This window comes from Paenibacillus sp. J5, assembly GCF_054955055.1.
Genome location: NZ_JBUEDD010000005.1, coordinates 288,357 through 403,699, shown reverse-complemented (window position 1 = coordinate 403,699; position 115,343 = coordinate 288,357). Strand labels below are relative to the sequence as shown.

The following is a 115,343-nucleotide window of genomic DNA, read 5'->3' as shown; positions in this document are numbered from 1 at the left end:
GATTAAGGCTTATATGGGATATAGCAAAGCAGAGCGGATTTCTATCTGTACCCCGGAATATGACATGGCTCTAAATGCGACGCTTGGCAGCCTGGCGGAGGATTATGTTATCGAGACCTCAGATATGTATCATATTCTGGATTTCGCCAATGTATTGAAGGCTTATCTGACACTCAAATTGAAGACCATAGGGCTTATTCATGGGGAATTCTCCGCAATCATGGACGGTCAGCCAGTTACTGCACGAGTAGATGCGAGTGGCGTGACGGTCGAGCGGTCTGCCAAGCAAGGAGCGGCCGTCCTGAATAAGCAGCAGTCTCAGGCGCTATTGCTTACGCAACACAGTCGCTATATGGCAGTTGACGCGCCGGCAGGATGGTTCCCGCTGCCCTTATTCTGGTATATGATTGATAAATTCTAACTGATCGTTGAATACAGCGAGATAAATGCAGGGCCATCCTATGAAGGATGGCTCTAAAACTCGTCATGACAGACTATGCGGAGAGGGGACAGCAAGCAAGCTGCCCAAATTGCGCATAGTCTCCCTTGACCTGGGGGATGCTACAAGCAAAAACAGGAGGGAGCATCTGTTATGTTGGCGTTCAACTTGTGGAAGAAGCTAAAAAGGCGGCTGCGCAAGGGAAGAAGGCCGCTTTGGGCATTGGGAGGACTGGGGCTGCTTCTGTTCTTAGCACCTATTGTTCTGATGTCGCAGCCAACCGTGCTGCATGCCGCGCAACAGGAAGACGAATATCATCAGCAGGGCAGAGCCGCTCTTGCACGAATGAGTGATGACGGCGTGTTAAAGGTTGTGCTAAGGAAGCAATATGTGTGCGGGGAGGAGGCCAGCGCTTTGGGAAAGCTGAGCGCCGTTGCAATCACGAAGCTGCTGGATGAGCACCCCCACTGGACGATTCAACTGAAAGGGCAAGAAGAGGCTATATTGACGGAGAAGATTGAGGATTTGGCAGAGGACTGCAAGGGCAAGGTATTCTTTAGTCTGGACAAGCTGGGGAATTTCACGCTGTTTGAGGGTCCTCCGGCTGATGAGAAAGTGATGCGTACCTTCTTCCAGCTAGATATGAGCTATATGGAGAGCAGTCTGCCCAAAGAACAACTGCAGGCATTGGCTAAAGGAATTCGGATCTGTGATGTGGACGAATACCATAGCATGCTGTCCTCCTATAGCGAATTTGCAATGAGGGGGCCGCGCAGCAAGCGGGTAATGAATTCAACCCATCATGACTAGAAATGATTCATGATAACCGGTTGACACAAAGTATGTCAACCGGTTATCATAATGGTAATGAAGGCGCATTCATTTCATTCTTTAAGGGGGAGACACAATTGAAATTAAACAAGAGTATGGTGCTGGCCTTGAGTGTAATGCTGCTGCTGGGGGGCGTGTTGTCTGCATGCTCGAAGAGCAATGTTGCGAATCCGAACGGGGGAGAGCCGCAAGGCGGAACCAGTACCGGAGAGCAGACAGCCAAAAATGTTAAGTTGACCTTTTTCAATACGGCAGCCGAAGTGAATGGGGTGTTCGAGAAGCTGTTCGAAACGTATCACTCCCTTCATCCTGAAGTCACCATCGAGCTGATCCCGACGCCGATTGGCGGCGCACAGCTTGAGAAGTTCCAGTCGTTGCTGGCATCGGGGAACCCGGCGACGATAGCCAATCTCGATCCCGGAACGATTGTACAATACCAAGATAAATTCCTTGACCTGGAGTCCGAGAAGTCCAAGTATGAGCAATTAACCAAGCCGGGAGCCGTCGACGGCGCGCTGCTGGAAGGCAAATTTCTGGGCATACCGTGGACGGCTCAAGGCTATGGTCTGCTCTATAACAAGCGTGTCGTAGAAGAGGCAATCGGCGGCCCGTTCGATCCGCAGACGATTCAGACCCGCAATGATTTGGAAGCACTGTTCAAAAAGATTGCCGCAGCAGGCAAAACACCAGTCATGCTGCACGGTGCCGACTGGTCCTTAGGCGCTCACTATCTCGGTCTGACCTACTCGCTGCAGTCTAGCAATGTCGAAGAAAATCGGGCATTTGTGGAGAAGCTGAAGGGTGGAGAGGCACAACTAACGGACAATCCGCAATTTAACGGCTTGATGGACACATTTGACTTGCTGAAGCAGTATAATGCCCGTCAGAAGGACCCGCTGGTCGCCGATTACACGAAGGACAGCACGGATTTTGCCAAGGGAGAGACCGCCTTCTACTTCATGGGCGACTGGACCTGGGCTGTCATCGGCTCACTGGAGGGACGTGATCAGGAATTCGGCATCATCCCTGTGCCGATCAGCAATGAGCCCTCGGATTTTGGCAATACGCAGGTTGCCTATAGTGAGCCGAAGCTGCTCGCGATTGATAATTCCGGCTCCTCTGCCGATCAGCAGGAAGCGGCTAAAGCCTTCATCGAATGGCTCGTTACGAGCGAGGAAGGACAAAAGGCGATTGTCACTGATATGGGGCTTGCTCTCCCATACAAGGATGTCAAGGCCACGGGCAATAACATGATCTCCGACGCTCTGGCGAAGTATGTCGATCAAGGCAAAGTGATCAATATCGGCGTGATCAACTATTTCCCACAAGATTACTGGGCCAAGACAGGAGCCTCGATGCAGAAATATCTGGTTGGCAAGCTCGATCGCCAAGGACTGGCCGCTGAGGTACAGGCTTACTGGCAATCCTACGCCGGCAAGTAAGCCAGGCAGAGGACAGCGACTAAGAAGGAAGGGCGAGTGGTTGCCATTCGCCCTTCAGTTATGGATAAGGGTGCAAATAAGGCTGCAAAGGGTGCTTGCATATGAATAAAAAAATGGTTTGGAGAAATTCGGGAACGTTCCTGCTGTTTGCAGGACCCTCCACCTTTGCCTTTGCCGCAGTTGTTCTGGTTCCGTTCCTGGTTGGGGTCTACCTGACCTTCACGAACTGGGATGTGCGTACTGGCGATGGCACATTAATCGGGCTGGCCAATTACACGGAGGTCATGAAGGATCAAGCCTTCTGGACGCAGCTCTGGTTCACCATCAAGTATGTGTTCTGTACGGTGCTGCTGTCCAATGTCGTCGCCTTCTTCATCGCGCTTGCGCTGACCAGCGGATTAAAGGGAGAGAAGTGGCTGCGAACCGGATTTTTTACCCCGAATCTGATCGGCGGCATCGTGCTGGGGTACTTATGGCAGATGCTGTTCTCGCAGGTGCTGCCCTACCTGGGGCAAACCTATGGCTGGAGCTGGTTCGAAACATCCTGGCTGACGGACACCGACACGGCGTTTTGGGCGCTCGTCATTGCTACGGCTTGGCAGCTCGCTGGCTATTTGATGATTATTTATATCGCGGGATTTTCGGGCGTGCCTAATGATGTGCTGGAGGCAGCGAGTATCGATGGTGCGAGTCGATCGGCGATGATACGGAAGATTATACTGCCATTGTCCGTCTCCGCCGTCGTCATCTGTATTTTTATCTCGCTGTCGCGCTCGTTTCTCACCTATGATATTAACCTGTCCTTGACTAAGGGGGGGCCCTTCAATTCGACAGAGCTGGCATCGTATCATATTGTGCAGAAGGCCTTCTTATCCAATCAATACGGCATCGGCCAGGCTGAGGCCATCGTGCTGTTTGCGGTTGTCGCCCTGATCGCTCTGACACAATCGTACCTGCTCAAGAGAATGGAGGTCGAATCGTAATGCGCTCGAAACGCTATGCGGGCTCATTGAAGTCGGCTGCACTCTACATCATGCTATTTGCTTTCCTATTTCCGTTCCTGCTCGTTATGATGAATTCCTTCAAGAAGACGCAATACTTTGTGGAGAATCCGCTGGCGCTGCCGACCAGCTTCAATCTGGACAATTATCTGAATGCGTATGAGAATATGAACTTCCTGAAGTCCTTCATGAATTCCTTGCTCATTACGGTCGTTGCGGTGCTGCTCATTCTGTTGTTCGCCTCCATGACGGGCTATCTGTTCGTCCGCTTCAAGTGGAAGGTGAACTGCGTGTTATTTTTCCTGATGCTCGCATCGATGACGCTCCCATTCCAAGTGCTGATGATCCCGCTGGTCATGCTGTACGGCAATATGGGCCTGCTCAATATGAAGTCAACGCTGCTGTTTATGTACATGGGCTTTGGCATCCCGTTCGGTGTCTTCACCTTTCACGGCTTCATCAAAGGCATCCCGTATGAGCTGGAGGAATCGGCCTTCATAGAAGGCAGCTCCCGCCTGAGAACCTTCTTCCAAATTATCGTGCCGCTGCTCAGGCCGGTCATGATGACGCTAATCGTTCTGGATGTACTCTGGATATGGAATGACTATCTGCTACCGAGCCTTGTGCTGCTGTCTCCTGAGCATAAGACGTTGCCGCTGTCTACGTACTCCTTCTTCTCCAGCTATTCGGTCGACTATGGGCCGTTAATGGCGGGGCTGGTGATGACGGTCATCCCGGTATTGGTGCTCTATCTGCTGCTGCAAAACCATATTATTAAAGGTGTGACGCAGGGCGCCTTGAAGTAAAGGGCTGAAAAAGTGAATGGGCTGGTTTATACTTGGCTTAAAAACAAGGTGGTAGGATATGCCGAAAATTGAAGACGTGGCCGCCCGTGCGGGGGTTTCGGTCACAACCGTATCAAGAGTACTGAATAACCGAGGATATATTAGTGAGAAGACAAGAAACAATGTCCAGCAAGCGATAAAGGAATTGAATTACCAGCCTAATGAAATGGCGCGCGCCCTGTTTCGCAGAAAGTCGAACATGATTGGATTAATTATTCCAGCGGTATCGCACCCATTCTTCAGCGAGCTGACGTACCATCTTGAATATTATGCCGACCTACGAGGCTATAAGCTGTTGCTCTGCAATTCGCACCGCGATGTGTCCAAGGAGCGGCAATATATTGATATGCTCAAGAAGAATCAGGTGGATGCCATTATTATGGGCAGCTCGGTTCTGAATATTAAGCACTACCTCCATCTGAATCTCCCGATTGTGTCCTTCGACCGGACGGTGGCAGAGAATATTCCCATCGTCACCTCAGATAATCATATGGGAGGAAGGCTTGCCGCCAGACTGCTCATGGAGAAGGGCTGCCGTGAGGTGGCCTTCGTCTATCGTGGCATCGGTGGGCCCCATCATCAGGCGCTGCTCGCCAATGCACGCGCACAGGGATTCGAGGAGCAGTGGGCTGAAGTGGGGCTGAGGCCGCTGCAACTGCAACTGGACTCGTCTGTTCCAGGCAGGGGCGGAGAGGAGATTGCCCGGTTTTTGCAGGAGCATCCGCAGGTGGATGGCATCTTCACGAGCAGTGATGTGATTGCTGCGGAGGTTATCCAGGCCTGCGATCGGCTGAATCGACGCATACCGGAGGACATCAAGCTCATCGGGTATGATGATGTAGAGCTGGCCTCGCTCCTCTCACCGCGATTGACCACGATCCAGCAGCCGATTCAACAGATGGGCGAATATACGATTGAGCTCGTTGCTCGGCAGCTTGATGGGATGGAGGTGCCCATGATGCGCACCTTCCCGGTGAAGCTGGTCGAGAGGGAGACGACAGGATGATTACGGGTATGGCGCAGCATTGCAGGAAAGAAGGGAAGAGCTATGAGCAAGACCGCTATATTACCGCGCAGCACCCCTGAGCTCCAGGGGGTGGCCCCGGCAGGCGTGCTGCAATTCATCGAAGATATGGAGCAGAAGAAGCTGGAGCTGCATGGCTTCATCCTGCTGCGCCACGGCCATCGGATCGCCGAAGGCTGGTGGAAGCCCTATGGGCCGCAGGATGCCCACGCGGTGTATTCATTGACGAAGAGCATCACCTCCATGGCGATCGGAGTGGCGGTGCAGGAGGGCTTGATTGCAGAGGAGGGGAGAGTGCTGGATTACCTCTCTGACCTTCGTCCTCCAGGCATGAACGAGAGGTTCAATCGGCTGACCATCAAGCATCTGCTGACGATGACTACCGGACACCGGGAGGATACGACCCGGTTCATCGTCACTCCGGCGTTTATGGACTGCAGGACAACGGCGCGTATCGGGGATTGCACGGATGGCGATGATATACGCGGCTTTATGGAGCTGCCGATCGAAGCAGAGCCGGGCACTCACTTTCTGTACAATAGTGGAGCGTCCCACTTGCTCGGAGCGATTCTTGAGCGGGTAAGCGGCAGCAAGCTCGCAGATTATGTACAGACCCGCCTCTTCGATCCGCTCGGCATACAGCGTCCGCGCTGGGAGCATGCGCCGGGAGGAGTGGCTGCGGGTGGTTGGGGGCTGTGGCTTCGTACCGAGGATGTCGCCCGGTTCGGCGAGCTGCTGCTGCGCAAGGGGAGATGGCAGGGGCAGCAGCTTGTGCCGCGGGCGTGGATTGAGCGTGCGACTGCCTGCCAGGTTGATAATGGGAAGGGCGCCAAGCAGACAGGCGCTAATGTTCAACTGGACTGGGAGCAAGGCTACGGCTACCAGTTTTGGAGGTGCCGGCATCAAGCCTTTCGGGCGGATGGCGCATTTGGCCAATACTGCATTATTCTGCCTGAATACGATGCCGTCCTGGCGATCCATGGCGGGTTGAACGATATGCAGGCGGTTCTGGATGGTGTATGGGAGCATCTATTGCCTGCCATGAGCATGAAGAAGAGTTTCTTGGCTGTGACGGATCCGGCAGATGGACAGCGGTTGGCCGCCAAGCTGGCCTCGTTGGAGCTAGGGCCGCCCAGTGGAACGGGCAGTGAGGGGTGGACAGGCCGCCGCTGCTATGAGCTGGAGGATAATGAGCTCGGGCTGAAGCAGATTGCACTGACCTTCTCAGACAATCGCTGCATACTGGAATGGGCAGGCGATCAACGCTCGCAGCAGCTTATATGCGGGCTAGGCAACTGGCAGATGAATCATGCTGCTGCAGGAGGCGTATCCCATGCCAAGGGAGGCTGGCAGGATGCTGCGACATTTGTGCTGCACCATTATCCGCAGGGCTCCCCGCATTATGACCGCTGTCTCTTCGTGTTCGATAAGCAGAATGTAGAGATTCACTATGAGCATCTGAGCTTTCATCCGGTATACTATCGAATGAGAGGCATAACAAGCGACATATGAACGATGAATGATAACAGCTTACTTATCTGGAAATTGCCCCATACTTTGGATCGTAGCAGGATAATGGGGCAATCGAAGAGAAACTTGATTAGGTCATGTCTGAAAACCGTTCAAGAACATCTCGACCCGTCTGTTCTCAGACACGCCCTAGAGTCATGCAGGAAGAAATCTAATAATGCAGGAGGTCATTGCGAAGATGGCACTTATTCAGGTTAGTTACTTTTCCCTATGTCTGTCCAGGGAGACGACATTCAATGTGCTGCTGCCGATCGATTCCCCGATACCGGGCCATGCGGCGGCAAGCGGCGAGAAGCTGCGAACGCTGTATCTGCTGCACGGTTACTCCGGTACCTACACGGATTGGCTCCATTATTCGCGTATTCGAGAGCTGGCGGATCGCTATCGCATCGCCGTGGTTATGCCGTCAGGAGAGAACCATTTCTATGTCGATGACGAGGACAAGCGAGCCCGCTATGGAGAATTCGTCGGTCGGGAGCTGGTTCAGCTTACACGGCGCATGTTCCCGCTGTCCGAGCAGCGTGAGGATACGTGGATCGGCGGCCTGTCGATGGGCGGATTCGGGGCGATCCGCAACGGCTTGAAGTATGCCGGGCATTTCGGGAAAATTATTGCGTTGTCCTCGGCGATCCTCACCTATCGTATCGCCAATGCCGAACCGGGCTATACCGACGGTGTCGCCGATTACAATTATTTTACAAGGGTATTCGGCGATCTGACGCAGGTGACCGGGAGCGATAAGGACCCGGAGGCTCTCATCCGGCGTCTACAGCAAGAGCAGGCGGAAATTCCGCAGCTATATCTCGCCTGTGGAAGTGAGGATTTCCTGCTGGATGTCAATCACGAGTTCCGGGATTTCCTGACCAAGGAACAGATTCCGCATGTGTATCACGAGACGCCTGGCGGCCACACATGGGATTTCTGGAATGAATATATCAGTCTGTCGCTCGATTGGGCAACCCAAGCAAGCAGCGACAGCAGATAAATTCACATGTAGCTGTATCCTCCCTATCAAGCCGGTGAGCTATGCTTGATAGCATAGCGCTGAGGGGATATGTATCCGCCTGTACAAGCCGCCCCTGAGGGCGTGAAGTATGCAGTCCTGGCACGTGACAAATGCCGCATTGAAACATCTTCTCCGGTATGGTATCTTGTAAGCTGATCTAGTACAGCTTGCCCGGATAAGAAGAGCAATGCGGCTTTTTCTATGAGGCACCGGCTTCTACCCCCGCATATCGATAGCGGAAAAGGAAGGTGCGAACATACTACGAACATATGCTATAATGAACGATAGATAGTTAGCGATACATAGGCAGTATGAAGATGGGAGAGAACACGGTGCGGGTATTAGGAATAGATCCGGGCATTGCGATAGCCGGCTTCGGGTTTGTCGACAAGGTAGGCAGCAAGCTGGTGCCTGTGCAGTACGGAGCGATTCAGACGGAAGCGCACACCCCGCAGGAAACGCGGCTCATCCAAATCTATGACTCGGCTTGCGCGCTGCTGGAGCGCTATAAGCCCGATGCGATGGCGGTGGAGAAGCTGTTCTTCAACCGCAATGTCACGACGGCGTTCGCGGTCGGGCAAGCGCGGGGGGTCATCATTCTGGCGGCCGCCCAGCGCGGCATACCGGTGGCGGAGTATACGCCGCTTCAGGTGAAGCAGGCCGTTGTCGGCTATGGGAAGGCGGAGAAACGGCAGGTGCAGGAGATGGTGAAGATGTTTCTGAAGCTATCGGCGGTACCGAAGCCGGATGATGTGGCGGATGCGCTCGCTATTGCGATCTGCCACGCCCACTCTGCTGTGCTGCTCAATAAAATGAATGAGGTGCAAGGCACATGATCGACTTTGTTAAGGGCTCCGTCGTCCATCTGGAGACGGACTATGTGGTGGTCGATGTCCGCGATATCGGATACCGGGTGTTCACTCCGAACCCCTATTATTTTCAGCGGACGGAAGGGCCTGTTACCCTATATATTCACCATCATGTGCGGGAGGATGCCATCCAGCTATTCGGCTTCGCTACCCGTGAGGAGCAGAAGCTGTTTCGCAAGCTGCTGGAGGTGTCCGGCATCGGTCCCAAGGTGGCGCTCGGCATCCTCGCAGGCGGCAAGCCGGAGACGATCATTGCTGCGATTCAGCAGGAGAACCTCGCCTTCCTGACCAAGCTGCCGGGTATCGGCAAGAAGACCGCCCAGCGCATGGTGCTCGATCTCAAGGACAAGCTGGAGCTGTCGGGGCTGCCTGTGGATGGAGGGATCTTCTCCGCGGAGAGCAGCGAGCTGCAGAGTGGTCACCTCGCCTGGGATGAGGCGAAGGAGGCGCTGGCAGCGCTTGGCTATACCTCTGCGGAGCTGGATCGGGCGTGGCACGGCATTAAGGACACTGCAGCCGGTGAGGAGTCGGTGGATGTCCTGATGAAGAAGGCGCTGCAGTGGCTGTTCAAAGGCTGACAGGAGGCGAGGCGGTATGGAAGAGAGAATTATATCAGCCAATCTGATGATGGAAGACCAGGCAGTAGAGCTGAGCCTGCGCCCCCGTTATCTGGCGGAATATATCGGGCAATCGCATGCGAAGGAAAATTTGAAGGTCTATATCGAGGCGGCCAAGCTGCGCAAGGAAGCGCTGGATCATGTGCTGCTCTATGGGCCGCCTGGACTTGGCAAGACGACGCTGTCCAATATTATCGCCAACGAGCTGGGCGTCAATCTGCGCACAACCTCCGGGCCAGCTATCGAGCGTCCAGGAGATCTGGCGGCGATTCTGACGAATCTGCAGGAGGGCGACGTGCTGTTCATCGACGAGATTCACCGGCTGCACCGTACAGTGGAGGAAGTGCTGTACCCTGCTATGGAGGATTTCGCGCTCGATATAATGATTGGCAAAGGGCCGAGCGCTCGCTCGGTTCGGCTGGATCTGCCCAAGTTCACGCTGATCGGCGCGACGACAAGGGCCGGACTGCTGTCCGCGCCGCTGCGGGATCGCTTCGGGGTGATGAGCCGCCTGGAATTTTATACGGTGCCGGAGCTGGCGTTCATCGTCTCGCGTGCAGCCGATATATTGGGTGTGGAGATGATCGGAGAGGCCGCGGAGGAGATCGCGCTCCGCTCCAGGGGCACGCCGCGGATTGCGAATCGTCTGCTCAAGCGGGTGCGGGACTTCGCTCAGGTGAGAGGCGACGGAATTATTACGAACGAGCTGGCAAGCTCAGCGCTGGAGATGATCCAGGTGGACCCGCGGGGGCTGGATCAGATTGATCACAAGATGCTGCGCGCGATGATCACGAGCTTTCGCGGCGGGCCTGTCGGGCTGGATACGATAGCGGCTACGATCGGAGAGGAAGGGCAGACCATTGAGGATGTCTATGAACCGTACCTGATGCAGATTGGCTTCCTGCAGCGGACGCCGCGCGGTCGGGTTGTGACTCCGCAAGCCTATCATCATCTTGGCCTGCCGGTTCCGGGCGAGCCAAGCGAGCCAGGTGGCAGCGATTCGGAGTAGAAGCGTTGGAGGAAAGGGAGAGATGACCATGCGCAGATGGATAGCGAGTGTGGCACTGGCAACGGCCTGTGCGCTGTTGCTTGGAATTGGGCCAGCGGAGCGCCAGATGGCTGCTGCAGGCGATGATGTGCGCGTAGCGATCTACCTTAATTTGCCGGGGAAGGTAACGTCTACGCTTGCCGCTGCGACGCTTAGCGGCAGCCAGCCGCTGACCATTGGCGTGCGGCAGCCAGCCGGGCCGGAGAGCTGGACGTCTGTGGGGGCTGGCCAGGAGGCTCGCTTTGCCCTGGATGACTACAAGGTTCGGCTCGGAGAGACGACTGATTTTCAGACGGCGCTGAGCTGGCTGAATGCGGCGCAGAAGAGCTCCAGCGCGGTGCTGCTGACCTCACTTAGCAAGCTGGGCAACACCGTCTATCAGGTAACGGAAGGCTCCTATGAGTCTGAGGAGGCAGCGAAGGCGGCGCTTAGCAAGTGGCAGAGCAACAGTACATTAAGCAAGCTGCTTGGGCAGAGCAAGTCTGTGATAGCGGGGCCGCTTCATCTGGAGGCGGGGCCCTACGCGACGCTGGCGGAAGCGAAGAAGCAGCAGGCCGCGGCAGGCAGTGCGGGGGTCGATGCTTATATCGCGCTCAAGCAGCCGACGGGCAGCGGCAAGCTGAGCTACTATATTCATGTGGGCGCTGCTGCTAATCAGGCTGCGCTGGCTCAGGTCAAGACCGAGGCGGACAAGGCGGGGCTTAGCAACCTGACTGCTGCGGATGCGGCGACTCCTTATCTACAGCTTCAGGATGACCATACGCTGTCCAAGAAGGCTGGCGAGCCGGCTCCGCTCTACTTGGCGGGTAATAGCGCCAAGGTCTGGGTGAGCACAGCAAGCAGCGGCACCATCAAGCTCAAGGAGCGATCCGAGCGGACGTACCGCGGCAGCTTCGAGCTAAGTGCGTTCAATGGCAAGCTGGCGGTCATCAATGAGCTGCCGCTGGATCATTATCTATACTCGGTCGTTGGAGCGGAGATGTCGCCTTCCTGGCCGGATGAGGCGCTCAAGGCACAAGCAGTGGCGGCGCGCAGCTATGCGCGCTACCAAGGCATGGGCTTTCAGATTGCCCATGTGGTCGACAGCGTGCTAAGCCAGGCTTACGATGGAACCGTTAGGGAGGCGCCATCGACCATCCGTGCGGTTGATGCGACCTCAGGCGAGGTTGTAAAATACAAGGGCGCTGTAATCGAGGCGGTGTACTCCTCCAGCTCCGGCGGCATGACAGCGGAGGGCAAGGAGGTCTGGGGCAATGCTGTAGCGTATCTGCAGCCAATCAAGAGCCCGGACGAGACGTCTGAGAAGGGATTATACTCCTGGTACCGTGTTGTGCTGCCCGGCGGGCAGGTGGGATACATTCGGGAGGATCTGCTCGAGGATACCGGTGCGAAGACCGCTGCGGGCAGCGCGATGATGCGGGTGAAGCAGAACGGCACCAACGTCCGTCAGATTCCACTCGTGCAGACGTCGGTGGAGCCGGTCGCGAAGGTCGATAGCGGTACGAAAGTGGTGGTCTTGGAGAAGGTCGTGCAATCCAATGAGAACCGCTGGATTAGAGGACCGTATACACCCGCTCAACTGATCGAATCATTGAAGTCGCGGGTGCAGACGCCTGTTAGCGGGCCTGTGCAGTCGCTGAAGGTGGACAAGCGAGGAGAGTCGGGTCGTGTGCTGTCCATCCTAGTGAATGGCAAGAAGGTGGAGCTGCGTTACCCTGACCTGCTTCGTTCGGCGCTTGGCGGCTTGCCAAGCACGAAGTTCGAGGTGGAGGAGACGGCACGGATTGCGGTGAAGAGCGGCAGCACAAGCCGTGAACGCACCGGCTCCGAGACGCTGTATGCGCTCGGAGCAGACGGGCAGGCGAAGGCGCTGTCCAGTGCTACGATCTATGTGATGAACGGCGCGGGAACGATTCGCCCGGCGACGAAGGATACGCAATTCCGATTCATCGGGCAGGGCAACGGGCACGGATTGGGCATGTCCCAGTACGGAGCCAAGGGACTGGCCGAGCAGGGGTATGACTACAAATCTATATTGCAATACTATTACAAAGAAACCACTATAGTTAAGGAATGACACCTGCAATGAATGTAGATTGGTTTGATTTTGAGCTGCCCGAGCAATTGATTGCACAGACGCCGCTCGCGCAGCGAACCGCATCCAGACTGATGGCTGTAGAACGTGGAACAGGCAACATCTCCAGCGGTCGCTTTACCGACCTGGCACAATATTTGCAGCCTGGGGATCTGCTCGTGTTGAATGATACGAAGGTGCTGCCCGCTCGGCTGCTTGGCATCAAGCCGGATACCGGCGCGCGTGTCGAGCTGCTGCTGCTGAAGCAATTGGAGCATGATCGGTGGGAGACGCTGGCTAAGCCGGCCAAGCGGCTCAAGCTGGGCGCACGTATTGCATTCGGCGAGAGAGAGGACGGGCAGCCGCTGCTGACAGCGGTTGTGGAGCAAGAGGGGGAGATGGGGGCGCGGATCGTCCGCTTCGAATATGAGGGCATCTTCACGGAGCTGCTCGATCGGCTGGGCGAGATGCCGCTGCCACCCTATATCCATGAGCGTCTGGAGGACAAGGATCGTTATCAGACGGTGTATGCAAGAGCGCAAGGCTCGGCGGCTGCCCCGACGGCGGGGCTGCACTTCACAGAGCCCTTCCTGCAAGAGCTTCAGCGTAAAGGGGTTCAGCTCGCCTATCTGACGCTTCATGTAGGGCTGGGCACGTTCCGCCCGATGTCCACGGAGCGCATCGAGGATCATGTGATGCACTCGGAGTATTATGAGCTCGATGAGGCGAATGCCAGGCTGATTCAGGAGACGAAGCGGGGAGGCGGGCGCATCGTGGCAGTCGGGACGACCTCATGCCGCACATTGGAGACTGTTGCAGGTCGCTTCATGGATGGACAGGTCAAGGCATGCAGCGGCTGGACCGATATATTTATCTATCCCGGCTATGAATTCAAGCTGGTGGATGCGCTGGTGACGAACTTTCATCTCCCCAAATCGACGCTGGTGATGCTGGTGAGCGCACTCGCAGGTCGAGAGCTCGTCATGCAGGCATACAGCAAGGCTGTGGAGGAGCAGTACAGATTTTTCAGCTTTGGCGATGCGATGTTTATCTACTAATAGGATTGGAAGAGTGAACTGTGGCCATAAAATATGAATTGATCAAAACGTGCAAGCAATCCGGCGCCCGTCTGGGCAGAGTGCATACGCCGCATGGCGTTGTGGAGACGCCGGCGTTCATGCCTGTCGGCACACAGGCGACTGTCAAGACGATGAGTCCTGAGGAGTTAAAGCAGATGGATGCGCATATTATTCTGGGCAACACCTACCATCTGTTTTTGCGTCCGGGGCATGAGCTAATTGAGCGCGCCGGCGGTTTGCATCGGTTTATGAACTGGGATCGGCCTATTCTGACCGATAGCGGCGGCTTTCAGGTGTTCAGCCTGAGCAATATGCGCAAAATTACAGAGGAGGGCGTGCAATTCCGCTCTCATCTGAATGGAGATAAGCTGTTCATCTCTCCGGAGAAGGCGATGGAGATTCAAAATTCGCTCGGCTCAGACATTATGATGGCCTTCGACGAATGCCCGCCCCATCCGGCGGAGCACAGCTATGTGAAGCAATCGCTGGAGAGAACGACGAGATGGGCGGAGCGCTGTCTGGAATCGCACCGCAAGCCGGACACACAGGCGCTGTTCGCGATCGTTCAAGGCGGCATGTATGAGGATTTGCGCAAGCAGAGCGCACAAGATTTGACTTCCATGGATTTCCCGGGGTATGCTATTGGAGGGCTTAGCGTAGGCGAGCCTAAGCCGCTCATGTATGAGGTGCTGGATTATACGGTTCCGCTGCTGCCGGCAGCCAAGCCACGCTATCTGATGGGCGTCGGTTCGCCAGATGCGTTGCTGGAAGGCTCGATTCGCGGCATTGATATGTTTGACTGTGTCTTGCCTACCCGAATCGCCCGTAACGGGACGACGATGACGAGCGCAGGCAGGCTCGTCGTGCGCAATGCCAAATATGCAGAGGATTTCGGCCCGCTTGATCCGAAGTGCGGCTGTTATACGTGCCAGAATTATTCCAGAGCCTATATTCGCCATCTTCTGCATGCCAACGAAACGTTCGGCATTCGCTTGACGACGTATCATAATCTACACTTTTTGCTACAGCTCATGAGAGACGTGCGCCAGGCGATTGCGGAGGATCGCTTGCTTGATTTCCGCGATGATTTCTTCACGGCGTATGGCCTTTTCAATAATGAGAAAGGATTCTAGAGAGGGGGAGAGACAATGTGGCTAGCGACTGACGCACCTGCTGCCGGAGGCAGCATCTGGGGGATGCTGCTGCCGTTCATCCTGATGTTTGCAGTATTCTATTTCCTGCTGATTCGTCCGCAGCAAAAGAAGCAGAAGACGCGCAATCTGATGCTGAACCAACTGAAGAAGGGTGACAAGGTTGTAACGATCGGCGGTCTGCATGGCACGATTCACGAGATTACGGATGACATCGTCGTCCTGCGCGTGAATGATGCAACCAAGCTGACCTTCGACCGCAGCTCGGTTAACAATGTGCTAACGCAATCTGCTGAATAATACACCTTGCAAAGCAGTCTGTACACAAACCATCCGTTTGTGTGGAGGCTGTTTTTTTGTGTTTTAGAATTTTTCTCCGCGAAACGAAGCGTTGCTCAGAGCGGCGGTAGCGTGTGCACTTATTTTGCGAACAAAGAACTATATATAAATATTCGTATATATGGTATCTTCTTGTAAAAAATCAGGAGGAGGAGGATATGAGAAAGTTATCGATCATCGTCGTGAGTTGTGTGGGGATTATCGCTGCTGGAGTGCTCTGGATTGCATACACGACTACAGCCAAGCAAACCATCGATCAAGCAGCCATCGAGCGAGGATTTGACGACATCGGGGCTCAAGTGAATCAGCGGATGTATATGGAGGCGGGGCGGTCGGGTATTGACTCCTTATCCATTACTCCTGAACAGTTCCTATTCTACAAGATGAATATTGAATTATTTCATCATGTAACAGACAGCTCGTCTGCAATCCCTAATGACCAGCAATTGCTGGACAATCTGCTGAAGGAAAAGCTGGTGGTGCAGAAAGCGTTGGAGTTGGGCATTACGGTAGAGGATCAGGAGGTCGAGGACTACATTGCAGAGCAAAAGAACATCTATGAACAATTTCAAGCGGAGGAGCAGGGGGATGAGATCGCCTATGAATTTATGAAAAACAGGATACGGATTACAGGACTTTCGGAGGAGCAATTCTGGAACAGCAATGTGATCCGAGAAACCTATTATGAGGCCATATTAAGCAGTAAACTAAGGGCGAAGCTGCTTGCGGATGGAACACTGAGCGAGCCGGAGCAATTTTACCAGTTTCAAGAAGAGCTATTGATAGGGGCGCGTGATATGCTGCCTCGTCTTGAGGATGTGCAGCAGAAGAAATAGTGCTGTCGGGCGGCAGCTTATGAAGGAGTAACGAGTGCATACGGGCCCAAGCGGCAGGGCAACACTAACAGGAGCGATGGAGCAAGCCTAACCAACAACATATACCTGCTGCAAGGAGATGAGCGCAATGCCGCTTGACAATATAAACGGAACCGTGCTGCATTATGCCGTGAAGGGGGAGGGGACGCCGATCCTGTTCGTTCATCCTCCATTGCTGACCAGCGCAAATTTTCGCTACCAGCAGGCTCAGCTTTCTGATGAGTTCAAGGTCATTACCTTCGATGTGCGCGGACATGGGCAGAGCGGTCGCTCGCATGCGCCGTTGACTTATCCGCTTATTGCTGAGGACATAAGGCAACTGATGGATCGTCTCGGACTGGAGAAGGCCTATCTATGCGGTTACTCTACGGGCGGTACAGTGGTGCTGGAGACGCTGTTGACCTACCCGGAGCGGTTCATGGGTGCAATCCTGGTTAGTGCGATGCCGGAAACCAGTGACTGGGTGCTCCGAATGCGTATTCGCGCGGCAGTAGGTTTATCCAGGTGGAAGGCGGCTCTAGGTCTTCTGATGCTGGGTATCACCTGGGGCAATGCCGACCAGCACAAAACGTTTCAGAACCTGTGGAGAGATGCCAGAAGAGGCAACAAGCGCAACATACACCAATATTACAAGTATAGTCTATCCTATAGCTGTACAGATCGGCTGGGACGCATCAGCCAGCCTGTACTGCTGCTCTATGGGAGCAAGGATCGAGGGTTCAAGCGTTACCGCAAGCTGCTCGAAGACGGTCTTCAGCGCCGCGACGTCGTCGTGCTTGGCAAGGAGAAGCATCAATTGCCGACCAAGGCGCCGGAAGCGATGAACGGTTATATTCGCCGCTGGATTCGCTCGCTGGAATACCAGAGCAGTCATGTCAGAAGCGGGCAGCAAGCGGAAAAGGCTGTATCTTCGGCAGCGGAGAACAGCTCCGTCATGTGGCGTGAGGTCGAACAACAACCCTATATACAGGAATAGCAAAAAGGGATCATTCACGCCAACAGGAAAGTGGCGGTTGAATGATCCCTTGCTTGATCAGCAATCAGGTTTCAGTGGAGCGTTGCGCCTGCTGAAGCGAGGCGTTGTTGCTGAGCGGCTGCTGGTGCAAGCGTGACGGCATCTTCGCAGTCGTCGGCTGCAAGCCGCGGGTCGTGTAGGCACTCAGTCTGATGCCAGCCGCCGAGGCGAATAATCCAAGAGCCGTGCCAGCCAGCATGTCGGTTAGCCAATGAATCCCCAAGTAGAAAATAGCAAAAATAATGGCTCCCGCGCTGATGGACACAAACCACGCCCAGCGCTTGTTCCCCGAGCGCAATGCCAGCATCGCAAGCGTAACGGAAATCGAGGTGTGCAGGCTCGGGAAGCAATTATCCAGCCCGGACAGCTCCCGGTACGATGATTCGAACGACGGGAAGATATCTAGCATAATAAAACGTACACTGGGATCAAACGACCAGACCTCTGATACAGGAACGAACAGGTAGAACGGGATTGCGACCAAGTAGTTGATCATAATCGCGTAGCAGGTAGCATAGAACATTCTATCATTGCCCTGAAACGAATAGATGCCCAGCGACGTCAGCAGCAGCGCCTGAAAGACAACAATATACATAAACCCCAGTACAACGGTCAAGACAGGGTGCTCAAATAACGACTGAACGCCGGCCACAAAGCCTTGCTCGATGGATTGAACGAGAGGTGTAAAGTCGTAGTTATATGTCATGCGGCTTTCAATCATCATCTCGATTTTGTTAAAAAACAGAATCATCAGTACCAAGGCAATATGCAACAGATGCATGCGGGAGGTGAACAGCTTGCGGCCGAACCCGTATGCCACTCGCAGCGGACTGCTATTGGTGCCGTACCACAGCAGCAGCATAATTACCAGAGCCGTGTACAGTGTCACAGATCCCATCGAATGAAATAAAACCATACTCCACGCCTCCTTTGATGCAAGCCAACAACGTTGGCAATTGACAGTATAGCATATGAGAGGCGTGATACCTATTGAATAAATCTAAAGAAAACATAAAGATTATTCAATATTTGGTTTCTTTTGTTCCTCCCGCAGATGAAAGTCTAGACCTGTCAACCTTTCTTCGTATTGACGCCGGCCATTCCCCCGACGGCTCCAGCAGCCAGCACAAGGCTGAGCAGAGCAAGGCTGTGCGAGCTTAATGACAGGTCAAGCGACAAAAATCCAATCATCATAATGACGAGACCGTAGACCATTCCACAGAGGCCTCCATGATACCAGCCTCGCCGCGATGCCCTTCGCCCGGCAGTGATTCCGCCTACCAGGCTGCATACGCCATGCGCCGCATAGGACAGATTGGGAAGGGATGTTTCCTGCATGGAGCTGAACTGGAGCAGTAGAGACAGCAGGAAGATACTGGCTCCCAGACCGATGAAGGCGTACAAGATGCCGGACAAGAGCGGCGAGGCAATGTGAATACGGGTGGTTTTTTTAATCAGGTTCATCCATCAACTCTCCTTTATCACTTTGCTATCAGAATATGGTCAAGCGTGCAGAAATAGTACAGGCGGCTTGTTTCCAGTATTTCATAGCGCGGCTGGCTGCATGGAGGCTAACCGGCGCGGCAAAACTAATCCACACTTATGTTAAGAGGCGGAGGGAGAGCGTGCTGTGTGGGAACAACATCTGGCTATTTTTCTGCGGACCATACTGACCTATTTTGTCGTCTTTCTTGTGATGAGGCTTATGGGCAAGCGAGAGATCGGGAAGCTGACGATCTTCGATCTGGTCATCTCCGTTATGATCGCGGAGATCGCCGTCCTGATGATCGAAGATACACAACGTCCGGTTACAGAAGGGATGCTGCCCATCGTAGTGCTGATGCTGCTGCAGATCGGATTTGCGGTGTTGACACTGCGCAGCAGGAAGCTGAGATTGCTGTTCGATGGCAAGCCCAGCATCATGATTGAGAACGGCAAGCTGAATCGGGATGAGATGAAGAAGCAGCGATATAACCTCGACGATCTGCTGGTGCAACTGAGAGATAAAGAAGCGATCAGGCTGGCTGATGTCGAGTTTGCCGTACTGGAGACGAACGGCAAGCTGTCTGTTATCCGCAAGGAGCAGGAGCAGCCGCATTCAGCCAAGAGTAGTAAGGCTGAGGGAACTCCAGTATCATTTCCTCCGGGCTATCGGTTTGAGGATTTGCCCGTGCCGCTTGTTATGGATGGGGAAGTGCAGGAGGAAAATCTTCAGTTGCTTGGACGCAATCGCTTCTGGCTGAAAAAAGAATTGCGCAAGCATGGCGTCACCGATACGAAGCAAGTATTCTTATGCACCATCGATCACCGGGGACGGCTCTTCATAGACACGAAGGGGAAGCCGTCCAAATAACTTGAAGCTATTCAATGAGGCAGCAGGCTTCTAGCATCCGTCTATCGGTTGAGCCATCGTCCGATGAGCGGCAGACGCACGAGGTCATGTCGATCGACAATGCCCGTAACAGCCATCAGCATGACATAGACCATTGCACCGAGTGCTCCGGCTGCGATCAGATTCACCCATTCTGCAGCCTGAAAGCCGTGATTCATCGTCCACCGTAGTGCGCCTCCCATGATGACCATGGCGGCGGCTACCTTGATGATGTCGAGCCAGCTCAGATGAAAGCCGGTTAACCGCCGCACGCTCCAGTAATGGAGCAAGGTGACGAGCACCGTATTGACATTAATGGCAATCAGGGCGCCATAGATGCCGAGCTCGGGCTTGGAGGCGAGCTGCACGATCAGCACAATCTTCACGATGGCTCCAATGAACGTATTCATCAGAGCCGTGCCCGGCTTCTCCAGCGCTTGCAATGCCGCCTGCAGCGGTGCCTGCAAGTAGATGAAGATGGCGATCGGCGCCATAAGCTGCAGCATCGGCGCAATCTCGCCATGACGGTACAGGATGCGGCAGATAGGCTCGGCCATCAAGCCCATTACAACGGCAAAGGGCGCGCCGCATACGAGCGACAGCCGCATCGATTGATGGAGGCGCTTGTGGATCGTCAGCTTGTCGTTACGTGCAGCGGCCTCGGATAGCGATGGGATGAGCGACACACCCAGCGAATAGGTGAGCGCCGTAGGCAGTAGCACGATCGGAATAATCATCCCCTGCAGCGAGCCGTATTGTGCGGTAGCTACACCTGTCGCGATGCCCGCTACAGCGAGGCTGCGCGCCGTTAGAATCGACTCCAGCAGGTAGGAGAGGGAGCCGACCATCTTGCTGAGTGTGACCGGCACAGACAGTCCGAGCAGGCGGCGTAGCACAGAGGTTCGCCCCGACTTGTGCAAGCTGCTCTGTGATTCGGGGGCAGATGGCTGTGCTGACAACTGCTGATCGGCGTCTGTAGCCGATGCGGAGCTGTCCCCGGCCGCTGGCTCAGGCGCCGCCGACAGCAGCTCCTTGCGTCTGTCTCTGTTGAATTGCAGGAGGAGCACCAGCAACCCGAACAATTCTCCGACGACCACCCCCAGCATGGCTCCGGCAGCAGCCCACTCGAGCCCCCACGGCAGGAACAGACTGGACAGCAGCAGCACGAAAATGATACGGAAGATGGTTTCTACCGTTTGCGACAGTGCGGTCGGGATCATATTTTGCTTGCCCTGGTAATAGCCTCTGTACACCGATGAGACCGCAGTAATGAGCAGCATGGGGGTCATCATCATGAAGGTGTGATAGACTCTGGGGTCGGTTAAGATGCGGCTGGTAATCCAGTCTGCCAGAGCAAGCGACAGCGTTGTCAGCAGAACGGCCAGCAGCAGTGTTAACGACAGCGCGGTTCGGAAGATCTGGCGCACGCGCTTCAGATCGCCCTGGGACTGCGCTTCAGCGACCCATTTAGCAACTGCAAGCGGTATGCCGCCGCTGATGAGCGTCAGCATGACGATAAGGAACGGATAGCCGAGCTGGTATAGTCCGACGCCCTCAGCGCCGATAATGCGCGGCAGTGCGATACGCGGAATAAAGCCGAGCAGCCGGTTGACGATGCCTGCAGCGAGCAGAATTAAAGCCCCTTTAATAAATGTTTGCTTGGTCACATGGCTTCCCTCTTCTTTCTGCGGAAGGTTGTTCACTCTTGTACAACATATGTATGCAGCGCATGTCCACTATCATTCTAAAAAATGGTGGCAGTAGGGCACGGTGTTGAACTGGAATCATTTGCATCCAGGCAGGAGATTGCACAAGAGATGGCGAAAGTATTATTATTCAGCTTAAAGAAGCAGGTGAGGAGGAGCGTGCGTTGACAGACGAGGATTGGGACGACTGGATCAAGCCGCTGTGCGAGAGCAAGGCGGAGGAGTTTCATCTGGTCGGCTACGAGCACGTGACGGCAATAGAGATTTGGGAGTGTGTCAGGAGCAAGTATCATAAGCAAGGAACGCCCGCGCTGCATCAGATCGTTAACGATATTTTGTCGCTCAAGGTCACCAAGTTTATGAATTTCATGACACTTAGCGCTTTGCGTGGAACCCACTTCTGAAGAAAAGGGTTCTTTTTTTTGACTCGTTTTTCTTGCATCGCTATAATAGGAATATTGAGATTTTTTAAGGGGGATTAGGGCGTTATGAAAAGAATGCTTGCGTTACTGCTGATTGTCGTCGCCACCTTTGGTGTCATCGCGGCGACCAGCCCGGCTCTGGTCCAGAAGGTGAAGCTTGGACTTGACCTGAAGGGCGGTTTTGAGATTTTGTATGAAGCGGAGCCTCTCATTCCTGGGGGCGAGGTGACGCAGGATGCGCTAAGGGAAACCGCGCGCAGTCTGGAGCAGCGGGCCAACGCGACGGGCGTTGCCGAGCCGGAGATTACGCCTGAGGGAGCGAATCGGATTCGCGTCAAGATTGCAGGCGTTACAGACGAAGCTGTTGTGCGCGATGTGCTGAAGAAGCCAGCCGAGCTGACCTTCCGCAGTATGCGCGGCTGCGAGCCCAGCCAGGGCTACTGTAAGGTAGAGCTGATCGGCAGCGACTTCAAGGAAGGCGGAGCAACCATCTACCAGAACCAACTGGGCGGCTGGGAAATCTCCATCACGCTGAACAGTGCGAGCAAGTTCGCTGAAGTGACACGCGAGCTGGCCAAGCTGCCTGAGGGCAGCAACAGACTGGCGATCTTCCTGGATGAGAATGTGCTGTCCGAGCCGCGTGTTTCGTTCGAGATTAACGATACCAAGGCGTCGATTACGGGCAACTACACTCGCGAGGAAGCGAAGAAGGTGGCCGACACGATCAACCTGGGCGCATTGCCGCTCAAGCTGACGGAGAAGTACACGCAGAGCGTTGGCGCTACCTTGGGTCAACTGTCGCTGCAGCAGACGGTGTTTGCCGGGGCTCTGGGCACAGCGCTTGTCCTGATCTTCATGCTGCTCTTCTACCGGCTGCCGGGACTGATCTCCAGCATCTCCCTGATTACGTACATCTGGCTGCTGCTGCTCGGGTTCAACCTGATGGGCGCAACACTGACGCTGCCGGGTATTGCCGCCTTCATCCTGGGGATTGGCATGGCGGTGGATGCAAACATTATTACCTTTGAACGGATTAAAGAGGAGATGCGCAGCGGCAAGAGCCTGCTCTCATCCTTGAAGGCCGGCTCCAAAAACTCGCTTCGCACCATCGTCGATGCGAACTTGACGACGATCATTGCGGGTGCTGTGCTGTTCTTTATCGGGACAGGCTCTGTCAAAGGATTTGCCGTTATTCTCATTATGAGCATCATCGTCAGTGTCATTACGAACGTGCTCTACTCCAGGTTGCTGCTCTACTTGCTCATTCGCAGCGGACTGCTGAACAAACCGAGCTACTTTGGCGTGAAGGAGAGTGACATCCGTGCACTATAAATGGGATTTTACAAAGGCTAGCAAATATTTTATCATCTTCTCCATCGTCATTACGGTGCTCGGAATTGGTTCGCTTGCTTTCTTGGGCTTTAATTATGGTGTCGATTTCCGTGCCGGGTCCAACGTCGACATCGTGCTGACGAAGTCGGTGCCTAAGGAAGACATCGAGAAGCTGCTCTCGGAGAAAAATGCAGGTCACTATACATTAACGACCGGTGCTGATCGGGTTACGATCCGCTTCGATGATATTCTGAGCGATGTACAGCAGAAGGAGCTGCGCGCGGACTTCACCGAGCAGCTCGATCCTGGAGCATCGATGGAGATCAATACCGTTGACGTTGCGATGGCTCGTGAGCTGCAGCTTAATGCGCTGCTGGCGCTGTCGCTCGCAAGTCTCGGTATTCTGATCTACATCAGCTTCCGCTTTGAATGGCGCTTTGCGGTGGCGGCGATCGTGTCGCTTGTGCATGATGCCTTCATCGTTGTCAGTGTGTTCTCGATCTTCCGCTTGGAGGTTAATCTGACCTTCATCGTGGCGGTGTTGACAATTATCGGCTACTCGATTAACGATACCATCGTTATTTTCGACCGGATTCGGGAAAATCTGCGCTTTGCCAAGATCAAGTCTCCCGCAGACCTGGCGGCACTTGTTAACCGCAGCATCTGGGAGACGCTGACCCGGTCGATCAATACCGTAATAACGGTAGTGTTCGGCGCGCTCTGCCTGTATATCTTCGGCAGCGAGTCGATCCGCCTGTTCTCGCTGGCGATTCTGATTGGTCTGATCGCGGGTGCCTACTCCTCGATCTTCATTGCAAGCCCGATCTGGCTGGCGCTTAGAAGCAAGGCGAAGCCGAAGGCAGCTAAGGCGCCGGCGACAACTTCGTAAGGAGGCGTCTCATGGATACGAAACTGCATGCTGCGCAAGCGGAGCGGACGGCAAGCGCCAGCCTGATGGGCAATGCAGGACTGGCCTTGGGCAAGGCGCTCGCAGGCGGCGCCTCGGGTAGCCCGGCTCTGCTGGCAGATGCGGTGCGCAGCGCCGTCGAGGCGGCCGCCGGCTCCATCGCCCTGCTCGGACTGCGCCGCCGCGGACGCATCGCGCCATCCGAAGCATTGGAGCGCATGCGCAAGGCGGAGCTGGCGGCGATGATACTTGTGACTGTGGTGTTGATGGTAATCGGACTGGAGCTTGCTGTGTCCTCATTCCGCCTGCTTGCGGACGGGCTGCCAGAAGCGCCACACTGGTCGGCACTGGCTGTGGCGGCGGGGGCGCTGCTCGTGAAGCGCTGGCTGCTAAGGCTTCCTGAGAGTCTGCCTTCAATGCTCGCCTCGCTCATTACGCTGCTGGGAATCGGGGCAGCGTATGCAGGCGAGCTAAGCGGGCAGGCTGCACTGTATTATTGTGATCCTGCAGCCGGGGTATTGGTTGCTGTGCTTGTCATGTACAGTGCTTACAGGCTGCTGGCCTCCTCAGTTATCCTGTCCCCTGCCGAGCAGGAGCATCAAGAGGACACAGAGGAGTTCATGCAGTTTGTGCAGCGGATTGAGGGCGTCATTACCATCGAGGAGCTGCACGCCCGAGAACACGGTCATTATGTGCGGCTGAACCTGCGCATCAGTGTCAATCCCCGCATTTCGGTCTATGAGGGACAAGAGATCGCCAAGCGGGTGAAGGAGCTGGTCTTGAAGCGGTTCATCCACGTAAGCGATGTGGAGGTCGTGGTTGACCCTTATGATCCGGGTTATCCTTACAAGTCGAACCATGATCCGAATCAGGAGGATGCGCCGACATTGCTTCAATAAGGCTGCGAAGCGGCTGTACACTAGGGGTACAGCCGCTTCTGTCTGAATAGAGGAGGGAGCTTAGCATGATACGTCCCAAGACAAGATGGGTGCTGGAGGCGGAGGAGGAACGCGAGCAGGCACTGTCCAGCCAACTGGAGCAGGAGCTTGCGCTCCCGCCGCTCGTATCGCGCTTGCTGCTGCGTCGAGGCATTGCTAATGCAGAGGCCGCTCGTGCTTTCCTGCATGGAGGGGAGGAGCTGCTGCATGACCCGTATCTGCTCAAGGGGATGGCTGCTGCCGTCAAGCGGATCGAGCAGGCGCGCGAGCGTGGCGAGCGTATCCGCATATTCGGCGACTATGACGCGGATGGCATATCCAGCACTTCCTTGATGATTCATCTGTTCCATCAGCTTGGACTGGAATTTGATTATTATATCCCCCATCGTCAGCTCGAGGGCTACGGACTGAATCTGCAGGCGATTGACCGGGCTGCGGAGGCGGGGGTGAAGCTGATCGTGACCGTAGATACCGGCATTAGCGCTGTGGAGCAGATCGCTTATGCCAGCTCGTTACATATCGACGTGGTCGTGACCGATCATCATGAGCCGCCGGAGCTGCTGCCAGAGGCGGCCGCCATCGTCAACCCGAAGCAGGAGGACTGTCCATATCCGTTCAAGGGACTAGCGGGAGCTGGAGTAGCCTTCAAGCTGGGTCAGGCACTGCTTGGCCGTCCGCCGCTCGAATGGGCGGAGATTGCGGCACTCGGCACCATCGCTGATCTGATGCCGCTCGTGGGTGAGAATCGCTATATCGTGCGCGCGGGCATGAAGCAGTTGGCTCAGACTGGCAACCTGGGTCTGCGGGCGCTCGCTGAGGTAGCAGGGATCGAGCTGGCGCAGATGACGTCCACACAGGTGGCCTTCGGCCTGGCGCCGCGCATTAATGCCAGCGGAAGGCTGGCCCATGCGGATCTGGCTGTGCAACTGCTGACGACGGGCAACGAAGAAGAGGCGCTTGCCGCCGCCCTCCAGCTTGATGAGCTGAATAAGCAGCGTCAGCAGCTCGTGGAGGAGATGGTGGAGGAGGCGCAGGCTCAACTGGAGAGCCGGTACGCTCGCCAGTCGGCCGAGCAGTCAACGTCCGGGGAGCCTCTATCCGAGGGAGCAGCGCCCTCCTCATGGAAGGAGCCAGCGGTGACCGTTGTTGCCGGGGAGGGCTGGAACGTCGGCGTTGTCGGCATCGTGGCGTCCAAGCTGATCGAGAAGCGGTACAAGCCTACGCTTGTGCTGGCGATCGATGCCCAGACCGGCATTTGCAAAGGGTCTGCCCGTTCGATCGATGGCTTTGACATCTATCGCGCGCTGCGCGAGTGCGAGCATCTGCTGCATCACTACGGCGGCCACCAGGCAGCGGCAGGCATGACGCTGCATCGCGATCAGCTCCCGGAGCTGGAGCAGCGGCTGAGTGAGCTGGCTGAGCAGTGGGTGGCTTCAGAGCAGTGGCAACGCCAGACGCGCATCGATGCCGAATGCAAGATAGCCGAGGCGGATCTGGAGGCGATCAGTCAACTGGCGATGCTGGAGCCGTTCGGCGCTGGTAATCCGAAGCCGCGGCTGCTGCTGCGCAGCGTGGCGGTGGAGGAGGCGCGAACGATGGGCAAGGAGGGGCGTCATCTGCGCCTCTCGCTGCGCCAGGGCGGACAGCGGCTGGAGGCGGTCGGCTTCGGAGAAGGCCCGGTCGCAGGCCGTCTGTCGACCGGAGCACTCGCAGATGTCGTCGGCGAGCTGTCGATCAATGAATGGAATGGCAATCGCAAGCCACAGTTAATGCTGGCTGATCTGCGTGTAGAGCAGCTCCAACTGTTCGATTATCGGAACGATCGCTACCCGGAGGAGACGCTGGAGAAGCTGCTCAAGGAACGGAGCCGTATCCGAGGAGCAGATGCGGTGGTGGCCGTGCTGCTGCAGGGCGGTCATGCGTATGCCGAGACGGCTGCGGCGCTCGAGACAGTGGCTTCCGGGCCGCGGGTTGTACCGCTGAGCTATGGAGCAGTGCATGAGCCGTTGGCATGCAATGAACTGGTGCTGCTCCATTGTCCGCCATCAGCGGCAGAGCTGGCGGCTTCCCTTGGCAGACTGCAGGGGCTGGAGGCGGTGACGGTGCTCTACAGTATGGATCGCAGGCATCGCGCGGGCTTTCCGGGGCGCGAGCACTTTGGCAACGTGTATCAGTTGCTTCGCAGTCTGCCGCAGCAGCAGCTCAACTCTACGGAGCTGCCCGAGCTGCTGAGCTCGCGCATCGGCTGGAGCACTGAGACGGTGGCTATGATGCTTGCCGTATTTGAGGAATTGGAGTTCATTCGCATTGAGTCTGGAGCTGTAGCTGTCCATCCGTCCCCGCGCAAGCGCGAGCTGAGCGAGTCGGCAGCTTACCGGAGCGGCTGCGCTGCCCATGAGGATAATCAGGTGCTGTTCGCGCCCGCCCAGGAGCTATCTGCTTGGATCAGCGCCAGAGTCGGTCGTTGCTAGCGCTGTATTCTGTCATCAAGCTGCTCCGGGCAACCTCACCATTTAATCCAGCGAATACAAGGAGAGAACAACGATGAATTTTAAAGACTATATTCGTGTCATTCCCGATTTTCCCAAGCCGGGCATCCGCTTCAAGGATATAACGACCCTGCTAAAAAATGGCCCCGCCTATCAAGCGGCAATCGAGGCGATGAAGCAGCAGGTGGCGGAGCTGGAGATCGATGTGATCGCGGGCCCGGAAGCGCGCGGCTTTGTGATCGGCGCGCCGCTCGCGCTCGCGCTCGGCGTTGGTTTTGTGCCCATCCGCAAGAGCGGCAAGCTGCCGGGCGAGACGGTGGAGGCGGATTATGATCTGGAGTACGGCAAGGATAAGCTGGCCGTGCACAAGGATGCGATCGCTCCTGGGCAAAAGGTGCTGATCGCTGATGATCTGCTGGCAACAGGCGGAACGATCGAGACGACGGTCAAGCTGATCCAGAAGCTAGGCGGCGAGGTGGTCGGCGCTGCCTTCCTGATTGAGCTGTCCTATCTGGAGGGTCGCTCCAAGCTTGGTTCTGTGCCTGTCCGTTCTCTGGTGACCTTCTAAGCCACTCTTCGATGCTTGGAGGGGAGCAGATGGGGACGGAATGATCGATCAGGAGCAGACAAGGCAGCAGTGAGCGCTGCAGAGCAAGCTTTGGGGTGAACCTGCCCGAAGCTTGCTCTTTTTTACTTCAAGAGACGCCAGCCGTTTGCACTTGTACAGACACGCGATCAGGAGAACAGGTCTGATACGGCGCCAGATCGTAACTTTCTGCTTGACCCAGTTGACGGGCGCTATAGTTACGGGCATAATATTAGAAAACTCGACAATAAACAGAAATTTTTCTTTGGGATATAAGAAGGGTCAGATTGGCCTGCGATTCTTATATGGCCGCGGAAGACGGTTTGCTGTGTGCTGTGCCGACTCGTCCCGGGCTGCAAACTGCTGGCGAAGGGCGCAAGACTCCATATGCCGTTGTCAGCGAGCAAGGATTCTATTTCGGAAAGGGAAGTTTCATGGGCATAGAGCAGTTACTCGAAAAGGCAGCGGCCTATCTAAAAGAGCAGGATTTACAGCATATCCGGGAAGCCTATGACTTCGCTGAGCAAGCCCACCATGGGCAGATCAGGAAATCGGGGGAGCCTTATATTTTGCATCCCGTGGCTGTTGCCGACATTCTGGTTAATATGCAGATGGATGTCATCTCGATCATCGCTGCTCTGCTGCATGATGTAGTAGAGGATACGACGGTTGCACTGGATGAGGTGCGTTCCCGCTTCGGGGAAACATGCGCCATGCTGGTGGATGGTCTGACGAAGCTGGAGAAGATCAAGTTCCGCTCCAAGGAAGAGCAGCAAAATGAGAATTACCGTAAAATGTTCGTCGCCATGGCGCAGGATATACGGGTCATTCTGATCAAGCTTGCCGATCGTCTGCACAATATGCGGACACTCAAGTTTCAGTCAGAGGAGTCGCAGCGCCGCATTGCGTATGAGACATTGGAGATATTCTGCCCGATTGCGCATCGGCTTGGCATCTCGGCGATCAAATGGGAGATGGAGGATATTGCGCTGCGCTATCTCAATCCCCAGCAATATTACCGGATCGCCAACCTGATGAAGAAGAAGCGGGCCGAGAGAGAGCGTCACATTGATGACGTTATTGGTCGTATTCGGGAGAAGCTGGAGGAGATGTCGATTGAAGGCGATATTTCCGGTCGGCCGAAGCATATCTACAGCATCTACAAGAAGATGACGGGCAAGAACAAGCAGTTCAATGAGATCTATGATTTGCTGGCGATTCGCATTATTGTGGACAACATTAAGGACTGCTATGCAACGCTGGGCATCATTCATACCCTCTGGCGCCCGATGCCGGGCCGCTTCAAGGACTATATCGCGATGCCCAAGACGAATATGTATCAGTCGCTGCATACGACGGTCATTGGGCCCAACGGGGAGCCGACAGAGGTGCAGATTCGTACCTGGGAGATGCACCGCACGAGCGAGTACGGGGTGGCGGCTCACTGGGCATACAAGGAAGGGCCGCAGGCGGGCGAAGGCAATATGGGCGACAAGGTGTCCTGGTTCCGCGAGATTCTTGAGCTTCAGAATGATACGCGGGATGCGGCTGAATTTGTCGAATCGCTCAAGATGGACTTCTTCTCTGATCTTGTCTTTGTGTTTTCTCCCAAAGGCGAGGTCTTCGAGCTGCCTGCCGGGTCGGTGCCGCTGGACTTCGCTTATCGGGTGCATACGGAGGTCGGGAACCGGACGATCGGAGCCAAGGTCAATGGACGCATCGTCCCGCTGGACCACAAGCTCAAGACAGGCGATATTGTGGAGATCTTGACCTCCAAGCATTCCTATGGCCCGAGCCAGGATTGGATCAAGATTGCGCAGTCTTCTCATGCGCGCACGAAGATTCGGCAATGGTTCAAGAAGGAGCGGCGCGAGGAGAATGTCGTCAAGGGACGCGAGCTGCTGGAGCGCGAGCTGAAGCGGCTTGGCCTGGAGCCATCGGCCTGGCTGACCGATGATAAGCTGATGGAGGTCGCGAGCAAATTTACTTTTAACGATATAGAGGATATGCTGTCGGCGATCGGCTTTAGCGGCATCACGGCGGCTCAGATCGTCACCCGTCTGACGGAGAAGCTGCGCAAGGAGACCGAGGCGGCTAACCAGATCGAGCTGACGAACGAGATGAAGGAAGTGAAGCCGCCGTCGCAAGCGCAGTCCAGGAAGCCTCGCCCGAGTCATGGCGTGCGCGTCAAGGGCGTGGATAATCTGCTGGTGCGGTTTGCGCGCTGCTGCAATCCGGTGCCCGGGGATGAGATTATCGGCTACATTACTCGTGGTCGGGGCGTGTCGGTACACCGTCACGACTGTGCGAACATCCCGCTTGGCGCAGAGGGTGAGGAAGCGGCGCGGGTGATCGAGGTGGAGTGGGAGGATGCTGTGGAGGCGAATTACAGCGTCGACATCGAGATTACCGGTCATGACCGGCGCGGACTGCTTAATGAGGTGCTTCAGGCGGTCTCGGAGAGCAAGACGAACATTGCTGCCGTGTCCGGTCGCTCCGACAAGAACAAAATATCGATGATTCATATGACAATTTTGATTCGCAATATTGAGCATTTGCAATCTGTTGTGGAGAAGATCAAGCGGGTTAAGGATGTATACTCCGTACAACGTATTATGCAATAGCTGGAGGGTATCGTGTGAAGGTAGTGGTACAGCGCAGCAAGGCGGCATCCGTCACGGTAGACGGAGAGGTCATCGGCCGAATCGAGCAGGGTCTGGTGCTGCTGGTAGGTGTGACGCATGAGGATACAGAGCGTGATGCGCGCTGGATGGCGGACAAGATTGCAGGTCTGAGGATATTTGAAGATCATGAAGGCAAAATGAATCTCAGCGTCGCGGACACTGGCGGGCAGATATTGTCGGTGTCGCAGTTTACGCTGTATGGCGACTGTCGCAAGGGGCGGCGTCCGAGCTTTATGGATGCTGCGCGACCAGAGCAGGCCGAGCCGCTCTATGAACAATTCAACAGCATGCTGCGCGAGAGCGGGCTAACGGTGGCGACCGGAAGGTTCGGCGCGATGATGGACGTGTCGCTGGTCAATTGGGGTCCCGTTACGTTGATCATCGATTCCAAGGCCTAGAGCTGCTGTTGCTAGGCACGATGTATGAGATAGCAGGAGACCGGTGCATCCTAGTACCATAAAGCCATATGCCTGCGGTTCATAGGAACCGTGGCAGCAGGGCGCTTACGGGAAGGAGGCATCGGTCTTCATGCGTCAAGGCGATAAGGAAGCGGGGATTCAGAGGGCGGCCGCCCGCATGCTTCATCTGGAGCGCCGCGAGGCGCTGCTCGGCTCCAGACTGGAGGGGGAGATGATTCGAGCGCTGGAGCATCAGCGGGCGTGTCCGTGTGGCGGCGCGAGCTACCGGGTGAATGGATGGTCAGGAGAGTGATGGCAGCCCTGGTGGCTGCCATCACCCAATGGACGGTCATCCGGTGAGCTGGTCTGCTGGTGGCACAGCGAACTTTTCGCTGACGTTCTAAGCAAATACAGCTCACTGGAGGAGGCTTGGCTGCCCGGGACTCAAGAAAACGTTTTAAATTTTGTAATGCAACTGTAATGCGGTTAACATCAATGCTTAACAGAGTCGGCCTATAATGATAGTCGACCCCCTTTTTTAAAATATAGTTTTCTTTTGGACCTGCGGCTGTCATGCGTGCAGGTTTTTTTCTATTTTCGGGTCGGTAGAAGTTGACTTTGCCGCAAGTTGCGGGTAGAATCAATAATCAGTATGACGGTTGAAACATGATGATTCCATGATGGGAACAAGTACTCCGCAGCACATATGCAGAGAGGGATGCCTTAGGCTGCAAGCATCCTTATGATGTACGGACGAACAGACCTCCCGGAGAACACACGGCGAACCCTACTTGGCACCAAGGCGATCGGATGATCCGTCGTTGTGGCAAGAAGCAGTAGCCCTGTGCGTAGGACGGGCGTTAACCGTATGAGCGGTCGCGAAGCAGCGCTTCGTTGCCGGAATGTGGGTGGTACCACGGGAGATATGCTCTCGTCCCTGGCTTGTTGCAAGCCGGAGGCGGGAGCTTTTTTTGATTTTGGGAATGGAGGAATGGCGATGGCATTTCAGAAGCCTCCCGGCACGCAGGATATATTGCCTGCGGCGGCAGGGAAATGGCAGTATGTGGAGGAGAAGGCTCGCGACCTGTGCAGACGCTTTAACTATCGTGAGCTGCGCACCCCGATTTTTGAGGCGACCGAGCTGTTTCAGCGCGGCGTAGGGGAGACGACAGATATTGTCGAGAAGGAGATGTACACCTTCACGGATCGCGGCAACCGCAGTATTACGCTGCGCCCGGAAGGGACCGCAGGCACGATGCGCGCTTATGTGGAGAACAAGCTGTACGGCGAACCGGACATTGCCAAGCTGTATTATATCGGTCCGATGTTCCGCTATGAGCGCCAGCAGGCAGGCCGGTACCGCCAATTCCATCAATTCGGCATTGAGGCGCTTGGTTCGGATTCGCCAGCGCTGGATGCTGAGGTGATAGCGCTGGCGTATACCTTCTATCAGGAGGTCGGCATTAAGGGCGTGCGCGTCGAGATCAACTCTGTCGGTACGCCAGCGATTCGCGCAGCCTTCCGTGACGAGCTGCTCGGCTTCCTGAGACCCAAGCGGGAGCTGCTATGCAAGGACTGTCAGTCGCGAATGGATCGCAACCCGCTGCGCGTGCTGGATTGCAAGGTGGATCAGCATCATTTCGAGGGGGCGCCGTCCATTCTGGACAGCCTCGACGATGCATGCCGCGAGCACTTCGAGCAGGTGCAACGCAGCCTGGATGGGATGAGCATTCCATTCTCCATTAATCCGCGGCTCGTGCGCGGGCTGGATTATTACACGCATACCGCCTTTGAATTCAAGGCAGAAGGAATCGGCGCGATCGATACGATCGGCGGCGGCGGCCGGTACAATGGACTGGTCGAGGATATTGGCGGACCGAATCAGCCGGGCGTAGGGCTTGCGATCGGCCTGGAGCGGACGGTCATGCTGATGCAAGAGCAGGAGGAGGAGCTCGCGAAGCGCCAGCGGCTTGATGTCTATATGGTGGCGCTTGGCGAGCAGGCAGAGCAGCATGCGTCAGGCGTACTGTATGCATTACGCCAGGCAGGGCTGTCGGCGGAACGGGATTATCAGAGCCGGAAGATGAAGGCGCAGCTCAAGTCGGCGGATCGTCTGCAGGCCAGATTCACCGCTATACTGGGTGAGGATGAGCTGGCTAAGGGAGAGATCGTGCTCAAGACGATGGCGACCGGGGAGCAGCAGACGGTGCCGCTTGCAGAGCTGGCTGCAGTTGTACAGCAATTAAGAGAACAAACACTCGAAGGAGAGGTATAAATCATGTTAAAAACGCATCATTGTGGAACACTGACCAAGGCCGAAGTCGGCCAGAGCGTTGTATTGAACGGCTGGGTACAGCGCCGGCGCGACCTGGGCGGCGTATTATTCATCGACCTGCGCGATCGCAGCGGCATCGTGCAGATCGTCTTCAACCCGGATTTCTCCGGCGACGCGCTGGAGATTGCTGACCGTGCGCGCAACGAATATGTGCTGGCTGTCAAGGGACAGGTTGTTGAGCGTGATCCTGAAACCTTCAACCCGAATCTGGCAACAGGCGAGATCGAGGTGCGCGTGACTGAGATTGAGGTGCTGAACACGGCCAAGACGCCTCCTTTCCCAATCGAGGACGGCGTAGAGGTGGACGAGTCGCTCCGCCTGAAGTACCGCTATCTGGACTTGCGCCGCCAGGAGATGCAGAGCACGCTGCTGCTGCGCTCCAAATCGGCCAAGATTTTCCGCGATTTTCTGGACAGCGAGCAGTTCATTGAAGTTGAGACGCCGATTCTGATCAAGAGCACGCCGGAGGGCGCGCGCGACTTCCTCGTGCCTAGCCGCGTGCATCCAGAGGAGTTCTTCGCTCTGCCGCAGTCGCCACAAATCTACAAGCAATTGCTGATGGTAGCCGGCCTGGAGAAATATTATCAGATTGCCCGTTGCTTCCGTGACGAGGATCTGCGCGCCGACCGTCAGCCGGAGTTCACTCAGGTGGACATCGAGACCTCCTTCCTGTCCCAGGACCAGTTGCTGTCGCTGATGGAGCAACTGATGGTGAAGCTGTTCAAGGAAACGGTCAATGTTGAGCTGGCGCTGCCATTCCAACGTATCAGCTACGAGGATGCGATGAACAAGTATGGATCGGACAAGCCGGATCTGCGCTTTGGGCTGGAGATTGAGGACATTACAGACATCGTGTCCAGTAGCGATGTGAAGGTGTTCGCCAGCGTAGCAGCAAGCGGCGGCGTGGTGCGGGCGCTTAATGCCAAGGGCTGCGCGACATGGAGCCGCAAGGAGCTGGATGACCTGCAGCCGTTCGCGGCCCGTTATGGCGGCAAGGGACTGGCATGGGTAACCGTCAAGGAAGGCGAATGGCGTGGCCCGATCGTGAAATTCTTCAAGCCGGAGGAGATTGCGGCGTTGACCGAGCGTCTGGCTGTCGAGGAGGGCGACCTGCTGCTGTTCTCCGCAGACAAGAAGAAGGTCGTTGCGGATGTACTGGGCAATCTGCGGCTGAAAGTCGGACGCGAGCTGAACCTGATCAATGACGCCGAATTCAAGTTCGCCTGGGTGGTTGACTTCCCGCTGCTCGGCTGGGATGAGGATGCCAAACGCTATGTGGCGGAGCACCATCCGTTCACCCGTCCGAAGGATGAGGACTTGCATCTGTTCGAATCTGATCCAGGTGCGATTCGCGCGCAAGCATATGATCTGGTGCTCAATGGCTATGAGGTCGGCGGCGGCTCGATGCGTATCTTCAAGCGCGATGTGCAAGAGAAGATGTTCCATGCGCTCGGCTTCACGATGGAAGAAGCACATGCACAATTCGGCTACTTGCTCGATGCGTTCGAATACGGCACCCCGCCGCATGGCGGCATCGCGTTCGGCTTTGACCGGATCGTCATGCTGCTGGCAGGCAGAACGAACCTGCGCGAGACGATCGCATTCCCTAAGACGGCCAGCGCAACCGAGCTGCTCTCTGGCGCTCCGTCTCCGGTCGATCTGTCTCAGCTCGAGCAGTTGCATATCCGTACAGTGCCTAAGCCAGGCAGCAAGCCTGCGGCTGCACCTGCGGAGCAGGAAGCTCAAGCGTAACCGAGCTTGGCACAGACATGCGGCGGCGGCATTCTAAGGGGCTACCCTTGTCTGCCGCGGCATGACTCTACCTACAGAGGAAGGAGACATTACGGATGCTTCACCAATTTTCCCGCACGGAGCTGGCGATTGGCCCGGAGGGGCTGGAAGCGATGAAGAACAGCACAGTGGCCGTGCTCGGCATCGGCGGCGTCGGTGCGATCGCAGCGGAGGCGTTGGCACGCACTGGCGTTGGCCGCATCATACTGATTGATAAGGATGTCGTGGACATTACCAATGTGAATCGGCAGATTCATGCGCTGACAACTACGGTCGGCCAGCCCAAGGCGGAGCTGATGCAAGAGCGCATCAAGCTGATTAACCCGGATTGCGATGCCATCGCGCTGCGAATGTTCTATACCGAAGAGACGTATGAGCAGGTATTCAGCTATGATCTGGACTATGTGGTTGATGCTTCAGATACGATCGAGTACAAAATCCACCTCATCAAGCAGTGTCTTGCCCGCAAGCTTCCAATCATCTCCAGCATGGGCGCGGCGAACAAGATGGACCCTTCGCGCTTCCAGGTGGCGGACATATCCAAGACCTCGGTTGATCCGATTGCTCGCGTCGTTCGGCAGCGTCTGCGCAAGGAAGGCATTAAGAAGGGCGTCAAGGTCGTCTTCTCGACGGAGGAGCCGCTCAAGCCGCGTGAGGATGTGACGCAGAAGATTGTGCCGGAGAATGCGCCGGAGATTCGCAAGGCGAAGCAGCCTCCTGCCAGCAACGCCTTCGTTCCCCCGGTAGCGGGTCTCATCATGGTCAGCGTGGTCGTCAAGGATCTGCTAGCCAGAGCAGGCGTTCCTATGCCTTAAAGTTGTACATGGTGTGCTGCATGCCCCTGTCCGCTGGTTTTGCCAGCAGGCGGGGGCATGCTTGCTTTATGTGCGGACAGGCGCACAGTTGCGTCATGTGTGGTATACTAGAATATAAAAAAATAAGGGCATTGCCACAATGAAAGAGGCTGCTGTTATGGATTTATTTACCTATCAACAAGCGGAGCAGCCCAGAGCGCGGCTGCTGGCGGACCGGATGCGTCCACAAACCTTGGATGAATATATCGGGCAAGAGCATATTGTCGGTCCTGGCAAGCTGCTGCGCCGTGCAATCGAGGGGGATCAGGTATCGTCGATCCTGCTCTATGGCCCTCCCGGCTGCGGCAAGACGACATTGGCGAATATTATCTCCCAGCAGACCGAAGGCGAATTCGTCCGGCTCAATGCGGTCGACGCCACGGTGAAGGATGTGCGAGAGACGATCGAGCTGGCGAAGAACAACAAGGCGTTATACGGCCGCAAGACGATTCTGTTTCTGGATGAGGTGCATCGCTTCAATACGGCCAGGCAGGATGCGCTGCTTCCGGCGGTGGAGCAGGGAATTATCGTCTTCATCGGCGCGACAACCGAGAATCCGTTCCATCATGTGAACGGGGCGCTGCTCTCCCGCTCGACGCTGTTCCAACTGGAGCCGCTGACCAAGGAGCATTCCAAGCTGGCGATGAGCCGGGCGCTGACCGATGTGGAGAGGGGACTTGGCTTCATGAGGCTGCGGGCGGATGAGGAGGCGCTGGAGCATCTGGCGGCGATGGCGGGCGGCGATATTCGGCGGGCGCTCAACGCCTTGGAGCTGGCAGCCGTCACCACGCCTTCAGAGCCTGACGGTTCGGTTCATATTACGCTGGCGGTGGCCGAGGAATCGATACGCAAGCCGACGGTGCGTGCCGATGAATCGACCCAATATGATGTGCTGTCCGCCTTTCATAAGAGCGTTCGCGGCTCCAGTGATGCGGCATTATTCTGGTTTCTATACGCGGTGGAGAAGCTTGGGATGGACCCGATGACCTTCCTGCGGCGCTTGATCGTCGCCTGCAGCGAGGACATTGGCCTGGCCAATCCACAAGCGATGGTGCAGGCCGTGACGGCGATGGACGCCTACCATAAGATTGGCTGGCCGGAGGCCAAGTATAATATTGCCCAAGCGATACTCTTTGCTGTAGAAAGCCCGAAATCCAATGCCACAGCAGTAGCGATCGGCAAGGTGATGGATACGATCAGCACGTCAGGGACGATGCAGGTGCCGCTGCACTTGCGCGATACGCATTATCGCGGTGCGGATAAGCTGGGGCATCAGGGCTATAAGTACCCGCATGATTATCCCGGTCATTACGTGGAGCAGCAGTATGTGCCTGATCCGCTCCACAAGCGCCGCTTCTACGAGGCGACCGGACAAGGCATGGAGGAGAAGATACGCCTTAATCAGGAGCGGCGAAGAGGCAGATAATGGCGCAAAGCGCTAATATTCCGAATTATCAGGCGATATTTGGCCGCCGAGGTGGAATAATGAGCATATTGGCCAGACTTTCGCGAATATGCATCAATAATAAGCCGATTCAAGGATTTGACTTCACCGTTGTTTATCGACTAAGCTGTTATTATAAACTTTATTTATAATTTCATTTCCAAAAGGAGGTGCACCTGTTTGTGTCTGACCTGCATGGCAGGAGACGGAAACAGGGAATCGTTGAGCGACCCTTTACCCATAATACCGTTTTTATTGAATGCGCTGCTGATTTTGTTTTTGGTGTTTCTGAATGGCTTCTTCGTAGCCGCCGAGTTTGCGATGGTGAAGGTGCGCGGCAGCCGGATTGACTCGCTGGTCTCTGAGGGACATAAGCGGGCGAAATTCGCGGCACATCTGACCAATAACCTCGACGCCTATCTATCCGCCTGCCAGCTTGGTATTACGCTGGCTTCACTGGGACTTGGCTATGTCGGCGAGCCGGCTATTGCGAAGATGATAGAGCCATATCTGAAGAGCTGGTTTGGTATGAGTGATGTTCTGATCTCGACCATTGCCTTCTTCATTGCGTTTTCGATCATTACGTTTTTGCACATCGTGCTTGGCGAGCTTGCTCCCAAGACATTGGCGATCCGCACTTCGGAGAAGATTACGCTATTGACGGCACCGCCTCTGATTCTATTTCACAAAATCATGTATCCATTCATTTGGTTCCTTAACGGGACAGCCAACTGGCTGCTGCAACGATTTGGCGTTGAACCGGCTTCCGAGCATGAATCGGCGCATACGGAAGAGGAAATTCGAATTTTGATGAAGGAAAGCCATAAGAGCGGCTTGATTAACAACACCGAGCTGACGCTGGTGGATAATATATTTGATTTTACCGAGACAAATGCCAGAGAAATTATGATACCGCGGACCGAGATGATCTGTCTGTATGCCGACGAGTCCTTCATAGAGAACAAGAAGATTGCGTTGCGCGAGATGCATACACGCTTTCCGGTATGTGAGACAGATAAGGATAATATTATCGGCTTCGTCCATATCAAGGATATGCTGAAGGTGGATGAAAACACCGTATCGAGCATTCAGCAGATTATGCGGCCGATTACGACAGTGCCGGAGTCGATGCAGATCAGTACGCTGCTCAAGTTGATGCAAAAGAAGAAGACGCAGATTGCCATCCTGATCGACGAGTACGGCGGTACCTCTGGTCTGGTGACGCTGGAGGATATTATGGAGGAGATCGTCGGCGAGATTCAGGATGAGTTCGATGAGGAACGGCCTGATATTGAGAAGAAGGATGAACTGACGCATTCGATTAATGGTCTGATGCTAATTGAAGAGGTGAACAGCTACTTCGGTCTTGAGATTAGCAGCGATGATTATGATACGATTGGCGGCTGGGTATACTCACAGATCGAGATTCCGCCTAAGAAGCTGCAATCGGTCAGCTACGAGGACAGCTATGACTTTATCATCGAGGAGACAGATCATCTGCGCATATCCCGCATTCTGGTTCGCAAGCGGCAGGATGAGCGCGATACGCGGGTTGAGCTGCAAGCCGAGACGGGCTAGAATGACGAGGCTGCAGTAGATGGTTACGGATGGCAACATGGCTCCCTGTTCGGTGTTCCGAATGGGGAGTTTTGCTGCGCAGACAGGCGGCTGCGACCGCGAGCTCTATCCATACGATGCAGAAGGCTGCGTGGCTGTGTTATCCCGCCTGATTGCTACGCATGAAACAGGACAAGAGCGCCGCTCAGCTTGCGCATAGGCAAGAGATGAGCGGCGCTCTTGTGAATTCACGATCACATACGGCTTATTGCACAATAGCCTCTGTAGCAGCGACCTTGTGTACCTGGTCAATCGTTGCTCCGCCCAGACAGACCTCGCCATCATAGAAGACGACGGCCTGTCCCGGCGTAATGGCCTTCTGCGGCTGGGCAAATGCGACGTCGACGGTCGTGCCGTCTGCGCGCAGCGTCAGCGTAACCTCCTGGTCAGGCTGGCGGTAGCGGAACTTCGCCGTGCAGCGCAGCGGCTCATTCGGTACAGCAGGCGAGATCCAGTTCAGGCCGGTTGCAGTGAGGCCGCTCGAATAGAGGCTGGGATGCGTCTCGCCCTGAACGACATAGAGCTGGTTGGCGGCGAGGTTCTTGTCTGCGACAAACCACGGCTCGCCCGTGCCGGAGCCGCCGATGCCCAGTCCCTGGCGTTGACCAAGCGTGTAATACATCAAGCCGTCATGACGTCCCTTGATCTCGCCAGACCGGATGTCAATCATCTCGCCCGGTTGTGCAGGCAGGTATTGGCTCAGGAACGTCTTGAAGTTGCGCTCGCCGATGAAGCATACGCCGGTGCTGTCCTTCTTGCGCGCCGTGGCCAGTCCCGCCTCGGCCGCGATGCGGCGCACCTCGGGCTTCGGAAGATGGCCGATCGGGAACATCGCCTTGGCCAGTTGATCCTGCCGGAGCGCATGCAGGAAATACGTCTGATCCTTATTGCCGTCAACGCCGCGCAGCAGGCGGGCTTCGCCGTTCACCTGCTCGACACGGGCATAATGTCCAGTGGCGAGGTAATCTGCGCCGAGTGTGAGCGCCTTGTCCAGAAATTCCCCGAACTTGATCTCGCGATTGCACATGACGTCAGGATTCGGTGTACGGCCCCGCTTGTATTCGTCGAGGAAGTACGTGAATACCTTGTCGAAGTAAGCCTGCTCAAAATTGACCGTATAGTAAGGGATGCCGATCTGGTCGCATACCCGTGCCACATCCTGCGCGTCTTCTTCTGCTGTGCAGTGGCCGAATTCGTCCGTATCGTCCCAGTTCTTCATGAAGATGCCGATGACATCATAGCCTTGCTGCTTGAGCAGCAGTGCCGTCACCGACGAGTCCACCCCGCCAGACATGCCGACGACAACACGGGTGGATGCTTTAGATTTTGCCATTACTGAACACCGCCTCTATAATGAAATACAGTCCGTCCGCAACCGCCCAAAGGGTTTTGCACGGCTGTAGCTTTCGGTTCGCTGCCTCAGGCAGCATGTGGAGCCGATCAAGCGACGCCAAGCGCCAGCAACAGACTCTTACGCTATTGTACCATAGCTTGCACAAGTTTTTCATAGAGAAGCCACGCTTTTTTACCCATTCAGGCAGGATGTATGTTAACATAGATGTATTATGGGAATACCATGTTTTATATAGGATGGCACGGCAGCAGATGAGCTCTCTTGTTGTGCATGGACGGATGACCATCTATAGATTATATCATATGAAAGAGAGGGATTATCCTTGAAAATATCGACTAAAGGACGCTACGGTTTAACGATTATGATGGAGCTTGCCACCAAGTTTGGCGAAGGTCCGATCTCTCTGAAGAGCATAGCCGAGCGCAACCAACTGTCGGAGCACTATCTGGAGCAGCTCATTGCGCCATTGCGCAATGCCGGGCTGGTCAAGAGCATACGCGGGGCATACGGCGGCTATATTTTGTCCAAGAATCCAGAGGACATTACCGCGGGCGATATTATACGCATATTGGAGGGGCCGATCTCCCCGGTGGACTTCACCGAGGAGGATGATCCGGCCAAGCGTGACCTGTGGGTACGCATCCGTGACAGCATCGCAAGCGTGCTGGATTCGACTACGCTGGAGGATCTGATCTCATTTGCCGGCGCGGATGAGGCGGACAGCTACATGTTCTATATCTAGGCAGCGCCCCTTCAGGGAGCGTGGTATCCTGGCTTCAACACTTCATGTATACACTTGCCGGTGAGTGAGGCTATCATGTATACGTCAGGTGGAAATGATATAGAGCCGGCAAGCCGGCTTGGCATAAGCAAGCACCCCTACGGCGAGGACATCGTAACTTAGGAGGTGCTTTCTGCCGTTTGCAAGCGCGCAGAAGGATGGCGTGGTATGGCAGAAATGATCCCCGGCGCGGGATATTCACAAGGAGGAGCTATGGTTCGAGCAATGTATTTTGATCATGCGGCGACAACGCCGCTCCACCCGGAGGTACTGGCGGCGATGCTGGACATCTGCCAAGAACCGGTCGGCAATCCGTCCAGCATCCACGCCTATGGCCGCGCAGCCAAGGGCAAGCTGACCCGTGCCAGAGACAGCATCGCGACCCTGCTCGGCTGCTTGCCGTCGGAGCTGGTGTTCACATCAGGGGGGACCGAGAGTGATAATACGGCAATCCGCGGGGTTATGGCGGCCTTGCACAGCTTAGGCAAGCGGCATCTGATTACATCTGCCTCCGAGCATCATGCGGTGCTGCATACTGCCCTGCAATTGGAGCAGGAGGGCTTCGAGATCACCCTGCTGGAGCCGGATAGAAACGGGTTAATTCATGCGGATCAGGTACGGGCGGCGATCCGGCCCGATACGGCATTGGTGAGCATCATGTATGCCAACAATGAGACGGGAACGATCCAGCCTGTGCAGGAGATTGGAGAAGCTGCCAAGGCAGCAGGGGTGCTCTATCATGTCGATGCGGTACAGGCGTTAGGCTCGCTTCCGTTGCAACTGAGGGAGCTGCCTGTCGATCTGATGAGCTTCTCCGCGCATAAGCTGAACGGTCCGTTAGGAATCGGTGCGCTTTACATCGCCAGGGGCACGCCATATCAGCCGCTGCTGGTGGGAGGCTCGCAGGAAAGCAAGCGGAGGGCGGGAACGGAGAATGTCGCTGCAGCGGTCGGCTTTGCCAAGGCAGTAGAGCTGGCGGTGGAGGGACAGGAGGAGAAGCATGCACGGCTGTGCGAGCTTCGTGCCTGCTTCTTGCAGGAGCTGACGACGCACCTTGGCGAGCAGGCATATGAGATTAACGGCGATACCGAGCGGACGCTCCCGCATATCGTCAATGTCAGCCTGCTGGGAGCAGATACGGAGACGATGCTGATGAATCTGGATATGGAGGGAATCGCCGTCTCCAGCGGCTCCGCCTGCACCTCCGGCTCGCTGGAGCGCTCGCATGTGCTCAAGGCGATGAGGCTTCCAGAGGCTCGTCTGAACAGCGCGATACGATTTAGCTTTGGATTGGGGAATACTGTAGAGGACATCGAATATGCTGCCAAAAAAATTGCAACCATTGTGGAGCGTATTCGTACTACAGTTTAGGAGGCCTTTCACAGTTATGATTAAGGTGCAGCGTTTGATAGGTCAACCCGTGATCGATGCCACAACCGGCAAGCAAGCCGGGAAGGTGAAGGATATATGGTTTGATGAGCATTGGCGCCTCAAGGGGATGATTCTGGAGACGAGGGGCTGGTTCTCTCGCGGACTAACCGGGCTGCTCTGGGATGCAGTAGTCGCTTGCGGCGAAGACGCCGTGCTTATTGCGGACAAGCAGGCGATATGCAGGCTGAAGGCAGATGAGGTGCTGCGATGCTTCCAAGCCGGGGTTGTCAAGCTGCGCGATCTTCCTGTAATTACGCGGGAGGGTATTCAACTTGGCCGAATAACAGATGTTTACTTTGACCAGAATATGGGTACACCTATAGTAGGATATGAATTAACGGATGGTTTTATCTCGGATCTTAAGGAAGGGCGCAAATGGTTGAGGATTTCCGATTATCCCGATGATGTGATACTCGGGGAGGATGCAATTCTCGTACCTGTTCGCGCTGAAGAAGACCTAGAGCATATGGCCACTTCGGAATCGGTGAATTAGGGAGAAATGAACCATGAGATGTCCCAACTGTAATTCCAAGGATATCGGCAAGATCGGCTCGCACCAGTTCTATTGCTGGGGCTGCTTCATAGAACTTACCGTCAACGGCGAGAAGATGTCGGTCTACCAGGTCGAGGAGGACGGCACGCTTAGCTCGCTGGATGATCTGTTTTTTGGCGAGGAAATGCCCGAGCTGCACGCATAATGGATCCTATGCCTGCAAGAAACCGCTATGCCAGCATCGTGTGATGTTGGCATAGCGGTTTCTTCGATGTACATGACTTTTATAAGTGCGGCCGGAAACCCTCGGACAAGGATGTTTTGTCCGCCTCCTACATATACTGTACTAAGCGTCCTTGTATGAGAGCGGGCGCGAAGACAGAGAAAGCGGGGCGGGTAGCGTGGAGAGGTTCGTGAAGCAAAAGCCGTTCGTCATCCTGGTCTATATCATTCTCAGCCTGCTTGCGCTGTATTTGCTCATGCAGGTGAAGCCAATATTTACACAGATGTACTTGTTCTTGAAAGCCGTGCTCGCACCGTTTATAATTGCCATGATTATCTCCTATGTGCTTAACCCGCTCGTCTGCCTGCTCGCTGACCGCGGGGTGCCGCGCTCCGTGGCTGTCATCCTTATCTATGCCGTTTTTTGCGGCGCATTCGCAGTCGTACTGATGAATGTCATCCCGATGCTGCGGGAGCAGATGGAGACGCTCAACCGTCATGCCCCAGAGCTGTCCATGCGCGCTCAGAGCCTGATTGATAATATGAACAACAACTCTTTCCTGCCAGACAGCGTGAGAACGGGACTAACCCGGTCGCTGCAGGAGCTGGAACGCCGACTGGCGGAGGCGGTGTCGGCCTTTGTCAACAATATCGGGGAGATGCTGAATGTCGTCTTCATCGCCTTCATTATCCCGTTTCTTGCCTTCTATATTCTGAAGGACTTTGATGTGTTCGAGCGAACGGCTATTGCCTACCTGCCGCGGGCACACCGCAAAAATACAGTTATGCTGTTCCGCGACATTGACGCCGCGCTGGGGAATTACATTCGCGGGCAATTCCTCGTCTGCTTCATCGTCGGTCTGCTCGCGTACATCGGTTATTGGTTAATTGGCCTCCCTTATGCGCTGTTGCTGGCATCGCTGGTGGCGGTATTTAACATTATCCCGTATCTCGGTCCGTTCTTCGGGGCAGCGCCGGCGCTGATTGTTGCATCGACTGTCTCGGTCAAAATGATGCTGCTGGTCGTTCTGATCAATATGGTGTGTCAGATGCTGGAGGGCAACGTCATCTCCCCGCAGGTGGTGGGGCGAACGCTGCATATGCATCCGCTGTCGATCATCTTCGTGCTGCTGGTCGGCGGGCAGGTGGCGGGGGTGCTGGGCATGATTCTGGCTGTGCCCATCTACGCCGCGCTCAAGGTTGTGCTGCAGCATATATTCGGATATTACGTGCGCAAAAAGACAATTTGACAGCATTCGTGCTCAGACGCTATACTAGACTTTGAAAACGATGACGGAACAAAGTAGGCGCTTGAATCCATCCACCAGAGAGAGCGGCCCGCTGCATGCACCTTGGACTTTAGAGGCTGCAGGCAACGGCTGGGAGGCTGCTTCGGAGCTGGACACGCCGAAACGCCGGTTCCGGAGTGTGAATGAACTTCACCGGGAGAGCCCGTTAACGCTCATTGAGGCGATTGCGCTGTAAGTCATGAGGCTGGCGCGATAACCAGGGTGGTACCGCGAAAGCATGAATTTCGTCCCTGCATATTGCAGGGGCTTTTTTGATTAGGAAGCAAAGCTAGGTTAAACAAAGCTTGGCCGGTTAAGGACGGCCATAGCTGTTTGCGTTTTGAAGATCCATCCATAAATTATAGAGAAGGCGTGATATGTAATGAAAGCTAGTGAGATTCGCTCCAAATGGCTTGCTTTCTTCGAAAGCAAAGGCCACATCATCGAGCCGAGCGCTCCGCTCGTCCCGCATAATGACCCATCCCTGCTCTGGATCAATGCGGGCATGGCTCCGCTCAAGCCATACTTTGACGGGCGCGTGAAGCCGGACAACCCTCGCATCGCGAACTCGCAGAAGTGCATTCGTACCAATGACATCGAGAACGTCGGCAAGACGCGCCGCCACCATACTTTTTTTGAGATGCTGGGTAATTTCTCCATTGGCGATTATTTCAAGGAGGAGGCCATCACCTGGGCGTGGGAATTTCTGACCGACCCGAAGTGGATCGGCTTCGATCCGAAGCGACTGTCCGTCACAGTCTATCCTGAGGATCAGGAGGCCTATGACTTCTGGCATAACAAGATCGGACTGCCTGCCGAGCGGATTGTCAAGCTCCAGGACAACTTCTGGGACATCGGCGAAGGCCCTTGCGGTCCATGCACCGAGATTTTCTATGACCGCGGGGAGAAATACGGCGACCTGTCTGACCCGGATTGCACGCCAGGCGGTGAGAATGAGCGCTTCCTGGAGGTATGGAACCTGGTATTCTCACAGTTCAACCATAACAAGGATGGCAGCTATACGCCGCTGCCGAACAAGAACATCGATACGGGAGCGGGACTGGAGCGGTTCGCATCGATATTGCAGGATGTCGACTCCAACTTCGATACCGATCTGTTCCGTCCGATCATCGACCGCACCTGCGAGATTGCCGGCATCGAATATGGCAAGCAGGAGGAGCATGACATTGCGCTCAAGGTCATTGCGGATCACATCCGTACTGTAGCGTTCTCTGTTGGCGATGGCGTGCAGCCGTCCAATGAGGGCCGCGGCTATGTCATTCGCCGTCTGCTGCGCCGCGCGGTGCGCTATGGCAAAAATATCGGCATCGACCGGCCGTTCTTGTTCGAGCTGGCTGCTACCGTCGGAGAGGTTATGGGCGTCTACTATCCAGAGGTAGTGGAGAAGCGTGAATTCATCGAGCGCATCATCCGTATTGAGGAGGAGCGGTTCCATGTCACGTTGTCGGACGGGCTGGCGATTCTGGATAAGCTGGTGCAGTCGGCCAAGCAGTCGGGCAGCACAGTTATCGGTGGAGCGGATGCGTTCAAGCTGTATGACACCTACGGATTCCCGTTTGACCTGACCGAGGACTATGCGCTGGAGAATGGCATGACGGTCGATCGCGCAGGCTTTGACGAGGCGATGGAGACGCAGCGCGAGCTGGCTCGCTCCGCTCGTCAGGATGCCGGCAGCATGAAGGTGCAGGGCGGACCATTGTCCGAGTTGACGGCTGCCAGCGAGTTTGTCGGCTACTCCGATCTGGCAGTACAGGCGAAGATAACAGCGATCATCCTGGATAACGAGCTGGTCGATATTGCCCCGCAGGGCAGCGACTGTCTCGTCGTGCTCGACAAGACGCCGTTCTACGCCGAGAGCGGCGGTCAGGTAAGCGATCATGGCGTACTGCGCGGCGCATCGGTGCAGGCTGAGGTGGAGGATGTGTCGAAGGCTCCGCAGGGTCAGCATGTGCATCATGTTCGGATCAGCTCCGGCACGCTGCGTATCGGAGAGGAAGTAACGGCCGAGGTGTCCCGTGAGCTGCGCGAGGACATCGTGAAGAACCATACGGCAACTCACTTGCTGCACAAGGCGCTCAAGCAGGTGCTGGGCGATCATGTCAATCAGGCGGGCTCGCTTGTGAGCGCGGATCGGCTGCGCTTCGACTTCTCCCATTTCGGGAGCATTAGCGAGGCGGAGCTGGCGGATATCGAGAAGCGTGTCAACGAGCAGATCTGGCTGGCGACGCCGGTCGTCATCGAGAGCAAGCCAATCGCTGAGGCCAAGGCGATGGGGGCGATGGCGCTATTCGGGGAAAAATACGGCGATGTTGTGCGTGTGGTGCAGGTGAGCGATTATAGCATCGAGCTGTGCGGCGGCTGCCATGTGCAGAATACGTCGCAGATCGGCCTGTTCAAGCTGCTGGGCGAATCGGGTATCGGCTCTGGCGTCAGACGGATTGAGGCCGTCACCGGAAAACAGGCGTATCTGTATATGGATAGTCAATTGGAGCTGCTCAAGCAAGCGTCCGAGCTGCTGAAGGCGCAGGCGGCTGATGTGCCGAAGCGAATCGAGGGGCTGTACAGCCAGATCAAGGAGCTGTCCCGCGATAAGGAGGCGCTCCAGGCGAAGCTGGGACGGATCGAGGCGGGCTCGCTGGAATCGCAGGCGAAGGAGGTCGGCGGCATCACCTTGCTGGCGGCACCGGTAACGGCGAGCGGCATGGAGGCGCTGCGCGGCATCGCCGATGAGCTGAAGAATAAGCTGGCGTCTGCGGTCATCGTATTGGGCGCAGTGCAGGAGGACAAGGTGAACCTGGTCGTCTCCGTATCGCCAGACCTGGTGAAGAAGGGGCTGCACGCTGGCAAGCTGATCAAGGAGATTGCAGCGGCATGCGGCGGCGGCGGCGGCGGTCGGCCCGATATGGCGCAGGCGGGCGGCAAGGACCCGTCCAAGCTGGCTGAAGCGCTCAAGCTTGCGGAAGAACTGGTTTCTACCCACGCAAATGTGATATGATATAGGCAGGATCAACTGCTTTTGTCTAGAAAGGTAGGTGCTGGCGATGAGTTCGATGGACAAAACCATGAAGTTTAGTGTGAAGGCGGAGGAGCCTGACGCATCATCAGAGAATATTCTGCTGACGGTCTACGATGCACTGTTGGAGAAGGAGTACAATCCGATCAACCAGATCGTCGGCTATTTGCTCTCAGGTGATCCGGCTTATATTCCTCGCCATAACAACGCCCGCAGCCTGATTCGCAAGAAGGAGCGGGATGAATTAATTGAAGAGCTGGTCCGGAATTATCTCAGTCAGCACAGGTAGACGGATCATGAATGGGAAATGAGGCGGTCGGTACGATGCGTATTATGGGATTGGATTATGGCGACCGCAGAATTGGTGTGGCAGTCAGTGACGCCCTGCAATGGACAGCCCAAGGCATCGGGGTTGTCGAGACAAGGCGGGAGGGTCAGGAGCTAGATGAGATTGAGCAACTGATCAGCCAGCATGAAGTGAGCGAGATCGTAGTCGGTCTACCAAAGAACATGAACGGCACGATTGGCCCGCGTGGCGAAATTTGCATCGCATTTGCGCAAAGCTTGCGCGAGAAACTTAACTTACCTGTTCACCTGTGGGATGAACGGCTGACTACGAAGTCCGCGGAACGAACGTTGCTTGAGGCGGATGTCAGCCGAAAGAAAAGAAAGTCAGTAATAGACAAAATGGCCGCTGTGCTGATTTTACAAAATTTTCTCGACTCTAAAACGAAAAGGTGAGGGTTACGATGACAAAGGACGACATGCAGTTCGAAGAACCGGAAATTATCTACATTCCGGATGACGATGGCAATGAGGAAGAATTCGAGGTCATCATGAAATTTGAGATGGACGGCTCCGATCAGAAATATATGATGGTCGTGCCACTAGGCTCGGAGGACGACGAGGAGTCCGAGGAAGTGTATGCCTTCCGCTATGAGGAAGAGGGCGATGATCTGAAGCTGTATACCATTGAGGATGAGGAAGAATGGAATATGGTGGAGGAGACGTTCAATACGCTGCTCGGCGAGATCGAGGACGAGGACTAATGGCAGACCACGGGCAAGTGCAGGTGAAGCGCATTGCGCTGCTGCAGGAAGCCTACGGCCGCCAGCTTGAGCTGGTGTCCGACTCCGGGATGGAGGAGAGCTATCGAATTGCCGCCGAGTTTGAGCTCGGCGGCGAGCGGTATGCTGCGCTGCAGACAGCCGCGATGAAGAAGAATGATGAGCTGGCCTTCTTCCGCATCACGGGAGCAGAGGGCGAGCTGGAGCTGGAATCGATCGAGGATGAGGACGAATGGGAGCTGGCAGCCGAAGGGTATGACGAGCTTATGTTCGAAGAGATGGGGCTGGAATAGCAGCTTCGAGCTCGAGCGTATGCGGCTTAGCCGCGTGTCATGAGGCCGCCGTTGTCTGCCGCAGTCATCGCAGACGCTACCAGTCTTAGCGGACAAGGCTTGGTGGCAGTCTTTAATTTTCACATGAGGAGGGCGGTGCGAACCGCCCTTTTATGCTGATTATTATTCGGACACGATATGGCAGCGTGCAGCCAGGCATGGCTGTCCAGCACGGACATGCTGTGTACGCTTGAGCTTGAGATGGCATAGGGAGGAAGATTGGGGACGTGAACAAACCGATAAGTCGCGGTTGGATTACATTTTGGGTTATCGTGTCATTACTGTCGTTCATAGTGCTTGCTGTAGGGGGGGCGGGTCTCTATGTCTGGAACGGACTGCGTCCGACAGCAGCGGGAGAGGTCAGAGAGGTTGTCATTCCGAAGGGATCGAGCGCCTTCAAGGTGGCTGAGGTATTGGAGAAGGAAGGCATTATTCGGGATGCTTTTTTGTTCAAATATTATTTGCGTTACAAGAAGGAAGGCGGCCAGTTCCAGGCCGGAACGTATGAGCTTATCCCTGGGATGGATCGGGATGAGGTCATCGCCAAGCTCAACAGCGGCGACACGGTGAAGGAGGAGACGGTTCGCTTCACCATCCCTGAAGGCTACACGGTGCAGCAGATTGCCGATAAGCTGAGCAGCGAAGGAATCGTCGACAGGCAACAGTTTTTGGAGGTTGCGGAAGCGAAGGAGACGCTCTCCTATTCGGGAGAGGGATCGGTGCTGCAGCCAACGGCTGAGATGAAGCATGTGCTTGAGGGATACATGTTCCCGGATACGTATGAGATGAAGAAGGACAGCACGGCCAAGGATATTGTGGTGCGGATGCTGCAGGAGCTGGATCGCAAGCTGGGCCAGTTGCCTGAGGATTGGGGCAATGTGCTGGAGCAGCGCAAGCTGAGCTTCCACCAGTTGCTCACGATTGCCTCGATGGTGGAGCGAGAAGTAGTGAATGATGACGAGAGGGCGGCTGTAGCTGGCGTTATCTTCAACCGTCTGCAAAAGGGGATGCCGCTGCAGATTGACGCGACGATCCAATACATGCTGGAGGCGCCGAAGGAGAAGCTGCTTACGGCGGATACGCAGATTCCAGGGCCCTATAATACGTATCTGAATGTTGGCTTGCCGCCAGGGCCGATCGCGAGCCCGAGTCTGGCCTCGATTGAAGCGGCATTATATCCAGACCAGCATGATTATCTCTACTACGTGACCAAAAAAGACGGCACGGGCGCGCACTATTTCAGCAAAACGTATAATGAGCATTTGCGCAACAAGAAGCAATCGGAGCGCAATGAGAAGAACGGAGGGGAACAGCGTTGACGGTTAAGCCCGAATTACTTTCTACAGCAGGCTCAATGGAAGAGCTGGAGCGGCTTGCTGCAGCCGGGGCGGATGCCTTCGTGCTTGGTGAAGCGCGTTACGGGATGCGGCTGAGCGGTGATTTTGACCTGCCGCTGCTGTCGGAGGCGGTTCGATATGCCAAGCCGCGCGGCATCCGTATCTATGCTGCGGTCAATAATCTGATCGATAACGAGACCGTGCCGATGCTCCCGGATTATGTGAAGGGGCTCGATGCGGCAGGGGTTGAAGCTATTGTATTCGGTGATCCGGCTGTGCTGATGGCTGTCAGGCAGCATGCGCCGAAGCTAGAGCTGCACTGGAACACGGAGATGACGGCGACGAACTATGCGACTGCGAACTACTGGGGGCGCAAAGGGGCAAGCCGGTTCGTGCTGGCTCGCGAGCTGAATCTCGAGCAGGTCATTGAGATGAAGCAGCATACGGAGCTGGAGGTTCAGGTTCAGGTGCACGGAATGACGAATATCTACCACTCCAAGCGTAATCTGGTGAACAGCTATATGGATTATCGAAGCAGCGCTGGCGTGTCAGGGGAGCAGCAGACGCTGCGCGCCGACATGGAAAGCGGGCTATACCTGATTGAGGTGGAGCGGCAGGATGAGCGTTTCCCGATTTATGAGGATCGAAATGGAACACATATCATGAGCTCGGACGATCTGTGTATGCTGGAAGGGCTCGATGAGCTGATGGCAGCAGGCATCGATAGCTTCAAGGTGGAGGGACTGCTCAAGAGCATCGAATATAATGAGACGGTTGTTCGTTCCTACCGTCAAGCAATCGATCAGTATATAGCCGATCCTGCGGGCTACCGCTTCAACGAGCAGTTGCTGGATGATATTCGGGCGATGCAGGATCAGGAGCGGGAGCTGTCCTTTGGCTTCTTCTACAAGGAACAGGTATATTAAGGCACGCAGGAGGTACACATGGAGACATTGACAGAAATCAAGTACCGCGGCAAGCGGTACCGCCTTGACCGGCCCGAGCTGCTTGCGCCTGCAGGCAGCCTGGAGAAGCTGAAATTTGCCGTGCATTATGGAGCGGACGCTGTCTACATCGGCGGCCAGCATTATGGCTTGCGCTCCAATGCCGATAATTTCAGCCTGGAGGAGATGAAGGAGGGCGTCAAGTTCGCCGAGCAATATGGAGCCAAGGTGTTCGTAGCGACGAATATTTATGCGCATAACGAGGATTTGGCGGGGCTTGAGGCTTATTTGAAGGGACTTGAGGAGGCCGGCATCTCGGCCATTATTGCTGCTGACCCGATTATCGTCGATACCGCGCTGCGTGTGGCGCCGAAGCTGGAGGTGCATCTAAGCACCCAGCAATCCACGCTGAATTGGCAGGCTGTCCAGTTCTGGAAGGACGAGGGACTCCCGCGGGTGGTGCTGGCGCGCGAGACGTCGCTGGAGGAGATCGCAGAAATTAAAAACCATGTCGATATTGAGATCGAGGCCTTCATTCATGGTGCGATGTGCTCGTCGTTCTCAGGTCGCTGTGTGCTGTCCAATCATTTCACCGACCGCGACTCCAATCGCGGCGGGTGCTGTCAATCCTGCCGGTGGAAATACGATCTGTTCGTTGATCAGGACATGGTAAACACGGAGGAAGAGCAAAAATTCACGATGGGCTCCAAGGATCTATGCATGATCGAGCATCTGCCCGAGCTGATCGAGGCGGGCGTGGATAGCTTCAAGATTGAGGGACGGATGAAGAGCGTCCACTATGTGGCGACGGTCGTTAATGCATACCGTCAGGCGATCGATGCTTATTTTGCCGATCCAGATCAGTATGAACTGAAACCGGAGTGGCTGGAGGAGATTAACAAGTCAGCCAATCGGCCGCTGAATACCGGATTCTTCTTCCAGACGCCGGGAGCGGGCGAGCATATCTATGAGCCCGAGGAAAAGGCGGCTCCGTATGATTTCGCTGGTGTCGTGCTTGATTATGATGCAGCTAGCGGCATAGCGCTTGTGCAGCAGCGCAATCATTTCAAGCCGGGGCAGGAGGTTGAGTTCTTCGGGCCGGGAGGTACATTCTTCAAGCAGATCGTCGGTGAGATTACTGACGAAGCGGGACAGTCGCTGGATGCGGCGCGCCACCCGATGCAGCCGATTCGCATGAAGGTTAATCATCCTGTGAAGCCCATGGATATGATGCGCAAAAAGATTCGCGCCTAAGCTGCTCACTGCGCTGAAGCTTGATGGATTACAGCAGACCCTTGCTGCACAGATGCAAGGGTCTGTTGTTTTTGCGCTCGCAGCGGCAGGGTTATACTGCCCGGCGTTGAGACGATGAGGCCTCGGCCTCCCATTTTGGTAGGCTCCAAGGTCGATATGATTAACACATTATGGTGCCAATGGTGGATGAAAGTATGAAGTAGACGGGGGGATAATGTCCTGTCGATAAAGCTTTTTTTAGGAATGAAAGCTTTTTCAAGAGACAATAGATGCAATAAAGTTTGTTTTTGTCTGCAATTTTCATGAAATATCCTCATATTTCCTTGCAGATTGACCGATATAAGAAATATACATATTTTCAGTTCATATAAGTGCTATCCGTCCCAGGCCTATGGACACTTATATGCTGATGTGAAACGAAGATTTGCCTGACGGTTATCGGCAAAGCCGTTTGAGCTGATATATAAAGCAATACACTTATCATAATGAACAGTTCATATATCGATTCGAAACGACGCTTCGCTGGCGAAGGAACGGCAGATCTCGTTTGTGCTTAATGGCTTTAATACTACGATATACGGGTGGTGCAGGTATGAAGCTCATAGACAAACTGAGAAAGAGAGTTGGGAAGGATAAGCTCAAGGACATCGAAGACAAGCTCCAGGACATTCAACACACGCAGGAGGAGATCAACACCATTCGTGAATCCCTCAAGAAAACAAACTTTAGCGTGTTCAAGTCTGTAGGCGCAAAGCTGTTTTTGCTTATCTTCAGCAGTATTGTTATCTGTGTGCTCGTTGTAGGTCTGATCTCCTACAACACCTCAAAGAATATTATTGAATCGAAGGTTGCGTCCTTTAGCCAACAGGCGGTGACGGAAGCGGCGAGCAAGATGGATATTCTGTTGCAGGGATATGAGGAGTTGTCCCTTCAGGTCATATTTGACAAGGATATTCAGAATAATATCATGACGATTAAGCAACAGACGGCTCCGGTCTTCGAGATATTCGAGGCGACCAAAGCGGTCGAGTCGAAGCTGATGTCGCTTATGATGAGCAATCAGACCATTCAATCTGCTTACCTTCTACCGCTCAACGGCTCGTATTCGGGGGTGTACTATGGCGGTGCGAGAATTGATTATGAAGTGGCCAAGGAAAAGGAATGGTATCAGAAGGCAGTAGAGCAGGAAGGCAAGACGTATTGGGCACCAACCGAGCTCAATGGATTCGCCGGAGGACAGAGCGAGCCGATGATTGGCCTGACACGTCTGATCAAGAACACCTCCTCCAATGATGCTGCTTTTGTGCTACTGATTGAAATCAAGTATAGCGAGATTGCCTCCCGGCTGGCCGGGCTGGCATTAGGCGATGACAGTGAAGTCAAAATTATCGATAGCACGAACAAAATTCTGTATTCCAATAACAAGGAAGATCTAGGGACGGCAAGCAAGATTGATTTCCCGCCGGATGAGAGCAAGACGAAGCCGAAGGCCTTCCGTCAGATGAGTGATAATGGGGAAATTCTGGTTGTTCATAAGCTGTTCAAGCTGATGGATTGGCGCTTGGTCGGTGAAATTCCGGTAGCTGAGCTTGTCAAGGATGCCGCTCAGATCAAAAATCTGACGTGGCTGTTTGTAGGCATCGGTGTTCTGCTGGCGTTCGGGATCGGATTCCTGGTCATTCGACTGATCGCCATGCCATTAATGCGCATTCGCAATCTGATGATTGAAGGGGAGAGCGGTAATCTGACCGTCCGCTCCACGATTCGCAGGCAGGATGAGATTGGACAGTTGGCTAACAGCTTTAATCAGATGATGGATAAAATTACGTCTCTCGTCAATCAGACGAACCAATCGGCAAATGAAGTGCTGCATACCGCAGGTGAGTTGACAGAGGCCTCCCGAAAAACCTCCGTCTCCGCCAGGGAAATCTCGATTGCTACGGAGGAGATTGCAACTGGAGCGACGAGCCTGGCGATGGAGGCTGAGCGCGGTGCTGACCTCACCTCAGGCATTGGTTCACAGATGAAGCAGGTTATTGAAGCCAACCACGAGATGGTGAGCTCTGCTGGCGAGGTGGAGCATGCGAGCAGACAAGGCACGGAGTACATGGGCGTACTGATTGAGAAGACGGGAATGACGGAGGAAATGACGCGCTCGATGGTGGAGAAGGTTGATCGACTGAAGGACAGCACCAGCTCCATCCGCAAGATTCTGGATGTATTGAACAGCCTTACCAAGCAGACGAATATCCTCTCATTGAATGCGACGATTGAGGCGGCCAGAGCTGGAGCGGCTGGCAAAGGCTTTATGGTCGTAGCCGATGAAATTCGCAAGCTGGCGGATCAATCCCGTGATTCTATCCAGGTGGTCGGACAGATTACGGAGACGATTCAACAGGAGATCGACGAGACGGTTCAAGTGCTGTCGGAGGCCTACCCGTTGTTCCAGGAGCAGATTCTGTCCGTGAAGGAGGCTAACCAGTTGTTCTTCTCGGTACAGAGCCAGATGTCCCAGTTCGTAGAGCGCCTGGATTCGGCGACCCATTCGATCGAGCAGCTTGACCGTTCGCAGTCGGTGTTGGCGGAAGCGATGGAAAATGTCAGTGGTGTGGCGCAGCAATCGTCTGCCACCTCGGAGGAAGTAGCCTCGCTGAGCAGCGAGCAGTTGAGCATTAGCGAAGGGCTCGTCAAGCTCTCCAACAAGCTGGAGTCGGTATCGAGCGAGCTTAGGGAGTCGCTGTCGCGCTTCCGCACATAATGAATGAGGATTGAGGTCCGCAAGCCATTCGGCTTGCGGGCTTTTTTTTAATCTAGGATAAGTGACAATAAAATCATGAAATTTCATGATTCGTCATTTATCGGGTAAATTTTCCTCGAAAAGAGGAAGATATTGCAGGAATTATGGGGAATGTGGAGAAGTTTATGGTAGGACTTTCGACATGATAGAGGTTATTTCTATAGAACTATATTGATATAGCTGGAATTTTCATGAGGCAGAAGGAGGGCGGCATGTTTGAGCACATGCAGACATTTACGATGCGAGCTATATATGAAGCACGGGGAGAAGGTCGACTCCCGCCCTATCTAGGTTCAACGATTCGAGGCGTTATCGGTCATCGCTTGCGTGAGTTTGTCTGTCGATTCCCGGATCTGAAGTGTCATTTATGCAGCCTATCGGCTGACTGCTCATACGCGCTGCATTTCTGTTCACCCGGAAATGAGGGAGGCGCTGTCAATCCATATGTCATTCGTCCATTGACTCGGGATAAGGAGCAGTGGCGCGCAGGTGATCGTCTGATGTTCGACATCACATTAATCGGCCGTACTGCTGACCAGGCGGCGTTCTATATTGATGCCTTGCAAGATGATGCGGCCCAGCGATGGGGAGCAGGAAGGATGCCGTTTCGCCTGCAGCAGATTATAGACCCGATTAAGGGAACCTTGATCTGGAATGAGGGTAAGGTATGGCTCCGCAATTGCCGTCCTGAACCGCTCATCCCGGAGAACCGCCATGCGCGCGCTGTTGTGCTTCGTTTTGATAATCCGCTGCGTCTATTGGTCAATCGGGAGCTGCGCCAGTCGGTGTCCTTTGTCGATCTCATCCGCTCGCTTAGCCGTCGCTTGGCGCTCTTGTCGCAGGCCTATACCGATTATAAGCTGCAGTGGGACGAGCAGGCGATGCTGGAGGCGGCGGCAGGGATTCGTACTGCTGCTCAGCATTGGCTTCGGGTCGATTTTCAGCGCTATTCGATGAACCGTCCGGCTGGGAGCAAGCTGGAGCTGCCGGGAATTGAAGGCTGGGTTCGCTATGAAGGAGATTTGACGCCATTTACAGCGCTGTTGGCGGCGGGGGAAAAGCTGCATGTCGGCAAAAATGCAACCATTGGCTTTGGCAGCTACAGTGTGAGCTACGATCAATAGAATGATTAATAGACGGGGGGATGAAGCATGAAGAAGAAGCAGCCGCAGACTAGCGAGGAAAAAGAAATGAAGCGTCAGAAGAAGGAAAAGAACGCGATCTCCAAAATTATTGGAAATTACCAGACGTTAAGTGAATCTCTTGCCGGGCAGCTATCGTTAAGCACGCCGAATCACGGCTTGACCACGGGAACCTATCGCGAAGAAATCTGGCGAACGCTGTTCGAGCAGATGGTGCCGCGCAAGTTTTGCATAGATCAAGGCGTATTTATTATTGATTCCCACGGCCGCATCTCGGATGAAGTCGATCTGGCGATCTTCGATGAACAATATACGCCCTATATATTCAAGTATGGGAAGATCAAGTTCATCCCGATCGAGGCGGTTGCAGTGGCGGTGCAGTGTAAAAGCACGGGTGTCGATGGGGCGCCCCAATGGGCAGCTTCTATTAGGCGATTGGAAACTTCGATTAATTCGGTTGCTCGAATAATTAGCGGTCTTAATGCGACAACACGTGAGCAAGCCGAACATTCCAATAGCCCTCTTGCCCAGACCTATACCAGACCTGTTCTGATCCTGTGCTCGCTGTGCAAGCAGTTTCCAACAGGAGACGAGCTTGATGGCAGCTTTGACATTCTCCTTAATGTGGACGAGGAGGGTCGATTAGAAAAGTCGATTCCAGAGGAAAAACGGGATTTTACCTATTGGTACAAGCAATTAAATCACTCCATACCTGAGCATTTCTCCGAGGATAAGAGGCTTAGATGGGAAGGACTGATTAAAGAGGGGCCAGAGCTAAAAAGAACGCTCAAGGAGCTAAAGCTTGTCCAGGAAACCGGAGAGGAAAACGTCATCCTGTCGTTGACCTTCCAGCTCAATCAGCTCTTGATGATTATAAATAATCCGATCTTCTTCCCGCACAGCTCTTATGTTGAGATGTTCCGTAATCATATCAAGCCTGCAGCCGAGCAAGCGGCAGCGAAGCAGGACGGAGAGTCACAAAAATCAGGAGAAGGAGAGGGAGAAAGCCATGATAATCGCTCTGTATGATGTGAGCGGCATTCAGGAATATATTTTTCAATCCAGCCGGATGCGTGAAAATATCGGCGCCTCCTCGATCGTTGGACGAGTGCTGAAGGAGCATTTGCCCCAGGTGCTGAACGAGCTCAAGGCGGAGCAGAAAAGAAATGTGGTGTTGGACTGGGAGGAGCAAGAAAGCTTTGCCTTCACAACGGATTCCGTGGTAGACATCGAGATTGTATACAACGGGGGCGGCAATGCGATGGTCGCTTTTCGGAATGTGGAGGACTTTCACACGGTCAATGAGAGGTTATCGCTTCGGCTGCTCCAGGTCAGCTATTCGCTTCATCTGGCGATTGCGGCGGTGGAATCAGACGGTGTGAATTTTGTAGCGGACAAGAGACGGCTGGACCAGAGGCTAACTGCGGTGAAGGCGCGTATGCTGCGGCCGCGGCCGATCGGGGCATTTCCATTCTCGGAGCAGGAGGCGCGGAGCGGCTTGCCGATCACCAGCTACGACCAGCATACGGGGCACAATGTATCAACCATGCAGAAGCTAAAGCTCAGGCAAGGGCACCAGGATGTGCAAGACCGCAACAATTCCTCTTCCAAGCGGTGGGCTGTTGAAATGGAGGAGCTCGTTCGTCAGCGGGAGGAGGACAGCTATGTGGCGGTCGTTCATATCGATGGCAATGGAATGGGCAAGCAGATTCGCAGCAGGATGGAGCAATGGGAGGCTAGTTACTCTTATGCAGAAGCTGTCTGTGCCATGAGAGAGTTGTCCAGCAGCATTACCGCACGTTTTCGGAACACATTTGATGAAACGGTCGCAGAGCTGATAGATAGCCTGCCTGTTGACCACTGGGTTAAGAATAGGGAGAAGCTGCCGATTCGTCCGCTGATTCTGGATGGCGATGACCTGACGTTCGTCTGCCTGGGGGAATGGGGACTTCCGCTTGCGGCGAAGCTGCTTGAGAAGCTGCATATGGAAACAAGCGAGTCCGGGAAGAGCGAGGAAGTATCGATGTCGGCTTGCGCCGGGGTGGCCTTTGTACATAGTCACTATCCGTTCAACCTTGCCTATGAAATTTCCGAGGATTGCTGCAAGAGTGCCAAGCAAGCACGGCTGACAGCAGGGGAGGAGCATGGGAGCTATATCGCCTTTGAGGTGGTGCGCGGCAGCCAGTTGGATAAGGAGGCAGGGAAGCGCCAGTCTTATCGTGTAGGCGAGGGGCAGATGGGGGAGCGTGACTATGCGAAGCTGGATCAGTATATGAGGCAGATGGCTGTGACCAACTGGCCGCGCTGGCGCCTGGAGAAGCTGTATGAGGCGATCAAAGGCCAGCCGGAGCTGCTGCAGTTATATGTGAAGGAATGCGAGTCGCGCGGCTACAGCCTACAATCGCTGGGTGTGGACAAGGATGGGGAAAACAGCATTAGTCAAACAGCGCTGCTGGACGCGCTTGAGCTGCAAGGGATGTTCGACATCGAGGTCTTTGCATCCGCTCTCAAGCAGAGGGAGGGGGAACGCACATGAAGGCAGGGTGGCTGGACATTGAATTAAGAAGTGAGCTGTGTACGGGCACGGGCAATACGACTGCCGGGTTAATCGATATGGAAATCGCACATGAGCACGGTCTGCCGATTATTCCGGCGAAGCGGCTGAAGGGCAGTCTGCTGGAGGCGGGCAAAGAGCTCGCGGATTGGGGGGTGCTGCAGCAGGATGAGCTGAGCGCGTTGTTCGGCGCAAGTGGAGAGGCAGGTAGCGCGGCGCTCCAAGTCTATGATGCTCATCTATATAGGCTGCCCCGCGGAGGCGAAACCATTGTCGTGGAGGATTATGAGGAGCTACGGCGCCAGCTTCAGAGTCAACAGGAGTTGAACGAGCAGGAGGTGCTGGAGCAATGGACCTCCTTGCATACCCGCACAGCTATCGCTGCGGATGGTGTAGCGGCGGATGGCAGTCTGCGGACGATGCGAGCGGCCAATAAGGGACTGGTCCTGCGTAGCCGCATCGAGCTGCATGTGGCTGATGAGGCGACATACCAGCAGCTTCACAAGACGCTGGAGCGATGCGTCTTGGCGCTTCGCTCGCTCGGACTGGCGACTACACGCGGCAGCGGTGAAGTCCGCTGCAGCTTGTCTGCGGCAGATCGCTTCACCCCCGGACAAGCTCACATGGAGCTGAACAAGCTAGAGACATCGCCTGCCAACGGTTCGGAATGGGTGGAGCTGCCCTACCGCCTTGTGCTGGAGCAACCGGTTATCGTGGCGGCTGAAGACGGACTGGACAGCGGGTGTGAGGATTGGATTCCGGGCCGCGCCATGCTGGGGGCGTTCGCCGGGCTGTATGTGCGAGCGTTCAAGCTGGGTGAGCGTGCGCATGAGGAGGAACGCTTTGCGCGCATATTTCTGCGGGGCGGCGTGCAATTCGGCTATGCGCTGCCTTTGTGTGAGAACCGAGTTTTTGCACCGTGTCCAGCCGTATGGCAGCAGGTGAAGAATGAAGACCGGATGTATGATGTATCCATCGAACGAGCCAAAGAGCAGGTCATTCTCCGTAATTTGAATAGCATGGTGCATCTGGATGCTTCCTCTTCGGCGCCAAAGCTATGGAAGTATGAGGTTCGCAAGCATGTCCGCATGCATCATGCCAAGGCGAGCAATCGGGCGATCGGCAGAGCATTGGGTCAGGAATATACGGCGCATGAAAAGGTGCACGGCGTGCTGGAGCACAACCAGGATGCGCGCGGCCAGTTGTATCAATATGAGTCTATGGTAGCCGGGCAGCAGTTCTATGGTGTGCTGCGCGGGAGACAGGAGGACGTGAAGCTGCTCCAAGAATTGATGGCACATCAGGACAACCGTCTCCGAATCGGACGCTCGCGCACGGCAGAGTATGGCAATGTGCGTATCCACTTCGGCCAGGAAGCAGCCAGACCGCTGCTCGTGACGGGTGCGGACGAGCAAAAGACGGGCAAGTACATGATTGCCTTGGCGACACCGATGCTGCTGCTCGATGAGCATGGAAGACCGGCTCCAGATCCTGCACGGCTGATGGAGGAGCTGCAGCAGGAGCTGAAGTGCACGATCAGCCTCCACTCCATGCGGCTGAAATATACCGTCCTGTCCGGCTATAACTCCAAATGGCGACTGCCCAAGCCACAGCGATCAGCGCTCGATGCGGGCTCGGCGCTAATCATCACTACGCAAGGGGAAGGTCAGATCGACATAGGCTTGCTGGAATCCAGACTGTGGGGCAGCAATAAGGGGGAAGGGTGTGGACAGATCAAGGTGATTCCGCTGCCGCTCGGTACTACCCAGGGCGCAGAGCAATTCATCCCGCTGTCGACCGATACTGCCCAGGGCGAGGAGCGGTTCATTCCAGTAGTGTCTGCAAAATGGAGTGCTGCTGACCTTCAGGGAAGCCGGGAGCATCGCCATCCGTTGCTGGAGAGAATGGTAGAATACCGCGAGGAGCACCAGAGACAGAGACAGCATCTGCTTGAAGGGGCGGAGAAAGCCCGCCAATACATGCTGGGAGCCGTCGTCAGCAAAACCCGCATTCGCCAGCTTCTGGAGTGGGCGGAGATGGACGACGGGGCGTATGCAAGTCTGCTGGAGAGAATTAACGGGATCACGGACGAGACCGCCAAGAACGGCTGTATTCAACTGCTCCAGCCATGCAAGGGCAAGGACAGTCACTTTATTCGGGGCTATCTGCGTGCACTGGAGCTGAAAGCGAGGGAGACGGGGAAATGAGCAATCCGATAGTGAAACGGTATTGTCTGCAGATCGAGGGGGTGCTTGCTTCTCCGATGCTTGCCGGCTCGGGGAAGGATGAGGTGACCGACAGTGATGTCATCCGAGATGCATACGGTTGGCCTTATACTCCGGGCAGCTCGCTTGCGGGGGCATTCGCGAATTATTTGAGACAGTGCCATGGCGCAGAGGAGAACGTTATTCAGAGGCTGTTCGGCTCGGCTACAGGCTTCAAGAGCCGATTGAACTGCTACCACATGGAGCTGGGCGACCGTAGACAAGTGAAGGTTGCTCGACGCGATGGCGTCAAGCTGGATGAATATAAGACTGCGGTTGATAAGGCCAAATATATAGTGGAAACCGTCGAGGCGGGAACTCCGTTCAAGATGCGGCTGGAGTGGGTGCTGCGTCAGCAAAACGTTAGCCGCGGCTTCAATGATGGAGCGCAAGGGGCAGCTTCCGATGAGGAAAAGGAAGCAGAGCTGCTGCATGTCCTGATCGATGGAATGGCGGACGGCACTCTGACCTTTGGAGCGAAGGGCAATCGAGGGTTCGGCCGGCTTCAAGTGGACAAGGTTCAGATGATTCGGTTCGAGCATACACCAGAGCGCATAGAAGATAGCCAGAGGTGGCTGGTGTGGAATTGGGACAGCTTCACTCATTCCATGCCATGGCAGCCGCGAGAAAGCGAGTTACTGTCCGGCAGGGGGGAACGCACTCGGTCGCAAGTCTCGGGATGGCATGAGCTGCGGGTGGAGCTGGCGGTTCGGCAGACGCTGATGATTCGGCAATATGCTTCGGAATCAAGCGATTACGAGCAGCTACGCAATGGAGCAGGAACGGCTGTCATCCCGGGCACAAGCTGGGCGGGGGCATTGCGGCGGCACATTCATCGACTGATGCAGGAGACTGGGCTTAATTCGGAAGTAGCGAAACAGAAGGCTGAGCTGCTATTTGGCACATGGCTGGAGGGCGATGCGTCACAGCGGGCGAAGCTGACGGCCTCCCTGCTGCGCGTCGAGGAATCAGTTGTTTGTGGCGGTGCTTCATTGCCCGTATCCAGAACAGCGATTGACCGTTTTACCGGCGGGGTAAAGTCGGGAGCCCTGTTCACCACCCAGCCTTGGGCTGGTGGCAAGACAGCGCTGGTCTTGCGCTGGCATGAACGGGATGCGGCAGGAAGGGTGCCGACAGATGCCCTGTGCGGTCTGCTGCTATGGGCGGTTCGAGACCTGCAGGATGGGCTAATGCCGATTGGTGGCGAAACGGCTATCGGACGTGGCGTGCTTGCAGAGCAAGGGGCGGTGCTCATCGATGGCAAGGCGGTCGAAAGTGATGCAGAGCAGCGCTATGGCAGGGCTGCTGCCCAATGGCTGCAACAGGAGGAGGATACTGATGAGCACGCTGACATTTCAAACTTGTAAGGACAATACGACTCTCTCCTGGCTGTGCGAGGAAGAGGAGGTATGGGGCAAGGCCGCTAGCGTGCTGGAGCAGGCACAGAATGTGTATGCCTATGCGATGCTGGATCATGCGGTGTGCTTCGGAACCTGGACATCTGGTCAACTGGTGTTAGGACTGGATGGTCGTCCTGCCCCGTTGCGATCATTGCGCTATGTTCAGGAGCTGCGGCTCTTTCACGCAGAGGGAGAGTTCAAGGCTGTGCGGATGGAAGCGGGAGAGAAATTCCGCTGTCGGTATCGTCTGGATCAGCCTGTGGAAGAACAGGGGAAGCAATTGCACATTATGGACGAGCAGCATAAGCTGTGGGGCGCCTGCCGTAAGGGAACAGATGAGATGGGCTGGTCGTTGTTAGAATCGGGCCGGGGAACCAAACTGTATATTCCAATGGCGCTACCCGAGCATGGAGAGGCGGCTGTTCAAGTTCGCCACTACATTCAGATGAATCAACTGAATCCGGGTACGGATACGGATGTTGAATCGGAGAATGATTCCATTCCATTGAACCGCAACAAGCCCGGCACGGGCGGTGAATTCGACGAGTCGGTGAATCCGTTTCAGTATGTGGATGAACGGCTAGTGACGTTCGCCGTGTGGACGCAGAAAGGGGGAGAGGGCTAGTGAGTCAGAATGGAAATGGTAAGCCAGAGCGCTTTGTTAATCCGTATAATTTTGTCCCGCTGGAGGGTCATTGCCATAAGGATACGCCAGCGCATGCTCAGACAGGGCCGCTGCTCACCGGATACGTGGAGTGTACGTTGAAGACGCTGACGCCCCTGATCATTCCGAATACCTCCAATGCTGCGGCACTGCATCGGGCTGAGGAGAAGGTGGAGGATGGCAACAGCTATGACTTTTTCTCCTACACTAACCTGGCATCCGGGGGGAAGGGAGCGGCCAACGGGAAATACGAACGGCCGGTCATTCCCGGCTCGGAGCTGCGCGGCGTGATTCGCAGCGTCTATGAAGCGGCCTTCAATGGCTGTCTGTCCACGGTCGATCTGAACCGCAAGCTGCATCGGCGCACAATGCAGACGAAACGTCCCGGAATTCTTAGGAGGAATCAGCGTGGAGACTGGGAGGTGGTGAAGTGCGAACGTGTAAAAATCAAAGTTGTTCCTGGCACATTTACGAATAACAAAGACTGTGTCATATCCATCAATGATTATGAAAAGTGGAGAGAGGCAGAATTTATTTCTGTAAAAAAAGGAAAAAATAATGTTGCTTGTTCGGTAAAGCCTGGACGAATTCGGCAAGATAGATCGTTAATTGGCCGCCTTCACAAAGGCGAGCCATTTGGAGAACGGACGCCAGAGTATCCATTGGGTGCTAAACGGTATGAGTCGGTCTTTATTCGGGGGAAGGAGGCTCCAATAACTGTTTCTGAGGCAGAAATGAAGCAGCTCAAAGAACTTCTGCGACAATACGCCGATCCTAAAATTAATAAGCATCTTGATATGGGGCATAGCGGATATACAGAATGGAGTAAACTCTTTGGGAACATGGAACGTGGCGATCATAGAAGTGAACTTCCGGTATACTACACTAAGCAGAGCAACAAGGCGACACATCTGACCCCGGCCATGATCTCCAAGGAGGTATTTCAGACGGGTATTGGCGAGCTGCTCAAGGCAAATGGGGAGTATCAGCCTTGTAATGATCGCGGTAAACTATGTCCTGCATGTACATTGTTCGGGATGACTGGCGATCGGTCGCTGGCATCGAGAGTGAGATTTTCCGATGGCGAGTGGCTTGATAATGGATCAACCCATTATGGCTTGAGGACGCTCACGCTTCCAGAGCTTGGGGAGCCGAAGCCAGGCACAGTAGAGTTCTATACCTTCCCTGTAGATAAGCGAAGGGCCGAGAAGTTCCCGATCTGGACTTACGATTATGTGAACCGATATAAAGACGAGCCACGTTCTTTGGACGAAGGCGAACTAAAAATCAGAGGACGCAAGTTTTATTGGCATCATGAACCATTCGGCAAATCTGATGGCGTCTCCACAAATGCCTACCCTGCAGATGGTAGCCTAAGCAGTATGAGGCAGCGTGTTCGAGCCGTCGACAAGGGTCATGCTTTTACATGTCGCATCTATTTTGATGCGGTGACAGCAGAGGAGCTCAATCGCTTGCGTTGGGCATTAACCTTTGAGAGTGCCGACTGCGCTCACAAAATGGGGCGCGGCAAGCCGCTTGGCTTTGGCAGTGTGCAGCTTGAGGTGGAACGAATCATGGTTCGTCAACTGGACAGCAGCTCCGGCAGGCGCCTGGTGCAGGAGCTGGATCAGGGAGTACTGGGAGATGCTCGGCTCGGTGAAACGGTGGGGATGCAGAAACTAAAGAAGATTTTAAACTGGAGTGGTAAGCCAAGCCATGTCTCCTATCCTCTAGGTGATGATAACAAGGACAGCGGGACAAGCAACAGTACAGCCTCACACCAGTGGTTTACAGAAAACAAAGAGGGAGGCTTCTTTGAGAAGGTCTTGCCGACCATTGATGAAGAGCTGGACAGTAACTCCAAAAATAAATGGTTGAACAAACTCACAAAGGCCAAGACGACTGATAAAGGACAGAATAAGAATTATAACGGGTCACGAAAAGACCCTAAAAAAAGCAGGCCTAGGTAAACCTCTTGAAAGACTATGAGGTACCCACTCCTCTTCTTGGCAACGGCTCTCAATGTGAATTGGGGGCCGTTTCTGTATGCTGACCATCCAGCTCCATGCATCATGCAAGTAAGCAAGCAACGTCCCTCTCTCACGTCTTGCTTAGTTTGTCTGGTCATTAATCCGTCATGGACATCGTCATATGTTCACTGATTGTGCAGCCGATGGAAGCATGTCATGAAAAGAATGGACATAAGGATAAGCGACAGCTTATACTCATGAGGGCAGGAAGTGAGACTGCCAGTTCGATCGTTGAGAATGAAGGAGGAGGAGCGGAGGCGGTACCTTGTACGGGATGAGATTGTCCAGTCCTTAGAGCTGGCGGATCATTCTGATGGAGTGAATAAGGTAACGCATAATTATAGAATACAGAAGGCTTGTGTCACAGAAGCAACTGCTATGCCCTGCGGGCAGGCATGGAGCAGCTTGCTATCATCATCTCTTATCTCATAGGCTCCTGCTTGTGGCGTAGGTTGAACCTGCTAAGTTATGAAATTCATCATGTGTACGTCGCTCGGGAGGAACCAGATGTTATATCTTGCGATTTTTTTATTCTTACTTACGTTGCTCTTCGTCATCTGGCAGCCCAAGGGTATCGGCATCGGCTGGAGTGCCGCTGGCGGAGCAGTACTGGCGCTCATATTGGGCGTGGTCAGCTTTGGAGATGTACGGGATGTTACCCTCATCGTGTGGAATGCCACGCTGACCTTCATTGCGATTATTCTGATTTCGCTCATCCTGGATGAGCTGGGCTTTTTTGAATGGGCGGCTCTGCATATGGCCCGGCTTGCTCGGGGAAATGGCACACGGATGTTCATCCTCGTTACGTTGCTAGGCGCGGTCGTCGCTGCTTTTTTTGCCAATGATGGTGCAGCCCTGATCCTGACCCCGATCGTGCTGGCGATGGTTCGGGCGTTGAAATTTGATGACCGCATGATTCTACCTTTCATTATGGCTGGCGGCTTCATATCGGATACGACATCGCTGCCGTTTGTCATTAGCAATCTGGTCAACATCGTGTCGGCTGACTTCTTCGGTATTGATTTCCTGAGATATGCGAGCCGAATGATGGTGCCTAATCTGTTTGCGCTCGTTGCCAGTATGGGGGTGCTGTATCTGTTCTTCCGCAAGAGCATTCCCAAGCAGTATGATATGGCGAGCCTGAAGCAGCCAGCAGATGCGATCAAAGACAAGCGGCTATTTCGCGCTTCATGGGTTATTCTGGCGATCTTGTTCGTGGCGTACTTGCTCAGTGAGTTCATTCGTGTGCCAGTCTCTGCGATCGCAGGTGCTGCGGCGCTTATCTTTGTGATGCTCTCTCGCCGGAGTGATGCGGTGGACACGAAGCGGATGCTGAAGGAGGCGCCATGGGCTGTTGTGGTCTTCTCCATCGGGATGTACGTGGTCGTATACGGCCTGCGCAATGTCGGGCTGACAACGGAGCTCAGCGGCATGATTCAGACCGTGGCTGAGCAAGGGCTGTATGCTGCAACGCTCGGCATGGGGGCGATCGCCGCCCTGCTGTCGTCGGTCATGAACAATATGCCTACCGTGATGATCAATGCACTGGCGATTCAGGAGACGGCAACGAGCGGAGTGCTGCGCGAGGCGCTGATCTATGCGAATGTGATTGGCTCGGACCTCGGGCCCAAAATTACGCCGATCGGATCGCTTGCAACCTTGCTATGGCTGCATGTGCTGGCACGCAAAGGTGTGAAGATCTCATGGGGCTACTATCTCAAGGTCGGGGTGGTGCTGACCGTCCCTACGTTATTCGTTACGCTGACAGGGCTATATGTCTGGCTCTGGCTGTTATCCTGAGTTCTATCTCAATGTCAATCTGGAGTAGCTGTGGCCGTCTAGGTCGCAGCTATTCGTGCTGCCGTCCACACTCGTCCAGCTATTGTCTCGTATTGTCGGCTCAGGCAGCGGGATGGACTATACGTATAGTCACAACATCCCATCTGATAGTATCGAATGCCCAAATTGGTCATACTGATTCTATACTGGAGGGATGAGAAGATGCAGAGGAAAGCAGCACCCAAAGGCATGAGAGCGATGCGCAACAAGCGGATATTCCTGCTGGGGATTGCTGTAACGGCTATCGCTCTGCTGCAGGTGCTGCGGCTGGCCTGGTTGCAATGGCTGCCGCATGCCCCGGCAGCAGCGAAGGCGACCCATTATCGGAGCGAATCCGTCGGACAGCGGGAGCGGACGCTGGTGCTGGACGGCGGTCGGGCCGACTTTGTCGATCGGAGCGGTCGGGCGTTGACAGGCAAGACGGTGATGGCGCTGGCTGCATATCCGGTGAGTCGCAAGTCTGAAGAGTACGACGAGCAGTACGAGCGGCTGGCGGCTATCCTGGAGACTCGCCCGGATCAATTGTTGTCCTGGCTTAACAGCCTCAAGGAGCCGTCCTTTTACTATGATGATAAGCAAGGCCGTCCGGGCAAGCAGCCGTACCGTCTGAGCACAGATCAGCTTGCACAACTGCAGGAGCTGCGACTGGAGGGCATCCGTGCGCTTCCGTACCGGGAACGCTACCTGGCTCCCTACCCGGCGATGCATGCGCTGGGCTACATTAGCCAGCACCCGGAGCGGATCGCTGCTCTGCATGGCGACAAGCTTCCGCTAGGCAGATGGTCGCTGCGGGACCAGATCGGCGGTGCGGGGCTGGAGAAGTCGCTGGACCCGTTGCTGCATGGCATCGGCGCGGTCTCGGTCGCACATTATACAGATGGGATGAACCAGTCGCTGCACGGGCTGGATATGCGGCTCTTACGTCAGGACAACCCGTATTATCCGCTGCAGGTGGTCACGACGCTCGACCTGGATATTCAGACTCGGCTGGAGCAGTATGCCGATAGCGCCGGGCTGAAGGAAGGGGCAATCGTCGTGCTGGATGCCCAGTCATCCGATGTCATCGCGATGGTGTCGCGTCCGCTCTACGATCCCTATGCGCTTCGTTCAGAAGGGCGGGAGATGATCAATCGTGCGGTTCATGCGATAGCGCCCGGCTCGGTCTTCAAGCTCGTGACGGAGGCGGCCGCTCTGGAGGCGGGGCGGACAAGCTTGAACGAACGCTTCCACTGTAGTGGCGAATACGGCAAGTATGGCTTGAGCTGTTGGAAGCATGGAGGACATGGCACGCTGACATTGCAGGAGGCGCTCGCGCAATCCTGCAATATTGCCTTCGCGACGCTCGGCGAGCGGCTGCTGCCGGGGCAGCTCCAGCATACGGCGGACAGGCTGGGGCTGGGCAAGCAGGTCGGCTGGCATAGCGATGGTGTATTTGAGCCGCTCGGGCAGCCGCTAAGGCTGCTGGGAGAGGAGGAGGGGGGACGCATATTCTATAGACTCCCGCAACAGCGAGATGGCGGATTGCTGGCGCAGACGGCGATTGGTCAGCGAGATGTGGCGCTCTCTCCGCTGCAGGCAGCTAATCTGATGGTGACGCTGCTGCATGGGGGCATCGTCCAGTCTCCTCGCATCGTCTCCGAGCTGCGCTACGGCAATGGGCAATTGCTGGCGAGCTTGCCTTCGCAGCAGCTACACTCGCCGCACGGGCGCATTGCGCCCGCGACGGCAAATGCGCTGCTGCGCGGCATGGAGGGAGTTGTGGCATCAGGCACTGGCAAGTCGCTGCTTGGAACGAAGTGGCCGCTGGCTGGCAAGTCCGGTACCGCCCAGACATTGCAGGAGGGCAAGGAGCGCAATCATCAGTGGTTTGTTGGCTATGGGCCAGCGCGCTCCGCACGCTATGCGGTCGCCGTTGTCGCGGAGAATCGGCTCCCGGGCAGCAGCAATCAGGCGACGCTGCTGTTCCGGGGCGTGATGGAGCGGCTGGCGGAAGGGAAGAGGGGGTGAGCCGGAATACGGCTCCGATCAGGTCGCTGCAGCTCCGCCGCCGTTCGGCGAAGCGGGAGGCGCAGGAGGGGGCGCTTGATCGTCATATTCATCCGTTGGTCTGCGAATCCAGCGCTTCAGATAGCCCTGGTCATACAGTGCCTTGATCAGAATGACGAGTACCGGAGACAGGATGACGCCGGCAACCCCGAACAGCGACAGAGAGACGATCATGAAGACCAATGTTGTGTAGGCCGATACGCCCAGTGAATCTCCGGTAATCTTGGGCTCCAGAATTTGCCGGGCCAGAAGCACCGCGAGCAGCAATGCGCTCAGGCATAGCGCAAGCGTCGTATTGCCCACGATGAAGAGATAGATAATCCACGGGATGAAGATCGTGCTGACCCCAAGCAGCGGCAACACATCAAAGATGGCCGAGATGACGGCTACCGTGAACGCATTGTCCACGCGAAGCACAAGCAGGACGGCCAGGATGATGATGAAGGTCATGCTGATCAGCTTCATCTGTGCCTTCAGATAGACGGCAAGACCGGAGAATACATTATCCTTCAGAAAGAAGAAGGCGGTCTTAAAGGTTCGCGGTGTCTTCTCCCCGGCAATCCGCTTCCAGTCTCCGATCTCGATGCTCAGGAAGTAGGCCAGCACCACGGCGATGACCAGATTGAACATGAAGGTCGAGAACGAGGTCAGTAAGCCGACAAACCCGCTCAGGAACGACTTGGCCAGCTCGCTTCCCCATTTGGTGACCGACTCGATCAGATTGGCAGACGTGCTCATGATATCGGGTGGAATGAGCGTGGATTTGTCGCTCAGATAGGTAGAGATGGACGCAATCTGCTCCTTCATCTCGTCCTGATATTGCGGCAGCAGCTTGAGCAGCCCTGTAATCTGATGGGTCAGGATCATCCCGGCTCCAACGAATGCGCCGACGATGACGATGGCGAAGAAGAATACTGAAATGGCGGATGCAATTGACTTGCTGATGCCGATGCGGTTCAATCGCCTTGCTAATGGCTCAATCATGGCAAATATGACGAAGGACAAAATGACCGGTGTAGCAATCCGGTATATAAAACTGAAAGCATACATAATAAGATATACAGTAAGAACAATGAGTGCAATGTCAAATGCGGTTCGCCAATATTTCTTGTAAAAGGGCAGCATATCTCGTCTCCTTCATAAATTGATCTTGCACGCGAGGCACACGGCAGCTTAGCGCAGTCGAACCCATCCGGCGAGGGGAGCGCCGGGGCCCATAGTCAGGCCAAGATGGAGCGAGGCTGGCTCATGCTGCCTTTTAACTGATTGTACTATGTTTTTAAAAAGATGCCTATTCATGTTTTCGTATGTTACAATAATATAAGTGTGCCATATAGAAATTGATGATTAGCTTGCGGGAGAACAGACTAGAGATTAGCGGGGATAATTATGGAGAATTTGATGCTATGGGGATTCTACATTTTGACCTTCTACGCTTTCCTGCCGGGGCTGATCAGCCGGACATTCGGCTTTCGGGTATTCAAGAGGGGGCGTGCCGATCGTGAGATTGCGCTAACCTTCGACGATGGCCCTGATCCGAAGTACACTCCGCTCTTACTGAATTTATTAGCCAAATATAATGCCAAGGCAACGTTTTTTGTTGTTGGCGCCAATGCGGAGAAACATCCGGAGCTGCTGCGGAGAATGAAGGATGAAGGTCATGTCATTGGTATTCACAATTATGTTCACAAGTCCAATTGGGTGATGCGCCCCAAGGAGGTCAGACGGCAGATCTACCGCACCTCGGAGATTATCCGCGATGCGACTGGATTGACGTCGGTGTTTTATCGTCCGCCATGGGGGATTGTCAATTTGTTTGATTTTTCACGGCTTGGCTATCTGCAGATTATTCTGTGGTCGGCGATGTTCGGCGACTGGAGGACAAGGGTGGGTGCGGAGCGGCTAACCAAGCGCATGCTCAAGAAGCTGCGTCCGGGCGAGGTGCTGCTGCTGCATGATTGCGGCACGACGCTTGGCGCGGATGAGGGCGCCCCGGCCAATATGCTGCGTGCACTGGAGAGCTACATGCAGGCTGGTCAGGAGAAGGGCTACCGGTTCGTCACCATTCAGGAGATGATTGATCTGACAGATCAGGCTCTTGGGAAGCAGCCCAGGGCTGTCAGGCAAGCGAAGCCGGGTCTGGCCAAGCGGCTGCTGATCGGGCTGTGGCTGGGCTGGGAGCGTCTGTTCCACCTGCTGTTCCGGCTCGTGCCGGTGAAGGAGGGGGGCGGCATGTTCCACTATCGCATTCGTACCTATCACGGCCAGACGCTGCAATTGCCTGAGGGGCAGCAGATCGCGAGCAATGATAAGATCGTCGAGCTGCATTTTGACAACAAGCGGCTGTTTGAGGTGATGCGCACCTCCAAGTCGCTTGTGCAGGTAGCGATTATAATGATTCGCGAGGTGGAGAAGGCGCTGCCCGGCATGGCGCAGCAGCTTGCTGCCCGTCGCGAGCTTGGGGAAGTGCGTGGCATCTACGGCATCAGTATGATTAATCGCGGCTCGGAGAATTTCGGGTTTACGGTGCTCGATCTACCGAAGGGAATCTTCAGCAGACTCACTCAGGTCTATCTGAAGCTTCTGCTCAGCGTGCTTCATCCTACTGGATTAAGTCGCCTCAAGGACAAGCGCTCGGTGCTGTCGCCGAAGATTATGGCGATGTCGATGAAGGAGTTTAACCGTCGTTATGTCAATGAGCCGCCCAATGAGGGCAATCGGCCTGAATCAGCTTCATCTGCCGAGGCGCGCGAGCAACTGCAGCCCGTGGCAAGGGACTTATCCTATAATGCTAATAAAACCGCTAAGGAGCTTATTCCTTAGCGGTTTTATATTATATTGAGATATTAGACCTTCATAACGCCGCCGGTGCTTGCAGAGGTTACCAGCTTGGAGTAGCGAGCCAGATAGCCTGTCTTCACCTTCGACTCGAAGCCCTTCCAGTTGGCGCGGCGAGCAGCGAATTCCTCGTCGCTGATGTGAAGCTCGATCTTGCGATTGTTCAGATCCAGCTCGATGATGTCGCCATCCTCGACGAAGGCGATCGGTCCGCCCTCGGCCGCTTCCGGCGAGATATGGCCGATGCTGATGCCGCGGGAGGCGCCCGAGAAGCGTCCGTCTGTAATCAGGCCGACCTTGGCTCCAAGTCCCATGCCGACAATCTGCGACGTTGGGGCCAGCATCTCCGGCATGCCGGGTCCACCCTTCGGTCCTTCATAGCGGATGACGACAACATGGCCTTCCTTCACATGGCCGTTCGCGATGCCATACAGCGCATCATCCTGGGAGTCGAAGCAGATTGCAGGGCCCTTGTGATAGCCGCCTACCGATGGATCGACAGCGCCGACCTTGATAATCGCGCCATCTGGAGCCAGGTTGCCGAACAGGACAGCCAGGCCGCCACGCTCGCTGTGCGGATTGTCGATCGGACGAATGACGTCCTTATCCACAATCTCGCAGCCCTCGACGTTCTCGCGCAGCGTCTTGCCAGTGACCGTAATCCGGTCGCCATGCAGTGCGCCTTCCTTCTTGAACAGCTCGTTCAGCACAGCGGATACGCCGCCTGCATTATGGACATCCTCAATATGATAATCGGATGCCGGAGCGATCTTCGCCAGATGCGGCACGCGCGCTGCCACTTCATTGATGCGCTCTACCGGATATTCAAAGCCCGCCTCATGAGCCAGCGCCAGGGTGTGCAGTACCGTATTGGTGGAACCGCCCATTGCCATATCGAGTGCAAACGCATTGTCGATCGTCTCGATCGTGACGATGTCACGCGGCTTGATGTCCTTCTCGATCAGCTCCATCAATTGCTTGGCAGAGCGCTTGACGAACTCGCGGCGTTCTGGAGCGACAGCGAGGATCGTGCCGTTGCCCGGCAGAGCCAGGCCGAGCGCTTCAGCCAGACAGTTCATCGAGTTGGCGGTGAACATACCGGAGCAGGAGCCGCAGGTCGGGCAACCGTACTGCTCCAGCTCTTGCAGCCCTTGCTCGTCGATTTTGCCCGCTTGGAAGGCGCCTACGCCCTCAAATACACTGGAGAGGGAGATGGAGCGTCCGTCGGAGGTTTTGCCTGCCTTCATCGGCCCGCCGCTGACGAATAGAGTCGGAATGTTGACACGCAGCGCGCCCATCATCATGCCCGGTGTAATCTTGTCACAGTTCGGGATACATACCATACCGTCAAACCAGTGAGCGGATACGACGGTCTCCAGCGCGTCCGCGATAATCTCGCGGCTTGGCAGCGAGTAGCGCATGCCGATATGACCCATGGCGATACCGTCATCGACGCCGATTGTATTGAACTCGAATGGTACGCCGCCTGCTTCGCGGATCGCTTCCTTCACGATCTTGCCGAATTCCTGCAGGTGGACATGGCCAGGAACGATGTCGATGTAGGAGTTGCAGACTGCGATGAACGGCTTGCCGAAATCCTCCTCCTTCACCCCGGCTGCGCGCAGCAGACTGCGGTGAGGGGCACGGTCAAAGCCTTTTTTAATCATGTCAGATCTCATTTTTTTTGCCGACACGGATAAACCCTCCTCTTGTATGTGGATATACAGCGTACTGATCTCCCCCACCTGCTTGATAGCATTTACCTATAATTTTACATTCAACTATAGACAATGAGGCAGGAATATCCATCTCTGGAGAGGGTCTTCATAACAGCCGCTGTACATCTGTCATCATATTAATTATAAAATATCGATACTCTCGAGTGTACCACAACAGACAAGCAATGGCTACCTTTCGACATCGTATAGGGAAAAAGTAAAAGCTGGAGAAGCCTTGTCCTGCAAGCGGCGCGAGCAGCATAGGGGAGAGCACGGACACGAACAGTCAAGCTTCGACATGTTAGGTATTTTACAATTTATTCAAAATTTCGTCATGTTTTATGACACAAACATCTTTACATCCTAGCGAGCCCTTTCTATAATGGAAGCATGACGTTGAATAAAACCTGACAGGGGTGTGTAATGGAATGCAGTTAACCGAACGCGAGAAGGAGAAACTGCTCATCACCATTGCTGCTGATTTGGCGAAACGGCGGCTGAATCGAGGGGTCAAGCTTAATTATCCTGAGAGTATAGCCTTGATAACATCCGAGGTGATGGAGGGGGCGCGTGATGGAATGACCGTGGCACAACTGATGGAATTCGGCACGAGTATCCTGCGCAAGGAGCAGGTGATGGAGGGGGTGCCGCAGATGATTCATGAGGTACAGGTGGAGGCTACCTTCCGGGATGGGACGAAGCTGGTCACGATTCATCATCCGATTCAGTACTAGACGAGATGACCTGCGAGGGGGCGTGGATAGGATGGTTCCAGGAGAGTATAGAGTGAAGCCAGGGCAAATTATGCTGAATGCGGGCAGAGCGACCTGCGAGCTGATCGTCGTTAATACTGGCGATCGTCCGGTGCAGGTGGGCTCGCATTTTCATTTTTTTGAGGTGAATCGTGCGCTGGCATTCAATAGAGAGGCGGCATTCGGCATGAGGCTTCATATTCCAGCCGGCACGGCGGTACGGTTCGAGCCTGGCGAGGAGAAGCCAGTGATGCTGGTTGAGCTGGGAGGCAAGCGCCGATCCTACGGGCTGAACGACCTTACGCAGGGCGAGGCGGTGCGGGGGCAAATGAACGAGCAGGTTCGTGCCAGGCTGGAGCGCTGGAAGGAGGGGCCAAGGTGAGCGGGATGAATCGCAATGACTATGCGCTAATGTTCGGCCCCACGACCGGAGATGCCATCAGGCTGGCGGATACGAATCTGTGGGCGCGGATTGAGCGGGATGCTACGGTGTATGGCGACGAGTGCAAGTTCGGCGGCGGCAAGGTCATTCGCGACGGTATGGGACAGTCCAGCGGCGCGCTCCGTGATGAAGGCGTGCTCGATACCCTCATTACGAACGCGGTCATCATCGACCATTGGGGGATTGTGAAGGCGGATATAGGGATCAAGGACGGTGTGATCGTCGGCATCGGCAAGGGCGGCAACCCGGATATAATGGATGGCGTCGACAGCCATATGATTGCCGGAGCCAGCACGGAGGTCATTGCAGGAGAGGGCAAAATTGTAACAGCCGGAGGTATCGATTCACATATTCATTTTATCTGTCCGCAGCAGATCGAGACGGCACTCTCGTCCGGGGTAACGACGATGATCGGCGGCGGCACGGGTCCGGCAACGGGCACGAATGCGACGACAGTCACACCGGGCGCATGGCATATGCGCCGTATGCTGGAGGCGGCGGAGGAATTTCCGATGAATCTGGGCTTCACCGGCAAGGGCAATGCGTCGTTCATCGAGCCGCTGGCGGAGCAGATCGAGGCCGGAGCGATCGGACTGAAGCTGCATGAGGACTGGGGGACGACTCCGGCGGCGATCGACCGTTGTCTGGAGGCGGCTGATCGCTATGATGTGCAGGTAGCTATTCATACGGATACGCTGAACGAGGCGGGCTTCCTGGAGGATACGCTGGCGGCGTTCAAGGGCAGGACGATCCACACCTACCATACGGAGGGGGCAGGAGGCGGTCATGCGCCAGATATTATCCGCGCGGCCTCGCAGCTTAATGTGCTGCCGTCGTCGACGAATCCGACCCGTCCGTTTACGATTAACACGATAGAGGAGCATCTGGATATGCTGATGGTCTGTCACCATCTGGATAGCCGGATTCCTGAGGATGTCGCCTTTGCCGATTCACGGATTCGGCCGGAGACGATCGCGGCAGAGGATATATTGCATGATCTGGGCGTGTTCAGCATGATCAGCTCCGACTCGCAGGCGATGGGGCGGGTCGGTGAGGTGATCCTCCGCACCTGGCAGACGGCGGACAAGATGAAGGCGCAGCGCGGCATGCTGGGGGCAGATACGGAGGAGAGCGGAGATAACGAGCGTATCAAGCGGTATATCGCCAAGTACACGATCAATCCGGCGATTACGCACGGCATCTCGCATCGGGTCGGCTCGGTCGAGGTTGGCAAGTTCGCGGATCTCGTCTTCTGGAGTCCGATGTTCTTCGGCGTGAAGCCGGATCTGGTGCTCAAGGGCGGCTCCATCGCATTCGCCCAGATGGGCGACCCGAACGCCTCGATTCCGACGCCGCAGCCTGTGTTCGGACGTCCGATGTTCGCGGCGCTGGGCAAGGCGAAGTATGCCAGCTCGATTACGTTTGTCTCGCAGGCGGCGTATGAGCGCGGGATCGCTCAGGAGCTGGGGCTGCAAAAGCGGGTCGAGCCGGTCAAGGGCTGTCGCGCGATCAGTAAGAAGGATATGATCCACAATGATGCGACGCCGACGATCGAGGTCGACCCGGAGACGTATGAGGTGAAGGTGGACGGCGAGCGAGTGACATGCGAGCCAGCGCAGGTGCTGCCGATGGCGCAGCGGTATTTCCTATTCTAGGTTCTAGGGCGGTGGGATGAATGAAGGAGCAGGCGGCATGGCTTGCGCTCCAGCAGTTGCTGGATTCGGCGCTGCCGATCGGCGGCTTCTCTCACTCGTTCGGGCTGGAGACGCTGGTGCAGGAGGGCGCCGTGCGCAATGGCTCCGGGCTGGAGCAATTCGCGCGGGCGATGCTGCGCCAGAGCTGGGCGCCTGCTGATGCGATGGTGATCAAGGCAGTGTATCGTGATGTGCCAAAGGGCAGGCTGGATCGGCTCTGGCAGGTGGATCGGCTCGTCCACGTGCAGCGGCTCGGCCTGGAATCACGCATCGGCCTGGAGAAGATGGGCAAGCGGCTGCTGCGGCTGGCGATGGCGATCCATCCCGAGCTGGCTCTCGCCGAGTTGGCGCAGGCGGCGAAGGCTGGCGAGTGTAGCGTCTCCCATCCGCTGGTGTATGGCTGGGTCTGCCTGCGGCTGGGCATCTCGCTGGAGCAGGCTGTACAGGGTTATCTGTATAGCTGTGTTCTCACCTGCGTGAACAGTGCGCTGCGACTGCTGCCGCTGGGGCAGACGGAGGGGCAGGCGATCCTTGCCCGGCTGCTGCCTGTCATCGTGGAGGTCTGGGAGGAACAGTGCGATCAGCAGCCGGAGGAGGCCTGGACGAATATGCCGCATGCGGAGCTGGCGATGATGCGGCATGAGAGCTTGTATTCGCGGCTGTTCATGTCCTAGATTAGGGGCGTGCAGGAATAAAGCCTAATGTATATTGTATCTTGTATAATGCATCATATTGCCTACTGGGGGAGGAACTGGATATGTGTCAAGGAACAGGACATCATCACCATGATCATTGGGAGCAGCCGGCACTGGATCGTTCGCGTCCTGTGCGGATTGGAATCGGCGGGCCAGTCGGATCGGGGAAGACGGCGCTGCTGGAGACGATTGCGCGCGAGCTGGCGGGCAAGTATAGCCTGGGCGTCATCACCAACGATATCTACACGAAGGAGGATGCGCGCATCCTGCTAAGCACAGGCGTTCTGCCGGAGGAGCGCATCATTGGCGTCGAGACAGGCGGCTGCCCGCATACCGCCATCCGTGAGGATGCGTCGATGAATTTCGAGGCGGTGGAGGAGCTGCAGGAGCGGATAGGCCATCTGGATATTATCTTCATCGAGAGCGGCGGCGACAATCTGGCTGCGGCGTTCAGCCCGGAGCTGGTCGACCGCTTCATCTATATTATCGATGTTGCGCAAGGCGAGAAGCTGCCGCGCAAGGGAGGGCCGGGCATTACCCGTTCCGATCTGCTCTTGGTGAACAAGATTGACCTGGCGCCCTATGTAGGGGCGCGGCTTGAGGTGATGGAGTCGGACACGAAGCAGGCGCGAGGCGGCAGGCCGTATGTATTCTCCAATCTGCATGGCGGTCAGGGCGTAGCGGAGATCATCGGCTGGATCGAGCATGAGATGGCGCACGCCCATGGAACCCCGCATCATCACGGCTGATTCGGGCGTGCAGCCTGCACAGTTGGCTGTGACCTTCACAGCGGCGGACGGGCAGACCTCCATCTCAGGCAAGTACCACACGGCCCCGCTCAAAATCGCCAAGGCGTTCCCGCTGCCAGATGAGCTCGGCATTATTATGATGGATGTCTCGCCGGGTCTGATGGATGGCGATCGCTATGAGTTGAGTTGGGAGGCGCAGGCTGGAGCCAGCGTCTACTTGACCAATCAGAGCTATACGAAGGTTCATCCATGCGGGCAGCACTCGGCTGCGAGCTTGACGCAGCGGTTCACGCTTGGCGAGCGTGCGGTTGTGGAGTGCATGATGGAGCCGGTCATGCTGTACAAGGATGCGGCCTACAAAGGTGTGACGAGTGTAGAGCTTGCGCGCGGCGCGGTCTGGATGCAGGCGGAGGTGCTCTGCCCGGGCCGCACGCTGCGTCAGGAGAGGTTCCACTACCGCGAGCTGGACAATCGGCTGCATGTCTACTACGGCAGCGAGCTGATCTTCGCTCAGCGGCAACGGGTGGTGCCCGCCCGGCAGTGGCTGGACGCTCCGGGCGCATGGCAGAATAGCACGCATACGGGCACGTTCTACTGCTTCTCTGACCGAGTTGCGCCGGAGCATGTGGAGCGTCTGCGGGAAGCATTGGCCGCCGCGCTGCCGCGCCGCGAGGGGCGCAAGGTAGTGACTGGCGTATCGCTGACTGACCGCCATGGGTTGGCTGTGCTGGCTGTGGGCGCCAGCGCCTGGGAGCTGCAGGAGGCGCTGGACATTGCGTGGCGCACGATGCGAAGGCTGGTGCTGGAGCGACCTCCGCTGCGTCTGCTGCGGAAGCAGGGAGGATGAGGGACAGCAGCATCAAGGAGCGAGCGGGGAGGAGGACTCTCTTGCTCGCTTCTTTTGCGTGATGGGTGGGGTGGGCTGGGCCGTAACTTGTGCGGATCATAGACAAGCCTTAAAAAAATTGGAATAATAGGTTAAACTATAGAGGACGAGGATGAACAGACTCCCTTGGCGGCGGTGCGGGCAGCTTCATGTGTTCGCTAGGTTGTTATGAAGGGAATGGAAAATATCGTAATGAGAGGACTGTACTCCATCAATGGATAGGGATAGTAGAGAGTGCCAGGGGCTTGGCGATAATTTGAATATGGACGAGGGGAGCTCATACAGTGCAGCGCTGCTCCGTGTGGACGAGGCTTTCCGGCAGCTTCGTCGGCATCAGATTTCCCAATGGAACAAAGTGGACATCTCGGGACTGGGGCTAAGTCAGGCGAGAATACTGCTCAAGCTTGCAGATGAGGGCCCGCAGAAGGCTTCGGCATTGGCGGAGATGCTGTTCGTGACGTCGGGCGCGATTACCGGTCTGGCCGACAGCCTGATCGCTCAGGGGCTTATCATACGCGAAAGAGGAGAGCAGGATCGTCGCGTGGTGATGCTGGAGATCACCGATGCCGGGCGTGAGCTGGTGAGTGCGATTCACAAAAAGCGGATGCAGTTGCTGGAGGAGCTGGTGGCGGCTTTGTCAGAGGAAGAAATCTGGGAGCTGGCGCGGCTGCTTGAGAAGCTGGCAAGCTCTCATCAGCCATGATGAAGCATTGCTTCACTCATGGTGGGTGACGCGAGTAGTTGGACAGGCCAAGCGGCCTTGGATGAGGTGGATTTCACGCATAAGGTTGCTAGTCTGGCTCATGCGCGCCTATAATAGATGTAACTAGACACCGCTTCATTTGCATCGCTTGTTGCATCGTATAGGGCTCGTCTCTGCGACCCGGCGGCATGAGCGATGCTGTGGGCGATTCTGGCAAGTGGCTAGCTATACTGCCTCTGCCGTTGTGGAGCCTGGATGCTGCTGGAGTCTTGCAGCAGTGTTCAGGAAGATTCTTAAGATTGGCGATAAGGGGTTATGACGATGACGAATGTGACAACCAACGGCGATGCTGAAATTAAGGAAGAAGGCATGTCGCAGGAGCAGTGGGTGGAGCTGATCAAGGCGTTGTATCATAACGGCCTGACAGCGTTGAAGACCCGCTTTGATGATGTGGAAGGACAAGTGATGAATTTTCAGGCCTATGGCCCGGTTTTTGTATTTCATGTGAAGGATGATGAAGGAAGCACTTATTCGTGCGGATTCTTCCTGCGGGAGCTGATTGCAAGATTTCAATCTGGCAATGATCCGGCGATGTGGATGTCCTCGTTCTATGTCGATCTGATGGAGACGAAGGGTGGTCGAGCGCTCCAGCAGCCTGCGACCAATGAGGAGGAAGCGAAGGCGATCGTGGACAAGATTCTGGTTCCACAGTGCGTACAGGCGGTGAAGGAGGAATTCCCTTCCGAGCAGGTTCACGCTGGACTGGATTGGAATAAGGAGATTGGCCCAGTGTTCGAGACCGGCTTCCCGGCGATCAAGGACGGCAATAATGTATGCGCTTTTCCGCTGCATCTGCTGCTAACCTATCTGCAGTTGAATCGCGATCCAAGCGAGGTGCTCGTGCAGGGACTCTATGAAATTAGAAGGCAGCACGGGCTGGAGGATTAAGCGAGGGCGAGAGAAAGAATCAGGCTGGGCGCAGCATCGGGCATGGTATGCCCGTGTTCTCTTCGCTGTAGGGTGAGCGGCTCGGTAGTTCTGATAATGAAGTGCTTGGAACAGACAGCGCAATCGCGAGATTGCGTTGTTTGTTTGTGTGCGCTGCTGCTCCGTGGGGAGGGGCGCTTGCTGGCTTGGAGATGGAAGCCGTCTTCGACGGAGTGGGCAGCGCTTGGCGGCAGTATCATGAGGTGTTGTTATCGGTATAGGGGAAGCAGGCTTGGGAAAGTATCTGATTCCTGAATTACTGTTCTATATAATGAATGGAGTGCTGTTATGGATGCCCCCTTGGGCTGCCAGCGCGAACCTGAAGCTCACATTCAATCCCTGGGAGGTTCGCAACCCGCATGAAATCTGGATTTTTTGGAAAATGTGGTCGATTTTCGGCGGATAAGAAGGTATAATAAAGGAGGTTCGCGGATTATAGCGATCTAACCCTTGCAGCATAAGGGCTGCGAAGGGGTGCCGTCGCTCCTCGTGCGGGAGCGTGGATTGAAACGTCAGCTCGTCTCGTTGGTAACTCAGCGTACTGCACGTCGCTCCTCGTGCGGGAGCGTGGATTGAAACAGGGATTTGTGGCCTATAGTCGCGTTCGTGGTCGGTCGCTCCTCGTGCGGGAGCGTGGATTGAAACTGCAGAAGATGGTGGATATTTTTGGTCCTGCGGGTCGCTCCTCGTGCGGGAGCGTGGATTGAAACAGACCGTCGATCAGCCGATTGACTCCGTCGATGATCGTCGCTCCTCATGCGGGAGCGTGGATTGAAACAATTTGAACTGGCATAATGGCTTTCAGCCTCCTCGTGTCGCTCCTCATGCGGGAGCGTGGATTGAAACGATTCAAGAACCAAATGTCCTTGTCCTTTTAAGGCGTCGCTCCTCATGCGGGAGCGTGGATTGAAACAGATACGCCAACGAATCCAAAAACCAATCGGAAGTCGCTCCTCATGCGGGAGCGTGGATTGAAACGCAAATGCACATATTTCCTCTGCAAGTGATACCATGTCGCTCCTCATGCGGGAGCGTGGATTGAAACCAGATGATTTCGGACATCGAAGATCCCGTGTTGCGTCGCTCCTTGTGCGGGAGCGTGGATTGAAACTTCAACGCTTCCTTATATGGGTCTTGTGTAGCCAGTCGCTCCTCGTGCGGGAACGTGGATTGAAACAGTACCATCCCAAACTGCAGCCTCTTGCAGTCCGCCGTCGCTCCTCGTGCGGGAGCGTGGATTGAAACGCTTGTCATATTGTGGTAACCTCGGCTTTAAGTCGCTTCTCATGCGGGAGCGTGGATTGAACCGCAGTAGAAGTCTTGCTCCTGAGCCGGGAGCTTACCGTTGCTCCGCACAAGAGCGCAGGTGCAAGCTCAAGCCTAATAGCCGGGATTCTGCGGAATCCGGCTTTTCTTCTTTTTACACGCCTCTCCAGGTACTAGCTAATTTTCCCCAATGTCACTCCACCTTTATCTTCTTCGCGCCTTCCTGTTTATCTCAGCTCGTCCTAGTCCGCTCCGCGCCTATAGCCGCCTGCAAGGCTCCAATCTTCGCTAGCACATCGCTCATCATGGAGCTTTATGTAAATTCTTGTCCTTCCTAATGTCAACGGAACACATCTCTTAATATTCAGGTCACAATTTAATGCTCCTTTTATACTATTTAACCTTAACGTACTACCTCTCTCCAAGGCAGTCCTATATAGTAGAGCTGTGTTTACGGCATTCATGCATCGGCCGGGTGCGGTTAGGCGGCGATGTGATGGGCCGATACCAACCATATGGAGGGAATCTAATGTATAGCAAGCAAGCTGAGCAAGCTCAAGGCTGGCTACGAATCTTCCTAGCCTTCATCCTGCTCGCAACCAGTGTTCTGCCGGTCGGGCCGTGGGAGGAACGAGCTGCGGCGGCAGATGGAGATCAGCCGCTGAGTGTGACGGATGCGATCGCGCGCAACAATGATGGGCTATCCGCTACCGTAGAGGGGTATGTTGTGGGGTACTTCAATGGCTCTATCAACAGCTTGCAGACGGCCGCTCCGTATAGCGGTAATACGAACTTTGGTATTGCAGATCAACCCGATGAGACAAATATCAGCAGGATCATGCCTGTGCAGGTGCCCAATGTGACAGCCGTGCGGCAGCAATTCGGGCTGAATAATAATCCTGAGCTGCGCGGTCGCAAGGTGCGCGTGGCAAGCGGTGTGCTGAGTGCTTATTTTGGCGTGCCAGGCATACGCAGCGATTCTTCTACGGTCTTCCAGCTCGTCGAAGAGACGGGGACGGAGGTGAAGCCGACCCATGTCGCGAAGGTGGCTGCCTCCCCGGCTCCGGGCGCACTGCCAGTTGGAACAGCCGTTACGCTGAGCACAGCTACAGATGGTGCAGTCATCTACTACAGGCTGGGAAGCAGCGGTGAATATGTGGAGTATACCGAGCCGATTCAGATCGGTCAGGCGATCACCGTCGAAGCCTACGCCGTGAAGGAGGGGCTGGAGAACAGCGAGCTCGCCTCCTTGGACTACACGATTGCAGACACGGCGCTGCTGCCGATCGCGGAGGCGCGAGTGAAGCCGGCAGGCACGGCGGTAACGGTGCAAGGTATCGTTACATATCGCGAGGAGTCGGGCGGCATGGCCAATCTGTATGTCCAGGATGGACAAGCGGGGATTGTTGTGCGCGGCACCGATTCGACTGTGGAGCCAGGCGACCGGATCGAGGCTTATGGCCCCATCACACTCTTTAATGGTCTGGTGCAGATCGAGAAGGACAAGTCGGGCTTCGCCGGCGGCTACATCCGCGTTATCCAGCCCGCCCAGGGGATCCCTGCGCCTGTCGTGTTGACCTCCAAGGACTTCGCTCCTGCAGCCGATGGCGGCAAAGGGGCAGGCGGCATCTATGAAGGCATGCTGGTTACAGTCAAAAACGTGCAGGTCACGAGAAACAACAGCTCGACCTTCTATGTCACTGATCAGGCGGGCGGAGAATTCATCATATATGCGAAGAACAGTCCGTCCGCGCTCACACCAGGAGCGAGCTATGAGCAAATAACCGGTGTGATGACGTACCATTCCAGCTATGGACTGGAGCTGGTGCCGCGCACGGCGGCGGATGTCACCAGTCAACTGCTGTCTGTTGTTGCGAGCAAGCCGTCCGGCGGCATCGTCAAGGATACAACTGTCTCGCTGTCTTCACCGATGGCGGGAGCGACCATCTACTATACGGTGGATGACTCCGAGCCGACACGTGCATCTGCGGTGTACAGTGGCCCGATCTCTGTCGGGAAGGATACTGTGATCCGGGCTATTGCGGTGCTGGATAGCAGCGCGAGCGCGGTCTACACTTTTCGCTATACGGTGCTGCAGGAGCTGGATAAGCTGCGCATTCATGACATTCAGGGTGCCGCCCACCGCTCATTGTATGATGGACAAGCGGTGCAGGATGTAGAGGGTATCGTGACGACTGTTGTGAATGCCAGCTCCTTCTATATGCAGGAGATTCCGGGAATGGAGGATAGCGATGACCGGACCTCGGAGGGCATCCTCGTCTACAAATCCGGTCACGGTATGGCGATTGGCAACAAGGTGAAGGTGTCCGGTCAAGTCAAGGAATACAGCGCATCGGCAACGGAGCTGCCGGTGACGGAGATCGTCGCGGGGACGATTGCAGTCAGCGAGGCGGGGCAGCCTCTGCCACAGCCGATCGTAATCGGCACGGGCGGACGCATCATTCCCAAGTGGATTGACTCGGACCGACTGGCTCTATTTAATCCCGAGAAGGATGCGATCGATTTCTACGAAAGTCTGGAGGGGATGAGAGTTCAGCTCAACCAGGCGGAGATTATCGGGCCATATTCCAGTGAGCCGGGTCTGGCGGTAACGGTGGATAATGGAGATCACAATCCGCTGCGCACACCTGCTGGGGGCGTCATCCTGACGGGGGATGGAGCGGAGCCGTTCGAGAGCACGCTCAATCCGCAGCGGCTGTTCATTAACCGGAAGCCGAGCGAGACGGTCAAGACAGGGGATCACTTTGCAGCGCCGATTACAGGAGTGCTGACGTATGCCAGCGGCAATTATAAGCTTCAGCCGGATGGCAATCTGCCTGCAGTTGTGCCAGGCGGCCTGGAGCAAGCGACGGCAGCTATCGCCTTCGACAAGGACAAGCTGACGGTGGCGACCTTTAATCTGGAGAATTTTAGCAAGAAGGATGCGGAGCGGGCGCTCCAGATTGGAGACATCATCGTCAAGCGGCTGCATGCACCCGATGTGATCGGGGTAATGGAGGTGCAGGACAATGACGGTCCCACAGACAGCGGGACGACGGCAGCCGATGAGAGCTTCCGCACGCTGATCGAGGCGATCGCCAGCAAGGGCGGGCCGGTCTATGCCTATACGGAGATTGCTCCGGCCAATAATCAGGATGGCGGTGCGCCAGGGGCGAACATTCGCGTCGGTTTTCTATACAATCAAGAGCGTGTGAGTCTGAAGCAGGGCAATGCAGGCGATGCGACGACGGGGATTCAAGTGCAGGAGGATGGGACGCTGTCGCTGAACCCTGGTCGAATTGACCCGCTTCATGAGGCGTTCACTAGCTCGCGCAAGCCGTTGGCTGCCGAGTTTGAATTCCATGGTGAGCGCGTGGTGGTCATCGCGAATCACTTCAACTCCAAGGGCGGCGACCTGAAGCCCTATGGCAGCACACAGCCGGCAACACGCAGCAGCGAGGTGCAGCGAGCCAAGCAGGCGGCTGTGGTGAATGGATTCATCAAGGCGTTGATAGCGAAGGACCCGGCGGTGAATGTGGTCGCGCTCGGCGATTTTAATGACTTTCAATTTTCGCGCACGCTGAATATTGTAGCAGGGGATGAACTGGACAATCTGGTGAATAAGCTGCCGGAGAACAGCCGTTATTCGTATATTTATGATGGCAATTCCCAGACGTTGGATCATATCCTGACCAGCAAAAACATCTCTGCCTCCGCAGTCATTGAGGCGGTGCATGTCAATGCCGACTTTGCCGCGGAGCATGGACGCGTCAGTGATCATGACCCGTTACTGGCACAGCTTGCCATCGGCGGCAGGGAAGAAGGCGATTATGCCCTGCGTGTGCTGCATACGAATGACACCCATGCGCATCTGGACAACATTGCCCGTCGCATCACGGCGATCAAGGAGCTGCGCAATGACAGTACGCTGGTACTGGACGCGGGCGATGTCATGTCGGGTACGCTGTATTTTAATCGGTTCAATGGTCTGGCAGACCTGGAATTTATGAATCGCATCGGCTATGACGCGATGACCTTCGGCAATCATGAGTTTGATAAAGGGACAGGCGTGCTGGCGCAATTCGTACAGGCTGCCAAGTTCCCGTTCGTCAGCGCCAATATCGACGTCTCGCAGGATGGGCAGCTTGGCGGGTTATCGAGCGGCGCGGCGGGCGAGCCGGGCGAGCAAGGACGAATCTACCCGGCGATCATTAAGGAGGTGAAGGGGGAGAAGGTCGGCATCTTCGGCCTGACGACCCTGGATACGGTCTCCCTGTCCTCACCAGGAGATAAGGTGAAGTTCGCCGACTATAAGGCGAGCGCTGAGGCAACGGTAGCCATGCTGGAGCGCGAGGGCGTCAACAAGATTATCGCGCTCACGCATCTCGGCTATGCGGATGACCTCAAGCTGGCTGAGGCGGTAGCGGGCATCGACATTGTGGTTGGCGGACACTCGCACACTATTCTTAATGAGCCCGTCGTGGTGCGGACGCATAAGGAGCCGACATTAGTCGTGCAGACCGGAGAGTACAACGTATCGCTGGGGCAATTGGATGTAACCTTCGACGTGGCTGGTGCGCTGACGTCATGGAACGGAAAGCTGTTGAAGCTGGATGAGAAGGATAGCAGCGGTCAATATCGGTTTGCCGAGGACCCGGAGGCTGCGACGAAGCTGAAGGAGTATGCCGAGCCTCTCGCAGAGTACCGCAAGACGGTGGTCGGTAGCACCCGTGTGAGTCTGGATGGGGAACGCGGCTCTGTCCGCAAGCAGGAGACGAATCTGGGCAATCTGGTCGCACAAGGGATGCTGGAGAAGGTGAAGTCGATCGTCAAGGAGCCGGATGTGAAGGGCTATGTGGCGATTCAAAATGGCGGCGGCATCCGCGCATCGATCCAGCAAGGCGACATTACGCTCGGCGATCTGCTCACGGTCATGCCGTTCGGCAACAATCTGTCCGCGCTCAAGATGACCGGCAAGGAGATTGCTGCTGCGCTGGAAAATGGTGTGAGCGGCGTCGAGACTGGCGAAGGACGATTCCCGCAGGTGGCGGGCATGCGATTCTATTATGATTCGACTAAGCCGGGCGAGAAGCTGGATTCCTTAACCGGGCAAGTGAAGCAGACGGGGCAGCGTGTGGTGAAGGTGCAGCTTCGCAATAGCAATGGCACTTATACGGATATGGACCCGAACGCCTATTATATCGTCGCGACGAATTCCTTCATGGCCGGTGGCGGGGATTTCTACCGCGCGATGCGGGCAGCGAAGGATGATAACCGTTACTATGAGCTGAATCTGGTCGATTACGAGGTGTTTCTGGAGCATCTGAACCGCATCGGTGTGGTGGGCCAGCAGGCAGAGGGACACATCATCGATCTCAAGGGCAAGGCGCTTCCAACCGAAGGCGAGCCGGTATATTATCCGTCTCCCGGCAGTGGTGGCGGCAACGGATCAGGCAGCGCGCCGGGAGCACAGCCAGCTCAGCCGGAGACACCGAAGCAGCCAGGGGCGACGGATAACCAAAGTACGGAGGCTCCTGCTAAGCCGGGCGTGCCGACGAGCCCAGGAACACCGACTGTGCCGGGCTCTACGCCTGGTGGGGGCGAGACGGCTCCGAATACGGTGTTCAGCGATGCGGGGCAGCATTGGGCTAGCGCTGCGATCGCACAGGCCGCCGCCCGCGGCATCGTGAACGGCTATCAGGACGGCAGCTTCCGTCCGAATGAGACGGCCACTCGCGCCGAGTTCGTGACGATGCTGGTGCGAGCATTCAGCCTGGAGCAGAGCAGCAGCGTCGTGAAGCTCAAGGATGCGGAGCAGATTCCGACATGGGCGCGCGGCTCGGTCGCTCAGGCGATGGAACTGGGCATCATCACTGGCTATGCGGATCAGACGTTCCGCCCATCGGGCACCATCTCCCGTGTGGAGCTGGCAGTGATGGTGGTGCGAGCGCTCGGGCTGCCGGTTAAGGAGCAGGCAGAGCTGAGCTTTGCCGATGCAAGCAGCGTTCCCGCCTGGGCGGTGCCGTATGTGGCAGCCGCAGCGGAGGCAGGGCTGATGCAGGGCGCCGAGGCCGGGCGCTTCCTTCCGCAAGCGAAGGCGACCCGTGCCGAAGTGACCGCGGTATTGCTGGCTGCGTTGAAGAATAATCCATAACGCGCATCATTCATTCGCCTTGCCCTGTTCATGGGGCAGGGCGAATGCTGTTTGCGGGCGGCTTTTGACAATTTCTTATCCGAACGAATACCATAGATTCATAGCGGACAAGCCTGGTGAGCTGGCAAAGCCAGAATGCAGGCAGGTCTGCGAGATAGCGAGGCTAGATTGTGGACGAGGCTGGCGAGCTGACAAGGGCAGAATTTGGATAGACCTGCGAGATAGCTAAGCCAGAATGCAGGCAGGTCTGCGAGATAACAAGGCCACAATGCAGAGAGGTCTGCAACATAGTCAAGCCAGATTGAGGACGAGCTTGGGCCTGGGTAAGAGCGGTCCAGCCGATTACATTGGCTACCTATTCAAGGAGGGAATTGCATGAAACAAGCTGAAGACCTGCAGAAGCTGCTGCAATCTATAGAGGGCAAGGGCTACCCTGCCTATAAGGCGCTGAAGGGGAGCTATGATTGCGGTGCTTACATACTTGCCATTGACCATGTTCAGGCCGACCCCTACGCGCCGCCATCCAAGGCGAGAGTGCTCTTGAAGCGGCAGACGGCAGGCATCCCCAAGAGTTGTCTCGATTCGAGGGCGAAGGTGGTTGCCGTGTCCGATTTCCTGGCTCGGGCGTTCGGGCGGGCAATACAGAAGGCTCAGGCGGGTGGACAGGGGGCGGGCAATAACGGTCAGATCATCATAGATAGCTGCGGTCAGGAAATACTGGAGCGCACCGCGATCGTCATCGGTGAGGAGCGGATGGAGGCACGTCTGGAGATCGGGCTGCCGGCTGCCGGCAGGCGGGTGCTCGCCAAAGCGGCAGATCGGCTGCTGCGAGAGGTGCTGCCGAAGGTGGTGGAGCAGGCGCTGCTCTATCGCAATCTGGATCAACAGGCGCTGGATCGCCACATCGCCTCCATGCTGGATCAAGAGCATATTCGCCAGGAGCTGCGGAAGCGACGGCTGGTGGCGTTCGTAGCCAACGGGTCAATGCTGCCGCGTGAGAGTGGTGTATCTGATCGACCGATGCGCGGAGGCATCCCCTTCAAGAGTCCGGTATCTCTGGAGACGACGATGGAGTTGCCCAGCGGTAGAACGGTAACAGGGATGGGGATTGCCGAGGGCATTACACTGATCGTAGGCGGCGGCTACCATGGCAAATCTACACTGCTGCAGGCGTTGCAGCGGGGGGTATATAACCATATCCCTGGCGATGGAAGAGAAGGGGCGATTACGAGAGAGGATGCAGTCAAGATTCGTGCGGAGGACGGGCGGCCGATCGAGAAGGTGGATATAAGTCCCTTCATCAACAATCTGCCAGGCAAGAAGGACACACGCCAATTCTCAACAGAAAATGCGAGCGGGAGCACCTCCCAGGCGGCAAATGTGATGGAGGCGCTGGAGGCTGGAGCGTCACTGCTGCTGATCGATGAGGACACCTCGGCGACGAATTTTATGATTCGCGACCGCCGCATGCAACGGCTGATTGCGAGCGATAAGGAGCCGATCACGCCGTTTCTGGACAAGATCAGGCCGCTCTATGAGGAGCATGGCGTCTCGACGATTCTGATCGTGGGCGGGACGGGAGATTACTTCGATACGGCGGATCGGGTGATCATGCTGGATGAATATGTTCCAAGAGATGTGACAGAGCAGGCGAAGGACATCGCCGCAGCCGATGCGTACAGACGGGACATGCCACAAGAGCAGCGCTTCGGGTGCATTACGCCCCGCATCCCCGTCCGTTTCGGACAAACCTCTAGCGGGAGAGACGACCGTATTCGAGCCAAATCACTCAGCGTCATTCTGTATGGCAAGCAGATGATTGATCTGTCCGCTCTGGAGCAACTGGTGGATGACAGCCAGACCCGGGCGATTGCAGTCATGCTCGACTACTTCAAGCAGAAGCTGCTAGGCAAGCAATGGACACTGGCAGAAGCCGCCGACTGGCTCTATGAACAGCTCGACCGTGACGGGCTGGCTTCTCTGTCCTCCCATGCAGGACATCCGGGCGATCTTGCACGGCCGAGGAAGCAGGAGTTCTGTGCGGCGCTGAACCGTTACCGCGGTCTTCAGGCGGCTGTGGCCGATTCTGCGCGCAGGAGGTTTTAGCGGGTGAGCTAGCACACCATGTAGCATAACCAACCAGGGGAATAAGGTTTGAAAGTAAGAGTTATTGCCCCCTGTCTTGCCTCATGTCTTGCCTGCCTCGCCCCTTGCGATACGCATGAGGCGTAACGCCTGTCAGCTTGCGGAACAGCGCATGATAGAACTTCATATCGCTGTAGCCGACCTCCGCTGCGATGTCCTGCACGGACAGCACGGTAGATTGCAGGAGCTGGCAGCTTTTTTCGATGCGGATATTTTGAATGTACTGGGTGAAGCTCTGGCAGGTGAGCCGCTTGAATTGATGCTGGAAATGGCTCTCGCTCATATAGGTCAGCTCCGCCAGCCTCTTGAGCGTCAGCTTCTCGTTATAATGACGGTGGATGTAGTATAGCGCATCCTCCATAGTCGATGGGGGCTGTCCAGGTGCGCTGGACTGCATCTCCTGCTCACCATGCAGTCGCTCGATCTGAACGAGCATCTGAGTGAGCAGCGCGAGCAGCATCGGGCGGGCATAGGCATCACGCTTGCTATATTCATAATAGGCGCTGGAGAAGAGCTGGAGGAGGCTGCCGTTGCGGTCATGGTAGCTGTGCCAGCGCTGCTGCTGGCCGCTGAGCCTTCGTTCCTCGTTGCCCCGATCAGCCGCCCTATCGCTTCGTTCATGGCCGCTGGTCGTATCGTCTAGCAACTGTGCAGCAAGTGTGTCGGGTACAGTATGCCAGTCAGCGAGCTCCTGCAGCAGCTCGGCGCGAAAGATACAGTTGTAGATGACGAGCGGCTCGGCTCTGGATACAGAGGACGGGCGGAAGACATGGGAGGTGCCGACCGGCAGCACGAAGAGGTCGCCCTTGCTGACCTGCAGCGTCTGCTCGTCGATGAACTGATAGCCCTTGCCCTCGGCTACCAGGCTCAGCTCGATGAAGTCATGGGTATGTCTGGACAGCTTGAACGACTCGGTCTCCCGGTTGAGATATATCGGAAAGCTCGGCTCGAAGAATTGTTCTCCTCTTAGCTGTTGTGTCATCTCGCAACGCTCCTCCTCTATTGTAAACCCTTCCAAAAATCCATAATTGCCCTATATATTGCACATGAATGCCCCATAAATGCCGATCATCCATCTCCTATAATCATAGCAAGGCCGCACGGAGGTCACAAGGTTGAAAGGATGATGAAGCCATGAAAATATCGGTTACGAAGCTGGAATATAACAATTGCGCGTGGGAATGCAGCGCTGGGCATCCTCGCTTCAGTTGGGTATTGGAGGCGGAGGGACAGCGGCAGCGCCAATCGGCCTACCGAATTCTTGTTGCCACCTCGGCTGCTCTGCTGGCACAGGAGGAGCCGGATCTGTGGGATAGCGGCAAGGTGGAGTCGGAGCAATCGGTGTTCGTGCCGTATGCCGGGGCAGACTATGCCAGCCAGCGGGCATGCTGGTGGAAGGTGAAGGTGTGGGATCAGGATGGGCAGGAGAGTGCATGGAGCGAGGCAGGAAGCTGGTTCCAGGGGGTGCCGGAGAGCTGGCAGGGCAGATGGATCGGCCGCATGGCAGAGCCGGGAGCGAACGGACTGCTGCCTAGTCCGTATATTCGCCGTGAGTTCACACTCGGGCAGTCGGTCAAGCGCGCAGTTATCTATGCGACTGCACTCGGGCTGTATGAGCTGAGACTGAACGGGCAGCGGGTGACGGATGCGCTGTTTTTGCCGGGCTGGACAGATTACAACGTGCGCACTCAAGTGCAGGCCTTCGACGTGAGCGGGCTGCTTCAAGCTGGGGAGAACGCACTCGGGGTCATTCTGGGCACCGGCTGGTATGCTGGCTATGTGGGGATGAACGGCAAAAATATCTATGGCGATCAGCCGCAGTTGCTCGTGCAACTGGAGGTGGAGCTGGCAGACGGCACGTATGAGACCCTTGCCACGGATGAGAGGTGGCGCACCGCCATCGGGCCAATTCATTACTCCGATCTGATCAAGGGCGAGACCTTCGACGTCAGTGCGGAATGGGCGGGCTGGGATCGTCCAGGCTTCCTGGAGGAAGGCTGGCAGGCGGCGGAGTTGTTTCCTGACTACAAGGGAGAGCTGGTCGTGCAGGCGGAGCCGCCGATCCGGGTGACGGAGGAGCGGCGATCGGTGAAGACGACTGTGACCGCGGATGGCGCTTATGTGCTGGATATGGGGCAAAATATGGTGGGCTGGGCCAGACTGAACCTGGCGACAGAGCCGGGTGACGAGATCACGGTGCGATACGCTGAGATGTTGAATGAGGATGGGACGCTGTATACCGCCAATCTGCGGAAGGCGGAGCAGGTGAACCGCTATATCGCTCGCGGCGGGGAGAATGAGCAGTTGGAGCCGCATTTCACCTTCCATGGCTTTCGCTATATTGAGCTGTCTGGCTATCGGGGCGAGCTGACAGAGGATTCGGTCATCGGGCTGGTCGTCCATTCCGATATGCAGCGCACCGGGAGCTTGGAAACCTCGGACCCGATGGTGAATCGTCTCTTCCAGAATATTGTGTGGGGACTGCGCGGCAATTACCTGAGTGTGCCGACTGATTGTCCACAGCGCGACGAGCGGCTAGGCTGGACAGGGGATGCGCAAATCTTCGTGCGGACAGCGTCCTATATTATGGATGTGTCGCGGTTTTTCCATAAATATATGATCGACGTCATCGATACGCAGCAGCCGAACGGGGCCTTCCCGGATGTGGCTCCCGACGGCGGCTGGTTGAAGTTTAAGGAAACGATCAATTGGTTCGCATCCCATAATGCAGGCTGGGGTGACGCTGGTGTCGTCATTCCGTGGACAATGTATCTGGCGTATGGGGATCGCGCGATATTGGAGAGACATTATGACAGCATGGCCGCGTGGATCGACTACTTGAAGGAAGAAAGCGATGGCTTGCTTGGCGATGACCGCGCGAATTACGGGGATTGGCTCTCGATTGCGGCGGACACGCCTAAGGATGTACTGGCTACGGCCTACTTTGCCTACAGCACGAAGCTGATGGCCAAGATCGCGGGCGTGCTCGGCAAGGAAGCAGATCAGCAGCGCTATGTGCAATTGTTCAACGAGATTGCTCAAGCATTCACCACGGCCTATGTGGATAAACAGGGTCATATCAAGGGAGATACGCAGACGGTCTATGTGCTGGCCCTGTACTTTGGCTTGCTGGATGGTGAGCTGCACGGCAAGGCGGCTGCCCGACTGAAGCAGCGGATCGCCGATAATGATGGACACTTGTCCACGGGCTTCCTCGGGGTAGGCTATCTGCTGCCAGCGCTGTCGGATAACGGGATGCAGGATATTGCCTACTCCTTGCTGCATAAGGACACCTTCCCGTCCTGGCTCTACTCGGTCAAGCATGGCGCGACGACGATCTGGGAGCGGTGGGATGGCTGGACAGACCATAATGGCTTCCAGGACCCGCATATGAACTCCTTCAATCATTACTCTCTTGGCTCAGTCGGGGAATGGATGTTCCGCTACATGCTCGGTATAGAGGCAGATGAGCAGCAGCCCGGCTTCAAGCATGCCGTTATTCGGCCGCAGCCGGGAGGCAAGCTATCGCATGCGCGCGGCACCTATGATACGCCTTATGGCCGCTATGCCGTCCGTTGGGAGCAGCGAGGCGGGCAGCTAGAGCTGGAGGTCACCGTACCGGTTAATGCGACGGCGACCGTTCACCTGCCGGGCAAGGCGCTGAAGCTGCCAGCGCTTGCGGAGCTGGCAGTTGCAACGGGAAATACAGCTTACGGTTCAGTGGGTGCAGGCGAAGAACAGGCTGCAAGGAGCGTGGAAGCATCACGTAGCTATGATATCGGTTCAGGCGTGTACCGGTTCGTGTGTGCATGGGAGTAGACGCTGCTGGTGATTAATCAAGGTTAGGGAAAGGACACGAACGGCCTCGCTTTGCCATTAGTTCGCTACATGGTGGCCAGAACTGATGCTGCACCGTGGTTTACTAGTTTGCATTCATGCTATGACCGAGCGGTATCGGATTATACGATGCTTAGGCTGAGGGAGGAGTGCTGTTATGCAGCGCTGCTTCCTTCAGCCCGTTAGGCATGGATCATGCTGGGAAGGAGCATACTAAGCGGACAAATAGGATGCAGGGCAAACACCAGCAGACAGCGGAGGTAGTAATATGAAGGAGCGAGGCGGAATCAATACGAGGGTGGTGCTGACGGGGCTGATTATCGGCATGTTCTTCAGCGCGCTGGAGCAGACCATTGTGGGGACGGCGATGCCCACTATTCTTAGCGAGTTGCAGGGCTTCTCCATTATGGCGTGGGTAACGACTGCCTATCTGATTACATCTACAGTCGTGGTGCCGATAGTCGGCAAGCTGTCTGACCTGTACGGGCGGCGCTATCTGTATCTGATCGGAACGATCATATTCACCACGGGCTCAGCACTGTGCGCGACCGCTGGCACGATGGAGCAGTTGATCCTCTACCGCGCCATACAGGGGCTGGGCGGCGGTATGGTCATGCCGCTGTCTCAGACCATTATTGGCGACATCTTCACAGCGGAGCAGCGCGCCAAATGGCAAGGCGTATTCGGCGGCATCTTTGGCCTGAGCTCCGTCATCGGGCCCTTCATCGGCGGCTTCCTGGTGGATACGATTAGCTGGCACTGGATCTTCCTGATCAATGTGCCGTTCGGCCTGCTGTCGGCGATTCTGATCTTCATCGGCATGCGCCGTGAGCTGTCACAGCGAGCAAGCAAGGTATATATCGATTATGCGGGCATAGCCGTGCTGGTGCCGCTGCTTGTATTGCTGTTGCTCGGGTTGTCGCTAGGCGGCGACAAATTCGCCTGGAACTCGGCGGAAAGCTATGCGATGTTCGGCGGCGCCGCGGTGCTGCTGATTGTGTTCATTCTCGTGGAGGCCAGAGCCAAAGAGCCGGTCATTGCGCTCTCGCTGTTCCGTAACCGTGTGTTCACGGTGACGAACAGTCTTGGGTTTCTGCTCGGCTTTGCGATGTTCGGAGCGATCATCTTCGTACCGCTCTATATGCAGGGCATCCTCGGCGTATCCCCGACAAGGGCGGGCTCGACGATGACGCCGATGATGATCGCGCTCATCGCCGCCAGCGTGATCGGAGGCAGGCTGCTCCTGGTCACTCGCTACCGTGCTGTACTGACGGGCGGCATGCTGCTGGCAGCGCTGGGCTTCTACCTGATTAGCAGGATGGGTGTTGACACGACGCAGTTGACCGCGTATGCCAATATGGTCGTGCTCGGTCTCGGCATGGGTCTGGTTATGCCCACACTGATGATTGCCGTGCAAAATGAGTTCCCCAAAACGCAATTAGGCACTGTCACTTCGGCTGCGACCTTCTTCCGTTCAATCGGCGGTACGATCGGAGTGACGGTGTTCACGGCTATTATGAATCATAGGCTGGACAGCAACGTCAAGCAGGCCTTCGCAGCCGCGAGCAGCGACCCGCAGTTGCTCGCAGCGATAGAGGCTCTGGGCAGTCACCCGGAGATCGATCTGTTCAGCCTCTTGATCCGTCCCGAGCTGCTCGGCCTGCCTGCGGAGCTGCAGAACAAGCTGGTTGCACTGATCCGGGAAGCCTGGAGCAGCGCGTTCTCTACCGTCTTCCTTAGCGGGCTGGCCTTCGTAGCGATCGGGGTGCTGCTTGCGCTGCTGGTCGGCAATGGACGTATTCACCGCCACACGGATAAGTAGATGTAACACGTAATGTTCGCCGTAATATGCAACGGAAAGCAGACATGAAATGCAAGCCATAATCCCTGTATCTGTGATACAATAGTTGAATTCGGATACCATATGCTCCGCCAATGCAGGAGGCGGAGCGCAAATGTGCAGGGGGTTATGGAAGTGACACAGATTAACAAGCTCAGCAGCCAGGATGAGTTCGTCGGCTTTTACCTGATCAAGGAGCTGGAGATCAAGCAGACGAACAATACGCCGGCCAAGGACTATTTCGATATTATATTATGTGATGCGAGCGGACAGATTTCGGCGAAGCAGTGGGATGTTTCCCCGACAGATAAGGAAACCTTCTTCCCGATGGGACTGGTGAAGGTGCAAGGGATTGTACAGACGTATCGGGAGCGGCTCCAGGTGAAAATCATGCGCATGCGCAAGGCGACGCCTGAGGATGGCGTGACGCTGACAGACTTTATCCGCTCGGCTCCGATCCGTCCAGTTGACCTGCTGCATACGATTCAGCAGGCGATTGGAGACATCCAGGACGCGGAGATCAAGACGCTGGTGCAGTATTGTGTAGACAAGGTTGGCGACAAGCTGATGCACTACCCGGCTGCCAAAACCCATCATCATGCCTATTACGCTGGTCTTGCCTATCATATCGCCCGGATGCTGGAGCTGGGACACTTCCTGTGCCGCCAGCGTCCGTTCCTTAGTAGCGACCTGATCATTGCGGGAATCATCCTGCATGATATTGCCAAGCCGGAAGAGATGATCGCCCAGCTCGGCATCGTCTCCGAATACAGTGTGCCAGGCAAGCTGCTTGGGCATTTGGCGATGGCCTCCAATTGGATGACCGAGGCGGCAATCCGCAGCGGTATTGAGCCGGAGTCGCCGAAGGTGATGGCACTGCAGCATCTGATTCTCTCCCATCATAACCTTGGCGAGTGGGGCAGCCCCGTCCAGCCGCAGATGGCGGAGGCCGTCGCGCTACACTATATCGATTCGCTGGATGCGAAGCTACAGATGGTGGAGGACGCGCTGGATACGATGCCATCATCAGAGGAATGGACACCGTTCATACGTGGCCTGGAAAATAAGGCTATCTATCGTACCAAGCTGTAGCTGACTCATCGCTTTCAGCTCTTGGCAACGCATCGCGTTGCCGCCCGGTAACGAGGGTACATACCTAGGTAGCGCACAGGGATTTGAGAAGCAACGCACAGCAACGGTACCTTGGTAAGGGGTGCCGCTGTTGTGCGTTGCTGTCATCTATGGGAACAAGCTGGTACATCACGGCAGCCATCCGCTTACAAGGCTGGAAATAGATTTAACAAATTGATCATTTTAACCGATATATAGTATAAATAGGGCAGGGCTATAGAACCAGTAGCTTCCACCCGCTCTATGACGATGGTCTGATTTGTTAAAGCGCTTACTTATAATAAGGAGGCATACCAGCCGATGGATAGCATCAATAAGGCCTTTCTGGGCAAAAGGTTAAAGAGGGATCTGTTCAACAGTCACGGCGTATTCATTGCTCCAGCGCGCACGGTGCTGAATGAGGAACAGCTTGCTATTATCGACAAGCACGGTATCCAATTGGACAGCTTATACATACAGGAGGAGACCCGAAGCTCCAATGTGCAGAGCCGGATGGATACCAGTGCAGCCTATGTACGAGAGTTGTTCGACAAAGCTCGCTATACGAAGCAAGTGCCGCTGCTGGAGATCCGTGAGGAGATCATCCCGATCATCCAGCAGGTGGTGTCAGGGACGACGGATATTCATGAGCTGTTTGCATCCTTGCAGTCGAAGGATGATTATACATATCGGCACAATGTGGCCGTCGGCGTACTCTCGACACTGATCGGGCGTTGGCTTGGCATGCCGGAGAGCGAGCTCGCGCAGCTAACGCTGGCAGCCACACTGCATGACATCGGCAAGCTCAAAATTCCACATGATCTGCTGGTCAAGCCGGATCGGCTGACGACCGAGGAGTTCGAGCTGGTCAAGAAGCATACCATATTTGGCTACGAAATGATCAAGGAGACGGTCGGCGCCACACACATGCAAGCGGTCGTCGCCTTGCAGCATCACGAGCGACAGGACGGCAGCGGTTACCCGCTGGCGCTGCGTGGCGACCAGATTGCACCGCTTAGCCGGATTGTCGCGATAGCCGATATATTTCATGCAATGACGTCCGAACGCCCGTACCGCAAGGCTGCGCCATTCTACCAGACATTGCAGGAGATGAATACCCATACATTTGGCGAGCTTGAACCGCATGTGTGCCGGATATTTATTGATCGGATGATGCAATCCACACTCAGCCACGAGGTTGTACTGACAGATGGCAGACGCGGGACAATCATTCTGATTCATCGACATGATCCGTTGCGTCCGCTCATTAGCATTGATGATGTCTTTATTGATCTGAGCAAGGACTCCACGTTGAAGATTGTCTCGGTAGCACCCAAGAAGCATTAATTGGATTGATTTGCAAAAAATTCAAATTTATCCTTGACAATTCCGATTTTTCTATGCTAGCTTGTAAAGTAACTATCTATTTCTTTGGATATACATAGGCACGATATACTAGACACTACGGCTGGCCAGGACCGTATCAGCCGCTTGTAGGTTTGTCCTGGTGCAAGTGTTCCGGCCCGGTGCTGCTACTTCCGGGTCTTTTTTTGCGAGAACAGAAGATTCTCGGTGGAGTATGGAGAACGATCTGAACATGTCTAGGGAGGTTACAGGATGGACAGTCTAGCTCAGGCAAGCGACAATGTGAAGGCGTTCAAGCAACTGGTGGAGAAGAGCAGTCGAATTGTCTTTTTTGGAGGAGCAGGGGTTTCTACAGAGAGCGGGATACCGGACTTTCGTTCGGCAGACGGTCTGTTCCGCTCGCAGGGACAGGACAAGCTGTCACCGGAGGAGCTGTTGAGTCGGGCGTTTTTCCTGCGGTACCCGGAGGAGTTCTATGCGTTCTACGCCAACACTATGATTCATGCCGATGCCAGGCCGAATCCGGCGCATCGGATGCTGGCACAGCTGGAGCGGCAGGGCAAGCTGAAGGCCATCGTTACCCAAAATATAGACGGGCTCCACCAGATGGCAGGCAGTCATAATGTGCTGGAGCTGCATGGCTCTGTGCATCGCAATTATTGCATGACGTGCAAGACACCGTACCCGCTGTCAACCGTGCTGGAGGCAGGTGGCGCGGTGCCTCACTGCGACAGGTGCGGCGGCATCATCCGACCGGATGTCGTACTGTATCAGGAAAATCTGGACATGGAGCTGCTGGAGCGCGCTGCCGCTGCCATAAGTGAGGCAGATATGCTCATTGTCGCAGGAACGTCACTCGTCGTCCAGCCTGCGGCCGGCCTGGTGCGGCTGTATCGGGGGGATCGGCTGGTGCTGATCAACAGAAGCGAGACACCGCTGGATCGTTCGGCCCGGTTGCTGCTTCGCGACAGCGTTGGGAAGATGATGGATACGCTCAGGCCGTTGTAGGGTCAAGTGATGGCGTTTTGACATTGCAAAGGAGGAATCAAGACGATGACAGGTAAAATCTTGATGCTTCGTGAGCCAGAGGTCAGCACCTATACATCTTATGGCTGCTTATTTTCGATGATGGATGAGGATGTATGGCCGTGGATCTTCAATAACTTCATTCAGTTGCGGTTCGCCAAGGACTGGGGGATTTTAACCTTTGATTCACATCAGCTATTGCTCAAAAATTGTCCCGGTATATCCTTCTACGATCTGCCGCAGGATATGATTGTGCAGAAATGGGATCATTCGTTGCGCAATGTCATTACGGAATCCATCGATCTGGGCTACTACCTGTTCATCTATGTGGATCGTTACTATATCGCAGGAACAAGCTCCTATCAGCGGGAGCATTTCCCGCAGGAGCTTTTTATCTATGGCTATGATTTGGAGCGGGAGACGGTGTATATAGCGGATAATTCGCAGGATAACAGATTCATTGCTGCAAGATGCTCATTCGATGAGCTGGAGCAGGGGTACTGGGAGCTGGAGCACACCCGAGGCTTTGTGACAGAGATACGATTCCTGAAGCGCAATGTCCCCTCTAACAGTCAGATCAATCTGGAGCAGATTGCTGTCAATCTGGAATATTACCTCTATTCGCGCAAGCGCCCTGATCAGGTGGAGGATCAGGAGTTTGAGTATGGGCTGCAAGCGGTTGAGCGGCTGCTGACCGAGCTTGACGCGCATGAGAGCACCGCAGGAGAACTGGATGCTCGCCCTTATGATCTGCTCTATGAGCATAAGTGGCTGCTGGAGCAGCGGGTGGCGTACTTGATGGACAACGGCTTCATCTTCGAGGATCGGCCTGTGCAGCGCGGGATGGAGCGATTGAAGGGAGCCTATGCTGCTCTGCGGGATAGAGTGCTGGAGTACAATGCGTCACGGCAGGCCTCGCTGCTGCAGTCCATCAGCGAGCAGTTGAAGCGCAATCTGGAGGAGGAGAAACGCTGCCTAACGATTCTGCTTCATATGGTCAGACAAGGGAAAGCGAGCGTGGCCAAGGGCTGGACATCTGCTGCAGGCGAGCTGGCGCGCCAGTAGTGCAAGGGGGTTAAGTCGCCGCACAAGGTCAACCCGGCGGAAAGAACGGCTGGAGGAGATGCCGGGTTGGCAAGGTGTGGCCCTCATATCGCATCGTTAAACAGTGAGGCTAGCTTACTGAATGGATTGGCGGGCTCCTCCTGATCCTCGTCGGAATAGACAATCTTCGAGGTGTACAGCGGATCGGAGGCCGCATTATTCTGTTCGAATGCTAGCTGGGGGAAGACATGCTTGAATAGCTTCGCCGTATTGAAGGCATCGTCCAGGGCACTGTGATGCGTCCCGAAGAAACGGATATCGGTTAAGGTCAGCGCTTGCTGAAGTCCGATGCGCTGGCCGAGGCTGCTGCCTTGGAGCTGGGTAAACATCCGCTGAATATCATTGAAGTTCGCGATCCAGTCCAGCGGAATGTTCTGGGCTCTGCATTGCCGCACGAGCTGTTGCTTGTCATCTGGCCCCCAGGAGCACAGGTAGTAGGGCGTATCGCCGAGCCACTGCTTGAAGAGAGAGACCGCTTCAGTGAAGGTAGGCGCATGATCCGCCTGCTCCTGTGTGATGCCGGTAAATTCGGTCGTCTGAGGGGTAATCGTCTTGTGATGGAAGGGCCGTACATGAGTATGGAACAGATCGACCATCATGGGTGTTCCCTGCTCTTCGCGGAGCATGATGGCGCCGATCTCCAGAATATCTGCCATATGCTTGCTGTTTCGAAGAACTGTAAATTCAAGATCGAACACAATGTAATTCATCGCTGCTCACCCTTTCACAACACTTCTGCGCTTGCCTACAACCACTATACCATATTATCAGGCGAATGACTGTAGAGAGGAGTCCTGACCCTTGATATAATTCGAGCCTGGCTGTAGAATAAAGGCATTTACTCAATGAGCAAGGGGAGATTAGCGTGCTTGAGGAGGATATTAGAATAACGAAGAGTAGAGAGGCTATTTTGCAGGCAATGGAAACGTTACTCAAACAAAAGCCTTTTCGAAAAATTACCGTTAACGATATATGTCAGACTGCTGTTGTAGGACGCACGACATTCTATTCTCATTTTGAGGATAAATATAAGCTCATCTCTTATGTTCTGCAACAGGAGCAGCAATGGCTGGAGGATATCATACTGAAGTCGCCACCCCATGAAGTCATATTGAATGTACTGCTGGATATTCAACAGAATAAAAGGCTGTACTACCATCTCTTTGTGGTCGAGGTATCGGAGGAATTACAGCGTCTGCTCCAAGATACGTTTAATCGTTTTTTCACCACTATACTCCTGGTCTGCAAGGCGGAGGGTGTGCAATTGCCCAGCGAGTCGTTGCCGCTTCTCGTTGCTTATTATACAAACGGCGTTGTCGGTATGATATTATGGTGGGCCGAGAATGATTTCTCCATGCCGGCTGAAGAAGTGACCTCATGCCTGTCGAATCTGCTGGGATACTTATGGGAATAGATCTGCCCTGCCCTATGCTTGCCATTATATCTGCTATGTGAACGTCTGTACCATAATCAAAACAACCTAAACTATCCGCTAACGAACACTTGGGAGCTACATGTTCGTTAGCGGATAGTTTGCTTGCAATTGTGTCTTACCACAGGGACCTTGCTAGAGATATGATTTAGTTAGAGCCGGATGACATGTGCAGCAATGCAGTTGACAGCGACGAGTAACTAATTTCATCCATAAATTGAGGAGGTACCGAACATGATCAACTACAGAAAGCCAAGAATAGATGAGTTGAAGGACGTAGCACGCATGGGTGCCGTGTCATTCGCAGATTATCCATTATGTGATGAGATCAGAGGGGAATTCAAAGATGAGGATCGCTTTATCGATTTCATGACAGAGGTGTTTCAGGTTTACATTGGCGCCTATTATAATAAAAGTGTCGTCTTTGTGGGAGAAGAGGACAATAAGATTAAAAGCTATGCTATTGTAGAACGTCCGTACAGTAGGAGTGTCGGATTGTTTGATTATTTCCGTGCGGGTGCCTTCAGATTATTCAGAACGGTCAGCATCACGAAAGTATTTAAATTTCTTAAAATACTCAACGAAGGTCATGAACCAAGTAAGGAGCTTAAACACCATTCCTGGTTCTTAGAGTCTCTGGCGGTGGATCATACGAGCAGGGGCCAGCAGTTGGGCAGCAAAATGCTTAAGGATTGCGTGATTCCTTACATTAAGCAGCAGAGTAAAGGCAAGGATTCAGAATCTTTTGTCACGTTTACAAACAATGAAATAAATAGAAGATTTTATACTAAAAATGGATTTGATGAGTATGATGCCTCAACAATTGAACGGAATGGGAAAACGATCGGCAATTGGAGCTTCAAGATGTCGATATCTCCAGTGAAGGCGTAGCGTATCCATAGCCGCCTTAATATGCGATCTAACATCATAATGCTGGTGTGAGAGTGTGGTTGCAGAACGAGGTGAATAGCTCCCTTGAGATACACAGGTTAGTCAGAATGTCTGGCTGGCCTTTTTTTCATGGCGGAAGCAGGCTTGGAACCTGATGTTTCATTTAATTTGTAATTGGAATTGGACGGTACATGCACGTCTGGGCTCCTGCCCACATACAATAAGGTGACCATGAACAATGAGGAAGGATTTCGACAGCATTCCCTAATTCCATAAGTTCATCGTACATGTGCAGGAGGTGGCCCTGAAATGCCAGGATTGTTCAGTGCAATTGCCTTATTCATTAAACAGTTAACCTTGCTCGTATCCTATGTGAAGAATAATGCATTTCCCCAACCGTTAAGTGAAGTTGAGGAGGCGTTGCATCTACAACGGATGGCTGAAGGCGATCCAGTGAGCAGAAACTTATTAGTGGAGCACAATCTGCGGCTTGTAGCGCATATTGTCAAGAAGTTCGACAACACCGGCGAAGACCTGGAGGATCTGATCTCGATCGGCACGATCGGGCTGATCAAGGCGATTGAGAGCTATCAGGCCGGGAAGGGCACGAAGCTGGCGACCTTTGCTGCGCGTTGTATCGAGAATGAGATCCTGATGCATCTTCGTTCGTTGAAGAAGACGAGGAAGGATGTCTCGCTGCATGATCCGATTGGGACGGACAAAGAAGGGAACGAAATTACTCTCATCGATATACTGGGTACAGACACGGACGATGTCGTCGACAAGGTGCAATTAAAGATTGAAAAGAGCAAAATCTACCGCAATCTGGATATATTGGACGATCGGGAGAAGGAAGTGGTGGTCGGTCGGTTCGGTCTGGAGGCGGGAGGAGAGGAACGGACGCAGCGGGAGATTGCCAAGGAGCTGGGCATCTCAAGAAGCTATGTCTCTCGAATAGAGAAGAGGGCGCTGATGAAGCTGTACCATGAGTTTTATAAGGCGAAGAAATAAGCGTTAACTGTGGCGGTCACGGCCTTGTATTCGACAAGGTAGTGACCGCTTGTTTTGTTTAACCGAACTTCAATCTCTCTTGCAAGGGCTTTGCTGTTTGTGCAATGGTCCTTATGCTATAATTTTAGGCATAGATGGCCAGGGTTAATTCCTGAATAATACCATAATAATCAGGCGGTGATTCGTGTGAACCGGCTTCATGACTTAAATAAGTTCATTAAACTAACAGGCGATCGGGCGAAATTGGATGCAAAAGCTAACGGCACATACATTGTGTATAAGACAAGTGATGGTCATATGGTTAAAGAGTACAGCAATGGGGATATAGAACGTATCGAGGTTTCGGAGCTCTCCAATGAATAGTCCTATTGCTACGATGTTTGTGTTTGCTGGAAACAACGGCAGTGGCAAAAGCACAATTCGAAATCTCATTGTGGATCGCATTGGTGTTAGTATAAATATTGATGCTGATGCACTTGCACGCGCCATTGATGCTGAACAACCTGAGCGACATAAAGTGAGTGCTGGGAAAGAAGCGATTAAAATTGTACGAGATTGTATTCGAAACAAACGGGATTTTTCAATTGAGACGACGCTGGCTGGCGGCAACGTCATTCGTCAAATGCGTGAAGCGAAGGAAAATGGCTTCGAGGTGGTAATGTTCTATGTTGGACTAGGCGATTATAGATTGAATATCGAAAGGGTTGCCGTCCGGGTGAAAAACGGCGGACATCATATTCCATCCGAAGATATCATAAGGCGACACTATACCTCCATAGAAAATTTACTAGCTCATCTTGATCTCATCGATTATTTAGTTCTGATCGATAATAGTGAATCCGATGGTAAGATCGTTGTGGAAGCCGGCCCAAAAAGTGTTATTTATCGAGCTGCTGAGCTGCCTGAGTGGGCAAGGAAAGTTGAGAAGCACCTAGATCAGATCTAATTCAAGAGCGTATAGATGAGATAAATGCTAAAAACTTATGAGCACTAATGACATTAGAACGAAGACAAGGAAGGACGTCTCGCTGCATGATCCGATTGGGACGGACAAAGAAGGGAACGAAATTACTCTCATCGATATATTGGGTACGGACACAGACGATGTCGTCGACAAGGTGCAATTAAAGATTGAAAAGAGCAAAATCTACCGCAATCTGGATATATTGGACGATCGGGAGAAGGAAGTGGTGGTCGGTCGGTTCGGTCTGGAGGCGGGAGGAGAGGAACGGACGCAGCGGGAGATCGCCAAGGAGCTGGGCATCTCAAGAAGCTATGTCTCTCGAATAGAGAAGAGGGCGCTGATGAAGCTGTACCATGAGTTTTATAAGGCGAAGAAATAAGCGTTAATGTGGCGGTCACTGCCTTGTATTCGACAAGGTAGTGACCGCTTGTTTTATGATCTTGACATGTATTTCGAGTTCTTGGTGTATGTCGATGCTTACGTACTTAACTAGAATTTATAAGAATCTATGTGTTTCTTTTGTATTAATGGGATATTCATTATTTATTTACAAAATAATTTTCATTTAACACCTGAATTTCGTATCCTATTCTTGAATTCGATGTCTTGTTGATCATGAAGCGTGATTTTGCTGGTGGACGGGCATAGGATACATTTGGTATCTGGAAGAGTGGCGAATCGCAATACATGATATGTTTAAAAAGTAACGTGTGCAAGTTCAGTAAAATAATTGAACGCTATCGATATAACGTGCTTTAATTTGAATGTAAAACCCATTTTTCTAGTGATAAATTAGTAATAAACTGGTTTATAAATAAAATGAAAAACAACGAAAAATATTTTTATGATACGACATAAAACGACAAAATCTCCTATTGATTCCTGTTATTCGAGCGAGTAGACTGATGGAGTAGAAAATGATAGTCGAAAATAATAGGTTAATAGTCCTATACTAATTGGGCTAATTTTACAAATGAGAAGGAGATGTGTTGGTCATCAATACGAGAAAAATAGTTGTTCTACTGTCTGTACTCATGCTCATGGTACAGCTATTTGGTGTGCCTGTTTTTGGAGGGAGCATCCTATCTGCAGCAGAGCGCATCGTCTCTCCAGGTGTTGCTGTGGGTCTGAGTGCTACGCTGTTTCTGTCTCCGGATGGGAAAGTGAAGGCAAGCGGCAATACCAGCTATGGGGAGACGGGTGTGGGCAGCACAGCCACAGCGAAGGAAATTCCTGGTCTGTCCAATGTCAAGCAGGTTGCATTGAAGGGCAGGGCATCATTCGCGCTGATGGAGGATGGAACTGTGAAGTCATGGGGAAGCGGCTCGGAGCTGGGTGCAGCTTCCACGACATACAGGTCAACACCCACTGTCATCGCCAATCTGTACAACGTCCAGCAGATTGGAGCTGGCAGCGGATTTGCGGCAGCACTGCTGAAGGATGGAACCGTCAAGGTATGGGGGGCGAATAGCTCCGGCCAGTTAGGGAACGGGACCACGACGACGTCGGCAACTCCTGTGCTTGTCTCTGGTCTAACCAATGTGAAGAAAATCTCTGTGGGCGGGAGTCATATGCTGGCGCTGCTCAAGGATGGTACAGTCAAGTCTTGGGGCTTGAATAGCCTGGGACAACTGGGGCTTGGCAATACGGAGAATCGGCTTGCTCCTGTGACAGTGCCTGGTCTGTCAGGTGTTAAGGATATTAGCGCAGGAACGTTTCATTCACTGGCGATTATGAGTGATGGCAAGGTGAAGGCGTGGGGCGCCAACAATTACGGTGAATTGGGGAACGGTACGACGACATATGCTTCAACTCCAGTCGATGTCTCATCATTGTCCAATGTCGTTCAGATATCAGCGGGCAACGGGATGTCGATGGCTGTAGTGTCCAACGGCACGCCGTATGTGTGGGGAAATGGCAGCAACTATCAACTGGGATTGGGCAATACGTCCAATCAACGCTCCCCGGTTCCGCTCTCTTCCATCTCGGATGCGGCCTTCGTGGTAGCCGGACAAGTCAATAGCTTCATCATCATGAACGATTATTCGGTCAAGGCATCAGGGGAAAATGCTAATTACCATTTTGGCAACGGAGGCAGCTCAACCTTGACGCAGTATGCAGATATTACAGGCTTGAAGGTCATGTCTGTGCCGATCGACATCACGCTGCTTGACCCGCTCGGGGTGGAGGTCATCTCAGGCCATTCGTCAGATTCCTCCTTCCTGCTTGACAAGGGAGCTGTCAAGGCGTGGGGGGATAATAGCTTCGGGCAGCTTGGATTAGGCGATACCTCCTTGCGCACGATGCCCACAGCTATCCCGAATCTAACCTCCGTGCGGCAGATCAGCACAGGACAGTCCCATACGCTGGCCGTGCTGGAGGATGGTACGGTCATGGCCTGGGGCTATAATGCATATGGTCAATTGGGATTGGGGAACACGACCAATCGCAATGTGCCGACGGCAGTTCCCGGCTTGAGCGGCGTGCGGCAGGTCGTTGCTGGACAGCATCACTCATTGGCTGTGCTGGAGGATGGTACGGTCATGGCCTGGGGCTACAATACATACGGGCAATTAGGTCTTGGGAACACGACCAATCGCAGTGTGCCGACGACAGTTCCCGGCCTGAGTGATGTGAAGCAGTTGACCGCAGGAATGGATTATACGCTTGCGTTGCTGGAGGATGGCACAGTGAAGGCCTGGGGCAACAATACGAGCGGGCAGTTGGGACTCGGCGACACGACGAGTCGCAATACGCCTGTGAGTATTCCTAGCTTTGGAGGGGTCAGGCAACTGATCTCCGGCCAGTCCCACACACTGGCCTTGTTAGAAGATGGTTCAGTCAGATCTTGGGGCATTAATGGATACGGTCAGCTCGGACATGGCAATACGACTACTCGCAATACACCGACAGCGGTCTCGGGTCTTAGCGGAGTCGTGCAACTGAGCGCAGGTCAATATTATTCATTAGCGGTGCTGGGGGATGGCACTGTGAAGACATGGGGGTATAACGGAAACGGGCGTCTCGGCTTAGGGAACGAGACGAATCAATCCGCTCCTACGGTTGTCCCGGGATTGAACAATGCGAGACAGATCAGCGCTGGCTCCAGGCATGGGTTGCTGTTGCAGAAGGACGGGAGAGCTATGGTGTGGGGCTTTAACGGCTCGGGTCAATTGGGGCTGGGGGAAACCAGTAATGGCCGCAGTACTCCAACGGGGATCGCCGGGGTGAATAGCATTCGGCAAATCGTTGCCGGGTCGAACTATTCCATAGCGCTGCTGGAGAACGGGACATTAAAATCCTGGGGCTCTAATACTTACGGACAACTGGGACTTGGAAATAATGTCGATCAAGTGACACCGGCCGAGATTGCGCGTCTGACCAATGTGAAGCAGGTAAGCGCTGGCAGCCGCCATACGGTGGCATTGCTCCAGGACGGGACGGTGCTGGCATGGGGGTATAACGGAAATGGCGAACTGGGGCTGGGAGATACGACGAACCGAAATGCTCCGACGGTGATTCCGGGTCTCAGCGGAGTGAAGCAGATTAGCGCGGGACAATCGTTTACATTAGCGCTTATGGAGGATGGCAAGGTCAAAGCATGGGGCCTGAACTCCAGCGGTCAATTAGGGCAAGGCGATACCAATAACCGGACAACTCCGACAACCGTTCTGTTTTTGAAATTTGTGACACAGGTCGCGGCGGGATACTCTCATTCCCTGGTCTTAATAGATGACGGCACGGTGAGATCCTGGGGAAGCAATGCGTCTGGGCAATTGGGTCATGGAGATACGGCAAATCGCGATCTGTCCACTATCATTCCTACTATTAAAGGCGTGAAGCAGTTAAGTGCCGGAGATTCTTACACCGTAGCGCTCATGCAGGATGGGACAGTCATGGCATGGGGCTATAATGCATACGGTCAATTGGGGCTGGGCAATACGACGAACAGGACTACACCGGTAGTTGTTCCCAATCTAAGCGGCGTCAAGCAATTGAGCGCGGGAAGATATCATGCGTTAGCGCTCACGGCAGATCACATGGTGAAGTCATGGGGGCGTAATACGACCGGACAATTGGGGCTTGGAGACTTCACCTCACGCTATGTTCCGACAACACTTCCTTCCATCAGCCAAGTGAAGCAACTGGCGGCTGGCGAGAGCCATTCCCTGGCGTTGACCGACCATGAGGAAGTGAAGGCATGGGGGGATAACGTCAATGCTGCGCTGGGCTACAAGAGCTCCCGCACGAGCCCGGAGGATGTTCCGATCTCGGCACTGACCTATCAGCCTCGCCTCTACCTATCCGGGCAAGAGGGCGCCACCGCTGTACTGACCTATTACGTGGATGGAGAGACGACGCCACGGCAGAGCAAGAGCATTCGCCTCACGGCAGCAGGCCAACTGGTCACGATGGATGCGTTCGATACATTCAGCTTGTCCGAGGGGTTGCATACGCTGCGCGTAGAGGCCACGGATGGAACGCAGATCATACAGCAATCCGTGACCTTTACTGTAGATAATGCGCCAACGGGGAGTGAGTTCTCGGCGACCTCTACCGTCAACTCGATTACGGCTAGCGTGAAGAAGAGCTCCAGCAATCTGGCGGCCAAGCCGCTCCGCATATCGTTGGGCAATAAATCCAGCGACTGGATGGCTTTCTCGCTGGAAGCGTCCTATACCTTCGCGTCCTTGACTGCGGATCAGCGCTATCCGGTTACCTTTGAGATAAAGGATGCATCCGGCAAGATTACGAAGGAGATCCGAAGCTATTATACTCTTGCAGCCAAGCCGACTCTGAAGCTGACCGCTACCACCCCGAATGGGGCTGCCTTTGCGATCACAGACAGTAATCCGAAGCATACCCAGTATCAACTGATCGTCGGGAACAGGACGGTTAACGAGAACGGACAACTGGTTGCCGAGCCGACATGGATTACGCTGCCTGACAAGACGATTCGTATTCAAGGACTGACGGCCAGCAAGTCCTACAAGGTAAGCATCAAGGCGCGCAACCAGGAGGGAGTCGAGACAGAGGAATCGGCATCGGTTCAAGTAGGTACACCGGTCAAGCCGCCTGCCATCCCGCAGCAGCTCACGGCGGAGACAACGGCGAGTACGATCCGGTTATCCTGGATGCCTGTAGCGGATGCGACAGGGTATCAACTGGAGAGGGATAATTCATATACGGTTATCAATACTGGAGCGGCTACAAGCTATATGTACACCGGATATGTGCCGGATATGAGTTTTACGTTCCGAGTTCGGGCGATCAAGTACGGCGTTTATGGCGAGTGGAGCAATCCGATTCAGGCTAAAACCCTGACTGCCCCACCAACTGTACCCAATAACGTGCGCGCTGCTGCAACCAGCAAGACGGTCACCTTGTCTTGGAATCCGGTAACGTTAGCGGTTGCTTATGAGGTGGAATGGGATGGGCAGATTGTTCGTGCAGGCACGCAGACGACCTGGAAGCAGATCGGCTTGCAGCCGGGCAGCCAGCATACGTATCGGGTGCGTGCAGTCAATGCCGGAGGGCCGGGCATCTGGTCGGCGCATGTAGCCGTGATGACAGGAACAGCGCCGCCGACCGGGATACAATCGCTGACGGGAGAGGCGAGCGACCGCAGTGTCAGCCTGCGGTGGCAGCCGATCGATGATGCCAGCTATTATGAGCTGGAGGCGGACGGGCAGCTATTTCATAATGGCAGCTCCTTCTTCGCCGAGCTGAAGGGACTCGCACCCGGAACCGCGCATCAGTATCGGGTGCGTGCTGTCAATGAATATGGTGTCGGCCCTTGGAGCGGCATGCTCGCACTCACGACCAATAAACTGCCGACTCCATCAGGTGTGAAGGAGAAGCAAGAGGACACCTCTGTGCTGCTTACATGGGTTGCTGTGCCGCTAGCGACCGGCTATCAGGTCGAGGCAGACGGGCAGCTTCGCGAGATTGCCACGCCCGAATACAGCCATCTCGGACTGACACCAGAGACGACGCATACGTACCGTGTACGTGCGAAAGGTGCAGAGGGCGTCAGTGGCTGGTCTGCCCTGATAACCGTCCAGACCTTGCCGCTCAAGCCAGCCGTCCCGGCAGCGGTGAATGCGCTCGCTGGCAGGGATTATGTGACGCTGACGTGGAACCAGGCAAGTGGGGCGACAGCTTATGAGGTGGAGATTGACGGCAAGATTATTATCGATAACTTCAATGACACGAAGTACACCGATACACTGTTGGATCCGTTCACGTCGCATACGTACCGTGTCCGCTCGAAGACCGATGCTGTAGAGGGAGAATGGACAGCGCCAGTGGCGATCCAGACGTTGCCAGACCGTCCAGCGCCTCCGGTCAATATCGTGGTGACTTCCAGCGGCAATATTGTGAAGCTGGCATGGGATGCCGATCCGTCTGCGATTGGCTACGATCTGGAGGTAAATGGACAACTGGTGAACAACGGTCTGAATACCGAATACAAGCATCGCAAGGTAGCCGTTGGCTCGGAGCACCGCTATCGGGTTCGAATCCGTAATCAGGCGGGAGTGGGCGATTGGAGCGGCTTGATTATTAATAATAATCTGACCGCACGAATGACGAAGGGTAACACGTTCAACCTGGGATTGACGGGCTCGAATGTAACTGATTTTAGCCGTTATACGTTGACGGTGACCTATGATCCGCAGGCGATGAGTGTCGCCGATCTGTCCACCTTGACGGGACAGCCGGAGCTGGAGCCAGGGCGGATCGAAGGCACAGATATTACGGTCACCTCCTTCCGGCCGGGGCAGATTGTATTTGTAACGGATCGGGTAGTGAAGCCAGGGGAATCGTGGACAGGCGTCATTAACAGCATCAAATTTATGGCACATGTTACGGGCGGTTCTGCATTGACATATTCCGTTATTCAAAATTAATAGATGGGCCGGGGAGCAGTGGCTTCCCCGGCTTATAGGAGGCAATTATGAGCCGTTCGTTTTCCGTTGTTGCAAGATTAATACTGTTTGTGATGCTCTTCCAGTTGATCGTGTCCGATTACGGGTACATCTATGCCGAGAACGCTGCTGCGGAGGAGGCACCGCGAGATCAGGTTGAGCTGATTGTGAAATACAAAAATCCGTCCATGATGGAGGAGGTCAAGCGTTCGCTACAGCAGGAGGTGGAGCTGGATCAACTCCACTCGGTATCTCAGCATCGTCGCTTCAACATGGAGGTGCTGGAGATCGGCAGCGAAGATAATATGATCGAGGTGCTGAAGGAGCTTCGTCAGGACCCGAATGTCGCCTTTGCTCAGCCGAACTATGAGCTGACGATGCTGGCGCTGCCGGAGGATGAGCGCTTCCCCGAGCAGTGGGGACTGCGCAATCAGGGGCAATCGATTGCTCAGCAGCAGGGGGTGGCCGGTGTCGATATTCGGGCAGTGCAGGCCTGGAATACGACCCAGGGCAATCCGTCTGTCGTCATTGGTGTGTTGGACACAGGCATCGACATCTCCCATCCCGATTTGGCTGCCCATATCTATGTGAATCCTGGAGAGATTCCGGGGAACGGAATCGATGATGACGGCAACGGTTATATCGATGATGTGAATGGATGGGATTTCTATAACAAGGATCATACCGTGTTCGACGCCACAGCTCTGGACAAGCATGGCACGCATGTGGCGGGCATCATCGCCGCCGATGCGAATGCGCAAGGGATAAGTGGCGTTGCCCCTAATGTTACGCTGCTGCCGCTCAAATTCATGTCCGGTCAATCCGGCTATACCTCGGATGCGCTGGCGGCTATCGAATATGCCAAGCAGGCGGGCGTCAAAATTATCAATGCCAGCTTTGGCAGCACCTCGGCCAATCCTGCGCTGGAGGAGGCGATTCGCCGCAGCGGCATCCTGTTCGTCAGCGGGGCTGGCAATAACGGCGCAGATAGCGCCAAGTCGCCCGTCTATCCGGCAGCGTATCGGCTGCCCAATATGCTGTCTGTTGCTGCCATCGACAACACAGGCAAGCTGCTCGACCGCTCGAACTATGGCAGCAATGTCGATGTTGCTGCGCCAGGAGCCTCGATTCTAAGTACTCTGCCTGAGGAGGGGTACGGTTATCTTAGCGGTACCTCGATGGCTTCTGCGTATGTTGCAGGTGTGGCAGGACTTACGCTCAGCACGTTCCCGGACATGGATGCCGCTCAGCTTGCTCAGCGCTTGAGATCGGCTGCGGCTGCGATGCCCGAGCTGGCAGGGAAAGTACGGAGCGACGGCATCATCCGTGCCAACCTGGCGGTTCAAGCGCTGGAGGGAACCGCTTCGCCTGAGGAGGAGCCCATTGCGCCAGCACCGACAGAGCAGGACGAGATGGTCGTCACGCTTGCGGCCGAGATCGATCCGCTGCTGCAGGAGCAGATTCATTACGGCGAAGAAGGGGTCTCGGTTACTACCGGGAACTACTCGCACTCGGTGACGGATCTTACCATGCCCTCCCCGGGGTTCAAGATCAATGTCAGCCGAACCTACAACTCCAAGGATGACCGAGCTGCAAGCTCATTGGGGCGCGGATGGACCTTCTCCTTTGAAGGCAGCCTGAAGCGCATGCCAACGAACAGCTCGATTATGATTGCCAAGCTGCCCAACGGCTCCTCGCAGTTGTTCGTAGTGAATAGTAACAATACGTATACGGCGAATGATTCCCACAGCAAGCTGGTTAAGGAGGCGGACAATAGTCACACGCTGACGACGACAGATCAGTACACCTACGGTTTCAATGCGGCTGGATATTTGAGCTGGATGAAGGACCCTGTCGGCAACCAGGTGACGATCGAGGTGGACAGCGCTGGCGTGGTGAAGAAGATTACTGATGCGGTCAAGCGCTCCTACACAGTCAGCTACAACGACACGTATATTAAGGAGATTACGGACCAGCAGGGGCGCAAGGTTCAATACCAATACGACAGCGCCAACCGCCTGGTGAAGGTCATCGCGCCAAGCGGGAGAATCTCGGCCCAATACGTCTATGATTCCTCCGGCTATCTGACGGAGATGAAGGATGGTGATGGTAATACAGTTGAAGCGATTGTCTACAATCATAGCTCAGGGTTGAACCAGCATAAGGCCACGCGGTATACCGACCGATTAGGCAATACGCAGACCTTTGCATATGCGACTAATCGAACGACAACGATTCAAGACCAGAACGGACGCAAAATAGTTAAAAAATATGACGATGCCTTGTATGTGACCGAGTCCCAGGACCCGGAGGGCAAGTGGACGAAGGTCGAATATTACAAGGATGCGAGCGGGTTCAATAAGTACGGGGAAGAGAAGTCGATCACGGATCGGCTAGGCAACAAGACGGAGTATGTGCGGGATGCAAACGGCAATATAATTAAAATCATATATGCGGACAGCAGCTTCAGCGAATATGGCTATGACAGCCAGAACCATCTGATCTGGGAGCGGGATGAGCTGGGCAAGACCACGTATTATGTCTATCCGGCCGGAAGCAATCTGCTCCAGAAGACAGTGCAGCCGATCAATGGCACGGATGCGTATACCGTCGACTCGGAGAAGGTTGCCATCACCTCCTATGCTTACTATACCGCAGCCGAGGCTACGCGATTATTCGGTATTGCCGTTAACGGGCTAATGAAATCGACGACCGACCCGGAAGGGAATGTAACGACCTACAAGTATGATAAATACGGCAATGTGACGGAAACGATCGATGCGGCAGGCAACCGCAGTGTCACACAGTATAATGCAATCGGCTGGCTCACCAGCCAAGTGACTGCAGAAGGGTACCGAACAGATTATGAATATGACATGGATGGCAACCTGCTGCGTCAGACCGACCATGAGGGCGGTGTTCGGCGCACCGTATACGATACGCTGGGCCGCCCTGTCCAGGTCATCGAGCCGAATCAATACGAGGCCGACAAGGAGTTTACGAATAATTCGGGGACGGGGGGAGCCTACCAGAACACCACAGCAGGTACGCGAACAACCTATCACCCGAACGGTCTGAGGTCGACTGTAACCGACGCCCTGGGCAACGTCACCTCCTATGCCTACGACCTGTACGGCAATCTGGTACAGGAGATTCGTCCGAATTTAAGTGAGCAGGTCTATGAGTATGATGTCATGAATCGTCTGATCAAAACCTCCTTCAAGCCAGATGCGAAGTCAGTGCCGGTGCTGCTTAGCAGCTACACCTATGAAGCCTTGTCGGGGGGACAGGAGCGCACGACGGAGACCCGCTATCTGAACGCTGCGGATAAGGCGATCACTGTTACGACGAAGGATGCGAGAGGGCGTGTCGTATCGTCGGAGTCGCCGAACGGATCAACCGTTCAGACAGTCTATCTGGCCAATGGGCAGGTGAAGGCGGTCACAGACGGGCGGGGGAATACGACCACCTT

86 protein-coding genes, 1 pseudogene and 1 CRISPR repeat array (2 of these 88 cut by a window edge) are annotated in these 115,343 nt (G+C 55.0%); of the genes and pseudogenes, 79 read left to right on the top strand and 8 right to left on the bottom strand.

Annotation, left to right across the window (positions count from 1 at the left end):
* The 17 genes from ACY1JZ_RS11810 to ACY1JZ_RS11730 all read left to right on the top strand — a co-directional run.
* A protein-coding gene (locus ACY1JZ_RS11810; RefSeq protein ID WP_462629314.1) for a GNAT family N-acetyltransferase crosses the window boundary here: on the top strand, window positions 1–421 show its end. It extends 698 nt beyond the left edge of the window; 421 of the gene's 1,119 nt are visible here — the last part of the coding sequence; its start codon lies off the left edge, out of view; it ends in the stop codon at window positions 419–421.
* A gap of 171 nt (window positions 422–592) precedes the next feature.
* Entirely contained in the window at window positions 593–1,249 is a 657-nt protein-coding gene (locus tag ACY1JZ_RS11805; protein ID WP_462629313.1) for a BofC C-terminal domain-containing protein, read from the top strand.
* Between the two features lie 98 nt (window positions 1,250–1,347).
* A complete protein-coding gene (locus ACY1JZ_RS11800) occupies window positions 1,348–2,712 on the top strand; it encodes an ABC transporter substrate-binding protein (RefSeq protein WP_462629312.1) in 1,365 nt (454 codons plus the stop codon).
* 101 nt (window positions 2,713–2,813) lie between these two features.
* Window positions 2,814–3,695, top strand: a complete 882-nt coding sequence (locus tag ACY1JZ_RS11795; RefSeq protein ID WP_462629310.1) for a carbohydrate ABC transporter permease — start codon at window positions 2,814–2,816, stop codon at window positions 3,693–3,695.
* Entirely contained in the window at window positions 3,695–4,519 is an 825-nt protein-coding gene (locus tag ACY1JZ_RS11790; protein ID WP_462629309.1) for a carbohydrate ABC transporter permease, read from the top strand. The genes ACY1JZ_RS11795 and ACY1JZ_RS11790 overlap by 1 nt, the downstream gene beginning before the upstream one ends.
* A gap of 58 nt (window positions 4,520–4,577) precedes the next feature.
* Window positions 4,578–5,564 (top strand): LacI family DNA-binding transcriptional regulator, encoded by a 987-nt coding sequence (locus ACY1JZ_RS11785; protein ID WP_270164613.1) that lies wholly within the window; start codon window positions 4,578–4,580, stop codon window positions 5,562–5,564.
* A gap of 42 nt (window positions 5,565–5,606) precedes the next feature.
* Window positions 5,607–7,094, top strand: a complete 1,488-nt coding sequence (locus tag ACY1JZ_RS11780) for a serine hydrolase domain-containing protein (RefSeq protein ID WP_462629307.1) — start codon at window positions 5,607–5,609, stop codon at window positions 7,092–7,094.
* A gap of 196 nt (window positions 7,095–7,290) precedes the next feature.
* On the top strand, window positions 7,291–8,097 hold the full coding sequence (locus ACY1JZ_RS11775) for an alpha/beta hydrolase (protein WP_462629306.1): 807 nt from the start codon (window positions 7,291–7,293) through the stop codon (window positions 8,095–8,097).
* Between the two features lie 353 nt (window positions 8,098–8,450).
* Complete coding sequence (ruvC, locus tag ACY1JZ_RS11770; protein ID WP_462629305.1) at window positions 8,451–8,954, top strand: crossover junction endodeoxyribonuclease RuvC; 504 nt, start codon at window positions 8,451–8,453, stop codon at window positions 8,952–8,954.
* Window positions 8,951–9,565, top strand: a complete 615-nt coding sequence (ruvA, locus tag ACY1JZ_RS11765) for a Holliday junction branch migration protein RuvA (protein WP_270164608.1) — start codon at window positions 8,951–8,953, stop codon at window positions 9,563–9,565. Before ruvC ends, ruvA begins: the two co-directional genes overlap by 4 nt.
* A 16-nt stretch (window positions 9,566–9,581) precedes the next feature.
* The gene (gene ruvB / locus ACY1JZ_RS11760) at window positions 9,582–10,613 is read left to right on the top strand and encodes a Holliday junction branch migration DNA helicase RuvB (protein WP_462629304.1); all 1,032 of its coding nucleotides are present in this window, start codon (window positions 9,582–9,584) and stop codon (window positions 10,611–10,613) included.
* Between the two features lie 28 nt (window positions 10,614–10,641).
* Window positions 10,642–12,729: a SpoIID/LytB domain-containing protein gene (locus tag ACY1JZ_RS11755; RefSeq protein ID WP_462629302.1), complete on the top strand. Its 2,088-nt coding sequence runs from the start codon at window positions 10,642–10,644 to the stop codon at window positions 12,727–12,729.
* Between the two features lie 8 nt (window positions 12,730–12,737).
* Window positions 12,738–13,784, top strand: a complete 1,047-nt coding sequence (gene queA, locus ACY1JZ_RS11750) for a tRNA preQ1(34) S-adenosylmethionine ribosyltransferase-isomerase QueA (RefSeq protein ID WP_462629300.1) — start codon at window positions 12,738–12,740, stop codon at window positions 13,782–13,784.
* A gap of 20 nt (window positions 13,785–13,804) precedes the next feature.
* Window positions 13,805–14,938, top strand: coding sequence for a tRNA guanosine(34) transglycosylase Tgt (gene tgt, locus ACY1JZ_RS11745; protein WP_462629299.1), 1,134 nt, complete (start codon window positions 13,805–13,807; stop codon window positions 14,936–14,938).
* Between the two features lie 15 nt (window positions 14,939–14,953).
* Window positions 14,954–15,256 (top strand): preprotein translocase subunit YajC, encoded by a 303-nt coding sequence (yajC, locus tag ACY1JZ_RS11740; protein ID WP_462629298.1) that lies wholly within the window; start codon window positions 14,954–14,956, stop codon window positions 15,254–15,256.
* 197 nt (window positions 15,257–15,453) lie between these two features.
* A complete protein-coding gene (locus ACY1JZ_RS11735; protein WP_462629297.1) occupies window positions 15,454–16,131 on the top strand; it encodes a SurA N-terminal domain-containing protein in 678 nt (225 codons plus the stop codon).
* 127 nt (window positions 16,132–16,258) lie between these two features.
* The gene (locus ACY1JZ_RS11730) at window positions 16,259–17,146 is read left to right on the top strand and encodes an alpha/beta fold hydrolase (protein ID WP_462629295.1); all 888 of its coding nucleotides are present in this window, start codon (window positions 16,259–16,261) and stop codon (window positions 17,144–17,146) included.
* Window positions 17,147–17,210: 64 nt separating this feature from the next.
* On the opposite strand, the gene ACY1JZ_RS11725 is transcribed toward ACY1JZ_RS11730, so the two are convergent.
* Together ACY1JZ_RS11725 and ACY1JZ_RS11720 are read right to left on the bottom strand one after the other, a co-directional pair.
* Window positions 17,211–18,101: a phosphatase PAP2 family protein gene (locus tag ACY1JZ_RS11725; RefSeq protein ID WP_270164592.1), complete on the bottom strand. Its 891-nt coding sequence runs from the start codon at window positions 18,099–18,101 to the stop codon at window positions 17,211–17,213.
* A 155-nt stretch (window positions 18,102–18,256) separates the two neighbouring features.
* Window positions 18,257–18,649, bottom strand: a complete 393-nt coding sequence (locus tag ACY1JZ_RS11720; protein ID WP_270164590.1) for a TIGR04086 family membrane protein — start codon at window positions 18,647–18,649, stop codon at window positions 18,257–18,259.
* A 232-nt stretch (window positions 18,650–18,881) separates the two neighbouring features.
* On the opposite strand from ACY1JZ_RS11720, the gene ACY1JZ_RS11715 reads away from it, so the two are divergent.
* On the top strand, window positions 18,882–19,538 hold the full coding sequence (locus tag ACY1JZ_RS11715) for a DUF421 domain-containing protein (RefSeq protein ID WP_462629401.1): 657 nt from the start codon (window positions 18,882–18,884) through the stop codon (window positions 19,536–19,538).
* A 41-nt stretch (window positions 19,539–19,579) separates the two neighbouring features.
* On the opposite strand, the gene ACY1JZ_RS11710 is transcribed toward ACY1JZ_RS11715, so the two are convergent.
* Entirely contained in the window at window positions 19,580–21,223 is a 1,644-nt protein-coding gene (locus tag ACY1JZ_RS11710; protein ID WP_462629294.1) for a putative polysaccharide biosynthesis protein, read from the bottom strand.
* A 203-nt stretch (window positions 21,224–21,426) separates the two neighbouring features.
* Between ACY1JZ_RS11710 and ACY1JZ_RS11705 the strand changes: the two genes are divergently transcribed.
* From ACY1JZ_RS11705 to ACY1JZ_RS11640, 14 genes are all read left to right on the top strand, one after another.
* Window positions 21,427–21,666, top strand: coding sequence for a post-transcriptional regulator (locus ACY1JZ_RS11705; RefSeq protein WP_270164588.1), 240 nt, complete (start codon window positions 21,427–21,429; stop codon window positions 21,664–21,666).
* Window positions 21,667–21,750: 84 nt separating this feature from the next.
* Complete coding sequence (gene secD / locus ACY1JZ_RS11700) at window positions 21,751–23,016, top strand: protein translocase subunit SecD (RefSeq protein WP_462629293.1); 1,266 nt, start codon at window positions 21,751–21,753, stop codon at window positions 23,014–23,016.
* On the top strand, window positions 23,006–23,905 hold the full coding sequence (gene secF / locus ACY1JZ_RS11695) for a protein translocase subunit SecF (RefSeq protein WP_270164584.1): 900 nt from the start codon (window positions 23,006–23,008) through the stop codon (window positions 23,903–23,905). The genes secD and secF overlap by 11 nt, the downstream gene beginning before the upstream one ends.
* 11 nt (window positions 23,906–23,916) lie before the next feature.
* Window positions 23,917–24,822, top strand: a complete 906-nt coding sequence (locus tag ACY1JZ_RS11690) for a cation diffusion facilitator family transporter (RefSeq protein WP_462629292.1) — start codon at window positions 23,917–23,919, stop codon at window positions 24,820–24,822.
* A gap of 65 nt (window positions 24,823–24,887) precedes the next feature.
* Entirely contained in the window at window positions 24,888–27,332 is a 2,445-nt protein-coding gene (recJ, locus tag ACY1JZ_RS11685; protein ID WP_462629291.1) for a single-stranded-DNA-specific exonuclease RecJ, read from the top strand.
* Between the two features lie 73 nt (window positions 27,333–27,405).
* Window positions 27,406–27,918 (top strand): adenine phosphoribosyltransferase, encoded by a 513-nt coding sequence (locus ACY1JZ_RS11680; protein ID WP_462629290.1) that lies wholly within the window; start codon window positions 27,406–27,408, stop codon window positions 27,916–27,918.
* Window positions 27,919–28,370: 452 nt separating this feature from the next.
* Window positions 28,371–30,560, top strand: a complete 2,190-nt coding sequence (locus tag ACY1JZ_RS11675; protein ID WP_270164576.1) for a RelA/SpoT family protein — start codon at window positions 28,371–28,373, stop codon at window positions 30,558–30,560.
* A gap of 14 nt (window positions 30,561–30,574) precedes the next feature.
* Window positions 30,575–31,018, top strand: a complete 444-nt coding sequence (gene dtd, locus ACY1JZ_RS11670) for a D-aminoacyl-tRNA deacylase (protein ID WP_462629289.1) — start codon at window positions 30,575–30,577, stop codon at window positions 31,016–31,018.
* 130 nt (window positions 31,019–31,148) lie between these two features.
* Window positions 31,149–31,331, top strand: coding sequence for a hypothetical protein (locus tag ACY1JZ_RS11665; RefSeq protein ID WP_462629288.1), 183 nt, complete (start codon window positions 31,149–31,151; stop codon window positions 31,329–31,331).
* A gap of 684 nt (window positions 31,332–32,015) precedes the next feature.
* Complete coding sequence (gene hisS, locus ACY1JZ_RS11660) at window positions 32,016–33,293, top strand: histidine--tRNA ligase (protein ID WP_462629287.1); 1,278 nt, start codon at window positions 32,016–32,018, stop codon at window positions 33,291–33,293.
* A gap of 3 nt (window positions 33,294–33,296) precedes the next feature.
* The gene (gene aspS / locus ACY1JZ_RS11655) at window positions 33,297–35,105 is read left to right on the top strand and encodes an aspartate--tRNA ligase (RefSeq protein ID WP_270164568.1); all 1,809 of its coding nucleotides are present in this window, start codon (window positions 33,297–33,299) and stop codon (window positions 35,103–35,105) included.
* A 95-nt stretch (window positions 35,106–35,200) separates the two neighbouring features.
* Entirely contained in the window at window positions 35,201–35,959 is a 759-nt protein-coding gene (locus ACY1JZ_RS11650) for a tRNA threonylcarbamoyladenosine dehydratase (protein WP_270164566.1), read from the top strand.
* 157 nt (window positions 35,960–36,116) lie between these two features.
* Window positions 36,117–37,424 (top strand): replication-associated recombination protein A, encoded by a 1,308-nt coding sequence (locus ACY1JZ_RS11645; protein WP_462629286.1) that lies wholly within the window; start codon window positions 36,117–36,119, stop codon window positions 37,422–37,424.
* 240 nt (window positions 37,425–37,664) lie between these two features.
* On the top strand, window positions 37,665–39,020 hold the full coding sequence (locus ACY1JZ_RS11640; RefSeq protein ID WP_462629285.1) for a hemolysin family protein: 1,356 nt from the start codon (window positions 37,665–37,667) through the stop codon (window positions 39,018–39,020).
* Between the two features lie 244 nt (window positions 39,021–39,264).
* On the opposite strand, the gene mnmA is transcribed toward ACY1JZ_RS11640, so the two are convergent.
* The gene (gene mnmA, locus ACY1JZ_RS11635) at window positions 39,265–40,392 is read right to left on the bottom strand and encodes a tRNA 2-thiouridine(34) synthase MnmA (protein ID WP_462629283.1); all 1,128 of its coding nucleotides are present in this window, start codon (window positions 40,390–40,392) and stop codon (window positions 39,265–39,267) included.
* Between the two features lie 343 nt (window positions 40,393–40,735).
* On the opposite strand from mnmA, the gene cymR reads away from it, so the two are divergent.
* The 23 genes from cymR (at window position 40,736) to ACY1JZ_RS11520 (ending at window position 69,294) form a co-directional block, all read left to right on the top strand.
* Window positions 40,736–41,155, top strand: a complete 420-nt coding sequence (cymR, locus tag ACY1JZ_RS11630; protein ID WP_270164561.1) for a cysteine metabolism transcriptional regulator CymR — start codon at window positions 40,736–40,738, stop codon at window positions 41,153–41,155.
* Window positions 41,156–41,407: 252 nt separating this feature from the next.
* Window positions 41,408–42,565, top strand: a complete 1,158-nt coding sequence (locus ACY1JZ_RS11625) for a cysteine desulfurase family protein (RefSeq protein WP_462629282.1) — start codon at window positions 41,408–41,410, stop codon at window positions 42,563–42,565.
* A 16-nt stretch (window positions 42,566–42,581) separates the two neighbouring features.
* The gene (locus ACY1JZ_RS11620; protein ID WP_270164559.1) at window positions 42,582–43,118 is read left to right on the top strand and encodes a PRC-barrel domain-containing protein; all 537 of its coding nucleotides are present in this window, start codon (window positions 42,582–42,584) and stop codon (window positions 43,116–43,118) included.
* Window positions 43,119–43,131: 13 nt separating this feature from the next.
* A complete protein-coding gene (locus tag ACY1JZ_RS11615) occupies window positions 43,132–43,323 on the top strand; it encodes a YrzR-like zinc ribbon domain (RefSeq protein ID WP_270164558.1) in 192 nt (63 codons plus the stop codon).
* A gap of 196 nt (window positions 43,324–43,519) precedes the next feature.
* Complete coding sequence (locus tag ACY1JZ_RS11610) at window positions 43,520–44,590, top strand: AI-2E family transporter (protein ID WP_270164557.1); 1,071 nt, start codon at window positions 43,520–43,522, stop codon at window positions 44,588–44,590.
* Between the two features lie 421 nt (window positions 44,591–45,011).
* On the top strand, window positions 45,012–47,645 hold the full coding sequence (gene alaS / locus ACY1JZ_RS11605; protein WP_462629281.1) for an alanine--tRNA ligase: 2,634 nt from the start codon (window positions 45,012–45,014) through the stop codon (window positions 47,643–47,645).
* 46 nt (window positions 47,646–47,691) lie between these two features.
* Window positions 47,692–47,952, top strand: a complete 261-nt coding sequence (locus tag ACY1JZ_RS11600; RefSeq protein ID WP_270164555.1) for an IreB family regulatory phosphoprotein — start codon at window positions 47,692–47,694, stop codon at window positions 47,950–47,952.
* Between the two features lie 35 nt (window positions 47,953–47,987).
* Window positions 47,988–48,404 carry a Holliday junction resolvase RuvX gene (ruvX, locus tag ACY1JZ_RS11595; protein ID WP_270164553.1) on the top strand — a complete coding sequence of 139 codons (417 nt, stop codon included), beginning with the start codon at window positions 47,988–47,990 and terminating at the stop codon, window positions 48,402–48,404.
* Between the two features lie 8 nt (window positions 48,405–48,412).
* Window positions 48,413–48,712 (top strand): DUF1292 domain-containing protein, encoded by a 300-nt coding sequence (locus ACY1JZ_RS11590; protein ID WP_270164551.1) that lies wholly within the window; start codon window positions 48,413–48,415, stop codon window positions 48,710–48,712.
* On the top strand, window positions 48,712–49,023 hold the full coding sequence (locus ACY1JZ_RS11585; RefSeq protein ID WP_270164550.1) for a DUF1292 domain-containing protein: 312 nt from the start codon (window positions 48,712–48,714) through the stop codon (window positions 49,021–49,023). The genes ACY1JZ_RS11590 and ACY1JZ_RS11585 overlap by 1 nt, the downstream gene beginning before the upstream one ends.
* Before the next feature lie 266 nt (window positions 49,024–49,289).
* A complete protein-coding gene (gene mltG / locus ACY1JZ_RS11580) occupies window positions 49,290–50,381 on the top strand; it encodes an endolytic transglycosylase MltG (protein WP_462629280.1) in 1,092 nt (363 codons plus the stop codon).
* Window positions 50,378–51,325 (top strand): peptidase U32 family protein, encoded by a 948-nt coding sequence (locus ACY1JZ_RS11575; protein ID WP_462629278.1) that lies wholly within the window; start codon window positions 50,378–50,380, stop codon window positions 51,323–51,325. The genes mltG and ACY1JZ_RS11575 overlap by 4 nt, the downstream gene beginning before the upstream one ends.
* Before the next feature lie 18 nt (window positions 51,326–51,343).
* Window positions 51,344–52,597: a peptidase U32 family protein gene (locus tag ACY1JZ_RS11570; protein WP_270164545.1), complete on the top strand. Its 1,254-nt coding sequence runs from the start codon at window positions 51,344–51,346 to the stop codon at window positions 52,595–52,597.
* Window positions 52,598–53,189: 592 nt separating this feature from the next.
* On the top strand, window positions 53,190–55,355 hold the full coding sequence (locus ACY1JZ_RS11565; RefSeq protein WP_462629277.1) for a methyl-accepting chemotaxis protein: 2,166 nt from the start codon (window positions 53,190–53,192) through the stop codon (window positions 55,353–55,355).
* A gap of 251 nt (window positions 55,356–55,606) precedes the next feature.
* Complete coding sequence (gene cas6, locus ACY1JZ_RS11560) at window positions 55,607–56,518, top strand: CRISPR system precrRNA processing endoribonuclease RAMP protein Cas6 (RefSeq protein WP_462629276.1); 912 nt, start codon at window positions 55,607–55,609, stop codon at window positions 56,516–56,518.
* 27 nt (window positions 56,519–56,545) lie between these two features.
* Window positions 56,546–57,565: a DUF6602 domain-containing protein gene (locus ACY1JZ_RS11555; protein ID WP_462629275.1), complete on the top strand. Its 1,020-nt coding sequence runs from the start codon at window positions 56,546–56,548 to the stop codon at window positions 57,563–57,565.
* The gene (locus ACY1JZ_RS11550; RefSeq protein WP_462629274.1) at window positions 57,546–59,072 is read left to right on the top strand and encodes a Cas10/Cmr2 second palm domain-containing protein; all 1,527 of its coding nucleotides are present in this window, start codon (window positions 57,546–57,548) and stop codon (window positions 59,070–59,072) included. The genes ACY1JZ_RS11555 and ACY1JZ_RS11550 overlap by 20 nt, the downstream gene beginning before the upstream one ends.
* A complete protein-coding gene (locus ACY1JZ_RS11545) occupies window positions 59,069–61,297 on the top strand; it encodes an RAMP superfamily CRISPR-associated protein (protein WP_462629273.1) in 2,229 nt (742 codons plus the stop codon). The genes ACY1JZ_RS11550 and ACY1JZ_RS11545 overlap by 4 nt, the downstream gene beginning before the upstream one ends.
* On the top strand, window positions 61,294–62,721 hold the full coding sequence (locus ACY1JZ_RS11540; RefSeq protein ID WP_462629272.1) for an RAMP superfamily CRISPR-associated protein: 1,428 nt from the start codon (window positions 61,294–61,296) through the stop codon (window positions 62,719–62,721). Before ACY1JZ_RS11545 ends, ACY1JZ_RS11540 begins: the two co-directional genes overlap by 4 nt.
* Entirely contained in the window at window positions 62,693–63,379 is a 687-nt protein-coding gene (gene csx19 / locus ACY1JZ_RS11535; protein WP_462629271.1) for a type III-D CRISPR-associated protein Csx19, read from the top strand. Before ACY1JZ_RS11540 ends, csx19 begins: the two co-directional genes overlap by 29 nt.
* Window positions 63,352–65,388: a TIGR03986 family type III CRISPR-associated RAMP protein gene (locus ACY1JZ_RS11530; RefSeq protein ID WP_462629269.1), complete on the top strand. Its 2,037-nt coding sequence runs from the start codon at window positions 63,352–63,354 to the stop codon at window positions 65,386–65,388. The genes csx19 and ACY1JZ_RS11530 overlap by 28 nt, the downstream gene beginning before the upstream one ends.
* A 567-nt stretch (window positions 65,389–65,955) precedes the next feature.
* Window positions 65,956–67,248 (top strand): arsenic transporter, encoded by a 1,293-nt coding sequence (locus ACY1JZ_RS11525; RefSeq protein ID WP_462629268.1) that lies wholly within the window; start codon window positions 65,956–65,958, stop codon window positions 67,246–67,248.
* A gap of 201 nt (window positions 67,249–67,449) precedes the next feature.
* Window positions 67,450–69,294: a peptidoglycan D,D-transpeptidase FtsI family protein gene (locus tag ACY1JZ_RS11520; protein ID WP_462629267.1), complete on the top strand. Its 1,845-nt coding sequence runs from the start codon at window positions 67,450–67,452 to the stop codon at window positions 69,292–69,294.
* Window positions 69,295–69,312: 18 nt separating this feature from the next.
* On the opposite strand, the gene ACY1JZ_RS11515 is transcribed toward ACY1JZ_RS11520, so the two are convergent.
* Complete coding sequence (locus tag ACY1JZ_RS11515) at window positions 69,313–70,458, bottom strand: AI-2E family transporter (protein ID WP_462629265.1); 1,146 nt, start codon at window positions 70,456–70,458, stop codon at window positions 69,313–69,315.
* A gap of 264 nt (window positions 70,459–70,722) precedes the next feature.
* On the opposite strand from ACY1JZ_RS11515, the gene ACY1JZ_RS11510 reads away from it, so the two are divergent.
* A complete protein-coding gene (locus ACY1JZ_RS11510) occupies window positions 70,723–72,156 on the top strand; it encodes a polysaccharide deacetylase family protein (protein ID WP_462629264.1) in 1,434 nt (477 codons plus the stop codon).
* A gap of 23 nt (window positions 72,157–72,179) precedes the next feature.
* On the opposite strand, the gene ilvD is transcribed toward ACY1JZ_RS11510, so the two are convergent.
* Window positions 72,180–73,865, bottom strand: coding sequence for a dihydroxy-acid dehydratase (gene ilvD / locus ACY1JZ_RS11505; protein WP_270164528.1), 1,686 nt, complete (start codon window positions 73,863–73,865; stop codon window positions 72,180–72,182).
* Between the two features lie 452 nt (window positions 73,866–74,317).
* Between ilvD and ACY1JZ_RS11500 the strand changes: the two genes are divergently transcribed.
* From ACY1JZ_RS11500 to ACY1JZ_RS11455, 10 genes are all read left to right on the top strand, one after another.
* Complete coding sequence (locus tag ACY1JZ_RS11500) at window positions 74,318–74,623, top strand: urease subunit gamma (RefSeq protein ID WP_270164527.1); 306 nt, start codon at window positions 74,318–74,320, stop codon at window positions 74,621–74,623.
* Window positions 74,624–74,654: 31 nt separating this feature from the next.
* Window positions 74,655–75,023, top strand: coding sequence for an urease subunit beta (locus ACY1JZ_RS11495; RefSeq protein WP_270164526.1), 369 nt, complete (start codon window positions 74,655–74,657; stop codon window positions 75,021–75,023).
* 5 nt (window positions 75,024–75,028) lie between these two features.
* Window positions 75,029–76,738 carry an urease subunit alpha gene (gene ureC / locus ACY1JZ_RS11490; protein WP_462629400.1) on the top strand — a complete coding sequence of 570 codons (1,710 nt, stop codon included), beginning with the start codon at window positions 75,029–75,031 and terminating at the stop codon, window positions 76,736–76,738.
* 20 nt (window positions 76,739–76,758) lie between these two features.
* Window positions 76,759–77,451 carry an urease accessory protein UreF gene (locus ACY1JZ_RS11485; RefSeq protein WP_462629262.1) on the top strand — a complete coding sequence of 231 codons (693 nt, stop codon included), beginning with the start codon at window positions 76,759–76,761 and terminating at the stop codon, window positions 77,449–77,451.
* An 83-nt stretch (window positions 77,452–77,534) separates the two neighbouring features.
* On the top strand, window positions 77,535–78,221 hold the full coding sequence (gene ureG / locus ACY1JZ_RS11480; RefSeq protein WP_462629260.1) for an urease accessory protein UreG: 687 nt from the start codon (window positions 77,535–77,537) through the stop codon (window positions 78,219–78,221).
* Window positions 78,196–79,068 carry an urease accessory protein UreD gene (locus tag ACY1JZ_RS11475; RefSeq protein ID WP_462629259.1) on the top strand — a complete coding sequence of 291 codons (873 nt, stop codon included), beginning with the start codon at window positions 78,196–78,198 and terminating at the stop codon, window positions 79,066–79,068. The genes ureG and ACY1JZ_RS11475 overlap by 26 nt, the downstream gene beginning before the upstream one ends.
* 253 nt (window positions 79,069–79,321) lie before the next feature.
* On the top strand, window positions 79,322–79,810 hold the full coding sequence (locus tag ACY1JZ_RS11470; protein ID WP_462629258.1) for a MarR family winged helix-turn-helix transcriptional regulator: 489 nt from the start codon (window positions 79,322–79,324) through the stop codon (window positions 79,808–79,810).
* Window positions 79,811–80,131: 321 nt separating this feature from the next.
* A complete protein-coding gene (locus ACY1JZ_RS11465) occupies window positions 80,132–80,758 on the top strand; it encodes a hypothetical protein (protein WP_270164521.1) in 627 nt (208 codons plus the stop codon).
* A 518-nt stretch (window positions 80,759–81,276) separates the two neighbouring features.
* Window positions 81,277–82,105: direct repeats of the CRISPR family, unit length 32 nt; unit sequence GTCGCTCCTCATGCGGGAGCGTGGATTGAAAC.
* 487 nt (window positions 82,106–82,592) lie between these two features.
* A complete protein-coding gene (locus ACY1JZ_RS11460) occupies window positions 82,593–88,217 on the top strand; it encodes an S-layer homology domain-containing protein (protein WP_462629257.1) in 5,625 nt (1,874 codons plus the stop codon).
* 375 nt (window positions 88,218–88,592) lie between these two features.
* Window positions 88,593–90,323, top strand: coding sequence for an ABC-ATPase domain-containing protein (locus tag ACY1JZ_RS11455; RefSeq protein WP_462629256.1), 1,731 nt, complete (start codon window positions 88,593–88,595; stop codon window positions 90,321–90,323).
* Between the two features lie 61 nt (window positions 90,324–90,384).
* Here ACY1JZ_RS11455 and ACY1JZ_RS11450 read toward each other — a convergent pair whose 3' ends face one another.
* On the bottom strand, window positions 90,385–91,344 hold the full coding sequence (locus ACY1JZ_RS11450; protein ID WP_462629255.1) for a helix-turn-helix domain-containing protein: 960 nt from the start codon (window positions 91,342–91,344) through the stop codon (window positions 90,385–90,387).
* A 152-nt stretch (window positions 91,345–91,496) separates the two neighbouring features.
* Here ACY1JZ_RS11450 and ACY1JZ_RS11445 point away from each other — a divergent pair, with 152 nt between their 5' ends.
* From ACY1JZ_RS11445 to ACY1JZ_RS11420, 6 genes are all read left to right on the top strand, one after another.
* Window positions 91,497–94,181 carry a family 78 glycoside hydrolase catalytic domain gene (locus ACY1JZ_RS11445; protein WP_462629253.1) on the top strand — a complete coding sequence of 895 codons (2,685 nt, stop codon included), beginning with the start codon at window positions 91,497–91,499 and terminating at the stop codon, window positions 94,179–94,181.
* Between the two features lie 286 nt (window positions 94,182–94,467).
* On the top strand, window positions 94,468–96,021 hold the full coding sequence (locus tag ACY1JZ_RS11440) for an MDR family MFS transporter (protein WP_462629251.1): 1,554 nt from the start codon (window positions 94,468–94,470) through the stop codon (window positions 96,019–96,021).
* A gap of 153 nt (window positions 96,022–96,174) precedes the next feature.
* Complete coding sequence (locus ACY1JZ_RS11435; protein WP_270164513.1) at window positions 96,175–97,131, top strand: 3'-5' exoribonuclease YhaM family protein; 957 nt, start codon at window positions 96,175–96,177, stop codon at window positions 97,129–97,131.
* Between the two features lie 339 nt (window positions 97,132–97,470).
* The gene (locus ACY1JZ_RS11430) at window positions 97,471–98,496 is read left to right on the top strand and encodes an HD-GYP domain-containing protein (RefSeq protein WP_462629250.1); all 1,026 of its coding nucleotides are present in this window, start codon (window positions 97,471–97,473) and stop codon (window positions 98,494–98,496) included.
* A 270-nt stretch (window positions 98,497–98,766) separates the two neighbouring features.
* Window positions 98,767–99,522, top strand: coding sequence for an NAD-dependent protein deacylase (locus ACY1JZ_RS11425; protein ID WP_270164511.1), 756 nt, complete (start codon window positions 98,767–98,769; stop codon window positions 99,520–99,522).
* A gap of 45 nt (window positions 99,523–99,567) precedes the next feature.
* Window positions 99,568–100,605, top strand: coding sequence for a cysteine peptidase family C39 domain-containing protein (locus ACY1JZ_RS11420; protein ID WP_462629248.1), 1,038 nt, complete (start codon window positions 99,568–99,570; stop codon window positions 100,603–100,605).
* A gap of 83 nt (window positions 100,606–100,688) precedes the next feature.
* On the opposite strand, the gene ACY1JZ_RS11415 is transcribed toward ACY1JZ_RS11420, so the two are convergent.
* Window positions 100,689–101,354 (bottom strand): 3'-5' exonuclease, encoded by a 666-nt coding sequence (locus ACY1JZ_RS11415; RefSeq protein ID WP_462629247.1) that lies wholly within the window; start codon window positions 101,352–101,354, stop codon window positions 100,689–100,691.
* A gap of 155 nt (window positions 101,355–101,509) precedes the next feature.
* Here ACY1JZ_RS11415 and ACY1JZ_RS11410 point away from each other — a divergent pair, with 155 nt between their 5' ends.
* The 7 genes and pseudogenes from ACY1JZ_RS11410 to ACY1JZ_RS11380 form a co-directional block, all read left to right on the top strand.
* Window positions 101,510–102,058, top strand: a complete 549-nt coding sequence (locus ACY1JZ_RS11410; RefSeq protein ID WP_462629246.1) for a TetR/AcrR family transcriptional regulator — start codon at window positions 101,510–101,512, stop codon at window positions 102,056–102,058.
* Between the two features lie 252 nt (window positions 102,059–102,310).
* Window positions 102,311–102,967: a GNAT family N-acetyltransferase gene (locus ACY1JZ_RS11405; protein WP_462629245.1), complete on the top strand. Its 657-nt coding sequence runs from the start codon at window positions 102,311–102,313 to the stop codon at window positions 102,965–102,967.
* Between the two features lie 309 nt (window positions 102,968–103,276).
* Window positions 103,277–103,978: an RNA polymerase sporulation sigma factor SigK gene (gene sigK / locus ACY1JZ_RS11400; RefSeq protein ID WP_270164506.1), complete on the top strand. Its 702-nt coding sequence runs from the start codon at window positions 103,277–103,279 to the stop codon at window positions 103,976–103,978.
* A 355-nt stretch (window positions 103,979–104,333) separates the two neighbouring features.
* Complete coding sequence (locus tag ACY1JZ_RS11395; RefSeq protein WP_462629243.1) at window positions 104,334–104,924, top strand: ATPase; 591 nt, start codon at window positions 104,334–104,336, stop codon at window positions 104,922–104,924.
* Window positions 104,925–104,985: 61 nt separating this feature from the next.
* Window positions 104,986–105,321 (top strand): annotated as a pseudogene (locus ACY1JZ_RS11390) (sigma-70 family RNA polymerase sigma factor); the annotation flags it as partial.
* A gap of 610 nt (window positions 105,322–105,931) precedes the next feature.
* A complete protein-coding gene (locus ACY1JZ_RS11385; RefSeq protein ID WP_462629242.1) occupies window positions 105,932–111,853 on the top strand; it encodes an RCC1 domain-containing protein in 5,922 nt (1,973 codons plus the stop codon).
* 47 nt (window positions 111,854–111,900) lie between these two features.
* Window positions 111,901–115,343, top strand: partial view of a S8 family serine peptidase gene (locus tag ACY1JZ_RS11380; protein WP_462629241.1) — the 5' portion only. The gene runs 5,248 nt beyond the window's last position; the window shows 3,443 of its 8,691 coding nt (coding positions 1–3,443); the start codon lies at window positions 111,901–111,903; its stop codon lies off the right edge, out of view.

What these genes read in the sequence shown, in the direction of transcription:
- ACY1JZ_RS11805 (WP_462629313.1), top strand. Translation starts at nt 593, where the DNA reads ATGTTGGCGTTCAACTTGTGGAAGAAGCTAAAAAGGCGGCTGCGCAAG.
- ACY1JZ_RS11795 (WP_462629310.1), top strand. Translation starts at nt 2,814, where the DNA reads ATGAATAAAAAAATGGTTTGGAGAAATTCGGGAACGTTCCTGCTGTTT.
- ACY1JZ_RS11790 (WP_462629309.1), top strand. Translation starts at nt 3,695, where the DNA reads ATGCGCTCGAAACGCTATGCGGGCTCATTGAAGTCGGCTGCACTCTAC.
- ACY1JZ_RS11785 (WP_270164613.1), top strand. Translation starts at nt 4,578, where the DNA reads ATGCCGAAAATTGAAGACGTGGCCGCCCGTGCGGGGGTTTCGGTCACA.
- ACY1JZ_RS11780 (WP_462629307.1), top strand. Translation starts at nt 5,607, where the DNA reads ATGAGCAAGACCGCTATATTACCGCGCAGCACCCCTGAGCTCCAGGGG.
- ACY1JZ_RS11775 (WP_462629306.1), top strand. Translation starts at nt 7,291, where the DNA reads ATGGCACTTATTCAGGTTAGTTACTTTTCCCTATGTCTGTCCAGGGAG.
- ruvA (WP_270164608.1), top strand. Translation starts at nt 8,951, where the DNA reads ATGATCGACTTTGTTAAGGGCTCCGTCGTCCATCTGGAGACGGACTAT.
- ruvB (WP_462629304.1), top strand. Translation starts at nt 9,582, where the DNA reads ATGGAAGAGAGAATTATATCAGCCAATCTGATGATGGAAGACCAGGCA.
- ACY1JZ_RS11755 (WP_462629302.1), top strand. Translation starts at nt 10,642, where the DNA reads ATGCGCAGATGGATAGCGAGTGTGGCACTGGCAACGGCCTGTGCGCTG.
- queA (WP_462629300.1), top strand. Translation starts at nt 12,738, where the DNA reads ATGAATGTAGATTGGTTTGATTTTGAGCTGCCCGAGCAATTGATTGCA.
- yajC (WP_462629298.1), top strand. Translation starts at nt 14,954, where the DNA reads ATGTGGCTAGCGACTGACGCACCTGCTGCCGGAGGCAGCATCTGGGGG.
- ACY1JZ_RS11735 (WP_462629297.1), top strand. Translation starts at nt 15,454, where the DNA reads ATGAGAAAGTTATCGATCATCGTCGTGAGTTGTGTGGGGATTATCGCT.
- ACY1JZ_RS11730 (WP_462629295.1), top strand. Translation starts at nt 16,259, where the DNA reads ATGCCGCTTGACAATATAAACGGAACCGTGCTGCATTATGCCGTGAAG.
- ACY1JZ_RS11725 (WP_270164592.1), bottom strand. Translation starts at nt 18,101, where the DNA reads ATGGTTTTATTTCATTCGATGGGATCTGTGACACTGTACACGGCTCTG.
- ACY1JZ_RS11720 (WP_270164590.1), bottom strand. Translation starts at nt 18,649, where the DNA reads ATGAACCTGATTAAAAAAACCACCCGTATTCACATTGCCTCGCCGCTC.
- ACY1JZ_RS11715 (WP_462629401.1), top strand. Translation starts at nt 18,882, where the DNA reads ATGAGGCTTATGGGCAAGCGAGAGATCGGGAAGCTGACGATCTTCGAT.
- secD (WP_462629293.1), top strand. Translation starts at nt 21,751, where the DNA reads ATGAAAAGAATGCTTGCGTTACTGCTGATTGTCGTCGCCACCTTTGGT.
- ACY1JZ_RS11690 (WP_462629292.1), top strand. Translation starts at nt 23,917, where the DNA reads ATGGATACGAAACTGCATGCTGCGCAAGCGGAGCGGACGGCAAGCGCC.
- recJ (WP_462629291.1), top strand. Translation starts at nt 24,888, where the DNA reads ATGATACGTCCCAAGACAAGATGGGTGCTGGAGGCGGAGGAGGAACGC.
- ACY1JZ_RS11680 (WP_462629290.1), top strand. Translation starts at nt 27,406, where the DNA reads ATGAATTTTAAAGACTATATTCGTGTCATTCCCGATTTTCCCAAGCCG.
- ACY1JZ_RS11675 (WP_270164576.1), top strand. Translation starts at nt 28,371, where the DNA reads ATGGGCATAGAGCAGTTACTCGAAAAGGCAGCGGCCTATCTAAAAGAG.
- ACY1JZ_RS11665 (WP_462629288.1), top strand. Translation starts at nt 31,149, where the DNA reads ATGCGTCAAGGCGATAAGGAAGCGGGGATTCAGAGGGCGGCCGCCCGC.
- hisS (WP_462629287.1), top strand. Translation starts at nt 32,016, where the DNA reads ATGGCATTTCAGAAGCCTCCCGGCACGCAGGATATATTGCCTGCGGCG.
- aspS (WP_270164568.1), top strand. Translation starts at nt 33,297, where the DNA reads ATGTTAAAAACGCATCATTGTGGAACACTGACCAAGGCCGAAGTCGGC.
- ACY1JZ_RS11650 (WP_270164566.1), top strand. Translation starts at nt 35,201, where the DNA reads ATGCTTCACCAATTTTCCCGCACGGAGCTGGCGATTGGCCCGGAGGGG.
- ACY1JZ_RS11645 (WP_462629286.1), top strand. Translation starts at nt 36,117, where the DNA reads ATGGATTTATTTACCTATCAACAAGCGGAGCAGCCCAGAGCGCGGCTG.
- mnmA (WP_462629283.1), bottom strand. Translation starts at nt 40,392, where the DNA reads ATGGCAAAATCTAAAGCATCCACCCGTGTTGTCGTCGGCATGTCTGGC.
- ACY1JZ_RS11625 (WP_462629282.1), top strand. Translation starts at nt 41,408, where the DNA reads ATGGTTCGAGCAATGTATTTTGATCATGCGGCGACAACGCCGCTCCAC.
- ACY1JZ_RS11620 (WP_270164559.1), top strand. Translation starts at nt 42,582, where the DNA reads ATGATTAAGGTGCAGCGTTTGATAGGTCAACCCGTGATCGATGCCACA.
- ACY1JZ_RS11615 (WP_270164558.1), top strand. Translation starts at nt 43,132, where the DNA reads ATGAGATGTCCCAACTGTAATTCCAAGGATATCGGCAAGATCGGCTCG.
- alaS (WP_462629281.1), top strand. Translation starts at nt 45,012, where the DNA reads ATGAAAGCTAGTGAGATTCGCTCCAAATGGCTTGCTTTCTTCGAAAGC.
- ACY1JZ_RS11600 (WP_270164555.1), top strand. Translation starts at nt 47,692, where the DNA reads ATGAGTTCGATGGACAAAACCATGAAGTTTAGTGTGAAGGCGGAGGAG.
- ruvX (WP_270164553.1), top strand. Translation starts at nt 47,988, where the DNA reads ATGCGTATTATGGGATTGGATTATGGCGACCGCAGAATTGGTGTGGCA.
- ACY1JZ_RS11590 (WP_270164551.1), top strand. Translation starts at nt 48,413, where the DNA reads ATGACAAAGGACGACATGCAGTTCGAAGAACCGGAAATTATCTACATT.
- ACY1JZ_RS11585 (WP_270164550.1), top strand. Translation starts at nt 48,712, where the DNA reads ATGGCAGACCACGGGCAAGTGCAGGTGAAGCGCATTGCGCTGCTGCAG.
- ACY1JZ_RS11570 (WP_270164545.1), top strand. Translation starts at nt 51,344, where the DNA reads ATGGAGACATTGACAGAAATCAAGTACCGCGGCAAGCGGTACCGCCTT.
- ACY1JZ_RS11565 (WP_462629277.1), top strand. Translation starts at nt 53,190, where the DNA reads ATGAAGCTCATAGACAAACTGAGAAAGAGAGTTGGGAAGGATAAGCTC.
- cas6 (WP_462629276.1), top strand. Translation starts at nt 55,607, where the DNA reads ATGTTTGAGCACATGCAGACATTTACGATGCGAGCTATATATGAAGCA.
- ACY1JZ_RS11555 (WP_462629275.1), top strand. Translation starts at nt 56,546, where the DNA reads ATGAAGAAGAAGCAGCCGCAGACTAGCGAGGAAAAAGAAATGAAGCGT.
- ACY1JZ_RS11550 (WP_462629274.1), top strand. Translation starts at nt 57,546, where the DNA reads ATGATAATCGCTCTGTATGATGTGAGCGGCATTCAGGAATATATTTTT.
- ACY1JZ_RS11545 (WP_462629273.1), top strand. Translation starts at nt 59,069, where the DNA reads ATGAAGGCAGGGTGGCTGGACATTGAATTAAGAAGTGAGCTGTGTACG.
- ACY1JZ_RS11540 (WP_462629272.1), top strand. Translation starts at nt 61,294, where the DNA reads ATGAGCAATCCGATAGTGAAACGGTATTGTCTGCAGATCGAGGGGGTG.
- csx19 (WP_462629271.1), top strand. Translation starts at nt 62,693, where the DNA reads ATGAGCACGCTGACATTTCAAACTTGTAAGGACAATACGACTCTCTCC.
- ACY1JZ_RS11525 (WP_462629268.1), top strand. Translation starts at nt 65,956, where the DNA reads ATGTTATATCTTGCGATTTTTTTATTCTTACTTACGTTGCTCTTCGTC.
- ACY1JZ_RS11520 (WP_462629267.1), top strand. Translation starts at nt 67,450, where the DNA reads ATGCAGAGGAAAGCAGCACCCAAAGGCATGAGAGCGATGCGCAACAAG.
- ACY1JZ_RS11515 (WP_462629265.1), bottom strand. Translation starts at nt 70,458, where the DNA reads ATGCTGCCCTTTTACAAGAAATATTGGCGAACCGCATTTGACATTGCA.
- ACY1JZ_RS11510 (WP_462629264.1), top strand. Translation starts at nt 70,723, where the DNA reads ATGGAGAATTTGATGCTATGGGGATTCTACATTTTGACCTTCTACGCT.
- ACY1JZ_RS11500 (WP_270164527.1), top strand. Translation starts at nt 74,318, where the DNA reads ATGCAGTTAACCGAACGCGAGAAGGAGAAACTGCTCATCACCATTGCT.
- ACY1JZ_RS11495 (WP_270164526.1), top strand. Translation starts at nt 74,655, where the DNA reads ATGGTTCCAGGAGAGTATAGAGTGAAGCCAGGGCAAATTATGCTGAAT.
- ureC (WP_462629400.1), top strand. Translation starts at nt 75,029, where the DNA reads ATGAATCGCAATGACTATGCGCTAATGTTCGGCCCCACGACCGGAGAT.
- ACY1JZ_RS11485 (WP_462629262.1), top strand. Translation starts at nt 76,759, where the DNA reads ATGAAGGAGCAGGCGGCATGGCTTGCGCTCCAGCAGTTGCTGGATTCG.
- ureG (WP_462629260.1), top strand. Translation starts at nt 77,535, where the DNA reads ATGTGTCAAGGAACAGGACATCATCACCATGATCATTGGGAGCAGCCG.
- ACY1JZ_RS11475 (WP_462629259.1), top strand. Translation starts at nt 78,196, where the DNA reads ATGGAACCCCGCATCATCACGGCTGATTCGGGCGTGCAGCCTGCACAG.
- ACY1JZ_RS11470 (WP_462629258.1), top strand. Translation starts at nt 79,322, where the DNA reads ATGGATAGGGATAGTAGAGAGTGCCAGGGGCTTGGCGATAATTTGAAT.
- ACY1JZ_RS11465 (WP_270164521.1), top strand. Translation starts at nt 80,132, where the DNA reads ATGACGAATGTGACAACCAACGGCGATGCTGAAATTAAGGAAGAAGGC.
- ACY1JZ_RS11460 (WP_462629257.1), top strand. Translation starts at nt 82,593, where the DNA reads ATGTATAGCAAGCAAGCTGAGCAAGCTCAAGGCTGGCTACGAATCTTC.
- ACY1JZ_RS11455 (WP_462629256.1), top strand. Translation starts at nt 88,593, where the DNA reads ATGAAACAAGCTGAAGACCTGCAGAAGCTGCTGCAATCTATAGAGGGC.
- ACY1JZ_RS11450 (WP_462629255.1), bottom strand. Translation starts at nt 91,344, where the DNA reads ATGACACAACAGCTAAGAGGAGAACAATTCTTCGAGCCGAGCTTTCCG.
- ACY1JZ_RS11445 (WP_462629253.1), top strand. Translation starts at nt 91,497, where the DNA reads ATGAAAATATCGGTTACGAAGCTGGAATATAACAATTGCGCGTGGGAA.
- ACY1JZ_RS11440 (WP_462629251.1), top strand. Translation starts at nt 94,468, where the DNA reads ATGAAGGAGCGAGGCGGAATCAATACGAGGGTGGTGCTGACGGGGCTG.
- ACY1JZ_RS11430 (WP_462629250.1), top strand. Translation starts at nt 97,471, where the DNA reads ATGGATAGCATCAATAAGGCCTTTCTGGGCAAAAGGTTAAAGAGGGAT.
- ACY1JZ_RS11425 (WP_270164511.1), top strand. Translation starts at nt 98,767, where the DNA reads ATGGACAGTCTAGCTCAGGCAAGCGACAATGTGAAGGCGTTCAAGCAA.
- ACY1JZ_RS11420 (WP_462629248.1), top strand. Translation starts at nt 99,568, where the DNA reads ATGACAGGTAAAATCTTGATGCTTCGTGAGCCAGAGGTCAGCACCTAT.
- ACY1JZ_RS11415 (WP_462629247.1), bottom strand. Translation starts at nt 101,354, where the DNA reads ATGAATTACATTGTGTTCGATCTTGAATTTACAGTTCTTCGAAACAGC.
- ACY1JZ_RS11405 (WP_462629245.1), top strand. Translation starts at nt 102,311, where the DNA reads ATGATCAACTACAGAAAGCCAAGAATAGATGAGTTGAAGGACGTAGCA.
- sigK (WP_270164506.1), top strand. Translation starts at nt 103,277, where the DNA reads ATGCCAGGATTGTTCAGTGCAATTGCCTTATTCATTAAACAGTTAACC.
- ACY1JZ_RS11395 (WP_462629243.1), top strand. Translation starts at nt 104,334, where the DNA reads ATGAATAGTCCTATTGCTACGATGTTTGTGTTTGCTGGAAACAACGGC.